The sequence below is a fragment of the Riemerella anatipestifer genome (genome assembly GCF_009932355.1).
Lineage (GTDB): Bacteria > Bacteroidota > Bacteroidia > Flavobacteriales > Weeksellaceae > Riemerella > Riemerella anatipestifer_E.
On record NZ_LEKU01000009.1, the window covers coordinates 1 to 115,343 of the forward strand.

A 115,343-nucleotide genomic window follows, 5' to 3' on the forward strand; every position below is an offset into this window, starting at 1 on the left:
TCCAAATAATTTCGTAAACACACACACACACACACACACACACACACACACACACACACACACACACAAATAGTTTCGTGGGTATGCGTCGTATTATCTAGAAAATTACTTCAACTTTTATCGTTAATTGTAAATATAATACCACCAACTTTCGTTGGCGGATTTTTTCGTTTATACCATTCTAATTTTAGCTTTCATAAATACATGCTAAAAGCACCATTGTTTTGTCTCATAACATGGTCGTTTTTGTTAGGTGCTTTTAGCGTTCAGAGAGGGAGTTTTTACTTTCTTTCTGCTTTAGCCTTTCCTCTCGTTTTGTGTGTGTTTAGAGGGGAAAGGCGTTTTTTATGGTTAGAGGTGAGATATGAGAGGTTAGAGTTTAGTATCTCCTCAACCTTTAAGTCTAGAATACAATCTCTAAAATCTAAAATCCAATATCTAACCTCTATAATCTTAAACAATTAAATATCAACTTTTAAAATTAAACATTATGAAAAAAACAACCAAACTAAGTGTAGGTGCCTTTTTAGGTCTAAGTCTAATAGCTTACGGACAAACCGAGGGTAAAGTGGGGATTAACACCTCATCTCCCAATGCTACTTTAGAGATAAAACCCAATACAACTAACTTGTTAGGCGCAACTAACGAGGGCATTATTGTGCCTAAGTTATCTAAAACAAGAGTCGCTAAGATGCCTTCTCCTCAAGAGGGAACATTAGTCTATGTAGTAGATGATGCTAAAGCAGAAGATGGAGGTGGTACAATAGCCTCCTATACAGGCACTGATGCAAAAGTAGAAGAAATTATTGGGAGAGGCTATTACTTTTTTAACGGCACCAAATGGGTAGGTGTTGGTAATAGCAGTTTTATCAAAAACATTCGTAGAGATGACAGAACGGTGATTACCATAGATAAAGATGAAACTGGAACTCCTTATGATAAACCTGACTACTTTGTGCATCTTACAGGAGACCCTACTCTTATGAAGTTCCCCGCTCCCGAAAAAAGTAAAGGTAGAGTTTTATGTTTTTATAACCCAAGCCCGAATGGAATTATCATAGACCCTCAACCACTAGGACAAATGGGGGTTTTAGATGCAGGTATGACCGCTTGCTATATCTCTGACGGAGTGGTTTGGATGAATGCCTCAGGATACTAATAATAAAATACCATTGATTATGAAAAAATACATTCTTATTACAATACTAGTGGCAAGTACTTTCTCTTTTGCCCAGATAAAAACCAACTCCAATATTTTACAAAACACTATCCCTTCCCAAACTCCATTTTTAGATGTTTCTTCGTCATCATCTTGGAACGGAACTACCAATATAGGTAAAGGGCTCGTATTTCCTAGAACCGACCTTACTAAGTTATCTACTTTAGTGGCTACCCCTAACGGGATAGGAGCTTCTTACCCTAACCGTTTAGACGGTATGATAGTATATAATACAGCAACAGGTAAATCTGCTATTGGTAATGTAGATGTTACCTTTGGGTTTTACTACTATGAAAATAAAAGCAACACGCTTAGTGGGGGTACATGGAAGCCTCTAGGAGGAACCTCTCCAGTAACTGCCAATATCTATACTGCAGACGGCACACTAGCAGGTAACAGAACGGTAACTCTAGGGACTAATAACCTCTCGTTTATGGGAGGTGGCAATGTAGGGATAGGCACCCAAAGCCCATCGCAAAAACTAGAGGTCAATGGCAATGCTAAAATCAACCAAATGACTGATGCTACCTCTTTGGAAAACGAATATACTAAAGCCGTAGTTGCAAAACCCGATGGTACTTTAGGAGTGGTAAGTAGAACTAATCCTACCATACCTAGTGGAGTAGAAATGATTTACGGTAACGCACCTATTGAAACGAATATTATGCCCAATGAAACTTTTTACTCTATACAACAAAATTCTGCACGTGGTTTACATTTACACCGATATTCAGGTCAATCTATTACCTTACCTCCGGGGAAATGGGCTATTTATTGTGCTTATTTAGTTACTGCCGCTCCTGCAGAAGTACTTTTGCCTACGGGAAGTTCTGTTTGGGTTAGAGCGAGTATAGATGAAACCATGCAAGAAGGTGCTTATAAAACAGCGGTTATACCCGGGTCGCCTACATTAATTTCGTGTTCTTTTAATTCGGGAGACTTATATCAAGTTGCTTCTGGTGTTTGGTTGGTAGACAATAATACCAATGCCGAAAAGACTTATTATGTAAAAATATCTTTACAACCTAATGGGTTGTTCAAAGACACTGATGCTCATAGTTTAGCTAATATGTCTAGATGGATGGAAGATTACATTTTTGCTTTAAAAAGAAACTAGTTTAACTATCTAAAAAAATATCAATATTATGAATACACTAAAAGCGTGGCTGCGTCCCAACCTACTCACCAAAGATGACCCTAACGATTTTGTAGCCGTGCCACTCCTAGGTGGTAGCCTTGGCATTACAGAAATTGTAAATGCCCTCAAAAAAGAGGGTATGGAGATACAAACCGAGACCGCAGTAGATATTATCACTCGTTTTAACCGCAAAGCCTCAGAGCTAGTACTCAACGGTTATAGTGTAAATACAGGACTGGTGTATATGCGTCCTGCCATTAAGGGCGTGTTTTACGACAAAACTTGGGATAAAGAGAAACACTCCGTTTATGTCAATGTGAACCAAGGTCTAGACCTTAGAAAAGCGGTAGCTGACACCAAGGTAGAAATCCTAGGCGAACAGTCCAGCCCAATGAGCGTATTCAGCATTACGGATAAAGCCACAGGCAAAGCAGACGGCACACTTACCAAAGGTAAGAATGCGGAAATCAAAGGCACTTTCATTAAAATAGACGGCAATGACCCTAAAAACGGCATCGTCTTTAAAAACCTAGACACTCAGCAAGAAGTGAAACTCTCAGCAGAGCATATTGTGCTTAATGAGCCGTCAAGGTTACTCATTCTCGTTCCTGCAGATTTAGAAGCAGGAAATTATGAACTCAGCCTCACGACACAGTTCACTAAAGGCAACACACTCCTCAAAGACCCTAGAACAGAAACTTTATCTACCCCTATCGTGATTGTATAGTAGCGGTTTTCAGTTAAGTTTTATAAAGCAACACTTCGGTTGGCAAATTGCCAACCGAAGTGTTCTTTTTTACGCCTATGCGTTGCTTTACCCTGCAACGCTGCGTTGCCTTAGGCTACACCTGTGCGTTGCTAGGTAAGGCAACGGGGTGGTAAATTTATATTATTTATTCAGTGTTATCCTTGCGTTTCTTTTTTAAGTTGTCTTCCACTCTTTTTGCTAAACGTATAGAATTAACTGACTTCATAAAAGAGTATCCTATAAAACAAGAAAGACCTAAAGCAAATGCAGCAGTAAAATAATTTCTCATTCCATCTTGTTCTAAAATCATAGGAATTAAAAGTATAAATCCTATAACCCCTAATATGATAATGGATAAACTAACGAATACAACTATATTACTAAAAACTCTTTCACATTTACTAACTTCCACCTGAATCCCCCGTTCTTCAATACGGAAATAAGGTTTCGCAATTCTAATATCCTCCCATGTAGCTCCAGTAGTTTTTTTAAGGTCAGTATATTTTTTGATAGACTCTATATCAGCTCTTATTCCGGTGTTAATGTAAAAATCGTCCTCTATCATTTTAGGTAAACGAAAGTCGTTATAATATTCTGGAGCATGTTTTTCAAAAAAGCTAATAACTTCTACTCCATCTATATTGTTGAAAAACTTTCTCCTACCATAGGCACTAAGCAACTGAATTATGTGAGGCAAAGACAAGACAGAAATTACAGTTACAATAATTGCAGATATAAACTGTATCCAAAATTTTGAATTTTCTAATATATTGTTAGTTTCTACGCCGTTAATTTCCATAGTATTAATCTTAAATTAGTTATAAAAATCTTTCCCCTTTTAAAGTTCGCCACCCACGCCTTTAAACTTTTCTACAAACGCCGTTATTTTCTGAAATACGCTTTTCTTTTTGGTAAGATATTGAGGGTTTAAAGGACTCATCTTAGGCAATAGAGCATTGAGATCCGTTCCGCTATCGCTGGCTTTTTCACGCTTTAGGGAAATCGTGAGGTAGCGTTTAGCTTCCGCCTCATTTAGGTGCTCCTCCGCAATGAGTGCCTCGGCTTCAGCTTTCTGTCTGCCTTGGGCAAAAGCAAAGAAAGCCTCCATAATACCAGCCTTATCCTCAATAGCATCAAGATTGGTTTCGTTGATAAAATCAACTATCAAACTCTCTTTTGCTCTGTGCCCTATACTGGCACGGATAACCCTGCGTATCTCCTCAATCAAAGCCGCTTTGTCTTTTTTCTTTTTATTATGCTCAAAAAGCAGTTCAAAAATATAATCAATATTAATCTCTTGCGATTTCAGCAAGTCTATTTCAAACACCACATCGTCCCAGTCAAGGGTTGAGGTTTCAGCTTCTTTTCCCGACCTTTCCTTTCTTAACCAGTCGCGTATGTCGTTGTAAGTAGAACGGTAATCTTGCACCACTCGGTCTTTAAGCATTTCTACCTCCTGCATCGATGCCATTTGTTCATCGGTTACAAAATAAGTTTCCTTAAAGTTTTCTACCGCCTCAGCATCTGTAGGGTCTAAAGTTTGGAGTTCTTTGAGAATGGTAAACTCATCGTAATTCTGCAAAATGTTTTCTACTCGTAGATATTCGCCAAAAAGTTTAACAAACTCTTTTTTGTCTTTCTCCGTTATGATGTCGTCCACCTTCGGGAATTTTTCATTCAGTTCTTTTACCACTTCTATATACCCTCTGTGTGCCTTTCCTGTAACGAAATCGGTAAAACCTTGTAAATACTCCTGATAACTTTTTTCAAGCACCACATTTTTAGTATTCTTATCCCCAAAAAGCGTAATGGCGTCTATCGTAGCCTGTTCCAAATCTCGGAAGGTTACAATATTCCCAAAAGTCTTAGTGGCATTATAAATACGGTTGGTGCGGGAGAAAGCTTGTATAAGCCCGTGGTAACGCAAGTTTTTATCTACAAAAAGCGTGTTTAAAGTAGGTGCATCAAACCCCGTAAGGAACATGCCCACCACAATAATCAAGTCAATCTCTTTCCCCTTTACCCGATTGGACAAATCTCGGTAATAGTTTTGAAACTCCTTACCATCCACACTGTAATTGGTTTTAAACAGCGTGTTATAATCCTGAATGGCTTTCGTTAGAAACTCTTTAGCAGTAGAGTTGAGTGCAGAAGGCTCAAAGTTCTCATCGGGGATTTCTCCCACAGCACTCTGTTCTTCATTAGCCGCAAAAGAGAATATGGTAGCAATTTTTAAAGGTTTTTCAGCCCCTGCCTGCAAACGGTTCAGCTCTTCGTAATAGTGCTTTGCTGCGTCCACATTACTCACCGCAAACATGGCATTAAAACCGCTGTTACTTCCCTTATTTCGGTGGGTTTTTATGCGGAAGTTTTGTAAAATATACTGGGAGATTTCCTTAATTCTTGCCGGATGTTGTAAGGCTTCCTTAGTTTCGGCAGCACTTAGTTTCTTCTCGTCTTGTTCAGCTTCAATGGTTCGGAACTTCGGGCGGACATTGTTATAGTCCACTTTAAACTTCAGTACCTTTTCATCTCTAATGGCATCGGTAATCACATACGAATGCAACTCCCGACCAAATACACTAGCAGTAGTTTCTGAGCCTAAAGCATTGTCTGGGAAAATAGGCGTCCCCGTAAAACCAAACTGATAGAATTTTTTAAACTTCTTCTTTAAGTTTTTTTGAGCTTCCCCAAACTGCGAACGGTGGGCTTCATCAAAAATAAAAACCACTTGCTTATCATAAATCGGCAAGTTATCCTCGCTCCTCATAAGGTTATTGAGCTTCTGTATAGTGGTAACAATAATCTTCTTATTATCGGCTTTCTCAATATTTCTTTTAAGCCCTGCGGTACTTTCAGATCCGTTTACGCTATCGGGAGAAAACTTTTGATACTCCTTCATCGTTTGGAAATCTAAATCCTTACGATCAACCACAAAGAACACTTTGTCTATAAACTCTAACTGGGTGGCTAATCTTGCTGCTTTAAAACTGGTAAGCGTCTTGCCCGAACCCGTGGTATGCCATATATAGCCGCCACCTTCGGTAGTTGACCATTTTTTGGCTTGGTATGCGCTTTCAATCTTCCAAAGAATCCGCTCCACTGCCGCTATTTGGTACGGTCTCATGATAAGGAGCGTATTATTGGCATCAAAAACTGAATAGGTAAGTAATACCTTCAGCAAAGTGTGCTTTTGGAAAAAAGTAGCCGTAAAGTCTTTAAGATCTTTAATGATGGTATTGTCTGCCCTTGCCCAGTTCATGGTAAAGTCGAAACTGTTTTTATCCCGCTTGGTGGTGTTGGCAAAGTAACGGCTATCTGTACCGTTAGATATTACGAAAATCTGCACATATTTGTAAAGTGAGTTTTCGCTGTTGAAACTTTCTTTACTGTAACGGTGGACTTGGTTAAAAGCCTCACGGATAGGCATACCACGCCTTTTTAGTTCTACCTGTACCAAAGGAAGTCCGTTAACCAAAATAGTAACATCGTAGCGGTTAAGATGTTTGCCTTTCTGCTCAAATTGAGAGATAACCTGTATTTTGTTTCGTGATACATTCGCTTTATCCACCAAATAAATGTTTTGGAGACGCCCATCATCAAATACAAAATCATAACGATGGGAATTTTGTATTTTTTCGGTTTTTTCGATAAGGTTGTCGCTGGGCTTATCGAGATACTCTTTTACAAACCGTAGCCATTCGGCGTCTGAGAAAGTAACATGATTCAGCTCCTGTAATTGTATTCTTATATTCGCTAATAAGTCTTCATAAGTGTGGAGGTCGGTACGGTATTCATACCCTTGATTTACCAAATCTTGGATAAACTCCTGCTCAAGCTGGGCTTCGGTTTGGTAAGATGCTGGCGGATCGTTGACTTCAGAATATTTAGTGTAATTATCTAATACGATAAAATGATTGGACTCTGCAATAGGACTATACTGTTTCATTATTTTTCCAATAATTATGATTATCAATAAGATGTTTAAGTAAACGTTTTATAATTTGTTTTTCAGGCTCCGTAGGTTCTGGTATTACTTCATTGGATAATGTTGAATGACTGGTGAATTGAATTACCCTATTATAATAGAGCTCCTTATCATCCGGTAGCAATTGCGACCATTTTGGATACCCTAAAAAATTAGCCGTCTTCTCATAAAGATTCCTAATAAGCGTAAAATGATACTTCTGAATAGTATTGTTGCTAATAGCCTCCTCAATGGTTTGTTTTAAAAAAAGATGGTAAGAAAAACTTTTATTAGAGTCACCGTTTTTTTCAGTCAAATCATAGGTGCCATCTTCAAATTTATTTAGCATATAACACACCTTATTCTTGCCAAGCTCATTAAAGACAACATTATAGAATAGAGGATTATGTGTAGAAATAATAAATTTTAAACCATTAGATTTTTTTATAAGAGTTGCTAAATTAACGGCTAACTCAATGAGATGGTTGTCGTCTAATGAACTTACTGGATCATCTATAAAAACATATTTCAAATCATTAAACTGATCTGTGTCTCTATCAGATTCTTCCACTACATTGAGTACATTAATTGTTTGTTCCAATAAACTGTAAAAAACACTCCAAATAAAGCAGCTTTCTTCTCCCTTAGATATTTTTACATTATCAGACGCTGAATCATCTCCTCGCCTAAACGAAAAACGAACCTCAGAGAAATCTTCATTAAAACGAGGCTCTAATTTATCATTTGTATAACGCTGGAAATGATTTATAATATTACCATCTTGTCCTTGATCTTCAAGTATCCATTTAGTGTATCCATTGGGTTGAATTTTTAATCTTCGATCTGCATCTAAATCTAAATCATTATCCCAATAGAATAGATCTTCAGTAAACGCATTATAATAGATTATTTTTACTTTTCTTTCCTCTTCTTCGTCTTCATTTTTAGGAGCTATCAAATCCTTAAACTCTCTAGATAGCCTCGTCTTTCCTGTCCCGTTAAAGGCATAAATCAATTGGACTTTTTTGTCATTATCTTTAAGTTTTTGAGCTATTTCAGTCAAAGATTGTCCCATGATTACTTATTAATTTATCTCATTTTTTGAAAAACTTAACAACTGATCTCTATAATATTCGTATTGTTTTTTACGGAGTTCTATTTCTTTCGGTAGCCCTTCACTAATGGAGTGAGTAAGGGTATCAAACTTGTCTAATATCGCTACAACACGCTCTTGCTCTTCTATTGGAGGGATAGGCACTTTAAATTGTCTCAATGTTGTAAGATTTAACATACTATAACTTCTCATTTCTGATTTGAGAGTTTCATACAAATTTGTCATATAGTAAAATACAAATTTATCATTTACAGCATCTTGATTTAATGATTTAATAGATGCAATATTTTGATTAGTTGTAGCTTCGAATTCTAAAAATGCTGTTTTAAAAATGGTTGCACCAACTAAAGCCATGAGAGTTGTATTTCTACTTAAAAGTTTTGCACTTGATTGCTTTAACCCTAACTCTGTAATAAAATTTTTTGCAAAATAAACAGACTCATTATTACATGATTCTGATTTAAGCCAAGGAATGTTTCCTCCTTCCCAAAATTTTTTTTGGGATTTTGAAGGCGTTCCCCCAGAAGATACTTCAAATATACTTGTATCTCCCAAAGTCTTCCATTCCACTTTTTGGTTATTCATCAGACCTTGTTCATTAACGGTGAGCAAATAATCGCGGTAGTATTCATACTGCCGTTTACGGCAGTCCAGCTCCGCTTCCAGCTCCGCTTCCAGCTCCGCTTCCAGCGCTGTAAACTTATCCAAAATACGAACAATTTCCTCTTGCACCGAAAGTGGAGGAATGGGGATTTTTTTATTGGAGTAGTTACTTATCCATTGTCTTTTATGATCTCCCTCTATTAAGCCACTTGGCAAAGTATTTAAATAGTAGTAAATATATTTTAACAGTGTTTTAGATTCATCTTTTGATGTTATCATTTTCATAGCGGAAGATTTAACTTTGAAGTCAAAATCGACCCACTTATTGGCAGTAGTAAAATCATCAAAAATAACAACAGGCTTTTTTGAAGCTCTATAAACTCCTATCGTTTCGTCAGTATAACCTAGAATAAAGGTTTTACCTGCTGTTAAGACTGGAACAGAAAAATGATTACTATAAACATTTGATTTAACTATATATTTAGTAGGTTGTTCATAATCCGCTACTTCTCCTAATGTTTTCCACTCTACAGGTGCTCCCTGCAATAATTTATCTAAATAGCTCATAGCTCAATCTCCTTTATAATGGCATCAATCTCCGCACGCAGTTGGTTTATTTTACCTACTGTTTGGTCAATTTCTTTGTTTAGAGTTTTAATATCTGGCTTTTCCCGAGTATCCTTTGGCTTCACATAAGAGCTTACAGATAGGTTGTAATCGTTATCAGCAACTTTAGCGTTATCTACGGTTGCCGATACATGCGGCACCTCTTCTTTGGTGTCAAAGATGTCTATAATACGCTCAATATGGTGGTCTTCCAACACATTATTATTGGTTACTTTCTTAAAGAAATCTTCTCCGCTGGCATCAATAAACTGGGTTTTATTGTCGGTTTTATGTTTAGAAAGCACCAAAATATTTACCGCGATAGAAGTACCGTAAAACATATTAGGAGCCAAAGAAATAACGGTTTCCACATAGTTATTGTCCACCAAATACTTTCTGATTTTCTGCTCTGCACCGCCACGGTAAAAAATACCAGGGAAACAAACAATAGCCGCCCTGCCTTTTGCGGAAAGATAACTCAAGGCATGTAGTACAAAAGCAAAATCTGCCTTAGATTTAGGAGCTAACACACCCGCTGGAGCAAAACGCTCGTCGTTAATTAGTGTAGGGTCATCGCTTCCAATCCACTTTATCGAATATGGAGGGTTAGACACAATGGCGTCAAAAGGTTTTTGATTGCCAAATTGCGGTGCCGTAAGAGTATCGCCAAGTACAATCTCAAATTTGTCGTAATTGATATTATGCAGAAACATATTCATACGCGCAAGGTTGTAAGTGGTATGATTGATTTCCTGCCCGAAAAAACCTTCCTCGATAATATGGTTGTCAAAATGTTTTTTAGCTTGGAGCAGTAAAGACCCCGAACCTGCTGCAGGATCATAGATTTTATTAACCTTTTGTTGCTTGTGCATCGCCAAACGAGCTATAAGTTTGGACACATGTTGTGGCGTGAAAAATTCTCCACCCGACTTCCCTGCATTAGCAGCATAATTAGAAATAAGAAACTCATACGCATCACCAAAGAGATCGATATGATTTTCCTCAAAATTACCGAAATTTAACTCCTCTACTCCCTTTAATACGGCTGCTAAACGAGCATTCTTTTGTTCTACGGTATTACCCAACCTTGTGCTTGTGGTATCAAAATCGGCAAATAATCCCTTGATGTCTGATTCCGAAGGATAGCCGTTAGCCGAGCTTTCGATGGCGTCAAAAATGGCTTTTAAATCGGTATTCAGGTTAGGATTGGTATTGGCATGTTTAGCAATATTCACAAACAACTGACTAGGATAAATAAAATAGCCTTTCGTTTTGATGGCATCTTCTTTTATTTCTGGAGTAATAACCTCATTGGGTAACGCTGCATAATTGATACTTTCATCTCCAGCCTCTATATAGTTAGCAAAATTCTCACTGATAAAACGGTAAAAAAGCGTCCCTAAAACAAATTGCTTAAAGTCCCAGCCATCAACCGCACCTCTAACTTCATTGGCAATCTTCCAAATATTATTTTGTAATTGCTGTCGCTGTGCTATGTTTGTCATATTTCCTACTATCTAATTTTAATCCGCTAAGATAACTCTATTTTTTTCAATATAAAAACTCTCTAAGCCCTGACCACCCCTCTACATTACGTAATATTTCACATATTCTAAATTAATAAATCACACAAAACCCCTCTTATAAATCTAAAACAAAAAACCGCCTCAATGAGACGGTTTTTATACAATGGTACTATTTACTCTTAATACCCTCCTTTTTCAATAAAGTGTTTTGCTACTTTTTCGGTAAGGGCAATTACATTAGGGGTGTTGGTATATTTAGTAAATCTTCTAAGACCAGAAAGCATCATTCTTTGCTCATCGCCTTCTGCAAAAGATACAATACCTTCTTTAGCAGATACAATAATCTTCTCTACCGCCTTATAAAGGTTTAGCTGTGCCATCGCTGCTTCTGCAGAATCTGGTGCGTAATGCTTCTCTGCTCTTAAAATAGCAGACTCTGCCATATAAATTTGGTTAAGAATTTCAGATGCATTTAGTAGAAGGTGTTGTTGTTTTTCAATATCCATCATATACTTCTGTAAAGCCGCTCCTGAAACCATTAAGAAGACCTTTTTAAGGTTGGCAATCATCGCCTTTTCTTCACTCATAAATGCAGAATAATCTGGCGTTTCAAAAGACGGGATAGACATCAGCTCCTTACCTACTGCCATTGCTGGAGACATTAAGTCTATTTGTCCTTTCATCGCTTTTTTAATCAACATACCTACAGCGAGTAGTCGGTTAATTTCGTTGGTTCCTTCGTAGATTCTAGAAATTCTAGAGTCTCTCCAAGCCGCTTCCATTGGTGTATCCTCCGAGAAGCCCATTCCTCCAAAAATCTGAATCCCCTCATCAGCTGAGTGTTGCAACAAATCAGACACGAATACTTTTAATATAGAACATTCTACTGCATACTCCTCTACTCCTTTCAGCTCTGCCTCTTGGTGGTTCATTCCTCCCGCTACGAGTTCATCTATCTTATCCTGAACATCTTTAGCCGCACGGTAAGAACCTGCTTCACTCACAAATATACCGGTTGCCATTTCCGCTACTTTCTTACGGATAGCCCCAAAAGTAGAAATAGAAGTTCCGAACTGCTTTCTCTCGTTAGCATATTGGATAGAATAGCTAAGGATTCTTCTTTGAGCATCTAAGCAAGCTGCAGCAAGTTTAATTCTACCCACATTAAGCGCGTTAAGAGCGATTTTAAACCCATTGTTTCTCTCTCCTAAAAGACACTCTACAGGGACTTTCATATCATTAAAGAACACCTGACGCGTAGAAGAAGCACGGATACCGAGTTTATGCTCTTCCTCCCCAAAAGTTAGACTTTCTGGATTTTCTAACTCGGAACGATTAACCACAAACCCTGTGATATTTTTATCGTCATCTATTTTAGCAAAGAAAGTGAAGGTATCTGCAAACCCTGCATTAGAAATCCACATTTTTTGACCGTTGATGATGTAATGTTTACCATCTTCCGAAAGTCTTGCCTTAGTTTTTCCGCTGTTGGCATCAGACCCTGCATCTGGCTCTGTAAGGCAGTAAGCTCCAAATTTAGCCCCCGTAGCTAAGTCTGGTAGGTATTTTTGTTTTTGAGCTTCCGTTCCGTAAAGTAAAATAGGCAGCGTACCGATACCTGTATGTGCTCCGTATGCCGTAGCCAAAGACCCCGTAGCTCCCGACAGATAATCGCAAGCCAACATAGTGGTTACAAAGCCCATACCCAAACCACCATAAGACTCAGGAACCGAAATTCCTAAAAAGCCCATAGCTCCGATTTCTTTCATACACTCTTCTGTGAAGGCATAATCTTTCTTTTCGAAACGCTCCCTGTTTGGGATTACAGTTCTATCTATAAACTCCTTAGCAGAGTCTCTAAGCATTTTTTGTTCTTCTGACAGTTCCTCTATTGAGAAAATTTGTGATGCTGGAGTTTCTTTAATTAAAAATTCTCCTCCTTTTAGTATTGTACTCATTTTGTAAATTTTAAGTGTTGTATTATTAAATATTAAATCATTTTTGAACTCTTATAAAAGCTCAAAAATACTTGCTGCTCCCTGTCCTGTTCCTACGCACATAGTTACCATACCATATTTGCTGCCTCTTTTTCTCATTTCGTCCAAAAGCTGAACGGTAAGTTTAGTACCTGTACAACCTAGCGGGTGCCCTAACGCAATAGCACCTCCATTCACATTTACAATCTCTGGATTAAGGTCTAACTCCTTTTTAATCGCTACCGATTGGGAAGCAAATGCCTCGTTAAGCTCTATTAAATCTATATCTTTAAGTTGTAAACCTGCTTGTTTAAGTGCTTTTGGAATAGCGTACACAGGTCCCATACCCATAATTCTCGGTTCTAGACCTGCCGCGGCATAAGATACTAATCTTGCTTCAGGCTGTAAGCCTAACTCTTTTACCATATCCTCAGACATTACAATAACAAATGCTGCTCCGTCTGACATTTGTGATGAGTTACCCGCCGTAACGCTTCCGCCATTCGCAAATACAGGTCTTAGTTTAGCCAAACCTTCTAAAGAAGTATCTTTTCTAGGACCTTCGTCCACAGAGAAATCAAAAGATTTAGTTTGTAGCTTTTGGTTTTCATCAAGGAAGGTATATTCTACTGGAATAGGCACAATTTGATTGACAAATTTGTTTTCCGCCAACGCTTTTAATGCTTTTTGGTGCGATTCAAAAGCGAACAAATCTTGCTCCTCTCTACTGATGTTGTATTGTTTTGCCACCGCTTCTGCTGTATAGCCCATTCCCCAATAGTAGTCAGGATTAGACTTAGCTATATCCGTCTCTGGTACAGGCTTGTACCCACCCATTGGAATAAAGCTCATAGATTCCGTTCCTCCTGCAATGATGCAGTCTGCCATACCTGCCTGAATTTTAGCAGAAGCAATCGCAATAGCTTCAGACCCTGAAGCACAATATCTGTTCACTGTAACCCCTGGAACTTTATCTGTATTAAGCCCCATAAGCGAAATCAGCCTCGCTATATTAAGCCCTTGTTCTGCCTCTGGCATTGCATTCCCCACAATGAGGTCGTCTATTCTATCTTTATCTAACTGAGGCACATCGCTCATCAGTTTTTCTATTACTTTAGCTGCCATCACATCTGGTCTTGTAAATCTTAAAGACCCTTTAGGTGCCTTGCCTACAGCTGTTCTGTAACCTTTTATTATGTATGCTGTTTTCATATATTTTATTGAATTTTAGAGATTAGATTTTAGAACTTAGAGTTTAGATTCTAATCCTTTTGAAGTTAAACTTGATTTTAATTTATAAATCATCTTTTGTATTTCTGTTAAATGTTGTAAAGTAGGCATTATGTCTTGACTATTTTTCATTTGTAATTCTGATAATAAAATAAGCTGAGTTTCTAGTTCGTAGCAAGATCCCGAAGCAATCCCTAGAAAATGAATAAACTCTTTCGGATTATTTCTTCCCGCTCCTTCTGCAATATTAGAAGGTATAGAAATAGCACACCTTTTCATCTGTGAAGTCAATCCAAATTTTTCGTCCGTAGGCAACACTTCACTAATAAGATAAATTTCCTTAGCTAAAGCAATAGCCTTTTGCCAAACTACTAATTTATTCAATTGATGTGCACTCATTTAGTATCAATTTACAAGGTCTAAAGTCTCATATCCAACATCTAACAAAAAATTAATTTCTTAGTGGTTTTCCTTTTTGAAGCATAAATTGGATACGCTCTAAAGTTTTTCTCTCTCCACAAAGCTGTAAGAAAGTCTCTCTCTCTAAGTTAAGAAGGTACTGTTCTGTAACTAAAGTTTCTTCGGAAAGGTTTCCTCCTGCCATTACAAAAGCTAACTTATCTGCAATTTTCTTATCGTGTTCAGAAATGAAATTACCTGTAAGCATCTGGTCTGTACCTACATAGAACATACCTAGCGCATCTTTACCTAGAACTCTTACTTTCTCAGAAACTGGTTGTGTATAGCCTTGCTCTGCCATTAGTAATGCGACTTTTTTAGCTTCTGCAATCTGTCTATTTTTGTTGACTACCACAAAGTCTTTACCGTGCTGAAGAATATCCATATCGTAAGCCTCGTAAGCCGAAGTGGCTACTTTACCCATAGCAATATTCATAAAAGCATCTCTTAGACGGTTGTTTTTAACATCATCTTTAGACATCTGTTTCATGGTTCTTAAAGTCATTTCTTTAGTACCCCCACCGCCTGGGATAACACCTACACCTACTTCTACTAGACCAATGTAAGTTTCCGCAGCAGCTACCACACGGTCAGCGTGAAGCGTCATTTCACAACCACCACCTAATGTCATTCCAAACGGAGCTACCACCACTGGTATTGAAGAGTAACGAAGCCTCATCATTGACTTTTGGAAATAAGCAATCGCCATATTCAAATCGTCCCAATCTTGGTCAATTGCCATCATCAAAATCATAGCTAAGTTAGCACCCACCGAGAAATTAGCTCCTTGGTTAGCCACTACTAGACCATCGTATTCCTTTTCTGCTAGGTCTATCGCTCTATTAAGTCCGTCTAAAACTTCTCCTCCAAGAGAGTTCATCTTAGAACGAATTTCAAAGTTGATGATACCATCACCTAAATACTGTATCGCCGAACCAGAATTACTCCAAAGCGTTTTATTTTTTCTAATATTATCTAAAATAATAAAGGCATCTTGCCCTGGTATAGACTGATAATCTGCCTTAGTTTTATCAAAGTATAAAGTCTGACCTTCTTCACTCACTTGATAAAACGCTTTACCTTGTTCCGCTAAAGATTTAACCCAATCTGATACTTCATACCCAGCTTCTTTGGCCAATTCTACACCTTTCTGAACCCCAACAGCGTCCCAAATTTCAAAAGGGCCATTTTCCCAACCAAATCCAGCACGCATAGCATCATCTATCTTATAAACTTCGTCTGAAATTTCTGGAACTTTGTGAGAAACATAAGCAAACAATGCTCCCAAAGTGCTGCGATACAACTCTCCCGCCTTATCTTTACCACCTATTAAAACTTTAAATCTATCAATAGGTTTGTCAATATTTTTAGTTAATTCTAAAGTAGGGAAAGAAGACTTATCTTGTAACTCATATTCTAAGGTATCTAAGTTTAATCCTAATATTTCTGATTTACCATCAGCATTTTTAACTTTCTTAAAGAAACCTTGTTCTGTTTTGGAACCTAGCCAATTATTATCCATCATTTTTTGGATATAATCTGGCAACTGGAATACCGCCTTAAACTCTTCCGCCTCTGCTCCACTTTCTCTAACTCCATTAGCCACGTGTACAAGTGTATCCAGCCCCACCACATCTGCCGTTCTAAATGTTGCAGATTTTGGTCTGCCAATTACTGGACCTGTTAGTTTATCTACATCAGATACACTTAACCCTAGTTTTTGTACTTTATGAAGTAAATCCATCATACCAAAAACGCCTATTCTATTCGCAATAAAGGCTGGTGTATCTTTCGCTAAAACTGTAGTTTTCCCTAAAAATTTAGCTCCATATTCCATATAGAAATCTACCACTTCTGGAGCGGTCTCTGGAGTAGGAATAATTTCTAAAAGTGGTAAATATCTTACCGGATTAAAGAAGTGTGTTCCTGCAAAATATTTCTTAAAATCATCGCTTCTACCCTCAGTAAGAAGATGGATAGGAATACCCGATGTATTAGAAGAAACCAAAGTACCTTCTTTTCTGTATTGTTCTATCTTTTCGTAAACAGATTTTTTAATATCCAATCTCTCTACTACTACCTCAATAATCCAGTCGGTATTTTTAATTTTAGACATATCGTCATCAAAGTTACCTACCGTTATTCTATCTGCAAATTTTGGAGTATAAAGCAACGCAGGACTCGCCTTTTTAAGTTTCTCCAAATTTTCAGTTGCAATTCTATTTCTAAAGGCTTTATCCTCTTTAGTAAGACCTTTTTTCTGTTCCGCTTCTGTAAGTTCAAAAGGAACGATATCTAGCATAAGCACCTCTACGCCTATATTGGCAAAATGAGCCGCTATACCAGCACCCATAATTCCTGAACCAAGAACGGTAATGTGTTTAATTCTTCTTTTCATATTAAGTATAATTCTATTTTTTATTTATTTTTTACGATTGAGTTCGTTAGCAATCTTAACAATATCATTGGTTACCTCTTTAAAAACTTCTAGCTTTTCGGGTGAAATTCTTTCAAGAATTAATTTGTTAAAGTTAAGTACCATCGCCTTAGATAGATTTCTAGACTCTAAGCCCTTTTCAGTTAATTTAATAATAACTTCTCTTTTATCTGTAGATGACTTATCCTTATAAATATAGCCATTATCCTCCAATAGTTTAATAATTCTTGTAAGCGAAGTAGGTTCTATCGCCATTTTAGGACCTAAATTAGTGCTTCTAGTTCCATTCTTTGGGTCTATTTTCAGCAAAGTAAGTGCCTGTACAGTAGTTGAATCATGCTCTTGAGCTTTCTCCGAATACATTCTAGAAACAGCTAACCAAGTGGATTTAAGTATTAAATCTATGTTTTCTATTTTATCCTTATTTGATTCCATTTTTATATCTAAAAACTTTGTACTTCAAATATAATACAAAATACTATGCATGCATAATAATTAAATGTTAAATTTAAGTTAAATCAATAATAATCAACATTATAAATAATATGCGAGACATATAAAATAATTTCTACACGAAAACTAATCATCAGATTTATAACAAATTAAGGGCTTGATGGAAACCATCAAGCCCTTAAAATATAATAATTAAAATATAAACTATTTAACCTTAACCAGTTCCACATCAAATAACAGCCACGCATTAGGCGGAATAACACCACCTGCTCCTCTCTCTCCATAAGCTAAATTAGATGGGATAAGCAATGTTGCTTGCTCTCCTTCTTTAAGAAGCATGATACCTTCGTCCCAACCTTTGATTACTCTACCCGTCCCCACAGGAAACTCTATTGGTTCTCCTCTTTTAAAAGAGTTATCAAACTCTTGTCCGTTAGTTAATCTTCCTGCATAGTGTACTGCCACCATATCACCCGCTTTAGGAGCTTTACCTTCAGTAGATTTTGTAATTTTATATAAAAGTCCAGATGCTGTAGCCGTCATTCCTGCCTTTAACTCTTCTAACTTCTTAGCTGCCTCTGCTTCTTTTTTAGTTATGTAAGCTTTATTTCTTTCTTGGATTTTAGACTTACCTTCATTAAATATTTTTGCTGCATCATAGTTTTTGTAAGAATCACCTTTAGTGAAAACCTCTACCTTTTGTATTACTACATCTTGCTTTGGCTTATCTTGCGCTCCTTTTTCTACATTAGCAATAGCATCTATAACTTCTAAACCTTGTATTACTTTACCAAACACCGTATGCCTACCATCTAACCAGGGTGTAGCCACTTCTGTAATAAAAAACTGAGAACCATTGGTATTAGGACCTGAATTAGCCATAGAAAGATAACCTTTACCTTCGTGTTTTAGGTCATTCTTTTCGTCATCAAATTTATAACCTGGATCTCCCATTCCTGTTCCTTTAGGGTCTCCTCCTTGAATCATAAAATCTTTGATAACTCTATGGAAAATAATCCCATCATAGTAAGGCTCTCCTTTTTTCTTAGCTTTATTTTCTATTGTACCTTGTGCTAACCCTACGAAATTAGCTACGGTTACAGGAGATTCTTTGTCGTTAAATTGGATAATCATACTTCCTTTAGAAGTTTCCATTTTTGCATAAACACCCTCTGGAAGAGCGTTGTAAAATTCTTTTTCGATATTCATTTTTTTGTATATAGGATTACAATTAGTTAATGATAAAATTGCTAATAAAGTAGCACACAAAGATAAGATTTTTTTCATCGTTAGTTTAATTTTGGAATGGCTAAAACGAAATACCGAGATACTCAAATCTCGGTATTACTTTTATTTTAATTATAGTTAACCTTCTTTACTTTGATCATATCTATCCACTATCTTCTGAGAAACCCCAGTATTGCTGAATCCTCCATCGTTGAAGAGATTTTGCATTGTTACCTTTCTTGTTAAATCAGAAAACATTGCCACGCAGTAGTTAGCACAATCTAAAGCCGTTGCATTGCCTAGTGGAGACATATCTTCTGCATAACCTAAGAAACCTCCAAAGCCCTTCACTCCGCTTCCTGCTGTTGTAGGTGTTGGTGATTGTGATATGGTGTTTACTCTTACTTTTCTTTCACCCCAATAGTATCCAAAACTTCTCGCAATACTCTCCAAATAAGATTTGTTATCTGCCATATCATTATAGTCTGGGAAAGTCCTCTGAGCTGCAATGTAAGAAAGTGCTAAAATAGACCCCCACTCGTTCATACAATCTTTATCCCAAGCGGTTTTCATAACTTTGTGAAAAGAAACTGCCGATACATCCCAACCTTTTTCTAAAAAGCTATAATTAAGGTCAGTATAAGGTTTTCCTTTTCTTACATTAACCGACATTCCTATAGAGTGTAAAATAAAATCTAGCTTTCCAAATTTTTCTATCGCAGCATCAAAAAGTTTTTCTAAATCTTCCATAGAAGTAGCGTCTGCACCAATGACCTCCGCTCCTGTTTTTTCTGCCAAAGCATTTAATTCTCCCATTCTCATAGCGATAGGTGCATTAGATAAGATAAATTCAGCACCTTCTTCATGACATCTTTCTGCTACTTTCCAAGCAATAGATTGCTCGTTAAGAGCTCCAAATATAATTCCCTTTTTTCCTTTTAATAATCCGTATGACATAATTATTTTATTTAGCAACAAAAATAATAAAAAAAATAAGATTGGGATTACAATCCACCCTAAATTTAACTAAACTTCTTACATTAAATTACTATCTTTGCTGAAACAAAAATCTAATTAAAAAATGAAATTTTTTATTGACACCGCTAATCTTGAACAAATTAAAGAAGCTAAAAATCTAGGTATTTTAGATGGCGTAACCACCAACCCTTCCCTAATGGCTAAAGAAGGTATACAAGGGAAAGAAGCTATAATAAACCACTACAAAACCATTTGCGAATTGGTAGACGGAGATATTTCTGCTGAGGTACTTTCTACAACTTATGAAGAAATGATAAAAGAAGGTGAAGAATTAGCTGCTATCCATCCTAATATCGTAGTGAAAATACCAATGATAAAAGACGGGATAAAAGCTATAAAGTATTTTTCTGATAAAGGTATTAAGACCAATTGTACTTTAATATTTTCGGCAGGACAAGCTCTTTTAGCAGCCAAGGCGGGAGCGACTTATGTATCACCTTTCTTAGGAAGATTGGACGATATCTCTACTGATGGACTTAATTTAATAGAAGAAATCAGAACGATATATGATAACTATATGTTTGAAACTGAAATTCTAGCCGCTTCTATAAGACACTCTATGCACATTATAGATTGTGCTAAGATAGGTGCTGATGTTATCACTTCTCCTTTAGCTCCTATATTGAGCTTACTTAAACACCCTTTAACGGATAATGGTCTAGCACAGTTTGTAGCAGATGCCCAGAAATTAGGCTAGTAAAAAACATCATAATTAAAAACAAAAAATCCTCACAACTAAGTTATGAGGATTTTTTTATTATTTGATTTAGATATTAAACATTAAATCTGAAATGCATAATATCACCGTCTTGCACAACATATTCTTTACCTTCCACAGAAAGCTTACCTGCCTCTTTCACCTTAGCCTCTGAACCGTAATTGATGAAGTCTTCGTACTTAATTACTTCCGCACGGATAAATCCTTTCTCAAAATCAGTATGGATAACTCCTGCCGCTTGAGGTGCCGTCCAACCTTTACCTATCGTCCACGCCCTTACTTCTTTTACTCCCGCTGTGAAATAAGTTTGTAACTTTAAAAGTTCATACGCTTTACGGATAAGACGGTTAACGCCTGGCTCTTCTAATCCTAACTCTTCCAAGAACATTTGGCGTTCTTCGTAGGTTTCTAGTTCGTTAATATCTGCCTCTATCTGTGCTGCCAAAGCCAACACTTCTGCTCCTTCTTTTTGAGCCATCTCCTCTACTTTACTTATCCATTCGTTGCCATTTTTAATAGAGTTTTCATCTACATTACAAAGATAAAGCACAGGCTTCTTAGTTAATAATTGTATTTCGTCTATGATAGGCTGAGTAATATCGTCAGTTTCAAACTCACGAGCATTTCTACCGCTTTCTACAAATTCTAAGATACTTTTTAATGTTTCGTATTTTAAAATATCTTCTTTCTTCCCTGATTTTATAAACTTCTTGGCTTTTTCTACCGCTTTAGTTAGAGTTTCTATGTCTTTTAGTTGTAACTCTATATCTATAATTTCTTTATCTCTAAGTGGGTCTACTGAACCTTCTACATGTACGATATTACCATTATCAAAACATCTCAATACATGGATAATAGCCTCACACTCACGGATATTTGCCAAAAACTGATTACCTAAACCTTCTCCTCTACTCGCTCCTTTAACCAGTCCCGCTATATCCACTATCTCCACCACTGCAGGAAGAACTCGCTCTGGATTAACCAATTTCTCCAACTCAAACAATCTTTGGTCTGGTACAGATACCGTTCCTAAGTTAGGCTCTATGGTACAGAAAGGATAGTTAGCACTCTGTGCTTTTGCATTACTAAGACAGTTAAACAAGGTTGATTTTCCTACATTAGGCAAACCTACAATTCCACATTTCATAATCAGATATATTATAATTTTGCAAATATAGTTAAGTAAGATTGGATTAGAAAATAAGACCTTCTTTTTTTAAAGTTATTTGAGGATTTTTTCTTTACTTTGTGTGAAGCATATTCTACTTTTATGAAAATAAAATACCATTTACTCATTATAACAATACTCATCTTATCACAGATAAGTATGGCACAAGCTCTTAATTTTGATGATTATTTCACCAATGGAAGTCTCCGCATAGATTTGTTACTCACAGGTAACCAAACCCATAAAACAGCTACGATACATCAACTAAAAAAAGAACCTCACTACGGTGGTGGGACTTCGGCACAGCTTATTTTTCCTGATTTGGGTAATTATAGAATTGTGATAAAAGATGAGCCTTCAAAAGAAATGATTTTTTCTAAAGGTTTCAGCCCTATATTCAGCGAATGGCAAGCCACCGAAGAAGCTAAAAACAAATACAAGTCTTTTGAAAACACCTTTATCGTGCCTTTCCCTAAACACAATATTATTCTTGAAGTACAGTCTAGAGAAAGAGATGGTTCGTTTTCTAATCTTCTTACAGAAATCATCAATCCTAATCAGTTTGATATTGTTAAAGAAACGCCTTCTTTCTATCCTTCAACTAAAATTTATGGTCATAAATCTCCACAAAACGCAGTAGATATTGCTATTTTAGCAGAAGGCTACACCACCGAAGAAATGCCTAAATTTAAAAAAGATGCTCAACGCTTTATTGATTATATGATGAGCGTAGAGCCTTTTAAATCAAATAAAAATCACTTTAATATATATATTGTAGAGTCGCCCTCCCAAGAGTCTGGAACGGACATTTCTGGAGAAAATATTTATAAAAACACCATTTTAAACTCTCATTTCTATACCTTCGGAGAGCCTCGCTATCTTACCACTTTATCCTCTTTTAAAATTTCGGATATAGCTGCCAATGTACCTTATGACCAAATTTTTGTTATCGTAAATACGCCAAGATATGGTGGCGGTGGTTTTTATAATGTGATTAACTTAGTATCAGCGGATAACTACTTATCTGAAAAAGTTTTTGTGCACGAATTTGGACACGGCTTTGCTGGTCTCGGAGATGAATATTACAACAATTCTGGCGGAACAACCGATTTATATAATCTAAAAGTAGAGCCTTGGGAACCTAACCTTACTACTCTAGTAGATTTTGGCAAAAAATGGAAGCATAAAGTTAATAAAAACACACCTATACCAACGCCTAGAACGGAGTTATATAAGAATAGTATTGGAGTATTTGAAGGTGGTGGCTACACTCCAAAAGGTATCTATAGCCCAGTGCAAGATTGCAGAATGAAGTCTAACACTCCAGAAAATTTCTGCCCTGTATGTACAGATGCTTTGCTGGAAACTATATTATTCTACACGAAATAAAAGTGTTTATTTCTTACTCAAAAACAAGCCATTAAGCACAGAAGTAACGACAGACAAAGCAACACTAAAGCCTAATGCCCACCAAAAACTATCAATAACAACACCATTGACTAGATATTCTGCCAAGAGCATGATACAAGCGTTAATCACTAACGAAAACAAACCTAAAGTAATAATAGTTAATGGAAAACCTAAAATTTTCAAGATAGGTTTTACTGTGATGTCTAATAGACCTAAAATAATTGCGAATATCACCGCCGTGCCAAATGAAGCAATATGCACTCCTGATAGGACATTCTGAAGTACAAAGGCACTTACGGCTACAATAAGAAGTTTGATAACCAGTTTCATAATAACAGAAGTTTAGTCCATTTTATAGAGAATTGCATTGATATTCATTCCTGCTCCTACAGAAGCGAACACAATATATCCTCCTTGTTTAAATTGATGATTACCTAGCTTCCCTTTCTTGATAAGATTATACATCGTAGGCACAGTAGCCACGGAAGAATTACCAAATTTCTGAATCGTCATTGGTGCTATTGCCTCATCGTAGGTTTTTATTCCGTAAAGGCGATGCAAACGAGAAATGATAGCGTGATCCATCTTAGCATTAGCCTGATGAATTAAAATTTTATCAATATCCTGAATACCTAAGCCTGCTTTATCTATTGTAGATTTTATAGCGTCTGGGACATATTTAAGAGCGAACTCATAAATTTTTCTCCCACGCATTCTGATATAATTTTTATCTTGAGGTGCATTTGGGTTCAACGAAGCCGAGTTTTCTAAATAACTTAGCTCTTCCCCATTAAAACACAAAGTACTGTCCGCAATAATGCCTTTATCTTTACTCTCGTCAGCCTTTACCACTACGGCACCAGCACCATCAGCAAAAATCATTTTATTTCTATCATAAGGATCTGTTACTCTACTCAAAGTTTCTCCTCCTACAACCAAAATATATTTGGCTCTCCCTGCTTTAATAAGACTATCCGCCAAAATCATAGCTTCTACCCAGCCTGGACAACCAAATATCATATCATAGTTAATACAACTAAGTTTCTTAATTCCTAATTTATTTTTTAGCCTTGCAGACATACTAGGCATAAAATCAGAAACACCACTATTACTTACCTCACCAAAATTACTTGCGTAAATAATATAGTCTAGTTCTTCTTTATCTATACCAGCATCTTCTAAAGCCTCTAGAGAAGCCTTTAGCCCTAAGTCAGAGTTATACTCTTCTAGATTACTATAACGGCGTTCTTCTATTTCTGTAATTTCTACAAACTTATCAATAACTTCCTGTACAGGTTTATCAATCAGCTCTTTATTATCATCAAAAAAAACAGAATCTAAGAAATCTGCTCCTTTAATTATATTGCTTGGCACACAACTTCCTGAACCTATAATGACTGTATTTGGCATAAGTATTTTGGATAAATTAGACTGCAAATTTAATAATTATAATGATAAACACTTTAACTTTAGGGAAAGTTTTATGTTTTACGAGTAAAATTGTTCAAATCGTGGTTTTATGTTACCTTTGTGGCTGTAAATTTTTAAGATTATGAATTTATCTGCTCCTGTAAAAGGGTTTATTTTTTCCTTTCTTGCGGTTATTTTAGCCTTTGCTATTTACTTCTTTTTCTTGGCTAAGAAAAATTACTATTTGGTAGATAACCCAACGCCTAACACTTATTATTTTAAAATAAATAATGGTTCTGAACAGATTATAAGTGCAGGGCAATCTGTACAAGTAGATTTATCTAAAGGTAAAAACAGCATTCAAGTTTTTGATAATAACAAAAAAATCATTTACGACTCTGCATTTCAAGTAAATAAATTAAGAGGTTTACTTAATATCGCTCATCAAGACTACTATGTTAATAGGCAGTTTTACGGTTATATTCCTAATAAAGATTCTCTTTTACTATCTCACGGAAAAACCGTAATAGATGGCAAGGATTATCTAGGCGATGTAACCCATTATAACAAACTATACATAGAAGATTTCTACTACAATATAGATGAAGATTATGATGCTGTGGTAAAAAACATACAGAAAGTAGAGTCTCGAACTAAGTTATTCAGAAAACAAGATTTTCTAAATTATTATAGCGAATATTATAAATTCTAAAAAACATTAAAATTGAAAACACAAGTTACTCCATATAACACCGAAGCAGGAAAGAAAAAAGAAGTAGAAGCTATGTTTGATAATATAGCTCCACAATATGATTTTCTAAACAGAGTACTCTCTTTAAAAGTAGATTTAATTTGGAGAAAAAACCTCGTTAATTGGCTTAAAAAAGACCAGCCGAAACTAATATTAGACATTGCCACTGGCACAGGAGACCTCGCCATCGCTATGGAAAAAGGTACTAAAGCCGAAATTGTAGGTCTAGATTTGTCGCAACAAATGTTAAATATTGGAATAGAGAAAGTTAGAAAGCTAAATCTTTCTGACAAAATAAAAATGATGAAAGGCGATGCCGAAAATCTACCTTTTGAGGATAATAAATTTGACTCTGTAACTTCTGCATTTGGAGTTAGAAACTTCGAAAACTTAGAAAAAGGCTTATCAGAATTCCGAAGAGTGGTAAAAGAAGGTTCTAGCATCTACATTCTTGAGTTTTCTAAGGTAGAAGGCTTCTTGGCTCCTTTTTATATGTTTTATTTTAAAAACATTCTCCCTAGAATAGGCAAACTTATCTCTAAAGACAGCCGTGCATATACCTATTTACCAGATTCTGTAAACGCTTTCCCTTATGGTGAAAAAATGAAAGAAATCCTATTAAATGTTGGTTTTAAAAAGGTAGAATACAAAAAACAAAGTTTAGGCATAGCCACTATTTACAAAGCAACAAAATAAAAAACAATATTCTTTGTTATATACTAGAAATAAGAATATAATCCATGAAAAAGATATTTTTTTTAACTCTCATTAGTATTTCTGCCATATCTTCTGCACAGTTCAGAATAAAAGATAGAATGGACAGAATGGAAGGTATTGATGATAAAAAGTTCAGCTACGGTTTTTTTCTTAATGGTAGCCAAAACGATTACAAAATGGTGCTAGACCCTAAATACGGTACTAGAGGAAATCAAAATTTAGTTTCTTCCAAACCTACTTATAGCTTTGGTGCTGGATTGATAGGAAGAATGAGACTCAACAAAAATCTAGATTTGAGGCTAGAACCAGGTATGCAATTTATAGAAAGAGACATGTATTTTGATACTCAAGTTAATAGTATCTACGCTACTGACGCCAATGCTCCATTCACTCCAAAAACACTTACCGAAGAAGATAAAGTGAGAAAGATTAAGGCAACTACAATAGACATTCCGCTTTTATTAGAAATACATGCTGATAGATGGTTTAACTCTAGACCTTACGCAGCGGCTGGTATCAACTGGCTGGTTAATTTACAATCTAACTCTGGTAGCGAAGATGATAACGCCCATGGTACTTTCCGTAGTACCACGCACAATTTTGGTTATTCAGCAGAAATAGGCATTCAGTTTTATTTCAGTAAATTTAAACTTACGCCAGCCTTTAGAGGGACTTTCACTATAGGTAATGAACTCGTGAGAGATAATGCCAACACACCACCTTACTGGACATCTGCACTTACCTCCACCCAAGGTAGAAGTTTTATGTTTGTGCTTAAATTTGAATAACAATAACTCATAACAGAATAAATACAGAGCACTCAGTATCAAAAGAGTGCTTTTTTATTTTTAACTAAAACCCAAAATATGCTGAAAAACATAATCCCTTTTATTGTTATTTTTTTCTTACTAGAATTTTATATTTATAATGCTATTAGAACACTTTACTCTAGCCCTTGGTTTAAAATCACCTACTGGCTTATCACTATTGCATTATATGGTTGGCTACTTTTTGAGATACTAACCTTTGATACTTCTGCTAGAAATAATAAAAAAATGTTTATTATCTCTAGTATTTTCATGGTTTTTATGCTTCCAAAGTTACTCTTACTGGCGTTTATTTTATTTGATGATATTATAAGAGTTCTACAATTCAGGACTAAACGCATTTTATCTAAATCTGCATTTTATCCAGAAAGAAGAAACTTCATTACCTTAATCGGTATGGGTTCAGCAGCCTTGTTTTCAGCCTCTGTGATTGACGGAATTATTTTCGGAAAATACCGCCATACCTTGAGACAAGTAAGACTAAAACTAAAAAATCTACCGAAAGAATTTAAAGGTTACAAAATCATTCAAATTTCTGATGCTCATAGTGGTAGTTTTAGTCAGCCTGAAAAATTACGAAAAGCCATTAAACTCATCAATTCACAAAACCCTGACTTGGTGCTATTCACAGGAGATATGGTGAATAATTATGCAGAAGAATTTTTACCTTTTGTTGATTTATTTTCTCAAATTAAAGCCAAAGACGGTAAATACTCTGTACTCGGAAACCACGACTACGGAGATTATGGACAATGGAACTCCAAAGAAGAAAAAGCCCAAAATATCCCAAAACTAATAGATCTACAAAACAAAGCTGGTTTTAAAATGTTAAGAAATGAACACCGTATCATCAATAAAAATGGAGCTTCTCTATACCTTATCGGTGTAGAAAATTGGGGAGAATTGCCTTTTCCTCAATTTGGAGATTTAGACTTAGCGACTAAAGGCATTCCCGAAGAAGCCACTAAAATACTCATGAGCCACGACCCTACCCACTTTGACCACATTGTAAAACATCACCCGAAAGATATACAGCTCACACTTTCTGGACATACCCACGGAATGCAGTTCGGAATTGATTTAAAAAACATCAAGTGGTCTCCTGTAAAATACCGCTATCCTAAATGGGCAGACCTCTACGAAAGCAATGGGAAATATCTCTATGTAAACAGAGGTTTTGGAGTATTAGGATTTTCTGGAAGAGTGGGCATCAATCCAGAAATCACTGTATTTACTTTGGAGTAGAAAATAGGTCGCTAGGAACCATTTAAAAATTATACCTTATTTTTGTGGGGAAATTTTAGAAATTTTATTATGTTTAAATTAATTAAAAGAATACTATTTTTAATCATTCTTATAAACATACTAACACTAATTGGAGGTAGGTTTTTCAACCCTATTATTACTATCACTCAGATAGAAGGCTTAGTAAAATTTCACAAGCTGGATAGAGATTATATTCCGTTCTCTGAAATGGGAAACAATGTAAAAAAAGCCGTTATAGCCTCTGAAGATCAAAATTTTTACACTCATAATGGTTTCGATTTTAAAGCCATTGAAAGAGCAATGAAACACAACGAAAAAGGTAAAAGTATACAGGGAGGCAGCACCATTTCTCAACAAACCGCCAAAAACATCTTCTTATGGAATGGCAGAAGTTGGGTTAGAAAAGGGTTAGAAGCCGTATATACCTTTATTATTGAAAAGATTTGGTCTAAAGATATCATTCTAGAAAGGTACCTCAATTCCATAGAAATGGGACAGGGTGTTTTTGGTGTAGAAGCGGCATCACAGTACTACTTTAATAAATCATCTAAAGACCTTACCAAAAGTGAAGCCGCTTGGATAGCTGCCGTATTGCCTAACCCAAAGAAATACGACCCTAAAAACCCAACACCTTATCTCAATAGAAAGCATAAGTGGATTATGAGGCAAATGAACTTTATCTCTTTAAAATAATTTTTATGAATATATTTAGTAATCGTCCTATAGAATCATTAGAATCTCTCATTACAAAGTATTTTAAATTTCAGAACGAAACTTCTGCACTAGAACCTTTGTCTGAAATATTCGAAGCTACTAAAAAGGAAGGCTTTAGCCATTTATTAAATATACTCACCGAAAATGAAGATTTAAAAAATAATTTTGCTCATTATCTAAAAAATATTTTCCGAGGAAGACGAATGGTCCTTGCTCTTACGGAAGCTAATATTTTATCCGAAAACTCTTTCTTTGCAGAGTTTAAAAAGAGAGTAATTGCTAAAGTTCTCCCAGCAGTAGAAGATGAAGACACTGTTTCTTTTGTAATAGAAAAAATATTACTTAGCTCTAAACAGAATTTTGATTTTCTACTTAACCTCCCAGAAGAAGAAAAGAATACTTTTCTACAAATTATGGGATTTGAGAGTCTTTTTGCACAGGAATCCGTTCAGAAAGATTTGTTTCTATCCATCAACATTTTAGCATGGAGAGCCATAGGAAATGCTCTAGATGTAGAAGTGGTTAAAATGGCTCCTGAATATAAAAATTTTGACAATCCTTTTATTGCCCTACAAAATGAAATTGATTGTCTTTTAGAGCTATTCCAAGAAGACCCAAAAGTCCAAATTTCCGCTAAAAATGAACACTATAAACAAGCTAAAGTTTATCTCAGCCAATGTTTAGAATTTATTAAAATAGCATTTAAAAATACCTCTAAATATGGGTTATCTAGTAAGACCAACCAGTCTTTAATGAAAATTAGACAACAGCTAATAAGAATTTCTGAAATATTACCGCTATTAGTTACAGAGGAAAAAACCACTCATCTTGAACAATCTAAAACTTTGGTAGAAAATATTCTTAGGTACAAATCTCACAGAAACAATTTCAGTGAACTGTTTGCGGATAGTACCTTACAACTTTCTCACCTTATTACTACTCATACCGCACAGGCAGGAACTCACTATATCGCGTTCAATTATAAGCAGTACATGGATATGTTTAAAAAAGCTGCTGGAGGTGGTATCATCGTAGGGTTTTTATGTGTTCTCAAAATGCTTTACAGCTATAGTAATGGTAGTGAATTTACCCACGCATTTTTGTACTCATTCAACTATGCTATGGGCTTTGTACTCATTTATCTTTTGCATTATACCTTAGCAACCAAACAGCCTGCTATGACTGCGGCAACCATGGCTAAAGTATTATCCGAAGATAAAAATACTTCTAAAAACTATACTGATTTTGCAGATTTAGTATCAAAATTATTTAGAACTCAATTCATTGCGTTTGTGGGTAATGTATTACTTGCCTTTCCTGTGGCTCTACTTATTATCTATGGATTAGATATTATCTTCCAACAAAACCTTGCCACAGATAAGGCTAATAAACTTTTAAGAGACTTAAATCCAGTAGAGTCTAAGGCTATTCTACACGCTAGTATAGCTGGTGTATTTCTATTTATTTCAGGGATTATATCTGGAAACATCAGCAACAATTCTAGGTTTTACCAAATTCCTCAGCGAATTATTAAAAATCCATACCTTAACAAAGCCTTTGGAGCTAAGGCAGCACGAAGCATTTCTGCATTTTATTCTAAAAATTGGGCTGGTGTTGTTTCTAATTTTTGGTTTGGAGTGTTCTTAGGTGCTACAGCTCCTATTGGTAACTTTTTAGGATTAGATTTAGATATTAGACACATTACCTTTGCCGCTGGTAACTTAGCTTTAGCCATATACGGAAAAGGGTTCGATATTGATATGGGAACTTTTTGGATTAGTTTCATCACGGTATTCCTAATCGGATTTTTTAACTTCATTGTAAGCTTTGGGTTATCAATGTCGTTAGCATTCCGTTCTAGAAAGGTTAAATTTGGAGAAGTAAGGTTAATCTATAGAGAAATTTTTAACACCTTTGTTAAAAATCCAGCTAAATTCTTTATTCCATTGCCTTCTGGTGTAAATACCAATGCCGAAAAAATGGTAGTAGAACTAGAAAAAGAGGGGAAAAACTAAATAAAGTAGACCTCCTCTACTACATTTTCACCTGCTACTTCTTTAAATTTTTGAATAAAAAAAGTTTTCCTCATTCTAAAATCATTTTTTAGCAATGGGGATTTTACTTTTATGGTTAAAGTTTTGTCTAGAAGATTAACATCTCCTATTTCTTTAAAAAGCTCATCATCTAAGTAGTCTTCTAAAAAATCTTTGATTTGAAAAGCCAATAGTTTTTCTTCAAACCCAAATTTCTTCGAAAAAATCTTAACCAAATCCGAAGACTGATAAGCCCTTTTTTTCTTATTCTTCATTAAATAATATGCTAATTTTTGACTGATAATTTAGATTGAACTTCTTTACAATTGCTCTCGATAGTATTACAAATTTCGGTTACCGTTACAGATGTTTTATTTTCAGAAAAAGGTTCTCCGTAAAGGTTGGCTAACTTATTTATAGTTAAAAAAGAAGTGCTGATAATCACCATGATAGGAATAGCTAAGAATTCAAGACCGCTTTTCTCTCCACCCAAATCTATATCTCCTATAAATAAAGGAATTAAAATCACATAAAAACTCACTATAATCTTAGTAAAGGCACTATAAATCATTAAAAAAGGAGTATTTTTTATCCTTTCTGCCTTACCTTGTATATCATAAAAACGATTGATATGTTGCATCAAATCGCTTTTTTCAATGTTTGCCGTATTCTTAAAGTCTTCTTCTATCTCTTTAGAAATACTTACCAACAATTCATTAGAAATTTTATGTTCCTCGTTGATGTTATACTTCTCTAGTAACACCTTTGATTTTTCATCAAAGATAGGTTTAGGATTATTATGAATTTCATTTTTAAACTGTCGTATATAAGCGATAGTCAATTGAATAAGGTCATATATTTTAGCGTTTTTTTCTAGAGTAGCCAAGTTGATATTCTTATCATTACTGTAATAAGCATAGGTTTTAGCTACAAAGCTCCTAGAATTATTGGTAAGCTCTCCAAATATCTTTCTCGCTTCCCACCAACGGTCGTATGCGGAATTCATTCTAAATCCCAAGAAAAATGCAATTGCAAGACCAAATACAGAGCCTATTTGCCCCGATATTTTATAAATATGGTCTCCAAAAAGCTCTTCTAGACCTAACACGAGTATAGCATACAGTGTTGTGTAAATAAGATATGGTGATGCTATTTTAAATAGTTGTAATAGTCCTTGTTTTTCTGTTTTAATCATATCATGTTAAAAGAATATTCAAAAATAGTGTTTTTTACATAAAAAATCCCTGTTATAGAATTATAACAGGGATTTTAGTTTTTATTTATTTTACAAATCTTTCAGCAGTTCTTCTACCGCTCTTTTAAGCTGATTATCTTCTCCTTGGTTGGCTTTTTCTTGATCCAAATAAACTTCTACATCTGGCTGAAGTTCAAAGTTTTCTAAATAAGTACCATCTTCTTTTTCATAACCTACCGCAGGAATTCCAAATATTAATGTTGGGTCTTGCAGTGTAACCCAATTAACCGAAGTCATTGTCCCAGGAACTGGAGCTCCTACCAATTTCCCTAACTTTAAATGCTTATAAACCCACGGCGTACCATGTGCATTAGAATAGTCTGCTTCGTTAATTACCATAATAGAAGGTTTCGTCCAACGGCGGCTAGGCATTACTCCATACTTCTTACCTTGAACCTTCTGAGTAAGGTATTTTTTAGCACTAAAGAAAACTTCTATATCCTCGTGTAAACGCCCTCCCCCATTATTTCTAATATCTATTACGATACCCTCTTTATTATTATATTTCCCTAAAACATCTGAATACACCTCACGGAAACTATCATCTCCCATAGAACGAATGTGCACATAGCCTAACCTTCCGCCAGACCATTTTTCTACATCTGCTGCTCTTTGTTTAATCCATCTTTGATAAAGAATTTCGTTCCATCTCCACGCATTTATCCCTTTTATTTCCTCGTCCCAGCGTGTCCCATCTTTAGGGTTATAAAGAGAAATTAAAATTTTCTTTCCTGCTTTACCTTCCAAATACTGATAATAATCTATCTTAGCTGTAATAGTTTCCCCATCTATTTTTTCAATAATATGCCCTTGCTTCGCTTTAGAACGATAATTATCAAACGGACTATTCACTGGTATTTCTTCTATTAAAAGCCCATTATCCTGTGGAGTAACAAATACACCTAACTCCGCTGTAAGCTCTTGATATGATGCTGAAGGGCGATATTTAGACCCTGTATGTGATACATTAAGCTCTCCTAAAAGTTCACTAAGCATTTCTGAAAAATCATAGTTGTTATTGATATGCGGAAGGTATTTTCGGTATTGCTCTGTGAGTTTTTCCCAATTAACGCCGTGCATATCTTTAACATAAAAACGCTCTTTGAGTTCTCTTTTCACCATATCAAACATAAACTCTCTCTCCTTGGTTAAATCCAACTTCATATCTGCTGAAAAACTAAGGTCTTTTATCTTTTCTGATGGCAATTCTAAAAGTTTGGCTTTTTGTCCACTCAATAAAAATATTTTTTTACCATCTTTACTTGCATCTAAGTAAGCCGAAGAACCATTGAGTTTAGACAATAGCTTTGTTGATCTTTCTCTTAAATCGTGCACCCATAAGTCAAACCCTTTTTCAAAAGAAGCTAGATAATAGAGTTTCTTTCCGTCCTTACTGATAATAGCATCTCCAAGCTCCGAAGAATTTGGTGTAAGTCTTACCACTCGTTCAGATAAATTCTCCCATTCTATATTGATATCTTTAGATTTTTTATCTTTCTTAGGCGTTTCTTTTTTATCGTCTTTGCTATCTTTAGCATCTTCCGTTTCGGATTTTTTTTCATTCTTTTCAGCCTCAGTTAAAAGTTCATATTCCTCTTTGTTCATACGATATTTATCATAGGCTTCTCTATTGAGAAATACTATCATTTGGTCGCTCATAGAACCCCAAGAAGCATGATTACGCATTCCGTAGCGTTCAGATTTCCAAATAATAGCATTGCCATCTAACGCCCAATGAGGATTGGTATCAAAATAACCAGAGTCTGTAATATTTACAATTTCCTTACCACCTTCTGTACTTATGATACCTATATCGGAATAAGGCACCCTATCCCTCGCAATATACTGCACCACAAGCCATTTACCGTCAGGCGACCACTCATAATTGATGTAGCCATTTCTCTCCGTTTGATACTTAGGATCTGTAATTTTTCTGATTTTTTTAGTTTCAAAATTGTAAATAGCAATATGCGTTCGGTTCTGAACAAAAGCTACCTCTTTACCATCAGGCGAATATTGAGGATACATTTTCTCCGAATTATCACTAGGAATGAGCTTTTCTTCGGTAATTAAAGTCGCATTAGAAAAGTTAGGGTCTTCTTTTCTTTGAATACTTGCCTTGTACAAATCCCAATATCCGTCTCTATAACTAGCGTAAACAAGACTTCTACCATCTGCTGAAAAACTGACACCTTGCTCTGCCGCTGCCGTTTTAGTGATTTGTTTAGTTGTATTATAGTCGGTAGAATTTACAAAAACTTCTCCTCTGATTACCATTGCTATCTGCTTACCGTCTGGAGAAACCGAAGATGAAGTTGCCCCCGAACTGAATGCCATAAATTTACTCTGCTGATTAGAAACATCACTAATGATATTTACATTTACCTTCTGAGGTTTGCCCATTGGTTTAGATAAATAAATTTCTCCGTCATAACTGTAAGCTATAGAGCCGTTATTCGCTACAGATAAATAACGCACTGGAAAATCTTTATGAAAAGTAACCTGCTCTACCTTAGAAGGCTGTGCAACAGGGGTTTTAAACACGTTAAAACTACCTGACCTTTCACTAAGAAAATATAAAGTCTTCCCTTCTGAACTCAGTACAGGATTTCGGTCTTCTCCCTTCCAATTGATAATTTGAGTGTACTTTTTAGCTTTAAAATTATATCTCCATATATCTCTCGTAACGGAAGAGGTATGATGCTTACGCCACTGATTTTCGTTGCCTTTAATATTTTCATAATACATCGCCTCTCCATCGGAAGTCAAACTAATAGACTTAGTAGAAGAGTTGAAAATTCGCTTTGGCTGCCCTCCATCAATAGAAATTTGATATAACTGTATGGAAGCCGATGGAAAAATAACATTCTGAGGGCTATTTTGAAGATTAGCCGAATAAATAATATTTTTACCATCTTTAGAGAAAGCTAATGGCAATGCCGTCTGAGAATGGAAGGTAACTTGCTTGGCTTCTCCACCTTGAGAAGACATGATAAAAACTCGTTGAAACCCATTTTCTCTATCACTACTAAACGCAATAATTTTTCCATCAGGAGACCATACAGGGTCTGAATCGTAAGCTGGATGTGTAGTAAGCCTTACCGCAGAACCACCCTCCGTAGAGACTGTATAAATATCTCCCATATAGGTAAACGCAATTTTTTTTCCATCAGGAGAAATGGAAGTGTTCCTCAACCACAAGGGCGAATTATTCCCCAAAGCACTAGCCCAAACCAGTAGCAATAGTAAAGCAAAATTTAACTTTCTCATTGTTTTTTTATAATAAATTCTTGGTTAATCAGTAGAAAGTGAACCCTCACTAAAGACCTCACCCCCAAAAATACAAAAAATATATAAATAGGATTTCCTCTTAAAAATCAATGGAAAAACAAAAGACTGCCTCAAAAAGACAGTCTTTAAAATTGAATAAATCTTTAAATTTATTTCACAAGTTTGATAGAAATAGCGTATCCTCCACTTCTTGCCATTTTAACAGGAATTTTAGACTTGCTAGTTACCACCTTTTTGTAAATATGATACGATTGTGGATTATTAACATAATCAGCATCTTTACCATCTTCGTAGATAGTTGCTTCATATTTTTTACCCTTATCAAGGAATGATAAATCTACCACAAAATCTCTAGCATTTTCGTCTGTAATACCGCCTACAAACCATTCTTCTTTACCTTTAGCTTTTCTAGCAGTATGAATATAATCTCCTGGTTCTGCAGCTAGGATTTTAGTATCGTCCCAATCTACAGCAACATCTTTTATAAACTGGAAGGCATCTAAATGCTTCTCATAGTTTTCTGGTAAATCTGCGGCCATTTGTAGAGGCGAATACATCACAACATAAAGCCCTAATTGTTTTGCTAAAGTGGTTTTAACAAATCTAGTATCGTTAGGGAAATAATAGTTCATTTTAGTTTGGAAAATACCTGGCGTATAGTCCATTGGACCACCCATAAATCTCGTAAACGGCAATATGGTTTGGTGCTCTGGCGGATTACCTCCAAAAACTTCGTATTCAGTACCTCTAGCGGCTTCAGCAGCTACCCAGTTAGGATAAGTTCTATTAAGTCCAGAAGGTCTTACAGACTCGTGAGAGTTAACCATAATTTTGTACTCTGCTGCTTTTTCTGCGATACGATTGTAGTGGTTAATCATCCATTGACTGTAATGGTGTTCTCCTCTAGGAATAATATTGCCCACATAACCACTTTTAACAGCTGTATACCCGTATTTATTCATCAGCTTAAATGCCTCATCTGCCCATCTTTCGTAGTTAGTTGCTGCCCCCGATGTTTCGTGATGCATCATTAGACGAATTCCTTTTTTATGAGCATAATCGTTAAGCATTTTTATATCAAAATCAGGATATGGCGTAACGAAATCAAAAACAAATTCCTTTGATTTACCAAACCAATCTTCCCAACCAATGTTCCAACCTTCAATTAACAATGCATCAAAACCATGTTTAGAAGCAAAATCTATATAGCTTTTTACCTTTTCGTTATTAGCAGCATGCTTTCCGTTAGGCGTTAGCTTAGTAAAATCAGTTTCACCTATTTTTACATTGTCTGCCGTAGAGTACGCCCACTGAGATTTACCTATAATCATTTCCCACCATACACCCATATATTTAGTAGGTTTAATCCAAGAAGTATCCTTGTACTTGGTAGGCTCATTAAGGTTAAATAACATTTTAGAAGCTAAAACTTCCTCTGCCTTTGGTGAGGCAATAATGGTTCTCCAAGGTGTAACCGCAGAAGTTTGAACATAGCCTTTCGCTCCTTGTGCATCAGGTGTAAGATGAATTGTAAATTTGTAATCTTTAGCACTAACATCTAGATTAGACGCAGGATAATCTATCACAGCAGCTTCTGCCAAGTTAATATAAAGAGGTTTCTTACCTTCTCTTTTAAGCATTAGCGGTGTCTGAACTCCGTTTTTGATAGGACTTTGCGAAACATTGTCTTCTACAGCAGCAGCCCATTTAGCTGGTATTTCGGAAACATTACTCGTCTGATAAACATACTCTTGCGTATCATAATCTCCAGCCAACCACCACGCCTTCATATCCGTAGGGAAATCAAACTCGGTAAGCTCTTCTTTTATGATAAAATAGTTGAGATTTTCTTGCTGCGGAAATTCATAACGGAAACCTAACCCATCATTAAAAAGCCTGAATTTAACAACGATATTTTTATTCTGTTCCTTTTGATTTAAAGTAATCGCAAGTTCATTATAATGATTTTTATAGAACTTTTTTTCACCTAGAACAGGTTGCCATTCTTCATTTTTAGAATCTCTTTTTTCATCTACCTTTACAAAGCCTGAACTTAAATTTAAGCTCTCTTGATTGCTGATGTCTTTATAGTTATAAGTTGATTTCTTAAAAACTTCAAAGCCTAATTTTGACGGTTCTAATACAGGATTACCTTCATAACTAAGGCTATAATACGGAATCCCATTCTCTAGTTTAAAATTCATTTCAAATTTGCCATCAGGCGATTTTAGGCTCTGTGCAGACAAGACTCCGAAAGAAAGTCCTAAGAATGCTATGGCGATATTTCTTTTCTTCATAACTGATATTTATATGTAGTTGAATTAAACGGTAAAAGTGTTGTTTTAGGCAACACTTTTGCTATATTTAGGTTATAATTACACTAGTAACCAGGGTTTTGAACCAAGTTAGGATTAGCTATCAAATCCTTTGCAGGAATTGGATAAAGGTTTCTAGTATCACTTACTGCAGTACCGCCTTTAACACCTCCTTTCCAAGGCCATAGATAAGCACCAGAAGTAAATTTACCGAAACGAATTAAATCGGTTCTTCTTGTACCTTCCCAAGCCAACTCTCTAGCTCTTTCATCTAAAATGAAGTCTAAAGTCAATTGTGATGCAGTAATATTTCCATTAGTATTGCCATAAGCTCTTTCTCTAATTTTATTTACATAAGTAAGAGCTTTGCTAAGGTCTCCAGAACCTCCTCTCAATACTGCTTCTGCATACATAAGATAAGCATCTGCTAAACGGAATAGAGGGAAATCTGTATCTGTAAAGTTTCCTGAAACATCAGAACCTGCTTTACCTGCTCTATCTACATTTTTAAACTTAATAAACGCATAACCATCTGTAAATGATGCTATATCGTTAATTTCATAATTCTGTCCATTAGTAAAGAATCTACCTCTTTTATCTATATCTCCTAAAGCATTAGGGAATTTTTCCACTAAATTTTTAGTAGTTCTAAGTCCCCACCAACCACCGTTGATACCAAAATCAGAAGCTTTCATATTTCCTCCTACAGCAGCGTGAACTAAGAAAGTTGTCCCCCCCCAAGTACGAGTACTGATACCATCATAGTTGATAGAAAATACCACCTCATTATTATCCAAATGGTTATCTGCTAAGAAAAGCTCTTCATAATTTCCTTTTAAGCTATACCCTGCTGTTGCTACCTTTTCTGCATAATCAGCTGCTTCTGTATATCTTTTTTCTCCTGTATAAACTTCTGCATTAAGATAAAGTTTAGCAAGTAGCATCCATACAGCAGCTTTATCTGCTCTTCCGTATTCGTTAGCTCTTGGAGCTTTTAATAATCCCTCTAAGTCTTTTAATTCTTTTTCTACATATTGGAATAAAGCTTTCCTTTCTATTCTCGCAGGAGGTGTTAAACCTATTTCTGTGTTTTCATTTACAAAAGGAACATTACCAAATAAATCTATGGCGTGTGCATAACTCAATGCTCTTAAAAAACGAGCTTCATTTCTGAAAAGTCTAGCTTCTTCAGCTTGAGCTCCAGTAATACCACGAGAAGATAGTTTATCATCAGACGTTTCTCTAATAAATTCACTGGTAAGTGTTACTTGATATATAACACGGTAATACATTGCTGTAATAAATTGGTTATCAGACCCCCACTTCATTGTGTTCATTTCTGGCAAATTGGCATCTCCCCAACCTATCACTGCTTCATCAGTAGGTAATTCTTGTAGCTGGAAATACTGTCTTAAGTAGTTGGACATACCTCCATCAATACCTTTTACATCGGGTTTACCATCACCTCCTTCTTGTCCACCTATTGCTAACCCAGCGTAACATTTCGCTAAGACATTTTTGTAATTGGCAAAATCTGAGTAAACGCTTACGGAAGTAACATCACTACTATGCACTTGATCCAAATCTCTTTCGCACGAAGTAAGAGAGAAGTTGAATGCTAAAGCAGCCATCCCTATTTTTAAATATTTTAAGTTCATTATTTTAAATTTTTAACTTGTATAATTTTTAATTAAAACTGAAGATTGAAACCTAATGAATACACACGAGGTCTTTGGTAGAAGTTATTATCAATACCATTGAAAACCTCTGGGTCTACCCCGCTATACTTGGTAATCACAAAAACATTGTTTACAGAAGCATTCACTCTCAATCTTGCATTTCCTATAAATTGAGGGAAATTATAACCTATGTTGATATTATCCATTCTTAGGAATGAAGCATTTTCTACATAATAATCTGAAAAATATTGAGATGTCGTAAATCCTGTATTAAGATAGTCTCTTGTAAGATTTTGAAGATAACCGTTAGTTCCTATGTTTTGTAGATTTCCGTATCTAGCATTGGCATTATTATAAACATAGTTACCTAAACTAGCTCTGAGTGCAAATCCCATATCCCAATTTTTATAAGCCATTCTAGATGTAAATGCAAACAAAGCTTTTGGCATAGACGACTTATGCTCGTACATATCTTGCTCGTTTATAATGCCATCTCCATTTCTATCCACATAGTCGCCTTCTATTGGTCTTCCACTAGCATCATATTTCTGCTGATAAACATAGAAAGAATTTGGTTTATAGCCTACAGAATGTGTTTGTATTAAACCACCTGTAATACCTGATATACCTCCAACAAGCACTCTTTGACCAGCTCCTTCATTAGCTGCTAAATTGGTAATTTTAGCATCTTGGAATGTTGCATTAGCAGAAATATCCCAAGAGAAATTTTCGTTTTGAATAGCTTTCCACAATGCACCAATTTCAAGCCCTTTAGATTCCATATTTCCTATGTTTGATAAAAGTAAATTGGTAAAGTTAGCACCTCCTGGGGTTGGAGCCTCACTTAGTAAGTCTACTGTGTATCTTTTATATGCATCTACATTAAATAGCAATCTATCTTTTAAGATACCAAAGTCTAATCCTATGTTGGTAGTTCTTGTAGTTTCCCATCTGATATTTGGATCATAGCCTTCTGGACGATAAAGAGTGTAAGGTACACCCCCAAAAAGATAATTAGCTCCAGAATTAGATATACTATATACGGCCAAATAAGGATAATCGCCTGAAATATCTTGTTGACCAGTTACTCCCCAACCTCCTCTCAGTTTAAAAGTAGAGATTGTAGTGTTACCTTTAAGGAAGCTCTCTTGATCAATTCTCCAAGCTAACGATACGGATGGAAAATAGCCCCATCTATTATTACTATTAAACCTAGAAGAACCATCTCTACGCACAGAAGCCGTTAGTAAGTATCTATTTTTAAATGTATAATTTAATCTAGTATAGTAAGAGAGTAATAAGTTTTGTGTAAAGAAATCCACACCGCTTGCAGGATCATTAGTTCCATCTCCGTAGATTGTAGGTGCAAAAGGTTTAGTTTCATTCCATTTTTGGTAAGAATACCCCGCCATTACATCAATATCAGACTCTATAGAAGGTAGTTTTTTAGAATAGTTTAGATAAAATTCTAAAAGCCTATTTTTCTTTTCTTGCTCATAGTTTCTGTTCGTTCCTTTTTGGAAGTATGCTGAAGCTAATGTAGGTAAGGTAGTAACTGTTCCGTTAGAGTTAGATAGGTCTAGACCTAAGTTTAAATTAGCTCTTAGCTCTGGTAAGAAATGAAATTTATAATCAAACTGAACATTCCCCAAGAGTCTTTTTACATAAGAAACATCTCTTCTTTGGTAAAGCATAGAAAGAGGGTTTCTAGTTGCATTTTGGTTAGGAATTCCATTGTCCATCCATTCCCAATACCCACCCATTGCCCTATTAGAGGCATCATAAATGTTTTGTGTTGGATCAAACGCAATAGCCGCATTGATGGCCTCTCCATCAGTAAATCTATTTTCTACATAAGTCCCTTTTAAGTTAAAATTAATATCCAAATGATTATTAAATAATTTTGGATTTAAGTTTAAACCTGCGGTACTTCTTTCTATATTATTAGTCCTAATAATACCGTCTTGATTAAGATATCCTAAAGATAGTCTAAATGGTACTTTACCAATTCCTCCAGATAGCGTTAAATTATTATCAAAACCTGTTGCTAACTGATAAAAAGCTTCTTGCCAGTTGGTATTTGCATTACCTAATTTAGAAATATAATCTGCTGAGGCTTTATCTTTTACTAAAGTTCTGAATTCGTTAGCATCCATCATATTCACCGTTCCAAATCTTTGAGAAACAGATGTTGTGGAATTATAGCCTACTCTAAGTTTTCCTCTAGTTCCTTTCTTAGTGGTAATGATGATAACCCCATTAGAAGCTCTATTACCATAGATAGCTGCTGCAGAAGCGTCTTTAAGAATGTTAAAAGACTCTATATCATTAGGGTTAATAAGGGCTAGTGGATTAGCCGCTCCATCAATACCTTTGGTATCTAATGGCATTCCGTCTATAACGATAAGTGGGTCATTAGATGCATTAAGAGACGCTCCACTTCTTACTCTAATTGTAGAGCCACTACCAGGAGCACCGCCATTAGTTGTAATCTGTACACCTGCCGCTTTACCTTGAATAAGCTGTTCTGGAGAAGATAACATACCATCATTAAAATCTTTAGAAGAAATAGATGTTACAGACCCTGTAAGATCTGATTTTTTCTTCTTTCCGTAACCTATAAGCACTACCTCATCTATACTTTTGGTTTTGGCAGAATCTACCTTTTGTGCTTGTAGCATTGCCCCTGCCAACAGAAAAGCGGGTGCAACCTTTAGTACTGAATAGTTTTTCATTGTATTTTATTAAAAATCAATATTATAAAAAAATTAACATTTATTTAACTCAATAAAATTGAGGTGGCTAAGTTACAATATATTTATGAAATAATTAACTACTCTGAGTAATATCATAAATTACAGAGTAACAAAACAAATTTCATCTCTCGAACACAGAAAAAGCAGACTTTATTTATAACTCCAGGATAGTACAAAAACGAAATAATCTTCTGTTTATATCGAAAAAAAACTTAATTTTGGTCTTCTAAATTTAGAACTAAAACAAAAATGAAAAATTTATCAGGCTTAGGCGTTGCTTTAATAACTCCTTTTAACGAAGATTTATCTATCGATTTTGATGCTCTTACAAAGCTCATAGAATACAACATAACTAACGGAACAGATTTTTTTGTAGTTCTTGGTACAACTGCAGAAACTGCCACCCTTTCTAAGGAAGAAAAAGAAGCTGTTATACAACACATTGTTAAAGTTAACAATAAAAGACTCCCTTTAGTTCTAGGTATTGGCGGCAACAATACTTTAGCAGTAAAAAAAGAAATCGAACAAACTAATCTTGATGATTTTGAGGCTATTTTATCAGTTTCTCCTTACTATAATAAACCTAACCAAGAAGGACTTTATCAGCATTATAAGGCTTTAGCAGAAACAGGTAAAAACATCATTATTTATAATGTCCCAGGAAGAACAGGGCAAAATATAGAAGCCGAAACTACACTACGATTGGCTAAGGAGTTCCCTAACCTATTTATGATAAAAGAAGCTACTCCTAATCTTACGCAGTACTTTGATATTTTAAGAAAAAAGCCTACAAATTTCTCACTAATGTCTGGTGATGATGAGTACACTCTTCCTGTAACACTTGCTGGAGGTGATGGAGTGATTTCTGTAATTGGACAAGCCTACCCTAAAGAATTTTCTGAGATGATAAAACTCGCAAAAAATGACAAAGTAAAAGAGGCTTATGCTATCCATAATCAACTGGTGGAAATCACACGCCTTATTTTTGCTGAGGGTAATCCTGCTGGTATCAAAGCTGTTTTAGCACATAAAGGCATTATTAAAAACCACCTTAGATTACCTTTAGTTAAAGCCTCAGAAAGTCTACAACAAAAAATAAATTCAGAGGTTGACAGACTAAACTCTTTTTTTGAATAATTGATAGAATATCAAATAATCTAACTAGAGCTACCCTCTTTAGGGTAGCTTTATACCATTAAAAACTCTATAATGCCTATAGATACTATTTTTGAAAGCGACCTCTGTAAATGGATTGATGTTACAGCTCCTACCAAAGAAGATTTAGACTCTCTACATCATCAGTTTCATATCAATAAGTTACACTTAGATGATACTGTAGACCCAAGTCATCTTCCTAAATTTGAAGAAGTAGAAGGCGTAAAGTTTTTCTTAACTAGAGAAAATGTAGAACTTCAAAGAAAAAACTTAAATGGCATCAATGATGTAAGTACTAAATTAGGCATATTTATCATAGAAAAAGTAATTATCACTATACATAGAACTGATAATAAGAGTATTCTAGAAATTAAAGAAGACCTTAACAAAAATACTGATAAATACAAGAAATATTCTCCAGATAAGTTAGCTCTAATCTTAGGACTCAAGATAATGAAATCCTTTGATGACGAAAGTAAAAAACTTATAGAGATTATTGACAAGTTAGAGACTGAGATTTTTATGCAAAATAGCCCTCAGCTCAACCCTATAAAAAAACTCTACAAAATTAAAAGAAAGGCAGGGCTTAATGCTAGAGTACTTAACATGTCTTCAGATTGGATAGGTGCTTTTAAAAAACTTAATCTAAAAGACATTGAAATAGCAGACCTTGTAGATAAACAAAAAGATGTAATGTCTGATTTTGACCACATTAGTGCTCAGATTACTAACCTCATCTCTGTATATATCGCCTTATCCGACCAAAAAGCCAACCAAGTGATGAAACTATTAGCGATGTACTCGGTCTATTTTTTACCAATTACCTTTATCGCTGGGCTTTACGGAATGAATTTTGAATTTATGCCAGAACTTCATCATAAATATGGTTATTTTGCAACTTTAGGTGTAATGCTAAGCATTATTATAGCCACATTCATTTACTTTAAAAAGAAAAAGTTTTAGAATGCTATCTCTCCACACAAAAAAATCTTTTATTTTTGTGTCTATGAACTCTCTTACAGAAGAAAATTATCTAAAGGCTTTATTTCATCTAAAGACTGATAACAATGAAGTTACAGTAAACGAACTCAGCAAGTTTTTGAACATCAAAATGCCGAGCGTTAATAGTATGATGAAAAAATTCGCTCAAAAAAAATGGGTAGTTGCCGAAAGCTATAAACCCATCATTCTTACCGAAATTGGACAAAAAGAAGCAGCGTTAGTGATTAGAAAACATAGGCTTACAGAGATGTTTTTGGTAGAAAAAATGGGCTTTGGTTGGGAAAATGTGCATAAAATAGCCGAGGAGCTAGAACATATACACTCCGAAGAGTTTTTTAATAAAATGGACGAGCTCCTTAATTATCCTAAAGTAGATCCTCACGGAGAACCTATCCCTGACAAAGAGGGCAATATCATAGAACAAAATCTAAAAAAGCTCAGCGAATGTATCGAAGGCGCGACGGTAACACTAGCGGCTGTAACTGTGGATACTAAAGATTTCCTTAGTTTTTTGAATGATAAGCGACTTAATTTAGGAAGTAGGCTTACAGTAAACAAAAAAGAAAAGTTTGACTCTTCTATGATGGTAACCGTAAATGGTATTTCTCACACCTTCAGTAAAGTAGTTTGTGATGCTCTTTTAGTGAAGCTAGATTAAAACTCAGCTAAGAGTATCTCCTTTAGTTTTATCATACCTTCTGTTGCCGAAGTAGCAAAACAAGTAGCCTTTTTTGTATAATGCTCAGGAATTTGAGGGTCAATGAGAAACAACTCGCAATGCTGTGGAATATAATGCACCAAAGATGCCGCAGGATAAACCTGTAACGAAGTTCCTATCACTAAAAATAAATCTGCCGAAGTTGCTATATCTATGGCTTTTTCCATTTCAGGTACAGCCTCACCAAACCATACAATATGAGGTCTAAGTTGAACGCCTTTTTCGTTTTTGTCTCCTAGATTAAGGTCGGTTTCCCAATTTATAATCTCGTTTTCAGAGTTTATAGGTCTCGCCTTTTTAAGCTCTCCATGAAGATGAATAATATGAGAAGATCCTGCTCTTTCGTGTAAATCATCTACATTTTGAGTAATGATAATTACTTCATAGTACTTTTCTAGTTCTGCTAAAATAGTATGAGCCAAATTTGGTTTAACCTCTGCTAATTGTCTCCTTCTAAGATTATAAAAATCTAAAACCAATTGCGGATTTCTTGCAAACCCTTCTGGACTTGCCACATCTTCTATACGGTGGTTTTCCCACAGCCCATTAGAATCTCTAAATGTTTTAATGCCACTTTCAGCAGAAATACCCGCCCCAGAAAGTACTACTAATCTTTTTTTCATGAGATAATGTTTATAATAAAAGTATATTCTACCCTACTTTTCATATAATTCTTGGGCTTTCTTTGTATCCGTAACTCTTTTAAATCTCTTTAAATAACTTTTCGGAATTCCAAACAGTTGCAAATTCCTCATTCAGATTTGCAAGCGTTGTTTGATGGATTAACTCTGAATCGTATTTTTCTCCATTAATTCCAACCCTATCAAATGTTGCTGTCGCGTCCGAAATAAGATAAGTTTCATAACCATAATTTCCAGACATTCTAGTTGTTGTAGAAACGCAATGGTTGGTAGTTATTCCCACAATTACCAATGTATTAATATTTAGGCTATCAATTTGCTCTTTTAATGTAGTTCCAATGAATGCACTATTTACATTTTTAGTAATGATAGGTTCAGAATCATTTGGGGTAACATACTCACTAAATTCAAATCCTGCGTTTGTAATATGAAGTTTTGATTTAGGATTATCCAAACTATGCCTTATATGGAAGATTGGTAAATTTAATTCTCGCCATTTTTTCAAAATTTTACCACAAATTTCTTCGGCATTTTTATTATTTCGGTTTCCGCCCCAATAATCTTCTTCAAGAAAAGCCTTTTGAACATCAATTAAAACTAATGCGGGATTTTTTTCTCTTAATTTCATTTTTAAAGACTTTTTAGAATCGCTACTAATTTACTACTTTTTTATAAGAGGACTATGCCCTTCCGAAGAGAAATTTTTAGTATTTGTATCGTATAAGTATTTATCCGTGAGTTGTAAATAAGATAACTTTTCAAAGTCAATATTTTTTAAATACAAGGTGTCATTAGAAATTTTGTACTTACCGTTCCAATGGTGAAAAGCATGAGGCGAATATTCTGTAATTTGGAATGTTTGATTTTCAAATAATGTTATTTCTGTTTTTGTTTCATTACCAATAGAATATGTTGATAGTACTTCTCTGTTTTTTGAGTGGCAATTATTAAATATGTTAAACAAAACCCCAATCATACCAAACAAACAAATAAGCTTTAGTGTTCTGAGGTTTTTTCTTCGCTTTTGATAGAAATATAAAACCAAACCATTAACTAATATTAAACAAACCACAAACGGAATTATTATAATATCATAAACTGATTCTACGTAATCCCCATAATACTTTGTTAGTTTAAATAGTATTAACAGAAGAAAAACCAATGTCAAATATTTTAATATTTCCTTAATGATTTTCATCTTTTTATAAATATTATCAAACTGAATTATTTATTTTTATGTCTTTGAATTTTTTTTGATTTTTTTCAAAAAAGCTTTTAATCTTTTCTATTGTTTCACTACTCTTATATGGATTAAAATATCCTGAGCTAAAACTATGGTTAAAATCTTGATTAAATAAAGTTATCAACGACCCATTTTTTCGAATATTCACACCAACTGTATTAATTCCCACATATTTAGGAATATCTTTTGAAATTAATTTTCTCATTTGATTTTCAGCGGAAAGCTGTGAAAAATGATCAAACTTAACATCTACAGTATTCTTTAAAAAATCATTATTATTAGCTGGATTATCCATATCCAATGGTGCTAAATCAAGCTTAATTGTAGATTTTTCATTTTCTCTAAGTGGCTCAGGCATACAAAAATGAATTAAACCTACTAGAGGAAATCCATCTTTTATCAATCCTTCTATTTGTGTAATGCCATAAGAGTTAGGAGATTTTCTCGGATTATTTCTACGTGGTCGAACAACCTTTACTTCTATTGCACAAGTTCGATTATAAAAAATTTCTTCTTCTGAATAGGGAATTAGTAAGATATCAAAATCGCCTGGTTTATCTTTTTTATCAAAACCAAGCTCTTGTCTTAAAACTTCAAAAGCAAGATAAACACCTTTATACTTTAAAAACTCATCATAACCTACTGGAGTACAAATTAAATTTGAAAATAAATTAAAGTTAAGCGTTTTCTCTTTTTTAGAAAATGACAATCTTTCAATTAGTTCTTTTTCAGATAATTTTTGATCATCTAAATCTAGGCATCTTAAATCGAAATCAGTCATATAATTGAAGCTAATATCCTAAATATGCAACATTAGTTTTGCTATGGTAAAGTAAATCAAAACTCCTAAAATATCGTTAGAAGTCGTAATAAATGGACCTGTGGCTATTGCAGGGTCTATTTTATTTTTATTAAGGAGAATAGGCACTATAGTCCCAATAACGGCTGCCACTAAAATAACCGCTAACAGAGAAACTGAGATAGCAATAGATACCATCATATCATGCCTATTGACAAGCAAATTAAACGAAAGAATGATAACTGATAAAATAAATCCAGATGCTGCGGAAACACTTACTTCCTTTATCAAGGTTTTAATAGTATCTGTTCCTAAAGTATTATTAGCTAAACCTTGCACAATAATCGCCGAAGCCTGCACCCCAATATTACCTGCCGTTGCAGCTATTAGAGGCACAAAAAACATAAGAGCAGGTATCTTTTGTAGGGCATCTTGGTTCCCTTGTAATACCTGCGAGCCTATTAAACCGCCTACCATGCCTATAAAGAGCCAAGGCAACCGTGCCTTTGTAAGCGAAAAAATAGTATCCGTAGAGTCCACATCTAAGGAGATACCCGATGCTAACTGATAGTCTTTTTCTGCTTCTTCGGTTATAAAGTCAATAACATCATCTATGGTAATACGCCCTACCAAATTGCCTCTAGCATCAACCACAGGCACCTCAAAAAGGTCGTACTTTTGCATAAATCTTGCTACTTCCTCAGCCGTATCCGTATCCATCACCGAACGGATTTTAGGATTATAAACCTCCGAAACTTTAGTAGAAGAAGTGGTTGTAAGTAGTTTTTTTAAACTTAAAAGTCCTAGCAGTTTATCATTATCATCTACTACATAGATAGAATACACCTCATCTAAATCTTCGGCTTGCTTTCTCATCTCTTTGACCGCCGAAATAATGGTTAAGTTCTGATTAACTTTTACCATTTCCGTTGCCATAAGACCTCCAGCCTCGTCTTCATCATACCTAAGTAAGTCAACGATACTTTGAGCGTGTTCTTCGTCATCTAACCTTTGGATAATTTCGGTCTGCTGATGTTCTGGAAGCTCAGAGATAATATCTGCCGCATCGTCAGAATCTATCTCATTGATAATTTCATCGGCAATCTCTTGTGAAGAGAGACCTTTCATAAAGCTCTTTCGCTCATCTTCGTCTATCTCTAAGAGTACTTCCGCAGATTTCTCATTGCTCATTAAATCATAGAGAAAATGCTGTTCTTCCTCATCCAAATCTTCAAATATAGAAGCAATGTCTGGTGCCTCCATTTCGGCAAGCATCAGAGCCACCTCTTTAGCATTTTTCTCCTTGATGAGATTTTTTATCAATTCTCTAAGAGCAACGGTTTCAGTCAAAATAGATTTTATTTAGTAGTTAAACAGCTGACGATTTTAGTGCATTTTGCCACTCATTAGTAAAGATGATAAAATCTTCTACACTAAGTTCTTCCGCTCGCAAAGTTAAGAAATTATGCGTTAATAAAGCCTCAGGAATATTAAGTCCTTTAAGAGCGTTGCTTAATTTTTTTCGTCTTTGATTAAAACCTGCTTTTACAATTTGTTTAAACAAAATCTCATTGCCTTCCAAACCTTTTTTAGGATTTCTAGTAAGCCTAATAACTCCAGATTTCACTTTAGGTGGCGGTGTAAAAACATTTTCGCTAACGGTAAAAAGATACTTTACATCATAATACGCCTGAACCATTACCGACAGAATTCCATAGCTTTTGGTACGAGGTTCAGCGGAGGTTCTTTCAGCGACTTCTTTTTGGAACATCCCCACCATTTCTGGTATTTGGGCGTAATTATCTATTATTTTAAATAAAATCTGTGATGAAATATTATATGGGAAATTCCCTATAACAGAAACCTGCTCCGAATTGAAAATTTCAGTCAAATTAGCTTTTAAAAAATCACCTACAAAGTATTTTTCTTCTAGTTTTGGATAATGTTCTTTAAGGTAGGCAATAGACTCAACATCTATCTCTGCCACAAATGTTTCCGAACTTTTATTAAGAAGATATTTGGTTAAAACACCCATACCTGGACCTACTTCTAAAACAAAATTATGAGCATTAGTATCTAAGGCTTCTACGATTTTAGACGCTATATTTTCATCATTAAGAAAATGTTGCCCAAGGTGTTTTTTAGCTTTTACTGTCAAAATGAAATTATTTTTTATGATTTTATTAACAATGATTTTAGTCTTATTGGGAGCAAATTTCGGAAGATTTTTTCTATTTTAGCCGAAAAATTTCATTTAATGGCTAATACAGTAGACGATTTTAACAAAAGAAGGCTGAGATCCAGCAATATCACGGTAGTTATTAGTATAGCATTAGTTTTGTTTTTGGTAGGGCTTTTTGGTCTTATTCTTATCAATGCTCAAAAATATTCAGACTATATTAAAGAACAACTTGTAGTAAACGCTTTTTTCTCCGAAAACTACGATGCTAAAGATTCTCTAAAAATAGCGAAACAAGAACAAGAAGCTATAAAGACCATACAAGCACTTCCGTTTGTTAAAAAAACTACTTTTATCTCAAGACAACAAGCGTCCAAAGAAGCTAAAAAAAGTATGGGTATAGATGCTGATGCTCTTTTTGAAGAAAACATATTCCCGTCTTCAGTAGAAGTTTCTCTCAAGCCAGATTTCGTAAGCCCTGAAGAAATACAAGGCGTGGTTAAAGAATTAGAAAAAGTAGACGGCATTGTAGAAGTAAAAAATAACAGCGACTTAATGATTGAGGTTTATAATAACCTTAACAGAATCCTGACTTGGATATTAGCATTTTCTCTAGTGTTTTTAATTTTAGCAATTGTACTGATTAACAACTCCATTAGACTTAAAATATTCTCTAAAAGATTCATTATTAAGACCATGCAACTTGTAGGTGCTAAGCGTCGTTTTATCCTTAAACCGTTCATCATAGAAGCCGTTATTTTAGGGCTCATTGGTGCTGTTATTGGGCTTTTAGCACTATTTGGAGTTTGGTATTATTTTACTAATCAAATAGGAACTCCGTTTGTACAAGATACTAATCAGTACATACAATTGGTTTTAGCTGTTTTTGGAGTGGGAGTTCTTATCACCGTTCTAAGTACCATTTTTGCAACTTGGAGGTTCCTTAGAACTAATATTGATGATTTATACTATTCTTAGACTATGGCAGAACAAAATAAAACAAACGAAAATAGTTTTTATTTCAAAAAAGATAATTATAAGTGGATGCTTATAGGCTTGGTGTGTATCGTTTTAGGATTTATTCTTATGATGGGTTCTGGGGCTAACACAACGCCCGATGGTAAATTTGACCCAAACTACTGGAATGAGGATATTTTTTCCATTAGAAGGATACGCATTGCTCCACTGTTGGTAATTACAGGATTTGTGATACAAGTCTATGCTATTTTGAAAAGAAAATAATCATTTTTTATAATACAAAAATTAAAGTCAATTGTTATATAATGCAATTGACTTTTGCTTTAAACTTTTTAAGTTATGAATTTTTTAGAAGCTATTATTATCGCTATTATTGAGGGTTTAACAGAATACTTACCTGTTTCCTCTACCGCGCATATGATTTTCACAAGTTCTATATTCGGAATACAGGAAGACGAATTTGTTAAAATGTTTCAAGTATCCATACAGTTGGGTGCTATCCTTGCCGTGGTATTTTTATATTGGAAAAAGTTTTTCAACTTTCAGAATTTCAATTTTTATATCAAACTTGGTTTTGCCGTAATTCCAGCATTGGTTTTGGGTTATCTATTTGATGATATGATAGAATCTGTCTTAGGAAACCCTATTCCCATCGCTGTAGTTTTAGTTTTAGGTGGCGTGGTTCTTCTGTTCATTGACAAGGTATTTAAAACACCTGAAATACATACAGAAAAAGAAATCAGTATAAAAAAAGCTGTTACCATAGGTTTTTGGCAATGTTTAGCTATGATGCCTGGTACTAGCCGAAGTGCAGCTTCCATCATTGGAGGTATGCAACAAAAACTTTCTAGAGAAGCTGCTGCCGAGTTTTCTTTCTTTCTAGCCGTACCTACTATGCTTGCTGTTACGGTATATTCTATTTTTGTGAAAAAGTGGGAATATTTAGGTGTAGAACAAAAAGGCTACGAAATGCTTACACACGGTGATAACCTAAAACTATTTTTAGCGGGTAATCTAGTGGCTTTTGTAGTTGCTGTGATAGCTATTAAGTTTTTTATAGGTGTAATAAAAAAATACGGTTTTAAACCTTGGGGCTGGTACAGAATTATTGTAGGGATAGCATTGCTTATCTATTTCACAGTCGTAAAATAAATATGAAAGAGAATCAAAAATTTTGATTCTCTTTTTTTATAACATTTTATTATAATTCCATGCAGCAACAAAGACTCCTGCCGTCTCCGTTCTTAATCTTTGATTGCCTAACGATACTGCTTGTACGCCTTTTTCTAATAATAATTTTATCTCTGATGGACTAAAATCGCCTTCAGGTCCAATTAAAAAACAAACTTTATCAACCAAAGGTATCTCGGATAATGATACTCGCTTAAATGCTTTATCACAATGAGCCACAAAGGTGTTTTCAGCAGATTGAGTTTGCATAAAGCTAGTGAACTTCTGTAAATCATTAACCTTTGGAAAATGATACCTCAAACTCTGTTTAGATGCGGCTATAACTTTTTTCTGAATTTTATCTATGTTGAGATGTTTGCGTTCGGACTTCTCTGTTAATAAAAATGAAATTTCAGAAATGCCCATTTCGGTAGCTTTTTCTACAAAAAACTCTGTACGGTCTATATTTTTAGTAGGAGCTATTGCAATATGCAAATAAGGCGAAAACTGTGGTATCTCTGTCTTGATTTCTAAAATATCTAGTTCTACTTTTTTTCCTTCAAATACAAGGTTGCCCTTTGCTACATTACCCTTTCCATCGGTTACATAAATCTCCTCTGCTTCCTTCATTCTCAAAACCTTTGATATATGATGTTGTTCATCAGCATCAATTATCACTCTATCATTTAAAATTTCTCCAAAAAATAATTTCATATCAAAAGGTTTTACTTTGCATTTAACTCATATCTTGCAGTAGCCGTTGTAGAAAGGTTGGCAAACTCTCCCCTTTCGTATTTTAGTTGGGCTACCATTGCTATCATTGCAGCATTGTCCGTAGTATATTCAAATTTAGGAATATAGATATTCCAACCTAACTTTAGTTCGTTTTCTCTCATAGTTTGTCTCAAGGCAGAGTTAGCCGAAACGCCACCAGCTATCGCTATTTCTTTAATGCCTAAATCACTAGCCGCTTTCTCTAGTTTCGTCATCAATATTTCAATAATATTTTTCTGAACAGATGCACACAAATCATCTATATTTTCGTTGACAAACTGAGGATTTTTCTTTAATTCTTTCTGTATAAAGTACAACACTGAAGTTTTAATTCCGCTAAAAGAATAATCGTAGCCCTCTAGTTTAGGCTTATTAAATACAAATGCATTAGGATTTCCATTTTGAGATTTCTTATCTATAATAGGTCCAGCAGGATAATCTAAATCAAATATTTTTCCTATTTTATCAAACGCTTCACCTGCGGCATCATCTATGCTTTTCCCAATAATTTCCATATCAAAATAGTCTTTAACCAAGACAATCATCGTATGCCCACCACTTACTGTAAGGCATAAAAAAGGAAATTTAGGCGGATTAGGATTGGCATCTTCTATAAAATGAGCCAAAATATGAGCCTGAAGGTGATTAACCTCTATCAATGGAACTTCTAAACTCATAGCTAAAGACTTCGCAAAGGAAGTCCCCACCAGTAAAGAGCCCAAAAGTCCAGGACCTCTCGTAAAACCTATGGCACAAATCTCATTTTGTTGTATATTTGCTTTTTGTATAGATTGCTCTACCACAGGAATGATATTTTGCTGATGTGCCCTAGAGGCTAGCTCTGGCACTACACCACCATATTCGTTATGAATAGCTTGAGTAGCGGCTACATTAGAAAGAATTTTTCTACCAGAAATAATAGCGGCAGAAGTGTCATCACAAGAGGATTCTATACCTAAGATAATAGATTGTTTCATAATTATGGCAAATTTAAATAATAATAACGATAACAAAAAAGATAATCCTATTTCTAATAAAATAAATGAGGCGGAACAACACATAGAAAAGAAAGTACAAGAAACCAAAGAGTTTTTAAAGGACGCTATAGAAAACCCTAAAGAAACCGCTGAAGAATTTGCAAAACAAGCCGCTAAAGATGTTACCAGCTACTCTTGGTGGGCTAAACTTTTGTTAATACTTTTTTGGACGCTTTTATCTTTATTTGCTATTGGATTTATTGCCATAAATCTACCTGTTACTAAAAATTGGCTTACCAAAAAAGTGGTAAACAAACTCAACCAAGACCTTAATACCCAAATAGCCTTTGAAAAAATAGACCTTAATTATTTTGGAGATGTTACGCTACATAAAGTAACTGTAAAAGACCATAAAGGTTATCAATTTATTAAGGCTAAAGAGTTGTATGCAGATTCGGACTGGTTTTCCATTTTAGCAAATTCTAGACATATCAAATTTCAATCACTATCTATCAAAAACTTGGATATGAAAGTGATTACTTACAAAGGAGATAGCATTCCTAATTTTATCCGTTTTATAGAACTTTTTGATAATGGCAAAAAAACAGACCCAAATAAACCTCCATTTCAGCTTAAAACTCGTGTAATTATTGAGGATTCCAAACTTTCCATTGTCAATCAGAATCATTCAGGAGATGAAGGAAGATGGCTAGATGCCGAAAATTTAAACTTGATAATCCCTGAGTTAAAAGTTAAAGGTCCAGAAGTTAGTGCTAAAGTAAATCAACTTAGAATGACGACCAAAAGGTGGGGCAAAAAGCACTTTTTGGATACTTTCTCTACGGATTTCTCTCTAACCAAAGAAGCTCTTTTCTTAGACGACTTACTCATCAATACTGACCACAGCTTGCTACACGGAAGTTTAAAATTTAACCTTAACAACGGTACTTGGGCAGACTTTGGCAACAAAGTAAAATGGGATATGCAGCTTAAAAAAGGTAGCCAAATAAGTGGCTATGACATCAGTTACTTTGTGAAAGATTGGGATAACTACAAGCCCATCAGTACCTCAGGAAATATGACTGGTGTACTTAATAACTTTACTCTAGACCAATTTTCCATAGGAGATAATGATTCTAAAATAGTTTCATCATCTATAAAGGTTGCCAAAATACTAGATAAAAGTTTCTCCGTAGAAACCAATAGCATCTCTACAGACCTTACTTATAAAGGGCTGAAAAGTTTATTTCCTAGCTTTATTTCAAAAAAAATGGGTAATGTGGCTGATGATTTTGGTAGAATAAAATATAATGGTATGCTAAAAGCTAATCCTGAACAAATTGCTCTTAGAGGAAGTTTAATCTCAGGTGTTGGACAGGCAAAAATAGACCGTTTTACTCTAAGAGAGTATAGTAAAGTTCCTAAGTATAATGGCTTATTAGAAGTTACCAATCTGAATGTAGCCACCATTACCAAAAATCCACAGGTTGGGCTTATTTCTGGTCGATTTGATTTAGATGGAGAAAGCTTTGATATCAACCAAATGAAACTCAGAACCAAGTCTAACATCAGGCGTATAGAGCTGTTAGATAAAACCCTTAATAACCTAGTTCTAGACGGATATCTTAATAAAAAACGCTACGAAGGCATCGTAAACATAAATGATGAAAATGCCCAAGCAAATGTTAAAGGTATTTTTGATTTCAGCACTCCTAGATTATATGCCAATTTAACGGCAGACATCAACCATTTGAACGCCAGCTACTTCTCTGGAAGTTCTGAAAGACAAGTTATAAGTGGATATGTAGATACAGAAGTATCTATGAAGAACATTAACGATATGCAACTAAACGCTCATCTTAGAGATGTTAAAGTTTTATCCAAAGACCAAAAAATAGCTCTCCCAACAGGAGATGTTAAAGCTTATTTTGAGGACGGAAAAAGAATTGTATCCGTAAACGCACCTAATGTAGTAGAAGGTAAAGTTGCAGGAAAATTCAATTTGGGAGACATAGGTGGCATGGTGCAAAATAGTATAAGCAAACTACTGGTTACTAATCAACCTAAACGCCTATATAGAGGGCAATATTTAGATTTAGACTTCAAAATTTCACAAGGACTTATCAATTTTTTTGAACCGAATTTGAGAGTAAGTAACATACTCTCTGTATCTGGAAGTTATGACGGCAATAGTAATGATTTACTATTAAATGCAGATACTAGCTATTTAAAATATATCATTGGTAAAAAAGAAACTGAAAAGGTAAACCAAATTTTAGCAGAAACAGATGTTAAGTATAATATAAAATCTCCTGCTAAAAAAGACAGCATCATGATTGATGGATTAGCACTTAAAATAGATACCAAAAGTAGAGAAGATAATTTCTCTTTGGAAATGAACCGTGCTGAATACAATAAAAATATCCTTAAAAACGCTAGTATTATAGGCAAAAATCCTGATGGAGAACATCTACACCTTGCCATAAGGTTTTTACATGGCACCGATAAAGATGAGAAGGAAGACGCTATGAAATCTTACGCGGTTAATCTTAATCAAACTACTAATGTAAACGGTGATTATATTATAAGATTCGAGCCTACCGAGGTTAAACTCAATAGTTTTGTGTGGAATGTAGATACTTCGCCAGAGCTTAATCACTCTATTACCTACAGAAAAAAAACAGGATTTATAGACATTGAAAATCTAAAATTTTATTCCGACGACAGTGAAGTTTTAGTTAATGGTACTTATAAAGATGCTAAAAACATCAATGCTAATATTGATGTTAAAAATGTTAATCTCTCTAAAGTATTAGCCTTAAAAGAAGGTAGCTCCGACTTAAATATTAAAGGTAACGCTAACGGAACCATAAAACTAGCTATCCTTAAAAATAATATAGAACCTATTATAGATTTAAAAGTAGATGGCTTCTCTATACATGACAAAAACTTAGGAGATTTACTCATCAATGCAGAGAAAACCGAGCGTCCAAATGTTTTTGATGTAGATGTTAAAGTAACTTCTTCGGAGATTTTTGGAAATGATAAGCTCAGAATATTTGGGAAAGTAGATAATAATACACCTTCCCCTAGTTTAGACCTCACGGCCGATTTAAATAAGTTTGATTTAGCATTTGTTCAGGAGTTTGTAAAGGCGGTATTTAGCAACTTCAGAGGTAATGCCAGTGGACAACTTAAGATAAATGGTACTGTAGACGACATCAATTATAATGGAAATATAGCCTTATCTAAATTTGGGTTTAAACTCAATTTCTCAGGAGTAGATTATTATTTTGATGACACTGTTATCCCTTTATCTAAAGGGTTTGCTGTTCTTAATAATATTGGGATAAGCGATGGGAGAAATAGCTCTAAAGGTAGTGTTTCGGGAGCTATCCAGTTTGATAATATCGCTTCTATGGGGCTCAACCTCATTATTAGAACGGATAACTTGATGCTTCTTAATACCACTCAAAGAGATTTTGATGTATTTTGGGGAAGAGTTTATGGTACAGGAGATATATTTGTAGATGGTGCTGTTACAGCTCTTAACATCAACGCTAAAACAAAAGTTTTAAATAATAGTGTATTTACACTTAATAGTAACTCGGCAACTTCGGTAGATGAATTTAAAATGCTTCGTTTCGTAGAGCGAAATGAAGACGGACAACTCACTGTAGCCAAAAGAGAAAAATCTGGAGCAAATATGAATATAGATTTAGCCCTAGATGTGGATAGAGGTTCTACCGTAAATGTATTAGTAGGAGATGATATAGGAGATATTAGTGTAAGAGGAACCGCAGAAAATCTAAGATTTAGAATGAACAGAAACGGACAAATGTCTATGAATGGAACTTATGTAGTAGACAACGGAAGTTACGTTTCAAAAGCGATATTAGAACGCTCCTTTCAAATTGCTAAAGGAAGTAGCATTTCTTGGGATAATAATGTAATGAATCCTGCGCTTAATATTTCGGCTAACTATTATAGAACTGTAACCAATTTGGGAGAGTACCTTAATACAGGAAAACTTCCTCCTGTAAATGTAATGCTAGAAACTAGAATCACACAGTCATTATCTAACCCTGATATTCAATTTGATATAAAAACGCCCGATGTTTCTAGTCAGATTAAAGAAGCCCTTGCCTTTAGAATGAGTAACCCTGATGAAAAAATCATTCAGTTTGGGTCTATTCTAGCACTTAATAATTTTAATGTAGCTAATACAGGAGGCTTCACATTTGATGTAGGGAGCACTGTAACCTCTCAAGGGTATGCACTCCTAATGAAACAGCTTGGTTCTGTACTTAATACCATTAGTAATCAGTTTCAAATAGACTTAGACTATATCCGAGGAGACCAAGCCACCAACACTTCTGATAGGGCTTCTGGTAGAATAAGTTTAACTCTTTCTCCTAGAGTTAATATCAAAACTGGTTTGGGAGTTCCTATTTCTAGAAATCAAAATACAGAAGCTAATTTCCTTTCAGGAGAAGGTATCATAGAGTATGATTGGTCTAAAGGTAATGACGGTAGCCGTATCCTGAGAGTTTATTCTAAACCTTCTAATATATCCAATATTGTGGGACAAAACGCAGGAGCTAACCAATCTTGGGGAGGTGGTGTAGTTTATAGTAAGAGTTTTAATCGTTTTTTCACTAAAAAGAAAAAAGACAGTACAAAAGTTAAAGCAACTGATAGTATCAAAGCTAAATAACACTGTTAAATTTTTCTCAAAAAAATTAACAAAAAATATCAAAAATTAACAGCTATAGTATTGAAACTTTTTTTGTAGTTTTGTAAAAATTAAACTTAAATTTTGACAATAAAATAAAAACATTAGAACTATGGACTACCGTTTGGACGAAATAGACAAAAGTATTTTAGATTATTTAGTACAAAATACTAGAATGCCTTTTACAGAAATAGCAAAAAATCTTAATGTTTCTGCAGGAACTATACATGTAAGAGTAAAAAAAATGGAAGATGCTGGTATCATACTAGGTTCTTCTCTTAAAATAGATTACGAAAAGCTAGACTATACTTTTACCGCATTTATTGGTATTCTGTTAACTAAATCTAACAGAACTCAAGAGGTTCTTAAACAGTTAGAAGAGATACCTAACATTATAGAAACTAGTGTAGTATCTGGTAAATACAACATTTTCTGTAAAATGAAAGCTAAAAACACAGAAGATGCTAAAAATGTTATCTATAGAATAGATGATATTGAAGATGTTACTAGAACAGAAAGTATGATTTCTATGGAAGAGTATCTAAGTGATAAAAACAGACTAATACAAGCTGTTAAAGCTTAATAACTTATTTTTTTGTAAGAAGCCTTTGTTTTTATCAAAGGCTTTTTTTAATTTTACAGAATGGAAGACAGAAACTACTTTAATGATGAGCCTAAAAAAACTAGTAGCTTTTATATAGCTATCGGAATTTTAGCTATATTTACTCTTATGGGGCTAGGTATTGATATAGATGAGTTCTCTCAACACGAAAGTATCAATATACCTACTTGGTATTTTTACCTTATATTCGGGGTAGATTTATTAGCATTAGTTGGGCTTTTCCTTATCGTATTGTTTAGAAAAATAGGTATCTTTTTATTTCCTTTAGCTGTAATAGCCCATTTTATTCTACATCAGTTTTACCTTTCTACCTTCCTATACACAGATGTTACCAATCTATTTTTATATGTAGGATTAGGTCTATTGATGATTATCCCTAAATGGCAATACTTTAAATAATCCATCTAGTTATGTTTTCTAAAGCGTGCGAATATGCCATCAGGTCTGCCATTTGCATTGCCCAAAAAAGGCTAAACAATCAAAGGGTTAATGTAAAAGAAGTTTCAGCGTCTATTGATGCCCCTGTAGCTTTTATTGCCAAAATACTACAACAGCTCTGTAAAGCTAACATCATAGAGTCTGTAAGAGGGCAACAAGGAGGGTTTTCTATTGATACCGAAAGATTAAAAGAAATTAAAATCTACGATATTATTGTCGCCATGGATGGAAGTGGACTTTTTACCAAGTGTGGACTAGGACTAAAAGAATGTTCATCTGTAAATCCTTGCCCTGTACATAACGATTTTAGAGAGGTAAAAAACAAACTAGAACACATTACCAAAAGTTACTCTCTCTACGATTTAGCCTTGAAGACAGAACAAGGTTTGGCTTGGTTAAAAATTTAGATTTTTATCTAGTAGCACCAATGACAAACACAGCTGGAATTTTGTGTAAATCAGGCTTTTCCTTTTTCCAGTTTTTAATTTCTTTTGTTTTAATAAACTCCTCACTAGGGTGAGTAACATTAGCAGCGATACAAAGTTTAGTATTAGGATTTAGAAACTTACACAAATCTTCCAAAAGCTGATTGTTTCTATAAGGTGTTTCCATAAAAATTTGTGTATATCCTGTCTTTTGAACCTGCTGTTCCAAAAACACAATTTGTTTTTTTCTCTCTACCTTATCTATAGGAAGATAGCCATTAAAAGTGAAATTTTGACCATTAAATCCACTTGAAATAAGAGCCAAAATAATAGATGAAGGTCCACTAATAGGTACTACCTGAATATCATTTTGATGAGCCCATTTCACCATAATATTACCAGGGTCGGCAATACATGGCAACCCAGCTTCTGATAAAAGTCCAAAATCCACTCCTTGTTTCATTAAGAGCATTGCTTCCTGCAAATCTTTCTCTTCAGAATGTTTATTGAGTAAAAATAGCTTGAGTTCTGACTGTTTTTTTTCAGGGCAGAAAAACTTAATTACCTTTCTTGCTGTTTTTTCATTCTCTACAAAAAAATAATCAGTCTTTAGGATATAATCTTTTATAATAGGAGCGAAATAGTCTTTAGGACTCTCTTCCGACAAATAGGCAGGTATAAGAAATAACATTACAAACGAGGTTTTAAATTAAGTTCTAAAACTATTCTATCACAAGCTTTATCCAACATATGATACACCTTTTCAAAACCACCTACACCACCATAATAAGGGTCTGGTACTTCGGCATTATTTTCTAGAATAAGTACTAGTTTTTGGCGTTGCTCCTCATTTTCTGCTAAAGCCATAGCATCTTTGTAGTTTTGCTTATCCATACAGTAAATTCGGTCAAAAATTTCAAAATCTTCCTTTACTAAAGGGCGAGACCTATGGGCGTTAATATCAATACCGTGAAAATCTGCCGTTTGTATAGACCTTGGATCAGCCTTAGCTCCTTCGTGATAGCCACTCGTCCCTGCTGAATCTATAAAATATTCTTCTGATATTTTAGCCCTTAGAATACCTTCTGCTAAAGGACTTCTGCATATATTACCTAAACAAAGCATTAAAATTTTCATAACCAATATTTTTACTAAATTGAAAAGGATTACCCTAAAACCACGAACGCTCTAAGATAATCCCTTTTCTAATACTAACCTAAAAAATCAAAATTATTTTCTTATTTTTTCTTTCAGTTCTTTTATATACTTTCGCATCTGTTTGTCCACCTCTGCGGTATTTTTAACCGTATCACAAGCGTACATTACTGTGGTGTGGTCCTTACCTCCCATCTCCTTGCCTATCTTTGCAAAAGTAGCATCTGTAAATTCTTTTGCAAAATACATCGCCAACTGCCTTGGTAAAGCAATATCCCTCTTCCTAGTTTTAGATAAAAGTTGCTCTCTTTTAATACCAAAATAATCGCAAACTACCTCTTGTATGTAAGGAATACTAATGTCTTTCTTTTGATTAGCGGATATTTTGTTAATCGTTTCTTTTAGCAAATCCAAAGTCAAATCGGATTTATAAATAGTAGAATAAGCAATAACCGCATTGATAACTCCAATCAATTCTCTAACATTAGATTGTACCTCGCCCGCTAAAAAATCTATCATATCCTCACTAAGAGCAATACCATCTCTATGGAGTTTATCCACTATAATTTTTCTTCTAGTGTCGTAATCAGGTGATTTAATTTCCGCTGTAAGTCCCCATTTGAAACGAGACACCACCCTTTCCTCAATATCCATAATATCTGCCGGAGCCTTATCCGAAGTAAGGATAATCTGCTTTCCATTTTGGTGCAAATAATCAAAAATATGGAAGAATGAGTCTTGTGTTGCCTTCTTACCAGATAAAAACTGAATATCATCTACAATAAGAACATCTAACATCTTATAGAAGTTAGCAAAGTCCTCTCTGCTATTAGCATTACCTCTGTTAGAGTTAGCCGCCTTTATAAACTGTTGTATAAATTTCTCAGATGATAAATAATGTACAACTTTATCTGGATATGTATTTTTAATTTCTAAACCAATTGCTTGGGCAATATGTGTTTTTCCTACACCTACACCACCGTAGATAAACATTGGGTTAAAAGAAGTTTCTCCAGGTCTTTTAGCGATGATTTTGGCAGCAGAAAAAGCGAATTTATTACTTTCTCCTTCTACAAAGTTATCAAACGAATGTACTGGATTGAGGTTAGACTCTACGCTTATCTTTTTTAAACCAGGTACTACCAAAGGATTTTGTATTTTGCCAGACAAAGACGGTGGCATAATTTCCTGTGGTTTTGGTGCTGGTGTACTCATACCTTTTATATAAGCAGTTGGCTGTTGTACCTGTTGATTTTCTTGAGATTTTTTATCTAACACAGAATACCATAGCTTAACACCTTTACCTATATTTTTTCTAAGAGCTGCCGACAATAATGGCAAGTAGTTTTCTTCTATATATTCTTTATAGAAATCACTAGGGACGCCTATGGTCAAATTATTATTAACTAATGATATTGGTTGTACTCTATCAAACAACAAATGGAATGAGCTACCTAGCTTGCCCATAGCATCTCCTTGCTCCATAGCATTAAGATTATCCTTCATAAATTGTAGGCATCTATCCCAAATAATGAATAAATCTTGCTCCATGTTGTTATTTAATATTATTAGTTAATTTTTGACCTTAATCGGAGGGCAAATATCTGAGTTTTTAATTTCAAAAAAAAGTATTTGCACTCTTGATTTTTTAGAAATATATTTGTATGTATAAATAGAAAAACTTGATATGATACACACAGTACACTCAGTACGAGTAAGATATGGCGAAACCGACCCTATGAAATATGTTTACTACGGAAATTATGCTGAATATTTTGAAGTCGCACGAGTAGAATTATTTCGCAGTATTGGGATTGCTTATGATGAGATAGAAAACAGAGGCATTTGGCTTCCTGTGTCCGAATATCATACCAAGTATTTGAAACCCGCTCGTTATGATGAAGTTTTAGAAATTCATACATTTATTAAAAAACTTCCTGATGGTGTAAGGATTATTTTTGACTATGAAATCTACAACCCTAAAGGAGAAAAAATAACGGAGGCTTCCACCACGCTTTTCTTCCTAAATGCAAAGACAGGGCGAATAATGCCCTGCCCTGATTTTCTATTAGATTTAATGAAACCTTATTTTTAATTATCAAAGATTAAAGTTCAGTGCCACTTTCTATTTCGTAAGGTTCTTTTCCTACTTCAAATATCCTAGTAAGATGAGAGCCTTCTACGGTTATCCTATCTCCTATCCTGCGTATCCAATTACCTTCCCTAAGCCCTACTACTTTAGTATCGTTTTGAGAAAGGAACTCTTTAATTCTTGTTTCTCTAGTTTCGCCATTATGTTTTAAATTAGGGTCTGGATCTAAATAGTGCGGATTGATATTAAACGGAACCAACCCCATACACTCAAAACTAGGTGTGAATACAATCGGCATATCATTAGTATTTTTCATATTAAGTCCACCTATATTGCTTCCTGCACTTGTGCCTAGATAAGGCTTTCCGCTTTGTACTTGCTCTTTCAAGGTAGTCATCAAATCCAGTTCGTGTAAAGTTTTTACAAGTAAAAAAGTGTTTCCGCCACCTGTAAAATATGCTTTTGCATTTTGTATGGCTTCTTTAACATTTTCAAACTCATGGAGTCCTTTTATCTTTATGCCTATACTTTCAAAAAAAGCTCTTGCCGTAGAAGTATATTCCTCGTGAGAAATACCATTTGGACGAGCATAAGGAATAAACAAAACCTCATCTATACCTTGGTAAAGATTTATAATTTCATCTTTTAAATACTCTAAATATTTCCCTCCATATAAGGTAGAGGTAGATGCTAAAATAATATTCATTACAATTATATTTAAGTTTAATAAAGATTTAGTTTCAATAGTTTTTAAGCAAAATCCAACCTTGTTTAGCTTCGTTCCTTTGTGTGGCTGGGTCGTACCATTTTATAACACACCAATAAGTGGCACTAGGTAGTTCTCGTCCTTTCTCTGTACCGTCCCAAACCAAGTTACCACCAGATTCCGCTTTAAAAACAGGTTTCCCATAGCGGTCCATTATAACCATACTTACTTCTTTCATTTTATCTAAATGTTCCACCGTCCAAACATCATTTTTACCGTCTCCGTTAGGCGTTATCACATTAGTAAATTTCAGAAAATAAACGGACAAAGGAGCTCCTAAACATCCTTTTGCTGACCTTACTTGTATGGTGTATTGGCTACCAGCTGGGCTCAAAAGTATATTAGACTGCTGAGGGACTCCGTTAAAAATATAGGTGTAGGGCTGAACGCCTCCTTCGGCAGTAACTTCTATCCTATCATTATCGGTTGTAACATTTACAATTTTAGGTTGATTTTCGTCTGTTATCTTAAATGTTATTGTTGATGAGCAACCCACAGCGTTAACTGCTTCTACCGTATAAACACCCCACTGAACCTCAGAGTAATTTAAATTAAGACTTGTACCTGTTTTGATAGTACCGTCTGGTAGCTCCCATTTAATAGAAGTGAAATCAGATGCGTTGGATACCGAAACAGACACTGGTTCACCATAACACAAATACCTATCTATAATAGGAGCTATTTCAGTTGGGATTTTAACCTTTAAATCAAATTCAAAATCGCTAGGGCATTGTCCTGTTTTTTTAGCAATACCATAAATTCTCTCTCCAAAGGCAATTTGATTTTGATAGTTCTGTGGATTACTTATTAAATTCGTTCTTGCGGCATCTCTATAAAATTCGAGTGTAGCAGCGTTGTCTGACGTAATTTGAGATTTCCAATCATTAAGGTTAAAAGTGGCTATTCCATCAAAGTTAGTATCACATATTTCAAATGTATTGATAGTATGATTAACCGTTACAGATGTATTTTGCACAAATGAAACTTGCTGTAAATCAGACAGACAAGCTGTTTCATTATTTTTAATATAGAATTTCACTACATAAGGCAAAGCACTCCAAGAAAAGTCCGAAGTGAGTGGATTTCCGTTTTCGTCTAAAAATGTGTAGTTGCTAGGATTACTGGTAACCTTTGATTTAAAATCATCTAAAGCGTAGCTACTTTCGGTACAGATTAAAATTTGATTACTTACCGCTTGTGGCTTTATCAGTTCTACTAAATCATAGTCAATTCTATCTAAACACTCCCTATTATTAGTAGTATTAAAAACGAAAATAGCATACGGTCTGCCACGAGTGCTCAGGTTATAGTTTTTCCATTCAGTTTCTGTAAGTCTTTGGTTATTACTATCGTAATATTCTATAACTAAATCTCCATTCCATTGTCCTCTATTTCTAATAAATCGGTCTGTGTTTGTAATTGTTAAATCAAAAACGGAAGACCCACAAGCGGATATTTTTTGCTCTAACAAATTAGTATATATAGATGGTTTACGATAAATTTTTAGTTCTAATGTAGGTACTACAGAAGCTACGCATCCTGTGGCTGTATTCTTTATTTTAATATAAATAGTGCCACTACCTCTATAGTTAAGATTATTAACAGGTTGCGTTAAAGCTGCATCTGTATAAAATGTAGCTTCAATATCTGGGCTATACTCTAATTCTCTTTTAGTTTGGTTAAGGTCAAAATATTCCGTAGAACTGAAACAATGTTCAGGAAAAGGGGTTATAGGCATTACTCTAACTTCGTCCAAAAACTCAAAATTTAGATTTATGATGCTTTCACAACTAAAATTAGGGTGTTTTATTTTTACCATAAGTTGTGTGTTTACTCTAGGATTTACCTCTTGCAAAGCACTGTAAGTATTACCACCATCTACCGAATAAAGGAAGGTATAACCTTGACCTCCGAAATAGACATTTTCAAAATTTTCTCTAAGGTTATAAGTAGTTGCATCAAAACACACTCGCTCCGCTATTGGGGCTTTAGGTAAAGATAGATAACTTAATTTAAAACTTCTAATCTCTGTACAGTTGCTGGAAGACACTTTCATTTGCAATGTTTTTTCCGCTCCTGTAACAATGGTATATTTATAACCATTAGCTTCTGTAGCTACAACATTACCTTGTTCATCTAAAAATACTATTGTATAATCTGTTCCAGCTAGGTAACCTACCTTATCCAAAAGGTTAATTTCTTTTTGATTATTCCCTAAAGCATCACACTCTGTAAAAATCTGATTTTCTAAAAAACCTATAGGTGGTAAATCAGAACTAATGGTTACCGTTATTCTATCCGATTCTTGGCAACCATTGGCTTTAACATAATAATTACCGTTTGTGGTCGCTATAAAAGAATTGCCTGTTGCTACTGCAGAAGATTCCCCTTCTTTATACCATTGGTATGCTATACTTGCAATAGGGTTTTGGACAGAAAGTTTATCCCCCGCAGCACAACCTGTTTGTCTTTCAGAGCTAATATTTGGTTTTAATACTTTTTTAAACTCAACCTCTTGAGAAATGGGATTCCCTATAGGCGTGGTACCGTCTGAAAAGGTGATTTCGGCTTTCAATCTTTCTGTATCATTTACAGGCAGGTAAGTAAAATTTCTATCTGTAGAGCGTTCTACACCATCTACAAACCATTTTGCACTTGGTGTAAGCGTGTGGTTAGGCGTAAACAAATAAGCTGTATTTCCACTTTCAGTCCAGTTGGTATTGTTGTAGTTACGAACAAATTTATGTTTACTTGCATCTGAATTTTGAATTCCTAGAATAGCGTTTTGTCCCAATCTTTTAACTACCCTAACAATAAAAGAATTATCTTCTAACAATAATACTTTAGAGCTAATTGTTCTATTATAGTCAGAATGAAGTTCTATAATATTCTCAAACGAAATTAACAAACCTCTCTTACCATTGTAAGTAGTTTGTAAATAGGTTATTTTATCATAATCGCTAGAGTTATAGTAACCTATATCTGTAAAGCCTAAAAATAAATTGGCTAAACTTAAAGCCCTTGAAGGGTTTGAAGTATCTACCTGATTATAAATAATATTAGGCAACTGACGATTAGCCTCTGTACCATTACCACTATAAACTTTATCTAGATAATTGCTTTGATATAAATTCTCTAAATCAGCATTATCACCAAAAACCAATCTACCATTAGAACCCACAACCAACTTAGTATAGGTTTTGCCATAAAAACTAAAGGGGAAGCCAATATCTATAGCTTTAGAAAAATTACTGTTTCCTGCTCTCCTTTCAAAAGGAACAAAAGTAGAGGGATTAGCTATATTTAAAGTAGTTTCTGTAATGCTATAATCTCCTGTACTTGTGGACTCAGCGTTCAAAGTTAGATTATAAATACTGCCTTCACAATAATGTACCGTCGCTGGCAAAGCTGTATTATCAGCACTATTTATAATTATTTGACTAAAAATAACAGAACTCCAAAGAAGTAAATAGGTAAGTATTAACTTTTTCATCTTACAAATTTGCGAAATTTATAAACAACTCTACTGCCTTGAATACGAAAAAAATAAACAAGTAGCATTTTTAAGAAAAAAACTTTTACATTTGTTCCCTTTTTAATGTTCATCTTTATAAGGTATGAAACAACTATTTAAAACAAAATCATATAACCCTAATGACCTAGGAAGCTCCTTTGTGAGAACCTTAGGGGTTTGGGACATTGTATTCTTTGGGATTGCTGCCATTATAGGAGCCGGTAGCTTTAGTAGTCTAGGCGAAGCTATTTTTAGAGGTGGTCCTGGAGTTATTACACTTTATATCATCTGTGGGGTAGCTTGTGGTTTTACGGCTCTATGTTATGCTGAATTTGCTAGTAGAATCCCTGCCGCTGGCTCTGCCTACACCTATGCCTATGCTAGTTTTGGAGAGCTTATAGCTTGGATAATAGGCTGGGCTCTAATTATGGAATACTCTTTTGGAAATATTTATGTAGCATTTTCTTGGTCAGATTACTTTACTTCCTTTCTTTCTAGAATAGGAATTAATATACCTGATTACCTCACTTGTAGCTACTCCGAAGCTAAAAAAGCCTTCTTCAAAGGGTCTACTCACCCTGCCCTTATTTCAGCTTGGAAAAATGCGCCTGTTATTGGCGGATTAAAACTTATTGTGGATATTCCTGCTCTAGTTATCAATGGGTTAATTACTTGGGTGTGCTATATTGGAATAAAAGAAAGTAAAAACTTTAACAACTTATTGGTAATCTTAAAGCTTGCGGTTGTTATATTAGTGATAGCTGTAGGTGTATTTTACATCAATACAGATAATTGGACTCCTATAAGCAACATTACACACCAGCCTACAATGATGCCTAACGGATTTATTGGAGTGATGAGTGCCGTTTCTGGCGTATTTTTCGCCTATATAGGTTTTGATGCTTTGAGTGTTTTATCCGAAGAAACCAAAGACCCTCAAAAAACTCTTCCAAAAGGTATGATAATAGCCTTAGTGCTTTGCACAGCCATCTATATGGTACTTACACTAGTACTTACAGGTATGGTAGATTATAGAAAATTTGATGGTGTGGGCGACCCACTTTCATTTATTTTTGAACCATCTAACGCCAATGTCGCGTGGATGGAACTTGTAGTTTCTGTTACTGCAATTATTGCGATAACCAGTGTTCTTCTCGTATTTCAAATGGGACAACCTAGAATATGGTACTCTATGAGCCGTGACGGATTGCTTCCTAAAAAATTCCAACAAATACACCCCACAAGAAAAACCCCTTCTTTTGCTACTATCATTACAGGGTTTGTAGTAGGTATTCCTATACTGTTTACGGATAAATCTTTCATCTTAGACTTTACGAGTATCGGTACTATATTTGCCTTTGTTTTGGTGTGTGGTGGCGTTCTACTTTTACCAAGAAAAGAAAAAGTAGAAGGTCGTTTCCAGATGCCTTACATCAACGCTAAATATATTTTCCCAGTTTTATTTATCGGAGGAGTCATTTTATTTTATAACCTTATTCCTGAGTTTTTTAACACTTTAATGGATTGGAACGACCCTGAAGAAGGGGAATTTAGATTAGCTATATTTATTTACCTAATCATCAACTTAGTTTTATCTCTATTAGCTTTTGTTAAAAACTTATCTCTTATCCCACTATTGGGATTAAGCTCTTGCCTTTACCTCCTTACAGGAATGACCCACGAAAACTGGTTCTGGTTTATCGTTTGGTTCGGGATTGGGCTGGTAGTTTACTTTGGATATGGTTATAAAAATAGCAAACTTAGAGTACAACAATAAATCAAAAAAAGATTATATTTGTAAGATGACTAGAAACATTTAATAAAAATGACTTACGAAGAAAGAATAAAACAATCCGAAACACGCACTTTTAAAGTAGTGTTCCCTGATACTACCAACCATCACAAAACCATGTTTGGGGGTACTGTTATGAAAATGATGGACGAGGTTGCCTTTATTACTGCAACTAGATTTTCTAGAAAGACCATTGTAACAGTAAGTTGCGACCAAATTGATTTTAATAAACCAATACCTGCAGATACTTTAGTAGAGCTTGTAGGGAAGGTAAAATCTGTAGGAAACACCAGCTTAAAAGTAAGTGTAGAGGTTTTTATCGAAGAAATGTATGCTAACACAAGAGAAAAAGCAGTATTTGGTGATTTCACTCTCGTTGCTATAGATGAGAACAAAAAACCTGTTAAAATACTTGACTAATCTATCACTAAAAATAGTTTAATTCTTTTTGTTATTAAAATTATCAGATGACAGACAAAATGATGAAGGAAGAATTACTCCATAAAGCTATTAAAATAGCTCAAAATGCCCACCGTGGACAAACCGACAAATACAAGGCTCCTTATATTGGGCATGTGATGAGAGTGATGAATTACGGTAAAACTCTAGACGAAAAAATAGTAGGTGTACTACACGATGTTGTAGAAGACTGCCCAGAATACAGCATAGAATATCTAAAAAAACAAGGCTTCCCAGACGAAATATTATTCGCTATAGAATGTCTTTCTAAGACCAATCCAGAGGAAAGCTATGACGATTTTATTAAACGCATAGAACAGTCGCCACTAGCCATTGCCGTTAAAATAAACGATTTAACCGACAATATGGACTTAAAGAGAGTAAACAAGCCTCTCACAGAGAAAGATTTAAAAAGGTTTAATAAATATCTAAAAGCCTACCATTATCTTATAGAAAAATACTAATCGTAGGTTTTCGCTGAATCTTTAATCAGATGGTTGAGGGTTTTCATCTCGTTGGGTGTCAGCTCTCGCCACTTTCCTATTGGTAAATCTAAGTGGATATTCATAATTCTTATACGCTTTAGTTTCTTCACTTCATATCCTAAGTATTCACACATACGGCGGATTTGTCTGTTTAATCCTTGAGTAAGCACAATCCTAAATTGCATTTTATCCAGCTGCTCCACTTCGCACTTTCTAGTAACTGTGCCTAATATCGGCACTCCTGCTCTCATCTGCTCTAGAAATTTATTGGTAATAGGTTTATCTACCCTTACAATATATTCCTTTTCGTGGTTGTTTCTTGCCCTTAATATTTTATTAACAATATCACCATCCGAAGTCAGCAATATTAAACCCTCACTAGGCTTATCCAGTCTTCCTATTGGAAAAATGCGTTTAGGATATTTGATGTAATCAATAATATTATTCTTCTCTCGTTTAGTATCCGTTGTACAAACAATGCCCACAGGCTTATTAAATGCAATATAAACATGCTCTTCCTTTGGTTCAGCAATAAGTTTTCCATCTACCCTTATTTCGTCTTCGGCACTTACTTTAGTTCCTAATTCTGGTATTTTACCATTGATGGTAATTCTCCCTTGTTCCAATATTTTATCCGCTTCCCTACGAGAACAAAAGCCAACTTCCGATAAATATTTATTGATTCTAACTTTTTCCATTAACTATAAACTTTTATTGCTATAAAATACGATACCATAAGAGAACCCTATAAACCAATTCCCCATACTGTAACCTTCTAAAGACAACTCAAACTTCTGCCCTAAATTGCGATAGAGAGAAGCATCAAACTTACCAACGCTTAATCCCCAATACGCTGTATCATTGGCTGCGGAACGATTAAACTGTTTACCTAATTTCAGTCCAATGTAACCAAAATCATGGTCTTCGGCTTTGGTAACAAAAATATAGGGATTGATGGTGTAATACAATAAATGATAATTATCCGAAACATAGCTATACTTAATCCCTCCCGAAATCGCAAACCAATTAAAAGGTTGTACTCCCAATTCAGAAGCAAAACCGTAAGCAAATTTTTCATCGCTTCGGCTATTATTCAATGTATTATTATTATTATTATTATTATTATTATTATTATTATTTCTTCTAAGAATAGAGGCTAAATCTAACCCTACATTGGCATTTATTCCTGTGAATATCCCCAACTTATCTGACTTTTGTTTTTGGGCAAAACCTCCTAAAAAGATAAATGTAAAACAGAAGACTAAAAATTTACACATTTCTTAAATATCATTAGCAAAACTAAACTCATTCATTAAAAATTTCTCCGAAGCCCGTTCCACAGAAAAATTACCAATTTTAGTTCTTCTCAACTGCGTAAGATAAGCTCCCACGCCTAAAGCCTGACCTATGTCGTGTGCTAAGCTTCGGATATAAGTCCCTTTAGAGCAACCAACACTAAACCTCACAAAAGGCAAATCAATCTCCACATTATCTATAAAGTAAATCGTGGTTTTCCTTTTCTTTAATTCTACTTCCTCTCCTGCTCTAGCAAGATTGTATGCTCTTTCGCCATCTACTTTAATCGCAGAAAATATAGGTGGCGTTTGGTCTATCTCTCCCACAAAGCTATCCAAAGTTTCTAAAATTTGCTCTTTAGTGATAGTACTAATATCTTGTGGTAGTATTTCTGGTTCTTCGGTGTCATAAGAAGCCGTCTGAACTCCAATTTTTATTTCGGCGTGGTACTCTTTTGGAGCGTTTTGTATTTCTGGGATAGTCTTAGTTGCTTTTCCTGTACATACCACCAAAAGCCCTGTGGCTCTAGGGTCTAATGTCCCTGCATGACCAATTTTAATCTTATTTAGCTTAAACTCTCTTTTTAGTTTGAATTTCATCTTATTAACCGCCTGAAAGGAAGTCCAATCCAAAGGTTTATCTACCAAAAATACCTGTCCAGCTTGTATTTCTTCTAATGTCATCGCTTCTATATTCTCTGCCACAAAAATAACAATTAAGTTTTACTCATTAACATCATCATAAGGTTTATTCATAAAATTAACATAGCTTAAAGAAATACTTTTTTGATATTTAATTAAATCAAATGAGAGTTAATTCTGTCGTAATACTTATATTTGCAGAGGAAATTTTAGTCCAAGGTAAATATTGATTTAATTAAAAAGTAAACCTATGAAATATAAAAGAATCCTTCTCAAACTTAGTGGTGAAGCACTTATGGGAAACCTACAATACGGTATAGATAACGACAGACTAAAGGAGTATGCCGCAGAAATTAAAAAGGTGGTAGACCAAGGTTGCGAGGTCGCTATCGTGATAGGAGGAGGTAACATTTTCAGAGGTTTAGCAGGTGCTGCTAAAGGAATGGATAGAGTTCAGGGCGACTATATGGGAATGCTAGCAACCGTTATCAATGGTATGGCTCTACAAGGTGCTTTGGAAGACATCGGCATTAAAACAAGACTACAATCTGCCATTGAAATGGATAAGGTAGCTGAGCCTTTTATTAAAAGAAGGGCAACTAGACACTTAGAAAAAGGGCGAGTAGTCATCTTTGGAGCTGGTACAGGCAACCCTTACTTTACTACGGATACTGCTGCTACGCTAAGAGCCATAGAAATAGGGGCTGATGTTATCCTTAAAGGTACTCGTGTAGATGGCATCTACGACAGCGACCCTGAAAAGAATAAAGATGCTGTGAAATTCAATAGCCTTTCGTTTGATGAAGTTTATGAAAAGAATTTAAAGGTAATGGATATGACTGCCTTTACTCTTAGCCAAGAGAACAAACTTCCTATCATTGTTTTTGATATGAATAAGGAAGGTAACCTTCTAAAGGTAGTTCAGGGCGAAGAAGTAGGAACTGTGGTAAGAAACTAAGAATTTTATATAATTAAAAAATAATCATTAAATAAAATGGAAGAAATACAGTTGATATTAGACAATGCTCGTCAGGAAATGGACGCTGCGATTAAACACTTAGAACACGCTTTCTTAAAGATTAGAGCGGGGCGTGCTTCTACGGCTATGGTACAAGATGTAATGGTGGAATACTATGGTAGCCCTACTCCTCTTAACCAAGTTGCGAATGTTTCTATCCCTGATGCAATGACTATTGCTATCCAACCTTGGGACAGGTCGGCTATTAAGGATGTAGAGAAAGGGATTATTAACTCTAACTTAGGATTTGCTCCGTCTAACAATGGAGATACTATTATCCTAAATGTACCTCCACTAACTGAAGAGAGAAGAAAAGACCTTGCAAAGCAAGCTAAAGCGGAAGCGGAACAGACTAAAGTAACTGTAAGAAATGCAAGACAAGATGCGATGAAAGACCTTAAGAAGCTAGATGGGGTATCCGAAGATATTATTAAAGATACCGAAAACGAGGTTCAGCAACTTACAGATAAGTACATTAGTATGATAGACGACCACTACAAACACAAAGAAGTGGATATTATGAAGATATAAAAACTAAAGCTACCTTTTTAGGTAGCTTATTTTTTCAAATGTTACTGTATATCATCTCTTTTCTTCAAAAGATTGATTAGTCTATAATAAGTTAAACTCAATCCTATCTAAACTTCCTAAATAATTATGGAATTTAAAATATCTACCATCGAAGAGTGGCAAGAAGTTATCCATCAAATTTTGCCCCAACTAAAGCACCCTATCCTTTTATTAAAGGGAAACTTAGGTGTTGGTAAGACCTCTTTTACTCAATTTTTATTGAAGACTCTTGGCAGTACAGACGAGGTTTCCTCCCCTACTTACGCCATTGTAAATGAGTATGCTTGCCCGAAAGGCAACATTTATCACTTTGATTTATACCGAATGAAATCCATTGATGAGGCATTTGACATCGGTATCGAAGAATATCTAGAAACAGGTTTCTTATCTATCATTGAATGGCCAGAAATTTATGAGCCTGAACTTGAAGGAATCCCCTATCACGAAATGAAGATAGAAAATATAGAAGGAGAAAGGCATATTGTGTTTAAATGATTCTTATATTTGCTTATATTTTCACTTACTGAATAACCCCTAATAACTATGAGTAGCACTATATTTACTCCGTTTAAAGAAGAGCAGCTTCTACCAAAAGAAGAAAGATTAGAAATTATAAAAAAAGGACAAAGACTTTTTATAGGTGTTCCTAAAGAGACTTGCCTAAACGAGAAAAGACTCTGCCTAACTCCTGATGCAGTACAAGTTCTCACACAGAGTGGTCACCAAGTAGTCGTAGAAAGTGGAGCAGGAAAAGGTTCATTTTTTACAGATTTACAATACTCCGAAGCTGGAGCTATCATCACTAACGCCCCTAAAGAAGCTTTTGGACAGCAGCTTATACTAAAGATAAACCCACCTACAGAAGAAGAGATTGATTATTTAAAGCCATCATCTTTTTTAATTTCAGCGTTGCAAGTTAATCTTCAGACGCCTCATTATTTTAAAAAATTAGCCGAAAGAAAAATCACTGCTATTGCTTTTGAATTTATTAAAGATGAATACCAGCAGTTAGCATTAGTAAGATTGATTGGAGAAATTGCAGGTAATGTTTCTATCCTTTATGCTTCAGAACTTTTGGCACAGTCTAACGGCTTAATGCTTGGTGGTATTACAGGTGTAAGACCTACCGAAGTAGTGGTTTTAGGGGCAGGTATTGTGGGCGAGTTTGCCACAAAAACAGCTATTGGTCTAGGTGCTAATGTTAGGGTTTTTGATAATTCTTTAGCCAAATTAAGAAGATTACATAATTTTATAAACAATAGGGTTTCTACCTCAATTATAGATCCTAAAGAACTAACGAAAAGCCTCAGAAGAGCCGATATTGTAATAGGTGCTTTGCAAAGACACAATCTTCCTCCTGTTGTAACGGAAGAGATGGTACAGCTCATGAAAAAAGGCAGCGTAATTATTGACCTTACTATTGATTACGGAAAGTCTATTGAAACGGCAGAACTTACCACCCAAGAAAATCCTACAATTATAAAACACGAGGTGGTTCACTCTGGAATTCCAAATCTGACTTCTAAAACGCCTAGAACAACAACTAAAGCTATTAGTAACTTCTTCCTAAGTTACCTATTACAATCTGACCACGAAGGAGGATTAGAAACTATGCTTCTAAAAAATACCAGCAGCAAAGATTCTATATACATGTACAAAGGCAGACATACAAAGAAAATTATTTGTGAAAAATTTGGATTAAACTATCACGATATAAATTTATTAACCTTCTAATGAGAAAACTCAAATTTTATTTAATAGGTCTTATCCCAGGGTTCATTATTGTATTTTTTGTTCTTAATCAGAAAGGAGTTAGTTGCAGTGGCTACCTTCCTAATAGCCGTGTAATAGCAGAAACACTATCTAAAGAATTCAGCTATTCCGAGGAGTTTAAAACACAGATGCAAAGCCTAAACATTACTGAAAGTTTTTTAAAAGATAGCCTTATTACCCACGGTGAAATAGATTTCCAAAAGAGTAATGCTCAAAAAAAGCCTTGTCCTTCTTACCTGTTATACTATCCAAAGAAAAATCCGATGTACGAAATCAGCTTTGAAAAATGTGAGAAAGAAGCTCGTTTCTTTAACCTTAAATCTCTTAAATAATGGTTGTAGGACTAATTGGCGTTGGACTAATTGGTGGGTCAATGGCTCTAAAGCTGAAAAGTAAAAATACCTTGATAAAAATATGTGGTACAGATAACTCCACAAACCACCTCAATGAAGCCTTAGCATTAGGCATCATAGATGAAGCTGATGGTTTAGAGAATACGGTAAAAAAATCTGACCTCATTATTATAGCAATTCCTGTAGATGCCACCCAAAAGGTACTGCCTAAAGTATTAGATTTACTAGACCAACACCAAACTGTGATGGATACTGGTTCTACAAAGTTAGGGATTGTAAATGCTATCAAAAATCATAAAAATAGAAATCGTTTCGTAGCTTCGCACCCTATGTGGGGAACAGAAAATAGTGGACCTCAATCTGCTCAACTAGAGTCTTTTTCTGGCAGAGTAGCCGTTCTTTGCGATATAGAAGATTCTGCAAAAGATGCCGTGGAGAAAGTGTCCGAAGTTTATCAACTTCTGGAAATGAACCTCATAGAAATGACTTCCGAACAGCACGATATACACACCGCTTATATCTCTCACATTTCACACATTACCTCTTATGCTCTAGCCAATACGGTTTTAGAAAAAGAGAAGGAAGAAGATACTATTTTCCAACTCGCAAGTTCGGGGTTTTCTAGCACGGTAAGGTTAGCAAAATCTCACCCCGAAATGTGGGTTCCCATCTTTAAACAAAATAAAGAGAATGTACTAGATGTACTCAACGAGCATATTTCTCAGTTAAGAAAATTTAAAGCCGCACTAGAGAAAGAAAACTATGATTTTCTAGAAGAACTCATCAAAAATGCTAACAGAATAAGAGGTATTTTGAAATAAAAATTAAGTATTTAATTAACCATTACGATGATTATCAATTTTAAACTTCTCTATATATTTTCCTTTATCATCAGTACTTTAGGTATTATGGCTTTCTTTGGTGATTTTGGTTTTCACCAATCCGAAGACTCTAGAATAATGTTTGATGGCTACTACCACTTTGCTATTGCCATAGGACTTATCTCTACCGCTGCCAGATACTATGAGAAAAGGATTCCTGTTAATCGTAAAGCTTTTATTTTTGATTTAGCTACGGTGATATTTACGGTGGTTATTTTCTACTTTCATTTTTTAAGTCCGTTATATGGCAGCCTAGACCGTTTTTTTGAAAGCAGATATTGGGTTATTGTAGCGGTGGTATTTACTTTTATAAGAGAGTTTTCGGATTTGAAAATCAATTTTAAAAGAACGGTGCTCAACCCAGCCCAATTATTCATCAGTAGTTTTATTGTGATTATACTAATGGGGGCTTTTCTACTCACGCTCCCCAAAGCTACCACACACGGAATTTCGTTTTTAGATGCTTTGTTTACCTCTACTAGTGCGGTTTGTGTTACGGGCTTATCGGTACTGAATACGGGTAGTGATTTTACAACTTTTGGGAAACTTATCATTATTATTTTAATTCAGATTGGAGGTTTAGGGATTTTAACTTTCGCAAGTTATTTTAGCTACTTTTTCAAAGGTGGCACTTCTTACGAAAACCAATTGGCTCTAAGCGATATGACGAGTTCAAAAAAACTCGGCGATGTATTCTCTACCCTAAAAAACATTATTCTTATTACTTTTGGGATAGAACTTTTCTCTGGAATTTTGATATATACCAGCGTAAACTCCACTCTGTTCACCTCGGAATTTCAGCACATCTTTTTTTCTATTTTCCATTCTGTATCTGCCTTTTGTAATGCAGGGTTTTCTACTCTAGATGCTAATCTTTATGATAGTGCTTACAAATACAACTATTATCTACATTTAGTTGTTATTTTCACTTTTGTTTTCGGAGGTTTAGGCTTCCCTATCGTAGTGAATATCATCAATTATATTAAATACAAAATCGCCCATATAAGCCCATTCTCCGAACAAAAAAGAAGATACAGACCTTGGGTATTAACCTTAGATAGCCGCATTACTTTGGTAACCACCGTATCTCTCACGATAGTTGGCACTATTATTTTTTACATTTTAGAATATCACAACACTTTAGCAGAACACGAAGGTTTTGGAAAGTTTGTAACTGCTTTATTTGGTGCTACTACGCCTAGAACGGCTGGGTTTAACACCATTAACAACGCTTCTATGTCCTTCCCTACCATTATGGTTATATTTTTACTTATGTGGGTAGGAGCTTCGCCACAATCTACCGGTGGTGGTATTAAAACGAATACTTTTGCCATAGCGTTCCTCAATGTGTTAAGCCTTGCCAAAGGCAAATCTAAAGTAGAAATTTTCCGAAGAGAAATCGCTGATATTTCTATACGAAGAGCCTTTGCTATTATGACTTTATCTCTTATGGCAATAGGGTTGGGCGTGATGCTCATTACTTTTTTTGACCCAGACAAAAACCTTCTAGATATTTCTTTTGAATGTTTCTCTGCTTATAGTACCGTAGGACTAAGCTTAGGCATTACCGCCTCTCTAAGTGAAGCCTCTAAAATGGTACTCATAGGCATTATGTTTGTGGGGCGTATCAGTATGTTATCATTAGCTATTGCTATCGTTAAAAAATCTAAGTATAAAAATTATAGCTATCCAAAAGAAGAAATAACCATAAATTAAAAACGAAATGAAATATATTATAGTAGGATTAGGAAACTTTGGAGCTTCTTTAGCCCAAAAACTAACGGCTCAAGGCAACGAAGTTATCGGGATAGATAATAGTGCCGCCAAAGTAGATGCCTATAAAGAAAAAATATCGCATACCATCTGTATGGATTCTACCGATGAATTTACCGTTTCGGGGCTTCCCATCAAAGAAACCGATATTTTCGTGGTTGCCATTGGCGAAGACCAAGGCGCTAATGTAATGACCACCGCTCTACTTAAAAACTTACAAGTGAAACGACTCATCAGCCGTGCCATCAATCCTCTGCACGAAAAAGTATTACAAGCCATCGGCGTTGATGAAATAGTACACCCTGAAGAAGAAACAGCAGAAAGATGGGCGAAAAAATTATGCCTAAGCAATATTGTAGATTCTTTTGAACTGAACCAAGAATACAGTATCATAGAAGCTAAAGTACCAGAGGAATACATTGGAAAGACTATTCGTGAAATAGATTTCCGCCAAAAATACAACTTAGTTGTACTCACTATTATAAGAAAAATAGAAGTTAAAAGTCTTTTAGGCAAAACCAAAACAGAAAACAAAGTACTAGGTGTGGCAGCTACAGATACTCTACTAGAAACTAATGATATACTAGTAATTTATGGTTCTAACAAAGATTTAAAAGGTTTTTTAAAACAGAAAATGGATTAAAAAATGAAACTTGGTAGAGATTTAATCAAACGAATTAAAGCCGCTCCTCTAGAAGGAGAAAATGCTCATAAAATTTATGCTCCTCCCCAAAGACCTCTCTACTCCTATGACGAAATAATGGTTAAAAAACCAAAGTTAGCTGCTGTTAACATTTTACTTTATCTCAAAAATAACCAATGGCATATCCCACTTATGGTAAGAACAGCTAATGTTAATGACAAACATAGTGGACAAATCTCTTTACCTGGTGGAAAAAAAGAAGTTTCTGATGAAACATTTGCCCACACCGCTCTGCGTGAAACTACAGAGGAACTAGGCATTATTCGTCCTTACTTGAGGTTGATACGAAGTTTAAGTCCGTTGTATATTCCGCCTAGTAATTTTTATGTTCATACTTATGTTTCGTATACTAAAAAAAATCCAAAATTCACTCTACAAGAATCTGAAGCCCAAGAGCTGATAGAACTACCTCTATCCTTACTTTTAGACCTACCAAAACAACCCTCTAAAATTTTATTTGACAAACATATAGAAGTCCCTGTGATACAATATAAAAACTATAATATCTGGGGAGCCACCTCTATGATTTTGTACGAGTTTAGCCAGTTGTTAAAAAATATGTAAATTTGCACGCTAAACACAGGCGTAACCGATGGCAAAAAAAACAATATTTACCGATTCATTCGGGAATTTATACTTTCTTAAAAGATTTATTATTTTCATTTTAGGGATAATATCTTACAGAAGGTTCAACGGATTTAATAAACTTAAAATATCAGGTACTGAACATTTGGTAGATTTACCAGAAAGTAATGTTTTGTTTGTATCTAACCACCAAACCTACTTTGCTGATGTTGCAGCTATGTATCACGCTTTTTGTGCCGTAAATAATGGTTATCATAATACGATAAAAAATCCTGTTTACTTACTTAATCCTAAAGTAGATTTCTACTATGTGGCCGCTGAAGAAACGATGAATAAAGGTATCCTTGCCCGAATTTTCAAATTAGCGGGTGCCGTAACGGTAAAAAGAACATGGCGTGCCGAAGGCAAAAATGTTAATCGTATGGTAGATATGAGTGAGGTAGAAAACATCATTAAAGCTTTGGATAATGGTTGGGTAATCACTTTTCCACAAGGGACTACCTCTGCATTTGCACAGGGAAGAAAAGGAACTGCCAAATTGGTAAAACAGCAACGTCCTATTGTGATACCTATCAAAATCAATGGATTTAGAAGAGCTTTCGATAAAAAAGGGCTTAAAATTAAAGTAATAGGCGTAGAACCAACTATGGAATTTAAACCTGCTCTTGACATTGATTATAAAAACGAGTCTGCACAAGAGATTTTACAAAAAATAATGGAAGCCATAGAGCAAACTCCAGAGCATAATATTCTCCACGAATATGATGAAGAACTAAAACGAAAACAAGAAGAAAGCCATGGCGAAGGTCATTAAAATTTACCCTGAAAATCCTCAGGAAAACCTTATAAAAGAAGTGATAAAAACCTTAGATAATGGGGGACTTATTATCTATCCTTCTGATACGGTTTACGCCTTGGGGTGCGACATCAATAATATCAAAGCTATGGAAAAACTAGCTTCTCTAAAGAAAACAAAACTAGAGAAAGCTTATTTTTCTATTATTTGTAACGATTTAAGTCATCTTTCGTCTTTCACTAAACCTATTGACAATTCTGTTTTTAGATTATTAAAAAGTCATATTCCTGGACCGTTTACCTTTATTCTAGAAGCTAATAAGAATTTACCTCTTTCTTATAAAGGTCATAAAACCGTTGGTATTAGAGTGCCAGACCACCCTATTCCGCAACTTATTGTAGAAAAATTAGGCCGTCCTATTGCTTCCACTTCTATAAAAGACGACGATGAAATTATAGAGTATTCCACAGACCCAGAACTTATCGCTGAAAAGTATGACCACTTAGTGGATATTGTCATTGATTCAGGCTATGGTGATAATGTGGCTTCTACTATTGTAGATTTAACTTCTGGCGTTGCAGAAATCATTAGACAAGGTAAGGGCGAACTCTAATATTTTTCGCCCCACTTTTTAGAAATTTGTTCTTTTATTTTTCTTTCGGTGGCATTATCTCCTGAACGATAAAAAGAAACTCCTGATAATTCTTCAGGAAGGAATTCTTGTGGTACAAAATTTCCCTCATAAGCGTGAGCGTAACGGTAATCTTTACCATAATCTAGCTCTTTCATCAGTTTTGTGGGAGCGTTTTTTAGGTGTAACGGCACAGGCAAATGAGTTGTTTTTTTCGCCAACGCCATTGCCTCATTGATGGCTTGATATGCCGAATTACTCTTAGGTGAAGCTGCTAGATAAATTACACATTCACTTAGAATAATACGAGATTCTGGATAACCTATAACATTAACCGATTGAAAACAACTATTAGCTATTGTGAGAGCATTAGGATTAGCCAAACCAATATCTTCTGCCGCCAATATCAAAAGTCGCCTTGCAATAAATTTAATATCTTCACCTCCTACTAACATTCTTCCCAGCCAATACAAAGCAGCATTAACATCGCTCCCTCTAATAGATTTTATAAAAGCTGAAATCACATCATAATGTTGCTCTCCATTTTTATCATAAACGGGAACGGTTTCTTGTAAAACTTTCAAAATAGCCTCATTAGATAACTGATTTTGTCCAGAGCCTTTATACTGATTAAGCACCCACTCTACCGAATTGATGAGTTTTCTAGCATCACCACCCGAATATTGTATAAACCCCTGATTATCTTTAATAACAAAATCTGTATCTTCATCTTGATTGAAACGAGCGACCGCAATAGTAGCTAATTCCTCCAATTTTTCGTAGCTCAATGGTTTCAAAATATAAACTTGAGAACGAGACAATAATGCCGAAACCACCTCAAAACTAGGATTTTCAGTAGTTGCTCCTATCAAAACTATCCAACCTTTTTCCACAGCGTGAAGCAAAGAATCCTGTTGTGATTTGTTGAATCTATGGATTTCATCTATAAATAAAATAGGAGGTTTACCAGAGAATAAGTGTTGTTTTTTAGCATCATCTATCACTTCTCTTACCTCTTTTACCCCACTAGAAACCGCAGAAAGTTTAAAAAATTTTCGTCCCGATTGCTCCGAAAGAATTTCTGCTAAGGTAGTTTTACCCGTTCCTGGAGGTCCCCATAAAATCAGAGAATTAAGTCGGTCGGTATCCAACATTTTTCTTATAGTCCCATCTTTACCTGTAAGATGCTCTTGACCAAGCATTTCATCTAAAGTTTTGGGGCGTAATTTCTCTGCTAAAGGGATATTTGAATTCAAAGTATGAGGTATTAAAATTATTTAAACTAGAAACAAAATTAAACTAATTTTCATTTTTTTAGTCTATTTTTGCAATGTTTTGAAAGTAAATTTTAATAACATATTGATTTTCCCTTTGGTAATTCTCATCAAGTTTTACCAAAATGCCATTTCTCCTTGGTTGGGAAATAATTGTCGCTATCAGCCCACCTGTTCACATTATATGCTACAAGCTCTAAGAAAGCACGGACTTCTAAATGGATTCTGGCTAGGCATAAAAAGAATTGGGCGATGCCACCCGTGGGGAGGAAGTGGCTACGACCCTGTACCAGAAAAGAAACACAAAATAAACTAAAAGCATAATGACACAATTTTTATACACCACATGGGACCCATCTAAAGGAATAGAATTAGGCAATTTTTTCACTATTCACTATTACAGTCTAATGTTTGTTTTAGCATTCGGCTTAGGCTTTTTAATTATGAAAAAGTTTTTCAAAATAGACGGTGTAGATGAAAAATATTTAGAACCTCTATTCACATGGACTTTAGTCGGTACTATCTTTGGGGCGAGGTTAGGGCATGTTATTTTTTATCAGCCCGAACTTTTTAAGGAAGATTTTTGGTCAGTTTTTCTACCCATTCGTACGCAACCTAGCTTTGCCTTTACAGGTTTTTCTGGACTTGCAAGCCACGGAGCTGCCATTGCACTTATACTTACCACGCTCTATTACAGTTTAAAAATCATCAAAAAAAATCCGTTTTGGGTATATGATAGACTAGGTATTGTAATTGCCTTAGCGGGGGTTTTTATTAGGATAGGAAATTTTTTCAATTCAGAAATTATCGGAAAACCAGCCCCAGAGGGTTCTCCTTTTGCCGTATTATTCCCTCAACAAAGTATGGAATACGGTGCGATAGTCCCTAGATACCCTACACAATTATTCGAGTCTTTCGGCTACCTATGTCTATTTATTTTACTCATTTTCTTATACTTTAAAACCCAAAAGAAATATCAGCAAGGGTGGTTATTCGGTTTATTTTTGGCTCTCTTGTGGGCAATAAGATTTACTGTAGAATTTTGGAAAGAACCACAAGGCGATGAGTTTATCCAATTTGCAGGACTTAACACAGGGCAAGTTTTATCTATCCCATTTATGATAGCTGGAATAGCCATTATGTTTATATCAAAACGATTTAAAATCAATAAATAACATCAGTTTTAGGTTATATCTATTTAAATATTCTTTTAATTTTAAAAGAAATACTACTTTCGATATTCATAAAAAATAAAATCAGGGTAGTTTTAAGGTCTTATTAAAGCCTGTTTTAATTTAACGGAATTTCGTTATTTTTGTGGAAATTTTCGTAAAAGTGGTTACATTAGATCAAGTAAAAAACATCAATCAAAGAGTATCAGACCTTCACAAATATCTTCAAATCGATAAAAAAAAGTTAGAAATTACAAATGATGACGAAAAAACTGCCGCTCCAGAATTTTGGGATAATCCAAAGGAAGCAGAAGTTTTTTTGAAACAACTTAGGTCTAAAAAAAAATGGGTGGAAGATTACGAAGAAATCCATACAGGCTTGGAAGATTTACAAGTTTTACTTGAGTTCGCTAAAGAAGACTCCGACAGTGCACAAGAGTTAGAAACCGCCTACCCTACTCTACTAGAAAAAGTAGAAAACTTAGAGTTTAAAAACATGCTTTCCAACGAAGGCGATGAACTTTCTGCCGTACTCCAAATTACTGCTGGGGCTGGTGGTACAGAATCTTGCGATTGGGCGAGTATGCTAATGAGAATGTATCTAATGTGGGCAGATAAAAACGGATATAAAGTAAAGGAACTCAATTTCCAAGAAGGTGACGTGGCTGGTGTGAAAACCGTAACATTAGAAATAGAAGGAGAATATGCCTTTGGATATCTTAAAGGGGAAAATGGAGTGCATCGTTTGGTGAGAATTTCTCCATTTGATAGTAATGCTAAAAGACACACTAGCTTTGCATCGGTTTACGTTTATCCACTAGTAGACGATTCAATAGAAGTCAACATCAACCCTGCCGATATTAGTTTTGAAACCATGCGAGCTTCTGGTGCAGGTGGACAAAATGTAAACAAAGTAGAAACTGCTGTACGACTAAGACACGCTCCAACAGGAATCATTATAGAAAACTCCGAAAGTAGGTCTCAACTACAAAACAAAGAAAAGGCTTTACAACTCCTCAAATCTAGGCTTTACGAGATAGAGCTTGAAGAGCGAATGAAAGCTAGAAACGAAATAGAAGCCAATAAAATGAAAATAGAATGGGGCAGCCAAATCAGAAACTATGTGATGCACCCTTATAAATTGGTAAAAGATGTAAGGTCAGGACACGAAACTTCTGATGTAGACGCTGTAATGAATGGAGAAATCACACCTTTTATAAAAGCCTACCTTATGGCAGACGGCACAGCCACTACAGATAACGATTTAGAATTATAAAATTTGTTAAATCTCTTTATAGATAGGACTAAAAAGAATTTAATTAAGTATTTTTGTGCATCAAGTAAAAAATAAATATGGATCATTTTGAAAGTTGGAAAGACCTCCTAAATCCTGAATTTTATATCAAAATGGGAGGATTTTGGTTAGTGTTATTTATCATATTTGCAGAAACAGGACTTTTTGTAGGGTTTTTCTTACCAGGAGATAGTTTACTTTTCATCTCCGGCATTTATGCCGTTCCTATGATTACGGAAACTTTTGGTATCATTGAAAGTGATTTCTTAAGCACCGTTATATTAGCTAGTGCCATTGCCATTGCTGCTATTTTAGGAAACATGGTAGGCTATTGGTTTGGTAAAAAAAGTGGACCTGCTTTATATGAAAGACCAGATTCTTTCCTTTTCAAGAAAAAATATCTTTTTAAAGCTCACGATTTCTATGAGGAACACGGCAGAATAGCCATTATAGCGGCTAGATTTTTACCCATCGTGAGAACCTTTGCACCTATTGTAGCTGGTATCGTGGGAATGGAAAAAGGCAAATTTATGCTTTACAACGTCATTGGAGCTATTGCGTGGTCATTTTCACTTATTTTTGCAGGGCACTATTTGGATAAACTATTTTTGGAGCAGTTTGGCATCGATTTAAAAAGACATTTGGAAATAATAATACTGTTTATTGTAGTCATTACAACAGCACCTGTAATTATTAAAATGTTTTTCGGAAAAGATAAGAAGCAAGACAGTATCTAATTTTATCATAAAAATTTGATAACTAAAGAGACGATAGACAAAATTTTTTCCGCCATACGAGTGGAAGAAATTGTAGGTGAGTATGTTCAACTCAAAAGAGCTGGGTCTAATTATAAAGGACTAAGCCCCTTTGTAGATGAAAAAACACCTAGTTTTATTGTGTCTCCTTCCAAGCAAATTTGGAAGGATTTTTCCTCTGGAAAAGGAGGTACTGCTATTTCTTTTTTAATGGAGATAGAGAATTTCAGCTATCCCGAAGCCCTCAGATTTGCCGCAAAAAAATACGGTATTGAAATTGAAGAGCACCAAAGAGAGCTTACCGAAGAAGAAAAAACAGCCCAAACCGAAAAAGATTTACTCTATAAAATACACGAAGTAGCCAATCATTATTATCAAAAACAAATTTGGGAAACCGAAGAAGGTAAAAGCATTGGTTTATCTTATTTCAAAGAAAGAGAGTTACGAGAGGATATTATAAAAAAATTCCAGCTAGGCTACTCTCCTATTCAAAAAAATGCCTTCACAGAATATGCTATTTCTAAAGGCTACACCAAAGAGATTTTAGAAAAATCAGGATTATCCATCTTTACAGATTATGCTCCTGATGGCGTAGACCGTTTTAGAGAAAGGGTTATATTTCCTATCCATAGTTTTTCTGGAAGAGTATTGGGGTTTGGAGCTAGAATTTTAAAATCTAATGTTAAAACTGCCAAGTATCTCAATTCTCCTGAAACAGAAATTTATCATAAATCTAATGTTCTCTATGGGCTTAACCAAAGTAAACAAGCCATTTCTAAACAGAATTTATGTTTACTAGTAGAGGGCTATATGGATGTGGTAGCACTGCATCAAGCAGGGATAGAGCATGTAGTAGCGAGTTCTGGGACAGCACTTACCACAGAGCAAATTAAACTCATTAAAAGACTTACAGAAAATGTAACCATACTCTTTGATGGAGATGCTGCAGGGATTAAAGCCAGCTTTAGAAGTATAGATATGCTCCTTTCCGAAGGAATGAATATCAGAGTATTGCTTTTCCCTGATGGGGACGACCCTGATTCATTCTCTAGGAAACACCCTAAAGAATTTGTAGAAGATTTTATACAAAACAACGCCCAAGATTTCATCAATTTTAAAGCTGAAATTCTACTCAAAGATGTAGAACACGACCCTATAAAAAAATCCGAAGCTATTAGAGATATTGTAAAATCGGTGGCATTTGTCGGGAATGTTTTAAAGCAGGAGATTTACCTTAAAGAAATTTCTAACAAGTTTGGGCTTTCGGAACAGAGTTTATTTAACGAGCTAGGCATACAACAACAGGTTAAAGAACAGCAACATTTAACACCTAAAAAAGCTACACCTCAGCCACAACCTAAGCTGGAGGTTATTACTTCGGACTTTACTAAAGCCAACACCGCCCTACTCTACTTGGAAGAGCAAATGGTAGAACTGATGTTAAAGTATGGAAATTATATTATTGAAATGAAAGATGCCGAAGATAAAGTTTACCAAACTACCGTTATTGAAGAAGTAATATGCCGAATGGAAGAGGATAATTGTGAAATACAATCTGAAACCAACAAGAAAATCATCAACGAAATAAAACAAGGTATCCAAACCAATGAACTGAGGTCAGAGCGTTTTTTCATTACTTTAATGGATGAAGAAATTACCAATAAAGTAGCCAATGCTTTAGTAGAGCCTTATCAGCTAAGTGATTGGAAAAAACATAACATTTACCTTCTACCAAAAGAAAAATCTATCAATAAATTGGTTGCTGATACCATCTATCGCTATAAGCGAGAGTATATTATGAAAATGATAGAGGATTTGAAAAATACCGAAGCTGAAGATAAAACAGAGATTTATCAAAAAATAATCAAACTAACGATGCTAAAAAACACTATAGACCAAAAATTGTTTCGTGTTTTATGACAGAATGACTATTTTTACCACTTAAAAAAACTTCGGGTACAGTATTGGTATTTGAACTTGAAAATAAAATATAACACAATATGGATATTAAAAAGGAATTTAGAGATTTTTCGGTAAAGCACCTAGGAAATAATGGACTAGCTACCGACCAATATATGGGGACTTTTAACCCAACCAACCTTACACCATACATTATGGAGGAACGCCGTATGAATGTAGCACAAATGGACGTTTTTTCTAGATTGATGATGGATAGAATCATCTTTTTAGGTACTGGCATAGACGACCAAGTGGCAAATATTGTAACGGCTCAGCTTTTATTTTTAGAAAGTGCAGACCCTACTAAAGATATTCAAATTTACATTAACTCTCCTGGCGGAAGCGTATATGCAGGGCTAGGAATTTATGATACGATGCAAATCATTAAGCCTGATGTAGCTACTATCTGTACGGGTATGGCTGCTTCTATGGGAGCCGTGCTTCTTGTAGCGGGTGAAAAGGGTAAACGCTCTGCTCTTAAACATTCTAGAGTGATGATACACCAGCCTAGTGGCGGAGCTCAAGGTGTGGCTAGCGATATGGAAATCAACCTTAGAGAAATGCTTAAGCTGAAAAAAGAGCTTTATGATATTATCTCTGAACATTCTGGACAATCTTATGAATGGGTTGAAAAATCTTCTGATAGAGATTACTGGATGACCTCTGAAGAAGCTAAAGAATTCGGAATGATAGACGAAGTTCTAGCTAGAAAATAAATAAAATGATAAAACATAAAACCCTAGAAATTCTAGGGTTTTTTCTTTCTTACTCAGTGGCTATACTTTTAGTTTAATTTCTGTATACTATTATTTCGCCACATTTTTAAAGCAAAGTCTTTGATTTCTTTTGAGGCTTTTGATAAGTTTTCGTCGAATTGATACTCGCCTTCCTCAAGCTTGTCTTCACCAGCCATTAGAGTAGCGTGTCCCCTTAAAGCATATTTCTGTTTGTCTTCATACATAATAATTTTCATCACATCTGGACTAATATCCGAAGTACACAACATGGAATACATCGTCCAAATTTCGGCGATTATAGGGCATAAATAGAAATATACAAATAACTATAAATAAAAAAAGCCCGAAAAAAGACGATGAATAAAGGCTTTACGGAGAAAAAAGCCTAAAAAATAAAAATAAACGAAATGTACAGAAACTACCATTTACTACCATTTTATTACCATTGGCATAGGCTTTAATTTCTCTTTTAAGGGCAATAACTACCATTACCGTATAGAAAACCCCGTAAAACTACCTTAAACCTAATAAAAACGCCCCTTTTGGGGCTTTTTTTATACCTTGTACTGAATGAATACGGAACCATATTGGTGGCATTAACAAGATGGTTAGCGGTATGCTCAAAAACCAATTTGAAATGTACAAAAATAGTATTGGGTGTAACTATGGGTGCAATCTTGGGTGTAATCTCAACAACATAAAAACATACTGAAAATACCCCCAATTTGCATAATTTTAAACAAAAAAAACATAAAAACACACTGAAAACAACCCTAATTTGCAAAGATATATGTATTTAAGTTGTTGATTATTAACGATATATTGTTTTTATAGGTTACATTTTCACCCATACTACCCAGATATTACCCCGCCGCTCTATTTTGTAGCTGTTTTTGAATGGCATGGTTTTCTTGCTCTAAGCCGTTGATACGCTCTTGCAATTGTTTTATTTCTTGGTGTAATAACCTGTTTTCTTCTAATAATTCCACCTGTTTACGCAATAGCTCTACCTCCGTATTATTGCTATAATCACTTTTACCCTCTGCCGCTATTAGCGGTGGGGTTTGCTCTGTAGTGTAACCTTGAGGCTGTTTAAACATCTCTCCCTTGCCCGTAAATACCCAAGTTGGTTTCAATAGAGGGACTTTATTCATTATATTATCTAATAGGCTTAAAGGAGTTTTTCGATTCGCTGATATGACCTCCATTAAAAACATACTATCTACTCCAATAAATTTTGCGAATTTATCAAAGTCCATTCCTAATTTATTGCATATTTCAGCTATTCTAAGCCCAACCCTCTCAAGAGCTTCTTCACTATGAACCTTAGAAACATAATTATCCCCTAAATCGTATTCATACCAGTTCGGAGGCTCTAAATGACTAATTTCTTTCAGCATCTCTCCTCTTCCTGTAAGGAGCCATTCTGGATTAATTTCAGGATATTTGGAAACTATTTTTGCTAAAATATCTGAACTTAAGGCTTTTTCTTTTGCCTTTCCTTTGAAATTTCCATATGTAACACCTAATTCTTCAAAAAATTTTTCCTTTGTAAATCCCTTTATATCAGTATAATAAAGTATTCTCTCTTTAATATTGGTAAAATTTGTTTCCAATTTATTTGTTTTTTAGTAAAAATAGTTTCTATATTTGTCCTGACAAATAACACTAATAGGACAATGGACAAAAGTAAGAATAAAAAATATAAGTATAACCAAAGTATTATAAAAGAGTTGGTTGTTGCTTATGGAGTTACAGAGTCATCTGTACGAAAAGCACTTAATGGCGACCGCACTAGTGCGACTTCCGAAGCCATAAAAAAGGACTATTACAAGGCTAAAAAAGCCCTTGAAGATGTTACTAAAGCTGTATTGAGCAATGTTATAAATCAATAAATATGAAAAAACTTATACACAAAATATTCTGCTACACCAAAAGAATAGTGCAGGATATGGACACAAAACAAACGCAAATAGCAACCTACTACTTGCTATTTGGATTAGTTATCAAAATAACCTATAAATCTATATAATATGAAAAAGAGGCACCGTAATTTATCGGCACAGCAGTTAGTGGATTGTTACAATACAACAGGTTCAACTTTGGGTTGGAGACCTCTCAGTACGGAGCAAATAATACAAGCAAACGAAAGACTACGCGATACTATCGTTTATCGTTGTCAGAAAAACTTTGAGGTTTTGAACCAAATAGAAATCAATATTAATCAATATGGTATTCAAAATGACAATCCACTGCCGTCCTATCACAAAAATTTAGAAAAGCCGACTGCAAAAACTCAATCCGACGCCAAACGGTCTGAAGTTTTACCGCTTGAAAATAAAGTTCTATCTGAAGTACGCCATCTTCGTAAGCAGATGCAACAGGTATTGTTTCACTTGAACTCCAAGACAGAGCGGGAAAAATTTCACTCGCAGAAAAGACTCCCAAAAGACGAAAAGGCTCGCCTAAAGAACTTAGAGGAGGCAGTATGTGGTCTTGTAAGTAGTTTAGACCATCAACTCCTTCCATATCTGGAGCAGATAGATACACATAAAAAGTAACCTTCATATCACTATCATTTAAAGTTTAGCAACGCAAATATAGTGAATCTCCCGAAAAGCATACACCGTGAGGCGGGTACACGGCGGGAACTAAAACCCTTGGCACAGCGTGAATAAGAGCCCGCTTGACGGCTCGGAAAGACGAGCATTTTTAAAGAAAAACAATGAACACAGCAACACCATACGAATATCACGACGGCAAACTGGGCGTAAAGGTCCTTTGGCTGATAAGCGATGAGCGTGGGAAAAAGAAAAAACGCCCGCAGAGCTTATCCCTTATTAAATACCGTTCGCTTTCGCACCGTATGAATAGTAAAACTTGTACAGAAAAGCAGTTGCGTAGAGCTTCTTTGGGGTTTGATGCCTTAGTTCAGTTTGACAGCCTTTGTGTGGCGTGGCGTGATGCCCTTACAATGAAATTTCCTAAGCCTAAAGAACAGGCTAAGAAAGATTTCTTTGCTAAACACTACGAAGCCGACCGCCAAGCCTTTGATTTCTTTTGTGCCCATCGCTTTGGCGAAAATGACGAGCGAAAGCTGGAGCCGGAAGTGATAGAGCTATACACCTACAATGCTTCGGTTCTTAATGCGGTTATCACTTGTAAAACTAACCGAAAAGCCTACATAAAAGCCCTTGGTGCAAGTGTAGGGGTTACAATATGGGAGAGCTTAAGCAAAGATGTTAATTCTTTTAACGAAGTACCCCACGATTTACCAACCACGCCCGACTCTTTGAGATATAAAGTTAATAAATACCTCAAAGAGGGGTACGAAAGTATCATATCGAAAAAATACGGCAAACGCAATAGAGCAAAAATTAAGAAATCTGAGCAGTTTATTTTGATTGAAGAGTTACTCAAAAAGCATCAAAACTTAAATAACGAGCAGATTGCCGACCATTACAATACGGTGGCAAAGGTGGTAGGTTGGGACACTATTACTGCTGGAACTATTGCCAACCACCGCCGAGAGCTGGAGCTATACACTTATGCGGGGCAGAGAGGTTTGGTAAACTTTGACCATAAAAAAGCGATGCAAGTGAAACGCAAACGCCCAAGCCTACCGATGTTGTATTGGACAGTGGATGGTTGGGATGCTGAGTTACTCTACCAAGCAGAAGTAATCAATAAAAAAGGACAAAAGGTAAAAACTTATCATAACCGTTTAACGATGGTTTTGGTTCTAGACCCATTTAATGATTATCCAGTAGGTTATGCGATTGGCGAAGCCGAAAATCCTTCGCTTATTCGCGAGGCAATAGCGAATGCGGTAAATCACACCAAAAAGCTATTTGGAAACCGATATAAACCTTACCAGTTCCAAGCGGATAACTACCAAAAAAAGCATTTAAAAGAGACCTATGAGGCAATAGCGAAGCACTTCACACCTGCACGAGTGAAAAACTCCAAAGCTAAAGTGATAGAGCCATTTTTTAAACATTTTAATGAAAAACACTTCCAAAAGGAAATGGCTCCCAACTGGTCGGGGCATAATGTGAACGCTAAAAAAGAAAATCAACCGAATGATGAGTTTCTGAATATGATACGCCGTCAGTTTCCAGATGAGTTAGGAGCAAGAATGCAAATTATTAACGCCATAGAGAAAGAAAGAAAAGAGAAGGTACAGGCGTATATGGAACATTGGGCTGAATTACCCGAAGAGGACCGTATCCCATTTGCGACCAACGCATTTTTGAGAGCTTATGGGCAGACTACAGGCTACACCAATAAGCTACAAGGTAGTGGTATCACGGCAACTATTAACGGCGAGGAATACTACTTTGATAGTTTCGACCAAAATTTCAGGAAATACGCCTATGTAGATTGGTGTCTGTACTTCGACCCTTCGGATATGAGCGAAGTATTAGCCGTAAACGCCGAAAGCCACCACGGGCGATTGGTAAAAGTGATTGATACGATTGAGTTTATGCTTGAAGAGAAATATATACAACCAATGGCACTCTACGACAGAAAAGAAGGCGATGCTGCAGCGCTACAAAAGGTATTTGATTTCAATGACAGCCTCAAAGAAGATATTATCGAACGAGGCGGACGAAATAGAGAAGTCTTGCAGGAGTTGTTTATCCAAAATCCAAAGCTAGAGGTACTTCAGAAGATGCTTATTACTGATAGTAATGGACAGCACAAAGACCAAAAGAGAGCTGAACGGCTGCAAGAGCCTAAACCTCGCCCTCTGAAACAGATTGAAAAATTTGATGATTACGAAATCATAGACGATGTGGCAACAGATTATTAAACAATATTTAAAACCCTTTTAAAAATGAACCGAAATAAACTCATACAGCACATAGAGCTTTGGAAAGCTAAACTGGGAAGTTACTCCAAAGTGGCTCAGAAATGTGGCATCAGTGTAGGTACATTGAGCACTATTATGGCACGTAAATACGGCGCCGATGAAAGCAATATGCTAGGTAAAATAGCCGCGGCATTAGATTATAAGGACTCTAAATGGACGATTGTTCGTACCATTGGAAACTACCGTCGTATCGCCCAAGCTGTTGAGGACGCAAAAACCGAAAAGATGTGGTTTGCCGTATCTAATAAGGCAGGAAGTTGTAAAACAGTAACTCTTGAAGATATCTACAACCAAGACACCACGGGAAGTGTTGTTCTTATTCAGGCAGAAGAATGGTCAGCCCGTCAGTTTTTAATGCAACTAATAGCCAAAACAATAGGTATAGTGGCATTGAAGGGAGAATATAAAACCAATAGTGAATTGTTGCAAATGGTGGCTGATTACTTCAATGAACAAGTATTTAATGACCCTATATTACTAATAGATGAAGCTGACAAACTCCGCCCTGCCGCGCTTCGTTTGTTTATTCCTTTGTTTAATAAGACAGAAGACCGTCTCGGGGTTGTTATTAGTGGAACGGAAAATCTGCAAAAGGAAATCCGCCAAGGAGTACGCCTAGCCAAAAAAGGTTATGACGAGATAGATAGCCGTATCGGTCGCTCTTATATAGAACTAAAAGGAGCCACGGAGAAAGAAGTGTACCAAATCTGCGAAGCTAACGGAATTACCGATGAATTGACGCAGGAGTCAATTTGGAATAGAGTAGAAAAGATAAAAAAAATAACCACCGTTAGAACTAAAACGGGAACTAAAGAAAAAATGATAGACTATGCGGAAGACTTTAGAAGGATTAAGAGGTTGGTTAAAAGGGAAGTACTACTTAAAAAAAGAGCAAAACAATGAAATTAAAGCAGGTATTAACCGTTGCAAATATCCAAAACACCAAGATAGAACGCCTGCCTTTTGAGGGCGTTTGGTACGAGGCATTTGGACGACCACAAAACAGAGGTGTTTGGTTTGTTTGGGGAGGTTCGGGAAGTGGTAAAAGTACCTTTGCGATGCAACTGGCGAAAGTCTTGGCAGAGTGTGATAAAACTTTTTACGACTTACTAGAAGAGGAAACAGATGATAGCGACTTTGTTGATAGAACGGAGCTCTGCAAAATGCAAGATGTAGCCGATACATTCAATGCACAAAAATTTACCTTAGAAGAATTAGATTTATACTTATCCAAAAGAAATAGTCCTAAATATGTGATAATAGACTCTGTACCTTATTTCTTTAAATCTTGGGACGAATACATGGTATTTAAGAAGAAATGGGCAACCCAAAAAGTACTCGTCTTTATCGGACATGCAGAAGGTAAGAATCCGGCTGATAAACTGCAAACACGAATAATGTACGATGCAAAAATGAAAATTTTTGTAAGCGGTTACCTCGCTACCTGTAAAGGTAGAACCATAGGTCCTAATGGCGGTAACTACATTATTTGGAAAGAAGGCTACGAAGCCCTTGTAGGAAAAGAAAACTAAATAATAACAATATGAACAAAATACTAGACATACTCGCATTCGACACTCTTTACGGAGGGCTTACTTGGGGAGACAGGCTCATACTCCACGGGTACAACTCTGGAAAAGGAACAGAGTTTCCTGCTCCCTATAAAGCTGTGAGAATAAGCCGCTTTATCGACCAAAAGAAATGGCAAGCTCCCGCAATGAAATATATGAAGGACGATGTTGTCCTTTATGTAGAAGACCTAGAAAATATGCAATGGCTACCGATAGATAAGTATATAGAAAAATTTCCCAATCCATTAGAAAATGAAAAGTTTTAACAACTATCAATTTGAATTTAGAAAATATCAACAGAAGCAAGACGCTAAAGAAGCCTTGAAAAAAGCCAAAGAGTTAGAAGAACATAGAAAAAGACAACAGCAATGCAAGAAAGTATAGGAAATGAGTTTTTCCCCCCGACGGAGGAGGAACTCAACGAAATCATCGCCGAGCTTAAACGCAGGCTAGAAGATGAAAGCTACGAAGAGGAGTGGGTGAAAATCCACGAAGAGTTAATGTACAGAGAAAAACAATTAAAAGAAACAATAAAAAATAACGAGATATGAAAGAAAAATTTGCAATTCTACACGATACTGAAAAACACGGACAAATCCTCATAACAAAGGAATATGATTTAGAAGATAAAATCTATAAGATAAACTATCAATTTGAATTAGAAGGGGTCATGCCAGTATTTAGTCTTAATATAAAATCAAGAAAAAAAGCTAATAAGGTATTCAAAGAATTAGAAAATAAGGAAACTGCTATAAGTGAAATAGATAAAATAATAATAGCAATACAATGAGTAAAGAGCAAAACAAAAATAAAGTACCGCTAGCCTCACACAAGACTATAATAAGGCTAGACCGAAACTTCCATATCTATGTACACGGCGACCGTAAAAAGATAGAGCAAGGAAAAGACGAAAAAGGCAAATACTATAAAATTTACTTTAAAGAGGAAAGCTAATCATTAACCCTAAATATTTAAAACAATGAAAGACCTATCAAGCCTAACAGCGGAGGAACTCCAAGCAGAACTTGACAGACGAAACCAAGAAAAATCGGAAGACAGACGAGCCTACAAAGAGTTAGTAAACAAAGAACTCGTCCAAATAATTGAACCTTTGAAAGTAGTAGAAATGCATCTTCGTGAAGCGAAACTATATGTATTTGAAAGCCTAAAAACCCTATTAGACCTCAAATCTAAGGCTTACGGTGTGAAAGACACACAGCAGTCGCACACCTTTACCGATGATAAAGGCAATACCATTACTTATGGCTTTAGGATAATTGACGGTTGGGATGATACTGTTACCGCTGGAATAGACAAAGTAAGGGAGTTTATTTCCTCTCTTGCAAAAGACGAAGCCACAGGTAAATTAGTACACGCCGTGAACCAACTGCTTAAAAAAGACGCAAAAGGTAATCTAAAAGCATCAAGGGTTTTAGAACTTACTAAACTGGCAGAAGAATTTAACGACCTGAATTTTACCGATGCGGTAAACATTATCCGCCAGTCGTACAAACCGCAACGCTCGGCGTTCTTTATTGACGCCAGCTATACCGATGCCCAAGGTAAAAAGGTTAATATTCCGCTGTCTATTTCGGCAGTGGACTTCCCCGAGGGGACGGATATAGACAGCCTTTTTCCCGTACACGAAAATTATAATAAACAGTAAAATCAAATAAAAAAACAATGAATACAAAAGGAAATAAAATGACATCGTATGATGCTAACGAGCAAAACCCATTTACAAAGCAAGTAAGAAGACAAGTGTCAGACTTGATAGATGACTTGGAGATATTAAGAGGTGCTGGAAAAAATAAAAATATAACCCCCGCAAGCAGCGAAAAACAACGCCTTATTTCTATCGCTCAAACCAAACTGGAGGAGGCATGTATGTTTGCTGTAAAAGCAATTTATGCAGAATAAAAACCATCTTCCGCACTGGCAGGCACCGATGTTCGAGCCATCGGGCGGAGCAAATACTAAAAAATTAAATAGATGATACTACCTTTTTCAACACAATTAAACGGAAAGCCAACTTATTTTGTAGAAAAAATCCACAAGGGATTAAGTATTTTAAATGTGGCTTTAGACCCAAAAGAACATTATCCAAATAACTATGATTTTAAATTAAAGGATAAATTTCAGCCCAAAATTCACACCATTCGAGAAGATAAAAACAATCGTTGGGAGAAAGGTGTGATGATAGATTTCTTTATAAACTCGCGAACAAAAGATATGTTTAGTTTCGCTCCAAGCCTTCCTGTGAAGGCTGTGCAAGATATTTACATGTCCTATGCGTTTGGCGACATTATAGAAATTTCAATAGAAGATAGATATATATACGATTTTAGGGAAAAAGAACAATTGGCAATTAATGACGGCTTTGATAATTACAAAGCATTTTTTGATTACTTCTATCCCATTATAACCTCAAAACCAAACAACTTCTTTAGTGGAAAAATAATACACTGGACGGATTTTAAATACTAAAATTATGGCAACAATAAAGAAACTCCAAACATTATTCTCTAAAAAAGGCTTCAACAGGGACGAAAGGCACGAGGTCATCTACGAGTTCACGAATGGCAGAACCTCTAGCAGTAGAGAATTAAACAGACAAGAGTTGATAGACCTCTGCAATGCCTTAGAGGGCATCAAAAAGAGCAAAACGCAACTCGTCAGCGCCTGTCTTTCTATCTTAGAAAGCGAAGGAATCCACCGCCCAAATGAACCGCTATTGGAAATAACGGAAAAAGGAGCGAAGCCCAATCCTTTTGGGCATCTCAATAGGTGGATGCTAGAAAGGAGCATTTATAAAAAACCTTTGGCGTTCCACTCCGTATCAGAACTAGAGGTGCTTCTAAGACAGCTTCACAAGTTGGCAGATAACAATAGAAAAGCATCCAAAACTTTCGGAAATAAAGCCTATTGGCATAAGGCTAACAAACTTAAAAATTTGAATTAAATGACAAGAATATATATTGTAGTAGTATTTTTTCTAATGCTATCTTACGCTTGGGGAAATGTAACAAGGACAGAATTGTTGCTATCATTCATTTTAATACAACAGAGCTGTTTTTTTTGGGAGTTTAAAAAAACAAAATCGAACAAATGAAAATCCAAATAAAAATAGAGCAGGAAACGCTCCAACTGCTCAATAGACTAATGGGAGATTATGATTTGTTGGCAAAATCTTTGCCGAAAAGTAAAACGGGACAATCTATAATGATAGAGCTTCGAGATATTCTGTTCAAAAAAGGTATTTCTTCTTTCGCCAATGACACAAAAAAAGCATCTAAAATAACAATGAGATACCACACCGTTGAGTGCCTTTATTTGTGGATAAAATATACACAAGAGAGTGCCCAAATTGGAGCCTATGAAAATAACAAGTTGGAAATTTTAAAAAATCAAATCCACCCCTCAATAATTCAATAATATGAGAGAATATATCGCTTTACACAAGAAAAGTTCCCGAAAAATTTATTTTAAGTACAGCTTTTTAGGTGTTTTAGAAGAACTAAAACTGTACGGCGAAAAATACACGGAGGAACAAGTGAAATGGGTATTACAAAGTACAAGAATGCCATTTACAGAATCTCAAATGTTGTTTTTATGCTCTAATAAAAAGTTAGATTTCGACTATATGCCAATGCCTACAGATTTGAGTTTTGAAATTTTCTGGAACCTCTACGGCTACAAAAAAGGCAAAATAGCTACTACCCAAAAAGCGTGGAATGCCTTGTCCGATGCAGACAAAATAGAAGTTCTGCTCTATATACCTAAGTTCAAAGAAACGAAAAAGATAGATAAAACGGCTATGCCGTACCCTTCAACCTTCCTCAACCAAAAATACTGGTTGGCGGATAAAATTTAATCTTATGATAAGAACGATATTTAAACAGCCAAACCTCATAAATATACAAGTAGATACTCATGTGCCTCAGTCCGACATTTTAATATTTCTAATGATAAGAGGCTACGAAATAAAACCGTATGTCTATAGAGAACCTGCCGAAAAGGGATTTTTAATAGACGAGCCACCTTTTGAGTGGCACACCTTCACGGCAACAAAAGAAGGAGAAGCACAAAGCAAAGATAATTTATTTTTAAATGTCTTTGAAAAGGAGGTTAAAAAGCTTTTAAAAGAATTTATGAGTTTTTAATCCAACCGCTTGGAACTTCCGAGCGGTTTTTTTTATTTTTGAGAAGTTAAAAAAATATTAGTTATGAAAATAGATTTATTAGCTAGCTTTAGCGTAGTACAAGAGGACGACATTAACAAAGCAACAGAACTTTTCTCCAGTTTTTTTGTAGAGGGCGAAAAAGTAGAGCTTGCGTACACACACGCTCGTGATAAAGTAGTATTTACTAACAAAAGATTAATCTGTTATGATGTTCAGGGGCTTACAGGTTCTAAAAAAGAATTTAGATTTTTCCCGTATTCAAAGATAACTTCATTTTCCGTAGAGACGGCTGGACTTTTTGACGGCGATAGCGACTTTAAAATGTGGGTATCCGGTGTAGGTGTATTTGGGATTAAGTTTAGTAAAAAAATAGATATAAAGAAAATAGGAGTATTTTTATCAAATAAGATAATCTAGTAAAAAACAATTGAATCAAAAAACGCCAGTTTGCTTGGCGTTTTTTTTTGCTTTAATTTTGCGATATGACACGAAGACAACGCTTACACTTACGCAACCAAAAAGTTAGAAAACTTTTCGAGGAGGTTTCTATAAAGCATCCTCAGTGGCGTATTGATGCCGTAATTACAGAAGTTGCTGAGCGTGTTTTTTTATCAGAGCGAACGGTAGAGGCTATATTGCGAGGCGAGGGTTGTTATTCCGAATAAATTTGTATATTTGCATAAGGTACTTAAAGTTCGCGAGGTAAAAGTCAAGAATATGTCAGTACATAAAAAAGCAACTCATTACGAGTTGCTTTTCACATTTATAACCTTTCCATTTTTAATAATATACACATTGGTTATTTTAGGAAAAGTTTTAAACTTTCTAACGGCTTCTATCTCCACCTCTTCTATAGATAAAGGAGAAGCATCTAAATCAAAAACGATACATTCACAGCCTTGCTCGTTAGCAGAGCGATAAACATTTCTAAGGTTTTTAACTTTAGAGGTTTCAACAGCCTTTCTTTCTGCTATTTTTCCTAATATTTCATATTCTGGGTTTTTAACTTTGAACATAATATCAGGGTTCAAGTGCGGTCTTATTTTCACAGGTATTCCTAGCTCTTTGGCTAATATCTTAGCCGTAGCTATATTGCTAGATAAATCTTTTTTATCTGCAAATGGACTTACCTTAACGGTTGCCCCATTTTTAGCTTTATAAATTGTTTTATAGGGAGCCAATAACTTAGATTTTTCTAAGAGAACTTTACTTTCTCTAATCACCTTATTAAACATTTCTATGCTCCATGCAGTAATCTTTTCTATCATTTCTGGATTAAATCCTCCAGAAGTTAGATAGGCGGAAGTCGAAAATATTTTACCGCTCAATGCTGGGTTGTTAGCAAACGCCTCTTTTATTAGTGGTTCTACCTTAGCATATTCACTTACGGGCTCATCGGTGGGTACTACATAACATCGGCAACCCCAATCATTAGGAGGTAGGTGTGTCTTCCAAAATTCGTGTTCTACAGGTAATATCAAACCGTCCCACGCTTGGTGTTTTTCACGCACTCGCTTATCTCCAATGGTCCTATATTGCAGGTTAGGATAAAGGTGCTTGTTAGCCAAATACTTTTGGTATTTTCCTGCTTGAGTGGCAATGGCTACGGTTTGGTCGTATTCTGTTTTCAACCATCGGCGGTTGTATTCAATATTCAAATCATCTGCCTTTTGCTTAAACTCTCTCCAGCTAAGTTCCCTACCATTATCAGTTAGCAAGGCTTCTAATTGATTTCTAAAACTCGTCTCTTTAAAAGCTGAAAACTCGGCAATATTTCGTTTGAGCGATAAAGCAAGCTCTTCGCTGTAATGTTCTAAGGTGGGCGAATAGCCAACATCTACGGCATTACTTAACTTATCATAATAGTACCGCCATAGCTTCTCTCTTTGCTCCTCGCTGACTTGTCGCTCATTAAATGCCTCACGAATATAATCTTCAATTAGCCTACTCAAACCTGTATCATGATTCTGCTTGTTGAGTGTGATAGGCTCACTCCCACAACACTGGGTGCGATAGTGTAATTTGAGTAGGCTTAGGGCTTTTTTGCCTCTTGCTGTTTTGGATCGTTCGTGCTAATATTCGCAGTGTTCTGCGTTGGCATAGTTTCAATCTCTACACCGTAGGTCTGTTCTATGTAATCCTTTTTAAGTATATAACCGTTGCTTAATAATACACCATCTACCTCTATTTGTTCTTTAGGGTCAGTAGTTTGCTCTATTTGTATTTTGGCATTTTCTGGAATGTTATAGCCTAAATTACGCATCGCAGGCACTAACTTGTTATTGAGAAACGCCAACATTTTTTTGTTGTCGGCATAGATGACCTCTTTGAGTGTATTTTCGTGTACGCCACCTTGTGCCTTACTACTGCCATTTTCAGTAGTCATTGTTTGGTGCAGAACCAATTTAGAAAGCTCTTTGTCTAAGGCTTCAATTTTTCTATAAAACACTTGGAAAGCGTCGGACTTGCTGTTTTCTTTGATGTCTATTTCCGTTCCGATAGGAAACACACCATAAGGAGCCGACCCCATTTCTTCTAACCACCCAGCCACTTCATTTTTAACCGTGTCCGATTGCGAAGCTATTTTAGCAATACGAATAGGAACTCCAAACAGCTCTTCGAACTCGTCCCAGCTTCCCCAAGAATGGCGTTTTAGAATACAATACACCGCCGCTTTTTCTAATAGTCCAACGGGGCTATAAAACTGAGCGAAAAGTAATACATCGGACACCTCTCTAATATCTATACCCTCATTGGCGTCCCAATCTTTTAAAAGTAAATGACGCTCTGGTATAATAAGCCCTCTATCAATGAGCTCTACCTCTTTAATTTCGCCTTTAGCGAAGTCTTTAATCCAAATTACAGAGTTACCGTGATAAATACTTTCGTGTGCCCATTTAATAGTATTTTCAAACCATTCTTGGTCTTTGATATAGTTGGTCAGTTGGTCGTCTTTAATGCCGTCAATGGCAAAAATGAAGTCGTTATTTACTACTCTAAGGGTACGGTTCTCGGTTACTGCCGTGAGGTGCCCGTCCAATAAAATATCCTGATAGACCTCTTCCATAGGATAAGTGCGTGGGAACTCTGGCTGATACCTGGCGTATCTTGCACTTTGCCAGTGGTTAATTTCCATACGCCAAAGCCTTCGCTGTCGGCGAATAATATCAAGCATTAGCTGGGTTACTTTAGCCACATCTTGTGTATTGTTTTTATTGAGGTGCACACTTTTTTTCAAGGCGTTACCTTTTAGCTGAATGCCCCTGTCGGTATATCGTTTTTTGGTTTTGCTCATTGTTTGAATATTTTGTCTAACTCTTTTGTTACTTTAGTCTCAATGTTTTTGCTCAATGTTTTTGATTCTCCCATAAATTGGCGTTTAGGCATTCCGTCCAAACCTTCGTTATGCCTTTTCGCATAGTCTTTAGGTGTAGAATAGACTACTCTATCCTTTTCTTTTTTTGTGTTTATAGAGTGTCTTAATTTATTGCCACCGCTTCCGTGTCCTGTTAAAATAGGGCGGTCTTTAAGTTTACTGCCATAACGGTTTAGAGCTCCCATTTTACCCACTCGGTTGGTTCGGTAGCGGGTAATATCTCGCCCTCGCTTATCGGTTGTTTTTCGCTCTTTCCAAGGCTGTGGTCCTCCATCATTAAAACCTTCGTCTTCAAAGTTTTTTTGAATAAACTTTTCGCCCTCTATTGCTATAATGTCGATTATATCATTTTGTACAAATTGGGCAACTTCATTGAGCTTGGCTTGTAGGTCTCTTAAATCTTTTCCCATTATTTTTCATTTTTATATCTGCCAGCGGTGGCTCACTGTTACCAGTGGTTTCTGTAGGTTTTTCTACTACCTAATTTCATAAAAGGGCTTGGCTTATCGGGTACGCCATCGCCATCTATATCGACCATTTTTTTAGGCAAGTCTGCTTCAATAGTTCCCCTTGCTATTTTCTCTAACCAAAGCATTGCCTCGTCGTATCGCGTCTTTGCTACCTCGTTCATGTTTTTCGTTCTACGGATATAAATTTCGTGTATCACTATATCTTTGAGGTATTTTAATAAGACCTTTGGGCGTTCGTTCTCTTCTTTTTCAAATATGGCGGTGGTGTCGTAATATTTGAATAGATACGACTTCATAAGGTCAATACTCTCTGCAATGATTTCCTCTACTATGCTATTATCGCCATTAGTTATTAAATCAATTACCTCACGGGTAGCGACGGTTTTCAGTTCATCTATTTTTAAAAACATTTTCAAAAGCGTTTAAATGTTATTTTTTTAGGTTGATACGGATACTTAGTTTGTTTGTATATCAATGTTGAAAAAGTCAGACGATAGCTCATAATACCGTCTTCATTGATTTGCAATTCATCCTCTCCTGTTTGTTGTAGTGGCTTGAATTGTTCGCCGTTTAGGAACTGCAACGCATCGGTAATACTGTCCAATATATCCAACTCCATTAGTCCGTGTTCAGGGTCGGTGGTTCCCAAATGCTGGTCCGTCCAGCCGTCTTTACAATAAAAATCAATATGCACCTCACAACTGCCCTCTTGTCCGTGTTCCGTCATCGTTTCATAGCGGATAGGCATTACTTGGATGAGTGCTGCAGTCCATATTTCAGGGTAGTTTTTTTTAGGATTATCAAATTGCCCTCGTTGTAGGTCTATCAGTTCTAAGCCCCGCACATTTGCAAGGGCTTGTTTTATTTTTACAAAAAGTTCTTTTCTTACGGTCATTGCTTTTTACTTTTAAAATTGCCAGCGGAGGCTCTCGCTTATACTCTTCGTTTTTTATTTCGTTTGCCGATGAGAGGCTTTCCGCTTCCTTCCGCTTTTGAATACCCGTAATAAAGTTGAGCTAACGCTACGGCTCGCTCTAAGGTGTCGGGAGCATCGTCATTACTTGTTGTTCCCTTTTCAAAAGCCAATACTTGCTTCATAAAAGCCTCATAATCTTTCTCGTCTTTTAGTTTTTCGTCCCAAAACAAGAGTTTGCGAGTTAGGATATTCCGCAGGGTTGCCTCTATTCGGTTATGCTTGTCGCCTTGCTGGTGCTGTGGAGTGGGAACATCCGTACAATCGTTATCCTCTGCCGTTTGCAAAATAACCGGCGAATATACGGCTTGTTGGGCTGCAGTGGCATCGTAAAATGATAAAGGTGTATAGCCTTTTTGTTTATACTTAAAAATCCAAGAAAAATGCATTTCCATTGCCGAATTGATACTACAACGCTGACAAAAAGTCTCCAATACCGTCAAACGCAAGCCTTGTACACCGATTAGAACTCCTGCTTTATAGTCGCCATTGGAAGTGTAGGATAAATCCCAATGTACTAAAAAGCCGTCCCAAACTTCCTTGTGGTGTACTTTTCGATGGATGATTTCTTTCGCTTTAAAGAGTTTACCCTCTTCAATTGGATTGTTGAAATCCTCCCGTTGGGAAGTGTAATAATCGTCGTCTTCTATAATATCAATAACCTCTTGTTTGGTATATCGCTCGTCCCAACTAGGTGTCCAATCTTTCACATCTTTGTAATTGTCTTTGGTGATGTTTTTAGTAGCTAAATCCACTCGGCTTAAGTCAAAATGTTTACTTTCTTTGAAAGCATTCATCATAAAGTCAAGGATGCCGTCTTTTACGATGTAGTTATTGGGTACGATTAAGCGACCACGCTGTTTGTGAAAGGCTTTTTTAAGGTCGCCTGTAATCTTTTCGCCATACTTTCGCACCATATCTTGGCGTTTGGCTCTATCTCGATCCTCGCAGTCGTCCACGCTGGCAAAGTCAGGTCGGTATTGTCCAAACCTTAGACCTCTAAACGGTTGGTTCAATCCTAACGCTTTGAAATATTTGCCATCTTTGGTTTGAAACTCGCCATCAGCCCAGTTGCCATAGCTCAATTGAACTCCAAAGTCTTTAATAATTCTTTCATTGCTTTCTAAATGTACCTGTAAATCGGAAAGCAATATTTTAGAAAGATTTTCATTCGCACCAATAAGAATAGCAAAAAACAATTCGTTGTTTTCTTTCAGGTGCAAAATGTTCCCTACATTGGTATGGATAGACTTCGCCGCACCACGGAACCATTGTCGGAACTGGCGTATCTTTCTATCGTGAAAAACTTTCTCATAGCTACTTTGATGAAACTTGGCACTGGGGGCATCTGCCAAAGGCAAACCACTATTCACTCCAAAATAGTAATCGAAAAATTCCACATAATTCTCAGGTTTCAATAGGTATTGGATACGCTCTTGTTGTTGGTCTACACTTTCTTTAACCAACGACTTCGTCGTTAGTTCCTTGACCATTTTAGAAAGCCTAAAATACCGCTCTTTTGCCTCTTTGAGTTCTGTTTTAGTCATCTTGTAACAATTGTGTTATATAGGCGTCAAAGTATGGTCGTATCGTCTTTATAAGATCCAATAGCTCCTCTTGCGTTTTACCCTTTGCTTTACCTGCTTTATTAAGCATATATTCCGTAAATCCGTCCACACTTTCCATGGTGTAAACAGCTTTCTTTCGGCTATCGGTAATGCGGTCAAAAGCGGCGACTATCTTAGAAATATCATCGGCTTTATAAGGCAAGGGTTCTCCTTTTTGAATTGCTAACGCACATTGAAGGGTTAGGCGTTTCATCACACTAGGTTTAATGCTTGAGAGTTCTCGTTCTTCTTCCCATTTATCCTCCTCTGCCCAATTACTAAGGGTTTTTTGGGTTACTCCTAATATCTTGGAAATATCTACATACGAAAAGCCCGAGGCGTATAATTGTCGCCCTTGGCTCTGCTTTTCGATACGGTCTTCTCTTCGTAGTCTTGCCATAGTTTATTCTTTATATGTTCCGTCAATCATTAGTTTGCCATTGGGTTGAAGGCTCACATCATTTATTTGCATGCCGTCATATTCCAATTGCTTTTTGGTTTCGATGAGCAGTTCTGTATAGCGGTCATCAGCAAGCATTTGCACAATACCCACACCTACCTCGGGAAACTCTTTGTACTCTCCTTTATTCGCCATCAGGATATGCTTTTGGTGTTGTTTATTCGAGTGTCCTACGACAAAATCGCCGTCTTTTATTTCTAAATCGTTATCATCGTTCAGTAAGATATCTTGCATAGGTATTTGGGTTTAGTTATTCGTTAATGTTGATGCAAATTTCACTCATATAAATAGCCTAATAAATTTGGTATCCAACGCTTGTATAATTTTAACACAATGCTTGTAGTTTTTTAATACAAGCGTTGGATATCAGTTTTTTAACCTGCTGAAATCATTAGAATTTTGCGGAGTAATTGAAACGAAAATGAAGATACACCGATTTGTGATTAACGATGAAGATGTAGTTAACTGCTACGGTTACCGAATACTTACGGCAGGAATAGATACCACGCAATTTATGCGTAATCCTGTAGTATTATACATGCACTCTAGAGGCACGCACAAAGTCAACGGTCCAGAAGGCAACGAGGTGGTAGGTCGTGTGGTTAAGCTAGAAACCAAAGGAGGACAGCTATTAGCAGATGTGGAGTTTGATATGGAAGACGAATTTTCTAAGAAAATAGCTGGAAAGGTAGAACGAGGCTTTTTAAAAATGTCTTCTATTGGTGCTAATGTGATAGAGACTTCTTCAAGTCCAGAACATTTACTCCCAGGTCAAATATTTGAAACCGTAACCAAATCCAAACTGGTAGAACTTTCTATCGTGGATATCGGTGGTAATGATAATGCTTTGAAGCTCCACCGAAACGGTGTTCCTATTCAGTTGAAAAAATTAAAAACAAAAATAGAGATGAATATTAAAACTATTGCCCTCGCTCTCGGAATGAGCGAAGATACCAACGAACAATTGGTATTAAAAGAAGTACAGCAACTCAAATTAGCAAAGGAAACGGCGGAGAGCCGTGTGTCAGAGTTAGAGCAAAGGCAAAAAGCTAACGAAACCGCAGAAGCTACCCAATTAGTGGATAAAGCCATTGCGTTAGGGTTAATTCCGGAAGCGTTAAAGCAGGGGCAACTGAAAAGTTTTGAATTAGACTTTGACGGACAAAAAGCCACACTTAGCCAACTGATTGCAGACAAAGAAAAAGAAATCCAGCTTAGCGGAAAAAGCAATGCCGTTAAAACGGTGGTCTTGGGCAAAGGAGAAAAACCTAATACTGGTGTAGAACTCACTTTTGATTATCTGCAAAAACACGATGTTGAAAAGTTGAGAGATATTAAACTCAACCAACCAGAAGAATATGAACGCTTAGCAAAAGACTATGCTAAAGGCGTAAGATACAAGGAAAACTAAAAAATAATTAAATATAAAAAACGAAATGAAAAAGAAGTTATCAATCAAGGCATTGCTTATCAATTTTTGCTTAGCCTTATTTGTTTCAATGTTTGTTGCTCCTATGTTTGGAGTATCGGAGCTGCTTATGGCAGTAGTAATTGTGGGGACATCTACGGCGGTACAATACTTTGCACCAGTTATTTCAAGACAGGCACTCAATATGAGTTTACAAACGGAAGTTTGGGTTGCTGGGATTAAAGAGAATCCAATTCCTAACCATTCATTTGTTGCCCAGTCGGTGGATATGAGTGAATATGTGGAAAATAATAAATTACACTTAGCTGAGGCGGGCATTGAACCTTCTGTATACGAAAACTATTTTGAGAATAATGAAGATCCACTACCCATTGTTGATATAAAGGATATAGATAATGAGGTAGTGCTGAAAACCTACTCTACAGGTCAAACAAGGCATAGGCAATTACAAGAAATAGAATTGAGCTATGATAGAAGAAATTCTGTACTTCAAAGGCATCGTATTTCCTTAGCGAAAAACTTAGGAAAAAGAGCCGCGTACGCTTGGTCGCCTCAACAGGATAATGAGTTCAACAAGGTATTGAACCTCGGAGCTTCTGACTCCGTAATTGACGGAATTATTGACATCAAGGCATTTTTGGAATCTAAGGACATCTATGATGGTATCAATATCTGCTTTACGCCTGAGCACTTAGCTCGAATTCGTAAAGAGGATAAAAGCCTCTACAAGGAAATCATGAATGAAAGTAAGATGTATGGTATCAATGTTTTCCAATACGGCAAAAATCCGCTGTACACTTCAGCAGGAGTGAAAAAGCCATTCGGAGCGACCAAGGAAAGCGGCGACAAACAAGCCTCATTCATTTGGGTAAAAGATGAAGTGTTTAGATGCTTCGGCGACGTAGGTATGTATGCTAATTTGCGAGATAGTGGCGTTCAAGCTGATACCTTATCGTTTGCTCAAAGAGCATTAGTGGGAGTAATAAGAGCTAAAAACCCTAAATATTTAGGAGCAATTTTATAAAGCTATGGATGTAATCACAAAGGCACATAAATACTTAGCGGAACATCCTAATGTTTCGCAAGTATTTGCCACAACAGACGGATTTTTATTCTTACGAATGGATCACGCAAGGACACACGCTCAATCATTGGAAGATACAGAAGTGTCAGAATTTGTGAGAGCTAATAAAAAAGAGGAAAAAACTTTTGACACCCTACATGGTAACCTGCAGGAAGTAAAAGGGCGAATTGCAAATATTACCGATATCGGAATATTAGAAGCCCTCATCTTGCAAGAGGAGGGAGAAGCAAACCGAAAGTCGGTACACAAACTTTTAGCAAATAGAATTGAAGAACTTAAAAAACAAAACTAATGGCTTTACCTAAAGTATTATTTAATATAGCTAAGGATGGTTTGGGTGGATTAGTAGATACAGGGGAAAAAGTACCTGCTCTTATCTGCACAGGAACTACAGTAAGCGGAAAAGTTCAACTAGGTAGCTCTTACCAATTTTTTTCGCTTTCAGAGGCAAAAGACTTAGGTATTACCGAAACGGAAAATCCATTTGCCTACAAACACATCAAGGCTTTTTACGATAAGGCAGGAAACGGTGCGGAAATTTGGTTAATGCTAGTAAGCGATGCTACTACTATGACCGAAATGCTAAACAAGGATGGAAACTTTGCTCCTAAACTTATAGGTGATGCACGAGGGAATATAAGAGTATTAGGTGTAGTGCGTAAGCCTACAGGCTCTGAAGTATTAGCTGGAGGCTTAGACAAAGATGTGCAAACGGCCGTAGTAAAGGCTCAAGACTTAGCAGAACATTTCGCTTTGAAGTATATGCCTTTTCGGGTGCTTGTTTCGGGCAACGCTTGGAATGGTAATGTAGGAGAGCTGACCGACTATAAAACAAGCGATTTCAATAGAGTGGCTTGTTTGATAGGTAGTGAAGATACGGCAAAAGATGCCGCTATTGGACTAGCATTGGGGAAAATAACAAGCATTCCTGTACAGCGAAAAATCCACCGAGTAAAAGACGGTAGTGTGCTTCCTTTGGTCGCCTATTTTACCGACGGAACCACAATAGACGGCCGAGCAGACCAATGGGACGCTATTGATGACAAAGGCTATATCTTCTTTAGAACTTTCGCTGGGCGAAGTGGCTACTACTTCAGTGGAGATAAAACCCTTACACGTTCGACAGACGATTTTAAGACGCTCAGCAACGGCTTTGTGATGGATAAAGCGATGCTCATTGCTTACGATTCACTGTTAGAAGAGCTGAGTGATGAAGTTCCTATTAACACTGATGGAACTATTCATCCAGCCATTATTAAGAGTTGGCAATCTAAGGTAGAAAACAACCTTAACGGCTTAATGGTACAGAAAGGGGAATTATCATCTATAAAAGTATTCATAGACCCTAAACAGGATGTATTGAGAAGTGGAAAAGTAATCGTTAACATTCAGTTATTACCTGTGGGGTATGCAGAATTAATCGAGGTAAACATTGGATTTACAACAGAAATAAAAGACTAAAATATGGCAACATTTAGCAGTAAACAATATGCTTGGTGTGATATTACCATTGCCTTTGGTGGTCGTATTATCAACGGTGTTACGGAGGTAGAATACCTAGAGAAAAAAGAAAAAGAGTTTCTCTACGGGCGTGGGTGCAAGCCACACGCTATTGTAGGCGGTAATAGAAGTTATGAAGGGAAACTGAGCATTTGGCAATCGGAGTTAGAAGCGATGACACGCGACGCCAAAAACAAGGATATCCTTAGCCTTTCTTTTGATGTAGTGGTTTCCTATGTTCCTAAAGACGGAGGGCAAATGGTAACCGATATTTTGAAAGGCGTAGAATTTACCGAAGTGAAAAAAGCGATGAAGCAAGGCGACAAAAATATGATTGTAGAACTCCCAATTATGTTTTTAGATGTAAAACGCCAATCGTAGAGTTTAAATAACATTTAAAAAGAATTAAAACAATGTCAAAAGAAGTTACACAGGAACAAATTAACGAGTGGAAACAAAAACACGGAGAGATTTTTAAGATTGCCGTTGAAGACAAAGTGTGTTATCTTAAAAGTCCAGATAGAAAAATAATGGGGCTAGCAACCTCTATGGGGGCGAACGAGCCAATCAAGTTTAACGAAATGGTACTAAATCAATGCTGGCTTGGTGGTGATGAGGAGATTAAAACGAATGATGCATATTTCTTCGGTGCAAGTGCCCAATTAGGAGGTATTATAGAAGTTAAGACGGCAACGCTGGAAAAGCTCTAAGGGATTTTGAAGTAGACGAAGATGATTTTATTCGCATTGCCAACGCCCAACTTATGTATTATTTGGGTATTCAGAATCCTAATGATTTAAGTGATGAAGATTGGGCAATGCGGGTAAATGAGATGCAATATCTACGAGAGCAAGAGGCAAAAAACAAAGGATTAACCTAGATAGGATTCACTTTTTTGTCTATCATTTTTGCATAAGCTGTCACAAAGCTATTAAAGGCAAAAAACAAAATACCAGCGAGGGCAAAATTTGGAATAAGCCAAAATGAGGCAGAGACTAAAAGAGTAACTGCTGAAATTATTGGTTTTTTCTTAAAAAGGGCAATGTATCCCTGTATAAAGGCAAGCAAGAATACCAATGCAACGAAAAAACCTAGAATGTAAAAGATAAAGACTATCATTTGTTTAGGCTTTAAAACTTATTACAAATATAATAAAAAAATGGCAAACGGATACGAATTTGTTATCGGACTTAAAGATGTAGCTACTGCTACCCTTCAAAAAATAGGAGGCGGGGTTAACGATTTGTATTCGCAAGCTCAAAAAACAACCGACGGACTTGGCAGGTTGCAGAGTAAAGCGACAGACGCTTTTGGGAAGTATTTTGCAGCAGCAAAATCAGCCGTGAAAGGTTCCGATACGCTAAAACATTCCGTTGATGATTTGAGGGCTAAGCTGGAATCTGTAAATAAGGTAAGGTTTGGAACGGTATTAAAAAGTGAGTTTGCACAGGCAACTAAAGAGGCTGAGAGATTAGAAAAGCAGGTCCGAAGACTAGAACAAGGGATATCTGGAAACGGTATTGGTTCTAAGATGAAAGGCTGGAGAAACGATTTCGCCAACTCTTTACCTGGTGCGGACCTTATTAAAAACCCTCTTACTATGGCAGGTGCCGCAATGGGAGGATTATGGAGTGCTACGGAAAAATCAATGGAGGCTGGAAAAGAAAAAATGAAGCTCCAAACTTTAGCAAGTACTCAAGAAGTAGGAACGGCTTTATATGATGGTCTGACAAAATTTGCTACGGACACGGTTTTCGGAACGGAAGTTTACGATATGGCAAATCAAATGCTTGCCAATGGGATAAAAGATGCCGATGTACTTCCTATTATGCAACAGCTTGGCGATATATCTATGGGCGATGCTAATAAATTAGGAAGTTTATCATTAGCCTTCGCTCAGATTAACGGCAAAGGTAAGCTCGCAGGACAGGAACTTCTCCAGCTCATTAGTGCAGGGTTCAATCCATTACAAGTACTTTCAGAAAAAACTGGGGAAAGTATGGAAAGCCTCACCAAAAGAATGGAGCAAGGGGGAATCTCGGTTGGCGAGGTAAGAAAGGCTTTTGATTTAGCAACAGGTAAGGGTGGTAAGTTTCATAATATGCTTACCAATGTTGCTAACACTCCCTATGGTAAAATGGAAGGGTTTAAGGGACAGCTTGAGCAAATCATGGTAAAAATAGGAACGGTGTTCATTCCTATTGTTTCGGCTCTTTTAGACCTATTTAGTACAGCGGCAGATTTCTTCGGTCCTTTTATAGAGCCTTTAGCCATTGGTATAGGTGCGTTATCCGCAGGAATATTGGGACTTGCAGCAGCCCAATGGGCTTGGAACTTGGCAATGTCACTTAATCCTATTGGCTTAATTATTATGGGAATAGTAGCTCTAGTAGCAGCTATTGCCTATTGTATTTACAATATAGACGGGTGGGGTAAAGCGTGGAAGCATACTACCGAAGGCGTAAAGCTATTATTTCAGGCTTTTGTATCTGGTATAGAAATACAGTGGAATAATCTCGTTAATGGCTTAATGTTAGGACTTAACAAAATTAAGGAGGGCTGGTATGAGTTTAAAAACGTCGTTGGCTTGGGTAATGAGGCTGAAAATAATGCTGCCCTAAATGCCATTGCTCAAGATACCAATAATAGAAAAAAGCAAATAGTCGACGGTATAAAAAAAACGGTGGCATTAGGAACTGCCGCTAAAAATGAGTTTGGAAAGGTAGGTCAATCGCTTTCGTGGAAAGGGGCGTCAATGTCTGATGTGAAAGATGGAATAATGAGCAAAGTAATGCCTACCGTGGGCAATAAAGGAGGGTATTTAGGTGGAAATGCTGGAGTGTCTAAAACAGATAAAAAAACAAAAGGTAACGGTACGGGAAAACAAAAAACCGATAGTATTATTTCGGGGGGCTCAAAACAAATGTCCATCATTGTAAATATAGGGAAACTTCAAGACCAAACAGTCATACATGTAGATAGTACAGAAAAAGGGCTTAATACACTTGGAGACAAAGTGCAAGAAATGTTATTGCGTTCAGTGAATAGTGTTAATCAATTACAATCAGGGTAAAATGGAATTTGATGTAAAAGAATTAGTAGCAAAGGCTCATTTTGATTATGTAGGTGCTACATTTCCGCAATGGTGGGGGCAGAATAAAACCAAATTTGTTTTGCCTTCGTTGACAGGTATTGCTCGGGAGCTTCTTTTAGGTAGATTATTTTTTCAAACCTTAAAGCTGAGTTACAATGGAGAAGAATTTCCATTTCCTAACGAGCCTCTTATTTCAATGAGCCTAGCTAAAACCATAGTAGAAACGGCAACCGTAGGTAAAGAGAGGAAAGGAACAGTAAAGGAGTATATATGTACGGAGGACTATCAAATTACCATTAGAGGCGTGTGTATGTATGAGGATGTTAATAAGCGGGATGAGTATCCAGCGGAGCAGGTGCAAAACCTCCAACGCCTATTTGAAATCAACGATACTTTAGAAATAGTTAATAATCCTTTTCTACTGCTCTTTGATATTAAAAGTTTGGTTTTAAAAGATATTGAATGGGAAGAAATGGCAGGAAATCAAGGGGTGCAAAAATATACCATCAAAGCGGTAAGCGACCAAGATTTTTACGCCGATTTAACAGAGAAAAATGCGATGGCAAATAACCTTTCAAGATTACAATAATGTTTGTATTGACTTCAAAAATAGAAATTGGAAATTTTGTTTTTAACTCCATTACCGAAGTAGAAGTAATGAAAAGCGTGGAGGAGCTTTCCAATACGGCAAAAATTAAAATGCCGTCAAAGTTTAGAGTTAGACAAAATGGAGAGTTTAAAAAGGTAGAAGAGGCAATAAAAGTAGGCGATAAAGTAAAAATAACTTTAGGCTACGAGCGAAGATATGAGGGCGTCGAGTTTATGGGTTTTGTGACTTCCATAGGTTCAAAAATACCGCTTGAAATAAAGTGTGAAGATGCCATTTGGTTATTAAGAAGGAAAAATATAAACAAGGCGTTCAACCAAAAAACTACGCTGAAAGAAATTTTAAAAGAAGTCGTAAAAGACACTCCTGTAGAGCTATCTGATAAGATACCTCATGTACCGATAGAAAAAATGGTAATTAGAAATAATAACGGTGCTAAAGTTTTGCAGGATTTAAAGCAAAATTTGGGGATAAGCATTTATCTAGATGATGAGGGTAAATTATACGCAGGATTAGAACAAGTCAACAATATAGGTAAGGAGGTCTTATATGACCTAAATTATAATCTGGTGGAAAATAACTTAGAGTATAAATCTGCGGATCAAAAGAGGTTAAAGGTTCGCTATACCTATATTGACAAGAAAAATAAGAAAAAAAGTATTGAAGTAGGCGACCAAGATGGAGAATTAAGAACCTTTCATACATCTGTATTGTCAGACGAAAAGAAAATGAGGGAGCTTGCTAATGCCGAAATGCAAAAATTAAAATATGACGGTTTTGAAGGCTCTGTAAAAACATTCCTAATACCTTTTGCCACTCCTGGAATGGCTGCCAAAATTATAGATAATGAGCATAAGAATCGTGAGGGTAAATACTTTATAAAAAAAGTAGTTACCACTTTTGGAACAGGTGGAGCGAGACGAGAGGTAACAATAAGTAATAAGTTATGAGTAAAGAGCTACAAGACGCATTTAGGGAGTTAGCTAAAAGAGACGTTGATACTTTTCCAGTGCAGGTGATTTCGGTAGATAAAACGGCTGGAACATGCACCGTTAGCGATGGAGAAATAGAGTTTACTGATGTGCGGCTGTCTGCTACTATTGATAACGAAACGAAGCGATTTTATTTATACCCAAAAGTTGGAAGTTTCGTGCTTGTTTCTCCTATTGAAGAGGATATAAATAGGCTTTATGTAGAGTTTTTCAGTGAAGTGGAAGAGTTTGATTTTAAAACTGAAAACTCCCAAATAAAAATAAATGATGAGGGGTTTCTCCTCCGCAAAGAAAACGAAACGCTAAAGGCATTGATGGTGGACTTGATACAAGAAATTAAGAAAATGAAATTCACTACCAATGCGGGACCAACCATCAGGCTAATAAATAAACCTCAGTTTACGGCAATTGAAAACCGATTTAAAAACTTTTTAAAAGATAATTAAAATGCCACTTAACAAAGAAAGACTCAAACAAAAAATAAAATTAGCCTTCCTACAAGAGCAAAACGAAGAGGAAAGTTGGGACAGCTCGGTGGAGCGATTGTCGGATAAAATAGCCACAGCTATCGTGCAAGAAATATTGGAGCTTCGTGTGGAAGTTCCAGCGGGAATAAAGGTATCGACCACAGGGTCGGCAACCTCCCAAACAGGTGCTACAACAGAGATAAAGATTGCGAATTTAAGCTAAATAACATGAATATACAGGATTGGATTACTCTATTATTTGGAGGTGGCTC

The 115,343-nt window shown here is 35.7% G+C and carries 120 protein-coding genes and 1 pseudogene (1 of these 121 running past the window's edge); 72 read left to right on the forward strand and 49 right to left on the reverse strand.

Translation table 11 applies throughout. The features are described from left to right. Nucleotides 1-490 precede the first annotated feature (490 nt). From GXW81_RS03600 to GXW81_RS03610, 3 genes are read left to right on the forward strand one after another with little or no spacing between them, the layout of a single operon-like run. Nucleotides 491-1,159, forward strand: coding sequence for a hypothetical protein (locus GXW81_RS03600; protein WP_161531220.1), 669 nt, complete (start codon nt 491-493; stop codon nt 1,157-1,159). Nucleotides 1,160-1,178: 19 nt separating this feature from the next. Next, on the forward strand, nt 1,179-2,336 hold the full coding sequence (locus tag GXW81_RS03605; RefSeq protein ID WP_161531221.1) for a hypothetical protein: 1,158 nt from the start codon (nt 1,179-1,181) through the stop codon (nt 2,334-2,336). A 28-nt stretch (nt 2,337-2,364) separates the two neighbouring features. Continuing rightward, nucleotides 2,365-3,084: a DNA-binding domain-containing protein gene (locus GXW81_RS03610; protein ID WP_161531222.1), complete on the forward strand. Its 720-nt coding sequence runs from the start codon at nt 2,365-2,367 to the stop codon at nt 3,082-3,084. A gap of 166 nt (nt 3,085-3,250) precedes the next feature. Here GXW81_RS03610 and GXW81_RS10345 read toward each other — a convergent pair whose 3' ends face one another. The 12 genes from GXW81_RS10345 to GXW81_RS03665 all read right to left on the reverse strand — a co-directional run bounded on the left by GXW81_RS10345 (nt 3,251) and on the right by GXW81_RS03665 (nt 19,660). Continuing rightward, a complete protein-coding gene (locus GXW81_RS10345; RefSeq protein WP_185153013.1) occupies nt 3,251-3,904 on the reverse strand; it encodes a hypothetical protein in 654 nt (217 codons plus the stop codon). 39 nt (nt 3,905-3,943) lie between these two features. Further along, nucleotides 3,944-7,054 carry a type I restriction endonuclease subunit R gene (locus GXW81_RS03615; protein WP_161531223.1) on the reverse strand — a complete coding sequence of 1,037 codons (3,111 nt, stop codon included), beginning with the start codon at nt 7,052-7,054 and terminating at the stop codon, nt 3,944-3,946. Further along, entirely contained in the window at nt 7,041-8,147 is a 1,107-nt protein-coding gene (locus GXW81_RS03620) for an AAA family ATPase (RefSeq protein ID WP_161531224.1), read from the reverse strand. Before GXW81_RS03620 ends, GXW81_RS03615 begins: the two co-directional genes overlap by 14 nt. 9 nt (nt 8,148-8,156) lie before the next feature. Then, on the reverse strand, nt 8,157-9,356 hold the full coding sequence (locus tag GXW81_RS03625; protein WP_161531225.1) for a restriction endonuclease subunit S: 1,200 nt from the start codon (nt 9,354-9,356) through the stop codon (nt 8,157-8,159). Next, nucleotides 9,353-10,900, reverse strand: a complete 1,548-nt coding sequence (locus GXW81_RS03630) for a type I restriction-modification system subunit M (protein ID WP_161531226.1) — start codon at nt 10,898-10,900, stop codon at nt 9,353-9,355. The genes GXW81_RS03625 and GXW81_RS03630 overlap by 4 nt, the downstream gene beginning before the upstream one ends. 200 nt (nt 10,901-11,100) lie before the next feature. Continuing rightward, nucleotides 11,101-12,879, reverse strand: coding sequence for an acyl-CoA dehydrogenase family protein (locus tag GXW81_RS03635; RefSeq protein WP_161531227.1), 1,779 nt, complete (start codon nt 12,877-12,879; stop codon nt 11,101-11,103). Nucleotides 12,880-12,930: 51 nt separating this feature from the next. Continuing rightward, entirely contained in the window at nt 12,931-14,109 is a 1,179-nt protein-coding gene (locus tag GXW81_RS03640; protein ID WP_161531228.1) for an acetyl-CoA C-acyltransferase, read from the reverse strand. A 36-nt stretch (nt 14,110-14,145) separates the two neighbouring features. Continuing rightward, complete coding sequence (locus tag GXW81_RS03645; RefSeq protein WP_161531229.1) at nt 14,146-14,526, reverse strand: four helix bundle protein; 381 nt, start codon at nt 14,524-14,526, stop codon at nt 14,146-14,148. A 52-nt stretch (nt 14,527-14,578) separates the two neighbouring features. Continuing rightward, complete coding sequence (locus GXW81_RS03650) at nt 14,579-16,984, reverse strand: 3-hydroxyacyl-CoA dehydrogenase/enoyl-CoA hydratase family protein (RefSeq protein ID WP_109474944.1); 2,406 nt, start codon at nt 16,982-16,984, stop codon at nt 14,579-14,581. Nucleotides 16,985-17,008: 24 nt separating this feature from the next. Then, on the reverse strand, nt 17,009-17,458 hold the full coding sequence (locus GXW81_RS03655; protein ID WP_064970168.1) for a MarR family winged helix-turn-helix transcriptional regulator: 450 nt from the start codon (nt 17,456-17,458) through the stop codon (nt 17,009-17,011). A 222-nt stretch (nt 17,459-17,680) separates the two neighbouring features. Further along, nucleotides 17,681-18,685, reverse strand: a complete 1,005-nt coding sequence (locus tag GXW81_RS03660) for a peptidylprolyl isomerase (RefSeq protein ID WP_185153012.1) — start codon at nt 18,683-18,685, stop codon at nt 17,681-17,683. Between the two features lie 156 nt (nt 18,686-18,841). Further along, a complete protein-coding gene (locus tag GXW81_RS03665; RefSeq protein WP_161531231.1) occupies nt 18,842-19,660 on the reverse strand; it encodes an enoyl-ACP reductase in 819 nt (272 codons plus the stop codon). Between the two features lie 124 nt (nt 19,661-19,784). On the opposite strand from GXW81_RS03665, the gene fsa reads away from it, so the two are divergent. Beyond that, nucleotides 19,785-20,438: a fructose-6-phosphate aldolase gene (gene fsa / locus GXW81_RS03670; protein WP_161531232.1), complete on the forward strand. Its 654-nt coding sequence runs from the start codon at nt 19,785-19,787 to the stop codon at nt 20,436-20,438. Between the two features lie 76 nt (nt 20,439-20,514). Here fsa and ychF read toward each other — a convergent pair whose 3' ends face one another. Then, entirely contained in the window at nt 20,515-21,606 is a 1,092-nt protein-coding gene (ychF, locus tag GXW81_RS03675) for a redox-regulated ATPase YchF (protein ID WP_064970170.1), read from the reverse strand. A 123-nt stretch (nt 21,607-21,729) separates the two neighbouring features. Here ychF and GXW81_RS03680 point away from each other — a divergent pair, with 123 nt between their 5' ends. After that, nucleotides 21,730-23,016, forward strand: a complete 1,287-nt coding sequence (locus GXW81_RS03680) for a M64 family metallopeptidase (protein WP_161531233.1) — start codon at nt 21,730-21,732, stop codon at nt 23,014-23,016. A gap of 6 nt (nt 23,017-23,022) precedes the next feature. Here GXW81_RS03680 and GXW81_RS03685 read toward each other — a convergent pair whose 3' ends face one another. Next, the gene (locus GXW81_RS03685) at nt 23,023-23,367 is read right to left on the reverse strand and encodes a phage holin family protein (RefSeq protein WP_161531234.1); all 345 of its coding nucleotides are present in this window, start codon (nt 23,365-23,367) and stop codon (nt 23,023-23,025) included. A gap of 12 nt (nt 23,368-23,379) precedes the next feature. Beyond that, the gene (locus GXW81_RS03690) at nt 23,380-24,447 is read right to left on the reverse strand and encodes a 3-oxoacyl-ACP synthase III family protein (RefSeq protein ID WP_161531235.1); all 1,068 of its coding nucleotides are present in this window, start codon (nt 24,445-24,447) and stop codon (nt 23,380-23,382) included. Nucleotides 24,448-24,589: 142 nt separating this feature from the next. Between GXW81_RS03690 and GXW81_RS03695 the strand changes: the two genes are divergently transcribed. From GXW81_RS03695 to GXW81_RS03720, 6 genes are all read left to right on the forward strand, one after another. Beyond that, entirely contained in the window at nt 24,590-25,159 is a 570-nt protein-coding gene (locus GXW81_RS03695; protein ID WP_161531236.1) for a hypothetical protein, read from the forward strand. A 12-nt stretch (nt 25,160-25,171) separates the two neighbouring features. Continuing rightward, nucleotides 25,172-25,894: a bifunctional demethylmenaquinone methyltransferase/2-methoxy-6-polyprenyl-1,4-benzoquinol methylase UbiE gene (gene ubiE / locus GXW81_RS03700; RefSeq protein WP_161531237.1), complete on the forward strand. Its 723-nt coding sequence runs from the start codon at nt 25,172-25,174 to the stop codon at nt 25,892-25,894. Nucleotides 25,895-25,938: 44 nt separating this feature from the next. Further along, on the forward strand, nt 25,939-26,703 hold the full coding sequence (locus GXW81_RS03705) for a porin family protein (protein WP_161531238.1): 765 nt from the start codon (nt 25,939-25,941) through the stop codon (nt 26,701-26,703). A gap of 78 nt (nt 26,704-26,781) precedes the next feature. After that, nucleotides 26,782-27,987 carry a metallophosphoesterase gene (locus GXW81_RS03710; protein WP_161531239.1) on the forward strand — a complete coding sequence of 402 codons (1,206 nt, stop codon included), beginning with the start codon at nt 26,782-26,784 and terminating at the stop codon, nt 27,985-27,987. Between the two features lie 69 nt (nt 27,988-28,056). Beyond that, nucleotides 28,057-28,701 carry a monofunctional biosynthetic peptidoglycan transglycosylase gene (gene mtgA, locus GXW81_RS03715; protein WP_079208336.1) on the forward strand — a complete coding sequence of 215 codons (645 nt, stop codon included), beginning with the start codon at nt 28,057-28,059 and terminating at the stop codon, nt 28,699-28,701. 5 nt (nt 28,702-28,706) lie between these two features. Continuing rightward, nucleotides 28,707-30,737 carry a site-specific recombinase gene (locus tag GXW81_RS03720; RefSeq protein WP_161531240.1) on the forward strand — a complete coding sequence of 677 codons (2,031 nt, stop codon included), beginning with the start codon at nt 28,707-28,709 and terminating at the stop codon, nt 30,735-30,737. On the opposite strand, the gene GXW81_RS03725 is transcribed toward GXW81_RS03720, so the two are convergent. The 6 genes from GXW81_RS03725 to GXW81_RS03750 form a co-directional block, all read right to left on the reverse strand. After that, a complete protein-coding gene (locus GXW81_RS03725) occupies nt 30,734-31,030 on the reverse strand; it encodes a hypothetical protein (RefSeq protein ID WP_161531241.1) in 297 nt (98 codons plus the stop codon). The genes GXW81_RS03720 and GXW81_RS03725 overlap by 4 nt on opposite strands. 11 nt (nt 31,031-31,041) lie before the next feature. Further along, nucleotides 31,042-31,950 (reverse strand): bestrophin family protein, encoded by a 909-nt coding sequence (locus tag GXW81_RS03730; RefSeq protein WP_161531242.1) that lies wholly within the window; start codon nt 31,948-31,950, stop codon nt 31,042-31,044. A 90-nt stretch (nt 31,951-32,040) separates the two neighbouring features. Then, entirely contained in the window at nt 32,041-35,280 is a 3,240-nt protein-coding gene (locus GXW81_RS03735) for a S41 family peptidase (RefSeq protein WP_161531243.1), read from the reverse strand. Nucleotides 35,281-35,450: 170 nt separating this feature from the next. Next, the gene (locus GXW81_RS03740) at nt 35,451-37,598 is read right to left on the reverse strand and encodes a glycoside hydrolase family 97 protein (RefSeq protein WP_161531244.1); all 2,148 of its coding nucleotides are present in this window, start codon (nt 37,596-37,598) and stop codon (nt 35,451-35,453) included. 83 nt (nt 37,599-37,681) lie between these two features. Continuing rightward, nucleotides 37,682-39,274, reverse strand: a complete 1,593-nt coding sequence (locus tag GXW81_RS03745) for a RagB/SusD family nutrient uptake outer membrane protein (protein WP_161531245.1) — start codon at nt 39,272-39,274, stop codon at nt 37,682-37,684. A gap of 32 nt (nt 39,275-39,306) precedes the next feature. After that, complete coding sequence (locus GXW81_RS03750; RefSeq protein ID WP_161531246.1) at nt 39,307-42,030, reverse strand: SusC/RagA family TonB-linked outer membrane protein; 2,724 nt, start codon at nt 42,028-42,030, stop codon at nt 39,307-39,309. Nucleotides 42,031-42,300: 270 nt separating this feature from the next. Between GXW81_RS03750 and dapA the strand changes: the two genes are divergently transcribed. The 3 genes from dapA (at nt 42,301) to GXW81_RS03765 (ending at nt 44,866) form a co-directional block, all read left to right on the forward strand. Continuing rightward, on the forward strand, nt 42,301-43,188 hold the full coding sequence (gene dapA / locus GXW81_RS03755; RefSeq protein WP_161531247.1) for a 4-hydroxy-tetrahydrodipicolinate synthase: 888 nt from the start codon (nt 42,301-42,303) through the stop codon (nt 43,186-43,188). A 72-nt stretch (nt 43,189-43,260) separates the two neighbouring features. Beyond that, on the forward strand, nt 43,261-44,169 hold the full coding sequence (locus GXW81_RS03760; RefSeq protein ID WP_161531248.1) for a CorA family divalent cation transporter: 909 nt from the start codon (nt 43,261-43,263) through the stop codon (nt 44,167-44,169). Nucleotides 44,170-44,212: 43 nt separating this feature from the next. Next, nucleotides 44,213-44,866, forward strand: a complete 654-nt coding sequence (locus GXW81_RS03765) for a metal-dependent transcriptional regulator (protein WP_161531249.1) — start codon at nt 44,213-44,215, stop codon at nt 44,864-44,866. Here GXW81_RS03765 and GXW81_RS03770 read toward each other — a convergent pair. From GXW81_RS03770 to rsmA, 6 genes are all read right to left on the reverse strand, one after another. After that, nucleotides 44,863-45,549: an NAD-dependent deacylase gene (locus GXW81_RS03770; protein ID WP_161531250.1), complete on the reverse strand. Its 687-nt coding sequence runs from the start codon at nt 45,547-45,549 to the stop codon at nt 44,863-44,865. The genes GXW81_RS03765 and GXW81_RS03770 overlap by 4 nt on opposite strands. Before the next feature lie 79 nt (nt 45,550-45,628). Then, nucleotides 45,629-46,195, reverse strand: a complete 567-nt coding sequence (locus tag GXW81_RS03775) for a cysteine hydrolase family protein (protein WP_161531251.1) — start codon at nt 46,193-46,195, stop codon at nt 45,629-45,631. Between the two features lie 33 nt (nt 46,196-46,228). Then, nucleotides 46,229-46,765 carry a hypothetical protein gene (locus GXW81_RS03780; RefSeq protein ID WP_161531252.1) on the reverse strand — a complete coding sequence of 179 codons (537 nt, stop codon included), beginning with the start codon at nt 46,763-46,765 and terminating at the stop codon, nt 46,229-46,231. Between the two features lie 16 nt (nt 46,766-46,781). Then, nucleotides 46,782-47,591 (reverse strand): hypothetical protein, encoded by an 810-nt coding sequence (locus GXW81_RS03785; protein WP_161531253.1) that lies wholly within the window; start codon nt 47,589-47,591, stop codon nt 46,782-46,784. Nucleotides 47,592-47,609: 18 nt separating this feature from the next. Next, entirely contained in the window at nt 47,610-48,959 is a 1,350-nt protein-coding gene (gene mgtE / locus GXW81_RS03790) for a magnesium transporter (RefSeq protein WP_161531254.1), read from the reverse strand. Nucleotides 48,960-48,978: 19 nt separating this feature from the next. Beyond that, the gene (gene rsmA / locus GXW81_RS03795) at nt 48,979-49,767 is read right to left on the reverse strand and encodes a 16S rRNA (adenine(1518)-N(6)/adenine(1519)-N(6))-dimethyltransferase RsmA (RefSeq protein WP_161531255.1); all 789 of its coding nucleotides are present in this window, start codon (nt 49,765-49,767) and stop codon (nt 48,979-48,981) included. 99 nt (nt 49,768-49,866) lie between these two features. On the opposite strand from rsmA, the gene GXW81_RS03800 reads away from it, so the two are divergent. From GXW81_RS03800 to GXW81_RS03810, 3 genes are all read left to right on the forward strand, one after another. Beyond that, the gene (locus tag GXW81_RS03800) at nt 49,867-50,766 is read left to right on the forward strand and encodes an ABC transporter permease (RefSeq protein ID WP_154138166.1); all 900 of its coding nucleotides are present in this window, start codon (nt 49,867-49,869) and stop codon (nt 50,764-50,766) included. A gap of 3 nt (nt 50,767-50,769) precedes the next feature. After that, nucleotides 50,770-51,030 carry a DUF3098 domain-containing protein gene (locus GXW81_RS03805; RefSeq protein WP_004918031.1) on the forward strand — a complete coding sequence of 87 codons (261 nt, stop codon included), beginning with the start codon at nt 50,770-50,772 and terminating at the stop codon, nt 51,028-51,030. A gap of 75 nt (nt 51,031-51,105) precedes the next feature. Further along, complete coding sequence (locus tag GXW81_RS03810; protein ID WP_161531256.1) at nt 51,106-51,918, forward strand: undecaprenyl-diphosphate phosphatase; 813 nt, start codon at nt 51,106-51,108, stop codon at nt 51,916-51,918. Between the two features lie 36 nt (nt 51,919-51,954). On the opposite strand, the gene GXW81_RS03815 is transcribed toward GXW81_RS03810, so the two are convergent. Both GXW81_RS03815 and tsaD read right to left on the reverse strand, forming a co-directional pair. Continuing rightward, nucleotides 51,955-52,650: a 16S rRNA (uracil(1498)-N(3))-methyltransferase gene (locus GXW81_RS03815; RefSeq protein ID WP_161531257.1), complete on the reverse strand. Its 696-nt coding sequence runs from the start codon at nt 52,648-52,650 to the stop codon at nt 51,955-51,957. A gap of 11 nt (nt 52,651-52,661) precedes the next feature. Further along, entirely contained in the window at nt 52,662-53,687 is a 1,026-nt protein-coding gene (gene tsaD, locus GXW81_RS03820; RefSeq protein ID WP_161531258.1) for a tRNA (adenosine(37)-N6)-threonylcarbamoyltransferase complex transferase subunit TsaD, read from the reverse strand. Between the two features lie 4 nt (nt 53,688-53,691). Between tsaD and GXW81_RS03825 the strand changes: the two genes are divergently transcribed. The 4 genes from GXW81_RS03825 to GXW81_RS03840 all read left to right on the forward strand — a co-directional run bounded on the left by GXW81_RS03825 (nt 53,692) and on the right by GXW81_RS03840 (nt 59,889). Continuing rightward, on the forward strand, nt 53,692-58,404 hold the full coding sequence (locus tag GXW81_RS03825; protein WP_161531259.1) for a translocation/assembly module TamB domain-containing protein: 4,713 nt from the start codon (nt 53,692-53,694) through the stop codon (nt 58,402-58,404). 130 nt (nt 58,405-58,534) lie between these two features. Further along, nucleotides 58,535-59,005 (forward strand): Lrp/AsnC family transcriptional regulator, encoded by a 471-nt coding sequence (locus tag GXW81_RS03830; RefSeq protein WP_064970791.1) that lies wholly within the window; start codon nt 58,535-58,537, stop codon nt 59,003-59,005. Between the two features lie 60 nt (nt 59,006-59,065). Further along, nucleotides 59,066-59,443 (forward strand): hypothetical protein, encoded by a 378-nt coding sequence (locus GXW81_RS03835; protein WP_161531260.1) that lies wholly within the window; start codon nt 59,066-59,068, stop codon nt 59,441-59,443. 11 nt (nt 59,444-59,454) lie between these two features. Beyond that, nucleotides 59,455-59,889 (forward strand): Rrf2 family transcriptional regulator, encoded by a 435-nt coding sequence (locus tag GXW81_RS03840; RefSeq protein ID WP_161531261.1) that lies wholly within the window; start codon nt 59,455-59,457, stop codon nt 59,887-59,889. A 4-nt stretch (nt 59,890-59,893) separates the two neighbouring features. On the opposite strand, the gene GXW81_RS03845 is transcribed toward GXW81_RS03840, so the two are convergent. The 3 genes from GXW81_RS03845 to dnaA form a co-directional block, all read right to left on the reverse strand. Continuing rightward, nucleotides 59,894-60,598 carry an SAM-dependent methyltransferase gene (locus GXW81_RS03845; protein WP_161531262.1) on the reverse strand — a complete coding sequence of 235 codons (705 nt, stop codon included), beginning with the start codon at nt 60,596-60,598 and terminating at the stop codon, nt 59,894-59,896. Next, nucleotides 60,598-61,044 (reverse strand): low molecular weight protein-tyrosine-phosphatase, encoded by a 447-nt coding sequence (locus GXW81_RS03850; protein WP_154136828.1) that lies wholly within the window; start codon nt 61,042-61,044, stop codon nt 60,598-60,600. Before GXW81_RS03850 ends, GXW81_RS03845 begins: the two co-directional genes overlap by 1 nt. 93 nt (nt 61,045-61,137) lie before the next feature. Beyond that, nucleotides 61,138-62,613, reverse strand: coding sequence for a chromosomal replication initiator protein DnaA (gene dnaA, locus GXW81_RS03855; RefSeq protein WP_154136827.1), 1,476 nt, complete (start codon nt 62,611-62,613; stop codon nt 61,138-61,140). A 136-nt stretch (nt 62,614-62,749) separates the two neighbouring features. Between dnaA and GXW81_RS03860 the strand changes: the two genes are divergently transcribed. Next, entirely contained in the window at nt 62,750-63,157 is a 408-nt protein-coding gene (locus GXW81_RS03860; RefSeq protein ID WP_154136826.1) for a thioesterase family protein, read from the forward strand. Nucleotides 63,158-63,167: 10 nt separating this feature from the next. Here the strand turns inward: GXW81_RS03860 and pepE are convergent, their stop codons facing one another. Both pepE and GXW81_RS03870 read right to left on the reverse strand, forming a co-directional pair. Beyond that, nucleotides 63,168-63,860 carry a dipeptidase PepE gene (gene pepE / locus GXW81_RS03865; protein ID WP_161531263.1) on the reverse strand — a complete coding sequence of 231 codons (693 nt, stop codon included), beginning with the start codon at nt 63,858-63,860 and terminating at the stop codon, nt 63,168-63,170. 34 nt (nt 63,861-63,894) lie between these two features. Continuing rightward, nucleotides 63,895-67,413, reverse strand: coding sequence for a T9SS type B sorting domain-containing protein (locus GXW81_RS03870; RefSeq protein ID WP_161531264.1), 3,519 nt, complete (start codon nt 67,411-67,413; stop codon nt 63,895-63,897). A 124-nt stretch (nt 67,414-67,537) separates the two neighbouring features. Between GXW81_RS03870 and GXW81_RS03875 the strand changes: the two genes are divergently transcribed. Genes GXW81_RS03875 through GXW81_RS03885 form a run of 3 tightly spaced genes read left to right on the forward strand, consistent with a single transcriptional unit; the run spans nt 67,538 to nt 70,149 of the window. Beyond that, on the forward strand, nt 67,538-69,211 hold the full coding sequence (locus tag GXW81_RS03875; protein ID WP_161531265.1) for an APC family permease: 1,674 nt from the start codon (nt 67,538-67,540) through the stop codon (nt 69,209-69,211). Nucleotides 69,212-69,259: 48 nt separating this feature from the next. Then, nucleotides 69,260-69,646 (forward strand): acyl-CoA thioesterase, encoded by a 387-nt coding sequence (locus GXW81_RS03880; protein WP_154468478.1) that lies wholly within the window; start codon nt 69,260-69,262, stop codon nt 69,644-69,646. A gap of 47 nt (nt 69,647-69,693) precedes the next feature. After that, entirely contained in the window at nt 69,694-70,149 is a 456-nt protein-coding gene (locus GXW81_RS03885; protein ID WP_064970448.1) for a phosphohydrolase, read from the forward strand. On the opposite strand, the gene rluF is transcribed toward GXW81_RS03885, so the two are convergent. Genes rluF through truB form a run of 3 tightly spaced genes read right to left on the reverse strand, consistent with a single transcriptional unit; the run spans nt 70,146 to nt 72,149 of the window. Then, a complete protein-coding gene (rluF, locus tag GXW81_RS03890; protein WP_161531266.1) occupies nt 70,146-70,868 on the reverse strand; it encodes a 23S rRNA pseudouridine(2604) synthase RluF in 723 nt (240 codons plus the stop codon). The two genes, GXW81_RS03885 and rluF, sit on opposite strands and share 4 nt — an antisense overlap. A gap of 3 nt (nt 70,869-70,871) precedes the next feature. Continuing rightward, a complete protein-coding gene (locus tag GXW81_RS03895; RefSeq protein ID WP_161531267.1) occupies nt 70,872-71,447 on the reverse strand; it encodes a hypothetical protein in 576 nt (191 codons plus the stop codon). Between the two features lie 3 nt (nt 71,448-71,450). Further along, nucleotides 71,451-72,149, reverse strand: a complete 699-nt coding sequence (gene truB / locus GXW81_RS03900; protein ID WP_161531346.1) for a tRNA pseudouridine(55) synthase TruB — start codon at nt 72,147-72,149, stop codon at nt 71,451-71,453. A gap of 208 nt (nt 72,150-72,357) precedes the next feature. Between truB and pyrH the strand changes: the two genes are divergently transcribed. The 11 genes from pyrH to GXW81_RS03955 all read left to right on the forward strand — a co-directional run bounded on the left by pyrH (nt 72,358) and on the right by GXW81_RS03955 (nt 81,172). Continuing rightward, nucleotides 72,358-73,065: a UMP kinase gene (gene pyrH, locus GXW81_RS03905; RefSeq protein WP_064970444.1), complete on the forward strand. Its 708-nt coding sequence runs from the start codon at nt 72,358-72,360 to the stop codon at nt 73,063-73,065. A gap of 36 nt (nt 73,066-73,101) precedes the next feature. Continuing rightward, nucleotides 73,102-73,656 (forward strand): ribosome recycling factor, encoded by a 555-nt coding sequence (gene frr, locus GXW81_RS03910; protein ID WP_161531268.1) that lies wholly within the window; start codon nt 73,102-73,104, stop codon nt 73,654-73,656. A 126-nt stretch (nt 73,657-73,782) separates the two neighbouring features. Then, the gene (tsaE, locus tag GXW81_RS03915; protein WP_038693267.1) at nt 73,783-74,190 is read left to right on the forward strand and encodes a tRNA (adenosine(37)-N6)-threonylcarbamoyltransferase complex ATPase subunit type 1 TsaE; all 408 of its coding nucleotides are present in this window, start codon (nt 73,783-73,785) and stop codon (nt 74,188-74,190) included. A 48-nt stretch (nt 74,191-74,238) separates the two neighbouring features. Beyond that, nucleotides 74,239-75,429: an alanine dehydrogenase gene (locus GXW81_RS03920; RefSeq protein WP_161531269.1), complete on the forward strand. Its 1,191-nt coding sequence runs from the start codon at nt 74,239-74,241 to the stop codon at nt 75,427-75,429. Then, a complete protein-coding gene (locus GXW81_RS03925; protein WP_154136817.1) occupies nt 75,429-75,800 on the forward strand; it encodes a DUF4258 domain-containing protein in 372 nt (123 codons plus the stop codon). The genes GXW81_RS03920 and GXW81_RS03925 overlap by 1 nt, the downstream gene beginning before the upstream one ends. Next, complete coding sequence (locus tag GXW81_RS03930; RefSeq protein ID WP_161531270.1) at nt 75,800-76,642, forward strand: prephenate dehydrogenase; 843 nt, start codon at nt 75,800-75,802, stop codon at nt 76,640-76,642. Before GXW81_RS03925 ends, GXW81_RS03930 begins: the two co-directional genes overlap by 1 nt. Nucleotides 76,643-76,669: 27 nt before the next feature. Further along, nucleotides 76,670-78,418 carry a TrkH family potassium uptake protein gene (locus GXW81_RS03935; protein WP_161531271.1) on the forward strand — a complete coding sequence of 583 codons (1,749 nt, stop codon included), beginning with the start codon at nt 76,670-76,672 and terminating at the stop codon, nt 78,416-78,418. Between the two features lie 7 nt (nt 78,419-78,425). Continuing rightward, nucleotides 78,426-79,118 (forward strand): TrkA family potassium uptake protein, encoded by a 693-nt coding sequence (locus GXW81_RS03940; RefSeq protein ID WP_161531272.1) that lies wholly within the window; start codon nt 78,426-78,428, stop codon nt 79,116-79,118. Nucleotides 79,119-79,121: 3 nt separating this feature from the next. After that, nucleotides 79,122-79,742 (forward strand): CoA pyrophosphatase, encoded by a 621-nt coding sequence (locus GXW81_RS03945; protein ID WP_153935322.1) that lies wholly within the window; start codon nt 79,122-79,124, stop codon nt 79,740-79,742. Nucleotides 79,743-79,770: 28 nt separating this feature from the next. Then, nucleotides 79,771-80,577, forward strand: coding sequence for a 1-acyl-sn-glycerol-3-phosphate acyltransferase (locus GXW81_RS03950; protein WP_161531273.1), 807 nt, complete (start codon nt 79,771-79,773; stop codon nt 80,575-80,577). Beyond that, entirely contained in the window at nt 80,561-81,172 is a 612-nt protein-coding gene (locus tag GXW81_RS03955) for an L-threonylcarbamoyladenylate synthase (RefSeq protein WP_161531274.1), read from the forward strand. The genes GXW81_RS03950 and GXW81_RS03955 overlap by 17 nt, the downstream gene beginning before the upstream one ends. On the opposite strand, the gene GXW81_RS03960 is transcribed toward GXW81_RS03955, so the two are convergent. Continuing rightward, a complete protein-coding gene (locus tag GXW81_RS03960) occupies nt 81,169-82,446 on the reverse strand; it encodes a replication-associated recombination protein A (protein ID WP_161531275.1) in 1,278 nt (425 codons plus the stop codon). The two genes, GXW81_RS03955 and GXW81_RS03960, sit on opposite strands and share 4 nt — an antisense overlap. Before the next feature lie 79 nt (nt 82,447-82,525). On the opposite strand from GXW81_RS03960, the gene yidD reads away from it, so the two are divergent. The 6 genes from yidD (at nt 82,526) to clpP (ending at nt 88,360) form a co-directional block, all read left to right on the forward strand. Then, nucleotides 82,526-82,780, forward strand: a complete 255-nt coding sequence (gene yidD / locus GXW81_RS03965; protein ID WP_154136809.1) for a membrane protein insertion efficiency factor YidD — start codon at nt 82,526-82,528, stop codon at nt 82,778-82,780. 7 nt (nt 82,781-82,787) lie between these two features. Next, nucleotides 82,788-83,639, forward strand: a complete 852-nt coding sequence (lgt, locus tag GXW81_RS03970; RefSeq protein WP_161531276.1) for a prolipoprotein diacylglyceryl transferase — start codon at nt 82,788-82,790, stop codon at nt 83,637-83,639. A 160-nt stretch (nt 83,640-83,799) separates the two neighbouring features. Continuing rightward, nucleotides 83,800-84,912, forward strand: coding sequence for a peptide chain release factor 2 (gene prfB, locus GXW81_RS03975; protein WP_161531277.1), 1,113 nt, complete (start codon nt 83,800-83,802; stop codon nt 84,910-84,912). Between the two features lie 77 nt (nt 84,913-84,989). Continuing rightward, a complete protein-coding gene (locus tag GXW81_RS03980) occupies nt 84,990-85,667 on the forward strand; it encodes a DedA family protein (protein WP_161531278.1) in 678 nt (225 codons plus the stop codon). 15 nt (nt 85,668-85,682) lie between these two features. Beyond that, complete coding sequence (gene dnaG / locus GXW81_RS03985) at nt 85,683-87,605, forward strand: DNA primase (RefSeq protein ID WP_161531279.1); 1,923 nt, start codon at nt 85,683-85,685, stop codon at nt 87,603-87,605. Nucleotides 87,606-87,685: 80 nt separating this feature from the next. After that, nucleotides 87,686-88,360 carry an ATP-dependent Clp endopeptidase proteolytic subunit ClpP gene (gene clpP / locus GXW81_RS03990; protein ID WP_004917707.1) on the forward strand — a complete coding sequence of 225 codons (675 nt, stop codon included), beginning with the start codon at nt 87,686-87,688 and terminating at the stop codon, nt 88,358-88,360. A 68-nt stretch (nt 88,361-88,428) separates the two neighbouring features. On the opposite strand, the gene GXW81_RS03995 is transcribed toward clpP, so the two are convergent. Beyond that, nucleotides 88,429-88,680, reverse strand: coding sequence for a M949_RS01915 family surface polysaccharide biosynthesis protein (locus GXW81_RS03995; RefSeq protein ID WP_409258622.1), 252 nt, complete (start codon nt 88,678-88,680; stop codon nt 88,429-88,431). 564 nt (nt 88,681-89,244) lie between these two features. Continuing rightward, on the reverse strand, nt 89,245-89,997 hold the full coding sequence (locus GXW81_RS04000) for a hypothetical protein (protein WP_161531280.1): 753 nt from the start codon (nt 89,995-89,997) through the stop codon (nt 89,245-89,247). Nucleotides 89,998-90,060: 63 nt separating this feature from the next. Here GXW81_RS04000 and GXW81_RS04005 point away from each other — a divergent pair, with 63 nt between their 5' ends. After that, nucleotides 90,061-90,276 (forward strand): hypothetical protein, encoded by a 216-nt coding sequence (locus GXW81_RS04005; protein WP_161531281.1) that lies wholly within the window; start codon nt 90,061-90,063, stop codon nt 90,274-90,276. Between the two features lie 325 nt (nt 90,277-90,601). Here the strand turns inward: GXW81_RS04005 and GXW81_RS04010 are convergent, their stop codons facing one another. Further along, nucleotides 90,602-90,949: a hypothetical protein gene (locus GXW81_RS04010; protein WP_161531282.1), complete on the reverse strand. Its 348-nt coding sequence runs from the start codon at nt 90,947-90,949 to the stop codon at nt 90,602-90,604. Between the two features lie 157 nt (nt 90,950-91,106). Here GXW81_RS04010 and GXW81_RS04015 point away from each other — a divergent pair, with 157 nt between their 5' ends. The 17 genes and pseudogenes from GXW81_RS04015 to GXW81_RS04090 all read left to right on the forward strand — a co-directional run bounded on the left by GXW81_RS04015 (nt 91,107) and on the right by GXW81_RS04090 (nt 99,677). After that, on the forward strand, nt 91,107-93,197 hold the full coding sequence (locus tag GXW81_RS04015) for a hypothetical protein (protein ID WP_161531283.1): 2,091 nt from the start codon (nt 91,107-91,109) through the stop codon (nt 93,195-93,197). A gap of 24 nt (nt 93,198-93,221) precedes the next feature. Then, nucleotides 93,222-94,160, forward strand: a complete 939-nt coding sequence (locus GXW81_RS04020) for an ATP-binding protein (protein WP_161531284.1) — start codon at nt 93,222-93,224, stop codon at nt 94,158-94,160. After that, the gene (locus GXW81_RS04025; protein ID WP_161531285.1) at nt 94,157-94,789 is read left to right on the forward strand and encodes an AAA family ATPase; all 633 of its coding nucleotides are present in this window, start codon (nt 94,157-94,159) and stop codon (nt 94,787-94,789) included. The genes GXW81_RS04020 and GXW81_RS04025 overlap by 4 nt, the downstream gene beginning before the upstream one ends. Nucleotides 94,790-94,800: 11 nt before the next feature. After that, nucleotides 94,801-95,094 carry a hypothetical protein gene (locus tag GXW81_RS04030; RefSeq protein WP_161531286.1) on the forward strand — a complete coding sequence of 98 codons (294 nt, stop codon included), beginning with the start codon at nt 94,801-94,803 and terminating at the stop codon, nt 95,092-95,094. After that, entirely contained in the window at nt 95,081-95,212 is a 132-nt protein-coding gene (locus GXW81_RS10480; RefSeq protein WP_260393538.1) for a hypothetical protein, read from the forward strand. Before GXW81_RS04030 ends, GXW81_RS10480 begins: the two co-directional genes overlap by 14 nt. Further along, complete coding sequence (locus tag GXW81_RS04035) at nt 95,197-95,379, forward strand: hypothetical protein (protein ID WP_161531287.1); 183 nt, start codon at nt 95,197-95,199, stop codon at nt 95,377-95,379. Before GXW81_RS10480 ends, GXW81_RS04035 begins: the two co-directional genes overlap by 16 nt. After that, nucleotides 95,376-95,618: a hypothetical protein gene (locus GXW81_RS04040; protein WP_161531288.1), complete on the forward strand. Its 243-nt coding sequence runs from the start codon at nt 95,376-95,378 to the stop codon at nt 95,616-95,618. Before GXW81_RS04035 ends, GXW81_RS04040 begins: the two co-directional genes overlap by 4 nt. Before the next feature lie 41 nt (nt 95,619-95,659). Further along, nucleotides 95,660-95,782 (forward strand): annotated as a pseudogene (locus GXW81_RS04045) (nucleoid-associated protein); the annotation flags it as partial. Between the two features lie 25 nt (nt 95,783-95,807). Next, nucleotides 95,808-96,494 carry a DUF3164 family protein gene (locus GXW81_RS04050; protein ID WP_161531289.1) on the forward strand — a complete coding sequence of 229 codons (687 nt, stop codon included), beginning with the start codon at nt 95,808-95,810 and terminating at the stop codon, nt 96,492-96,494. A gap of 17 nt (nt 96,495-96,511) precedes the next feature. Next, the gene (locus tag GXW81_RS04055; RefSeq protein ID WP_161531290.1) at nt 96,512-96,748 is read left to right on the forward strand and encodes a hypothetical protein; all 237 of its coding nucleotides are present in this window, start codon (nt 96,512-96,514) and stop codon (nt 96,746-96,748) included. Between the two features lie 72 nt (nt 96,749-96,820). Then, nucleotides 96,821-97,315 carry a hypothetical protein gene (locus GXW81_RS04060; protein ID WP_161531291.1) on the forward strand — a complete coding sequence of 165 codons (495 nt, stop codon included), beginning with the start codon at nt 96,821-96,823 and terminating at the stop codon, nt 97,313-97,315. A 4-nt stretch (nt 97,316-97,319) separates the two neighbouring features. Then, nucleotides 97,320-97,790 (forward strand): hypothetical protein, encoded by a 471-nt coding sequence (locus tag GXW81_RS04065; RefSeq protein WP_161531292.1) that lies wholly within the window; start codon nt 97,320-97,322, stop codon nt 97,788-97,790. A 146-nt stretch (nt 97,791-97,936) separates the two neighbouring features. Next, nucleotides 97,937-98,263, forward strand: a complete 327-nt coding sequence (locus tag GXW81_RS04070; protein ID WP_161531293.1) for a hypothetical protein — start codon at nt 97,937-97,939, stop codon at nt 98,261-98,263. A gap of 1 nt (nt 98,264) precedes the next feature. Next, complete coding sequence (locus tag GXW81_RS04075) at nt 98,265-98,702, forward strand: hypothetical protein (protein WP_161531294.1); 438 nt, start codon at nt 98,265-98,267, stop codon at nt 98,700-98,702. 4 nt (nt 98,703-98,706) lie between these two features. Next, entirely contained in the window at nt 98,707-98,991 is a 285-nt protein-coding gene (locus GXW81_RS04080) for a hypothetical protein (protein ID WP_161531295.1), read from the forward strand. 63 nt (nt 98,992-99,054) lie between these two features. Further along, nucleotides 99,055-99,429, forward strand: a complete 375-nt coding sequence (locus GXW81_RS04085; protein ID WP_161531296.1) for a PH domain-containing protein — start codon at nt 99,055-99,057, stop codon at nt 99,427-99,429. 65 nt (nt 99,430-99,494) lie between these two features. After that, nucleotides 99,495-99,677, forward strand: coding sequence for a hypothetical protein (locus GXW81_RS04090; RefSeq protein WP_161531297.1), 183 nt, complete (start codon nt 99,495-99,497; stop codon nt 99,675-99,677). A 78-nt stretch (nt 99,678-99,755) separates the two neighbouring features. Here GXW81_RS04090 and GXW81_RS04095 read toward each other — a convergent pair whose 3' ends face one another. The 8 genes from GXW81_RS04095 to GXW81_RS04130 all read right to left on the reverse strand — a co-directional run bounded on the left by GXW81_RS04095 (nt 99,756) and on the right by GXW81_RS04130 (nt 106,132). Further along, nucleotides 99,756-100,964 (reverse strand): phage minor head protein, encoded by a 1,209-nt coding sequence (locus tag GXW81_RS04095; protein WP_161531298.1) that lies wholly within the window; start codon nt 100,962-100,964, stop codon nt 99,756-99,758. An 80-nt stretch (nt 100,965-101,044) separates the two neighbouring features. Continuing rightward, nucleotides 101,045-102,307, reverse strand: coding sequence for a DUF935 family protein (locus GXW81_RS04100; protein ID WP_161531299.1), 1,263 nt, complete (start codon nt 102,305-102,307; stop codon nt 101,045-101,047). Next, nucleotides 102,304-102,798 carry a phage morphogenesis protein gene (locus GXW81_RS04105; protein WP_161531300.1) on the reverse strand — a complete coding sequence of 165 codons (495 nt, stop codon included), beginning with the start codon at nt 102,796-102,798 and terminating at the stop codon, nt 102,304-102,306. The genes GXW81_RS04100 and GXW81_RS04105 overlap by 4 nt, the downstream gene beginning before the upstream one ends. A gap of 38 nt (nt 102,799-102,836) precedes the next feature. Continuing rightward, nucleotides 102,837-103,268: a phage protein Gp36 family protein gene (locus GXW81_RS04110; RefSeq protein ID WP_161531301.1), complete on the reverse strand. Its 432-nt coding sequence runs from the start codon at nt 103,266-103,268 to the stop codon at nt 102,837-102,839. Nucleotides 103,269-103,270: 2 nt separating this feature from the next. Continuing rightward, nucleotides 103,271-103,753: a hypothetical protein gene (locus GXW81_RS04115; protein ID WP_161531302.1), complete on the reverse strand. Its 483-nt coding sequence runs from the start codon at nt 103,751-103,753 to the stop codon at nt 103,271-103,273. 38 nt (nt 103,754-103,791) lie between these two features. Beyond that, nucleotides 103,792-105,378 carry a hypothetical protein gene (locus tag GXW81_RS04120; protein WP_161531303.1) on the reverse strand — a complete coding sequence of 529 codons (1,587 nt, stop codon included), beginning with the start codon at nt 105,376-105,378 and terminating at the stop codon, nt 103,792-103,794. Beyond that, nucleotides 105,371-105,838 (reverse strand): terminase gpP N-terminus-related DNA-binding protein, encoded by a 468-nt coding sequence (locus GXW81_RS04125; RefSeq protein ID WP_161531304.1) that lies wholly within the window; start codon nt 105,836-105,838, stop codon nt 105,371-105,373. Before GXW81_RS04125 ends, GXW81_RS04120 begins: the two co-directional genes overlap by 8 nt. 3 nt (nt 105,839-105,841) lie before the next feature. Continuing rightward, a complete protein-coding gene (locus GXW81_RS04130; RefSeq protein ID WP_161531305.1) occupies nt 105,842-106,132 on the reverse strand; it encodes an oxidase in 291 nt (96 codons plus the stop codon). A 187-nt stretch (nt 106,133-106,319) separates the two neighbouring features. Between GXW81_RS04130 and GXW81_RS04135 the strand changes: the two genes are divergently transcribed. From GXW81_RS04135 to GXW81_RS04190, 12 genes are all read left to right on the forward strand, one after another. After that, on the forward strand, nt 106,320-107,309 hold the full coding sequence (locus GXW81_RS04135) for a hypothetical protein (RefSeq protein WP_161531306.1): 990 nt from the start codon (nt 106,320-106,322) through the stop codon (nt 107,307-107,309). 25 nt (nt 107,310-107,334) lie between these two features. Beyond that, nucleotides 107,335-108,351, forward strand: coding sequence for a hypothetical protein (locus GXW81_RS04140; protein ID WP_161531307.1), 1,017 nt, complete (start codon nt 107,335-107,337; stop codon nt 108,349-108,351). Between the two features lie 4 nt (nt 108,352-108,355). After that, nucleotides 108,356-108,703, forward strand: a complete 348-nt coding sequence (locus GXW81_RS04145) for a hypothetical protein (RefSeq protein WP_161531308.1) — start codon at nt 108,356-108,358, stop codon at nt 108,701-108,703. Next, nucleotides 108,703-109,872 (forward strand): DUF2586 family protein, encoded by a 1,170-nt coding sequence (locus tag GXW81_RS04150; RefSeq protein WP_161531309.1) that lies wholly within the window; start codon nt 108,703-108,705, stop codon nt 109,870-109,872. The genes GXW81_RS04145 and GXW81_RS04150 overlap by 1 nt, the downstream gene beginning before the upstream one ends. 3 nt (nt 109,873-109,875) lie before the next feature. Next, nucleotides 109,876-110,292, forward strand: coding sequence for a hypothetical protein (locus GXW81_RS04155; RefSeq protein WP_161531310.1), 417 nt, complete (start codon nt 109,876-109,878; stop codon nt 110,290-110,292). Between the two features lie 32 nt (nt 110,293-110,324). Further along, nucleotides 110,325-110,621 carry a hypothetical protein gene (locus GXW81_RS04160; RefSeq protein WP_161531311.1) on the forward strand — a complete coding sequence of 99 codons (297 nt, stop codon included), beginning with the start codon at nt 110,325-110,327 and terminating at the stop codon, nt 110,619-110,621. A 449-nt stretch (nt 110,622-111,070) separates the two neighbouring features. Further along, a complete protein-coding gene (locus tag GXW81_RS04165) occupies nt 111,071-112,984 on the forward strand; it encodes a tape measure protein (protein WP_161531312.1) in 1,914 nt (637 codons plus the stop codon). A gap of 1 nt (nt 112,985) precedes the next feature. Then, nucleotides 112,986-113,594: a DUF6046 domain-containing protein gene (locus tag GXW81_RS04170; RefSeq protein ID WP_154138153.1), complete on the forward strand. Its 609-nt coding sequence runs from the start codon at nt 112,986-112,988 to the stop codon at nt 113,592-113,594. Beyond that, nucleotides 113,594-114,562: a late control protein gene (locus GXW81_RS04175; RefSeq protein ID WP_161531313.1), complete on the forward strand. Its 969-nt coding sequence runs from the start codon at nt 113,594-113,596 to the stop codon at nt 114,560-114,562. Before GXW81_RS04170 ends, GXW81_RS04175 begins: the two co-directional genes overlap by 1 nt. Then, the gene (locus tag GXW81_RS04180; protein WP_161531314.1) at nt 114,559-115,050 is read left to right on the forward strand and encodes a hypothetical protein; all 492 of its coding nucleotides are present in this window, start codon (nt 114,559-114,561) and stop codon (nt 115,048-115,050) included. Before GXW81_RS04175 ends, GXW81_RS04180 begins: the two co-directional genes overlap by 4 nt. 1 nt (nt 115,051) lies before the next feature. Beyond that, nucleotides 115,052-115,294, forward strand: coding sequence for a hypothetical protein (locus GXW81_RS04185; RefSeq protein WP_161531315.1), 243 nt, complete (start codon nt 115,052-115,054; stop codon nt 115,292-115,294). A gap of 5 nt (nt 115,295-115,299) precedes the next feature. Beyond that, on the forward strand, nt 115,300-115,343 hold the 5' portion of the coding sequence (locus tag GXW81_RS04190) for a hypothetical protein (protein ID WP_161531316.1). Its footprint extends 313 nt past the window's final position; 44 of the gene's 357 nt are visible here — the first part of the coding sequence; the start codon lies at nt 115,300-115,302; its stop codon lies beyond the right edge, outside the window.

What these genes read in the sequence shown, in the direction of transcription:
- GXW81_RS03600 (WP_161531220.1), top strand. Translation starts at nt 491, where the DNA reads ATGAAAAAAACAACCAAACTAAGTGTAGGTGCCTTTTTAGGTCTAAGT.
- GXW81_RS04090 (WP_161531297.1), top strand. Translation starts at nt 99,495, where the DNA reads ATGACACGAAGACAACGCTTACACTTACGCAACCAAAAAGTTAGAAAA.
- GXW81_RS03860 (WP_154136826.1), top strand. Translation starts at nt 62,750, where the DNA reads ATGATACACACAGTACACTCAGTACGAGTAAGATATGGCGAAACCGAC.
- GXW81_RS04125 (WP_161531304.1), bottom strand. Translation starts at nt 105,838, where the DNA reads ATGGCAAGACTACGAAGAGAAGACCGTATCGAAAAGCAGAGCCAAGGG.
- GXW81_RS03745 (WP_161531245.1), bottom strand. Translation starts at nt 39,274, where the DNA reads ATGAACTTAAAATATTTAAAAATAGGGATGGCTGCTTTAGCATTCAAC.
- GXW81_RS03640 (WP_161531228.1), bottom strand. Translation starts at nt 14,109, where the DNA reads ATGAAAACAGCATACATAATAAAAGGTTACAGAACAGCTGTAGGCAAG.
- GXW81_RS03930 (WP_161531270.1), top strand. Translation starts at nt 75,800, where the DNA reads ATGGTTGTAGGACTAATTGGCGTTGGACTAATTGGTGGGTCAATGGCT.
- GXW81_RS03775 (WP_161531251.1), bottom strand. Translation starts at nt 46,195, where the DNA reads ATGAAATTAAGAGAAAAAAATCCCGCATTAGTTTTAATTGATGTTCAA.
- GXW81_RS03735 (WP_161531243.1), bottom strand. Translation starts at nt 35,280, where the DNA reads ATGAGAAAGTTAAATTTTGCTTTACTATTGCTACTGGTTTGGGCTAGT.
- GXW81_RS04165 (WP_161531312.1), top strand. Translation starts at nt 111,071, where the DNA reads ATGGCAAACGGATACGAATTTGTTATCGGACTTAAAGATGTAGCTACT.
- GXW81_RS03690 (WP_161531235.1), bottom strand. Translation starts at nt 24,447, where the DNA reads ATGCCAAATACAGTCATTATAGGTTCAGGAAGTTGTGTGCCAAGCAAT.
- GXW81_RS04020 (WP_161531284.1), top strand. Translation starts at nt 93,222, where the DNA reads ATGAACCGAAATAAACTCATACAGCACATAGAGCTTTGGAAAGCTAAA.
- fsa (WP_161531232.1), top strand. Translation starts at nt 19,785, where the DNA reads ATGAAATTTTTTATTGACACCGCTAATCTTGAACAAATTAAAGAAGCT.
- GXW81_RS03620 (WP_161531224.1), bottom strand. Translation starts at nt 8,147, where the DNA reads ATGGGACAATCTTTGACTGAAATAGCTCAAAAACTTAAAGATAATGAC.
- GXW81_RS10480 (WP_260393538.1), top strand. Translation starts at nt 95,081, where the DNA reads ATGAAAAGTTTTAACAACTATCAATTTGAATTTAGAAAATATCAACAG.
- GXW81_RS03800 (WP_154138166.1), top strand. Translation starts at nt 49,867, where the DNA reads ATGGCTAATACAGTAGACGATTTTAACAAAAGAAGGCTGAGATCCAGC.
- GXW81_RS03740 (WP_161531244.1), bottom strand. Translation starts at nt 37,598, where the DNA reads ATGAAGAAAAGAAATATCGCCATAGCATTCTTAGGACTTTCTTTCGGA.
- GXW81_RS03680 (WP_161531233.1), top strand. Translation starts at nt 21,730, where the DNA reads ATGAAAATAAAATACCATTTACTCATTATAACAATACTCATCTTATCA.
- GXW81_RS03940 (WP_161531272.1), top strand. Translation starts at nt 78,426, where the DNA reads ATGAAATATATTATAGTAGGATTAGGAAACTTTGGAGCTTCTTTAGCC.
- GXW81_RS03835 (WP_161531260.1), top strand. Translation starts at nt 59,066, where the DNA reads ATGGAAGACAGAAACTACTTTAATGATGAGCCTAAAAAAACTAGTAGC.
- GXW81_RS04145 (WP_161531308.1), top strand. Translation starts at nt 108,356, where the DNA reads ATGGATGTAATCACAAAGGCACATAAATACTTAGCGGAACATCCTAAT.
- GXW81_RS03665 (WP_161531231.1), bottom strand. Translation starts at nt 19,660, where the DNA reads ATGTCATACGGATTATTAAAAGGAAAAAAGGGAATTATATTTGGAGCT.
- lgt (WP_161531276.1), top strand. Translation starts at nt 82,788, where the DNA reads ATGACACAATTTTTATACACCACATGGGACCCATCTAAAGGAATAGAA.
- GXW81_RS03645 (WP_161531229.1), bottom strand. Translation starts at nt 14,526, where the DNA reads ATGAGTGCACATCAATTGAATAAATTAGTAGTTTGGCAAAAGGCTATT.
- GXW81_RS03685 (WP_161531234.1), bottom strand. Translation starts at nt 23,367, where the DNA reads ATGAAACTGGTTATCAAACTTCTTATTGTAGCCGTAAGTGCCTTTGTA.
- GXW81_RS04180 (WP_161531314.1), top strand. Translation starts at nt 114,559, where the DNA reads ATGAGTAAAGAGCTACAAGACGCATTTAGGGAGTTAGCTAAAAGAGAC.
- GXW81_RS03720 (WP_161531240.1), top strand. Translation starts at nt 28,707, where the DNA reads ATGAATATATTTAGTAATCGTCCTATAGAATCATTAGAATCTCTCATT.
- GXW81_RS04075 (WP_161531294.1), top strand. Translation starts at nt 98,265, where the DNA reads ATGAGAGAATATATCGCTTTACACAAGAAAAGTTCCCGAAAAATTTAT.
- GXW81_RS04065 (WP_161531292.1), top strand. Translation starts at nt 97,320, where the DNA reads ATGGCAACAATAAAGAAACTCCAAACATTATTCTCTAAAAAAGGCTTC.
- GXW81_RS03980 (WP_161531278.1), top strand. Translation starts at nt 84,990, where the DNA reads ATGGATCATTTTGAAAGTTGGAAAGACCTCCTAAATCCTGAATTTTAT.
- GXW81_RS03615 (WP_161531223.1), bottom strand. Translation starts at nt 7,054, where the DNA reads ATGAAACAGTATAGTCCTATTGCAGAGTCCAATCATTTTATCGTATTA.
- GXW81_RS03625 (WP_161531225.1), bottom strand. Translation starts at nt 9,356, where the DNA reads ATGAGCTATTTAGATAAATTATTGCAGGGAGCACCTGTAGAGTGGAAA.
- frr (WP_161531268.1), top strand. Translation starts at nt 73,102, where the DNA reads ATGGAAGAAATACAGTTGATATTAGACAATGCTCGTCAGGAAATGGAC.
- GXW81_RS04155 (WP_161531310.1), top strand. Translation starts at nt 109,876, where the DNA reads ATGGCAACATTTAGCAGTAAACAATATGCTTGGTGTGATATTACCATT.
- dnaA (WP_154136827.1), bottom strand. Translation starts at nt 62,613, where the DNA reads ATGGAGCAAGATTTATTCATTATTTGGGATAGATGCCTACAATTTATG.
- GXW81_RS04150 (WP_161531309.1), top strand. Translation starts at nt 108,703, where the DNA reads ATGGCTTTACCTAAAGTATTATTTAATATAGCTAAGGATGGTTTGGGT.
- GXW81_RS03845 (WP_161531262.1), bottom strand. Translation starts at nt 60,598, where the DNA reads ATGTTATTTCTTATACCTGCCTATTTGTCGGAAGAGAGTCCTAAAGAC.
- GXW81_RS03955 (WP_161531274.1), top strand. Translation starts at nt 80,561, where the DNA reads ATGGCGAAGGTCATTAAAATTTACCCTGAAAATCCTCAGGAAAACCTT.
- GXW81_RS03925 (WP_154136817.1), top strand. Translation starts at nt 75,429, where the DNA reads ATGAGAAAACTCAAATTTTATTTAATAGGTCTTATCCCAGGGTTCATT.
- GXW81_RS04055 (WP_161531290.1), top strand. Translation starts at nt 96,512, where the DNA reads ATGAATACAAAAGGAAATAAAATGACATCGTATGATGCTAACGAGCAA.
- GXW81_RS03830 (WP_064970791.1), top strand. Translation starts at nt 58,535, where the DNA reads ATGGACTACCGTTTGGACGAAATAGACAAAAGTATTTTAGATTATTTA.
- GXW81_RS04085 (WP_161531296.1), top strand. Translation starts at nt 99,055, where the DNA reads ATGAAAATAGATTTATTAGCTAGCTTTAGCGTAGTACAAGAGGACGAC.
- GXW81_RS03630 (WP_161531226.1), bottom strand. Translation starts at nt 10,900, where the DNA reads ATGACAAACATAGCACAGCGACAGCAATTACAAAATAATATTTGGAAG.
- truB (WP_161531346.1), bottom strand. Translation starts at nt 72,149, where the DNA reads ATGACATTAGAAGAAATACAAGCTGGACAGGTATTTTTGGTAGATAAA.
- dapA (WP_161531247.1), top strand. Translation starts at nt 42,301, where the DNA reads ATGAAAAATTTATCAGGCTTAGGCGTTGCTTTAATAACTCCTTTTAAC.
- GXW81_RS04140 (WP_161531307.1), top strand. Translation starts at nt 107,335, where the DNA reads ATGAAAAAGAAGTTATCAATCAAGGCATTGCTTATCAATTTTTGCTTA.
- GXW81_RS04120 (WP_161531303.1), bottom strand. Translation starts at nt 105,378, where the DNA reads ATGACTAAAACAGAACTCAAAGAGGCAAAAGAGCGGTATTTTAGGCTT.
- GXW81_RS03765 (WP_161531249.1), top strand. Translation starts at nt 44,213, where the DNA reads ATGAACTCTCTTACAGAAGAAAATTATCTAAAGGCTTTATTTCATCTA.
- GXW81_RS04130 (WP_161531305.1), bottom strand. Translation starts at nt 106,132, where the DNA reads ATGCAAGATATCTTACTGAACGATGATAACGATTTAGAAATAAAAGAC.
- GXW81_RS04135 (WP_161531306.1), top strand. Translation starts at nt 106,320, where the DNA reads ATGAAGATACACCGATTTGTGATTAACGATGAAGATGTAGTTAACTGC.
- tsaE (WP_038693267.1), top strand. Translation starts at nt 73,783, where the DNA reads ATGGAATTTAAAATATCTACCATCGAAGAGTGGCAAGAAGTTATCCAT.
- GXW81_RS04025 (WP_161531285.1), top strand. Translation starts at nt 94,157, where the DNA reads ATGAAATTAAAGCAGGTATTAACCGTTGCAAATATCCAAAACACCAAG.
- GXW81_RS03750 (WP_161531246.1), bottom strand. Translation starts at nt 42,030, where the DNA reads ATGAAAAACTATTCAGTACTAAAGGTTGCACCCGCTTTTCTGTTGGCA.
- GXW81_RS03650 (WP_109474944.1), bottom strand. Translation starts at nt 16,984, where the DNA reads ATGAAAAGAAGAATTAAACACATTACCGTTCTTGGTTCAGGAATTATG.
- GXW81_RS03805 (WP_004918031.1), top strand. Translation starts at nt 50,770, where the DNA reads ATGGCAGAACAAAATAAAACAAACGAAAATAGTTTTTATTTCAAAAAA.
- GXW81_RS03770 (WP_161531250.1), bottom strand. Translation starts at nt 45,549, where the DNA reads ATGAAAAAAAGATTAGTAGTACTTTCTGGGGCGGGTATTTCTGCTGAA.
- GXW81_RS04080 (WP_161531295.1), top strand. Translation starts at nt 98,707, where the DNA reads ATGATAAGAACGATATTTAAACAGCCAAACCTCATAAATATACAAGTA.
- GXW81_RS04170 (WP_154138153.1), top strand. Translation starts at nt 112,986, where the DNA reads ATGGAATTTGATGTAAAAGAATTAGTAGCAAAGGCTCATTTTGATTAT.
- GXW81_RS04040 (WP_161531288.1), top strand. Translation starts at nt 95,376, where the DNA reads ATGAAAGAAAAATTTGCAATTCTACACGATACTGAAAAACACGGACAA.
- GXW81_RS04160 (WP_161531311.1), top strand. Translation starts at nt 110,325, where the DNA reads ATGTCAAAAGAAGTTACACAGGAACAAATTAACGAGTGGAAACAAAAA.
- GXW81_RS04015 (WP_161531283.1), top strand. Translation starts at nt 91,107, where the DNA reads ATGAACACAGCAACACCATACGAATATCACGACGGCAAACTGGGCGTA.
- GXW81_RS04070 (WP_161531293.1), top strand. Translation starts at nt 97,937, where the DNA reads ATGAAAATCCAAATAAAAATAGAGCAGGAAACGCTCCAACTGCTCAAT.
- GXW81_RS03730 (WP_161531242.1), bottom strand. Translation starts at nt 31,950, where the DNA reads ATGATTAAAACAGAAAAACAAGGACTATTACAACTATTTAAAATAGCA.
- GXW81_RS03710 (WP_161531239.1), top strand. Translation starts at nt 26,782, where the DNA reads ATGCTGAAAAACATAATCCCTTTTATTGTTATTTTTTTCTTACTAGAA.
- GXW81_RS03760 (WP_161531248.1), top strand. Translation starts at nt 43,261, where the DNA reads ATGCCTATAGATACTATTTTTGAAAGCGACCTCTGTAAATGGATTGAT.
- GXW81_RS03875 (WP_161531265.1), top strand. Translation starts at nt 67,538, where the DNA reads ATGAAACAACTATTTAAAACAAAATCATATAACCCTAATGACCTAGGA.
- GXW81_RS03920 (WP_161531269.1), top strand. Translation starts at nt 74,239, where the DNA reads ATGAGTAGCACTATATTTACTCCGTTTAAAGAAGAGCAGCTTCTACCA.
- GXW81_RS10345 (WP_185153013.1), bottom strand. Translation starts at nt 3,904, where the DNA reads ATGGAAATTAACGGCGTAGAAACTAACAATATATTAGAAAATTCAAAA.
- GXW81_RS04060 (WP_161531291.1), top strand. Translation starts at nt 96,821, where the DNA reads ATGATACTACCTTTTTCAACACAATTAAACGGAAAGCCAACTTATTTT.
- GXW81_RS04030 (WP_161531286.1), top strand. Translation starts at nt 94,801, where the DNA reads ATGAACAAAATACTAGACATACTCGCATTCGACACTCTTTACGGAGGG.
- GXW81_RS03785 (WP_161531253.1), bottom strand. Translation starts at nt 47,591, where the DNA reads ATGACTGATTTCGATTTAAGATGCCTAGATTTAGATGATCAAAAATTA.
- GXW81_RS03810 (WP_161531256.1), top strand. Translation starts at nt 51,106, where the DNA reads ATGAATTTTTTAGAAGCTATTATTATCGCTATTATTGAGGGTTTAACA.
- GXW81_RS04110 (WP_161531301.1), bottom strand. Translation starts at nt 103,268, where the DNA reads ATGTTTTTAAAAATAGATGAACTGAAAACCGTCGCTACCCGTGAGGTA.
- GXW81_RS03825 (WP_161531259.1), top strand. Translation starts at nt 53,692, where the DNA reads ATGGCAAATTTAAATAATAATAACGATAACAAAAAAGATAATCCTATT.
- GXW81_RS04185 (WP_161531315.1), top strand. Translation starts at nt 115,052, where the DNA reads ATGCCACTTAACAAAGAAAGACTCAAACAAAAAATAAAATTAGCCTTC.
- GXW81_RS03695 (WP_161531236.1), top strand. Translation starts at nt 24,590, where the DNA reads ATGAATTTATCTGCTCCTGTAAAAGGGTTTATTTTTTCCTTTCTTGCG.
- GXW81_RS03610 (WP_161531222.1), top strand. Translation starts at nt 2,365, where the DNA reads ATGAATACACTAAAAGCGTGGCTGCGTCCCAACCTACTCACCAAAGAT.
- GXW81_RS03815 (WP_161531257.1), bottom strand. Translation starts at nt 52,650, where the DNA reads ATGAAATTATTTTTTGGAGAAATTTTAAATGATAGAGTGATAATTGAT.
- GXW81_RS03725 (WP_161531241.1), bottom strand. Translation starts at nt 31,030, where the DNA reads ATGAAGAATAAGAAAAAAAGGGCTTATCAGTCTTCGGATTTGGTTAAG.
- GXW81_RS03605 (WP_161531221.1), top strand. Translation starts at nt 1,179, where the DNA reads ATGAAAAAATACATTCTTATTACAATACTAGTGGCAAGTACTTTCTCT.
- GXW81_RS04010 (WP_161531282.1), bottom strand. Translation starts at nt 90,949, where the DNA reads ATGAAGGTTACTTTTTATGTGTATCTATCTGCTCCAGATATGGAAGGA.
- GXW81_RS04005 (WP_161531281.1), top strand. Translation starts at nt 90,061, where the DNA reads ATGGACAAAAGTAAGAATAAAAAATATAAGTATAACCAAAGTATTATA.
- GXW81_RS03885 (WP_064970448.1), top strand. Translation starts at nt 69,694, where the DNA reads ATGACAGACAAAATGATGAAGGAAGAATTACTCCATAAAGCTATTAAA.
- GXW81_RS03840 (WP_161531261.1), top strand. Translation starts at nt 59,455, where the DNA reads ATGTTTTCTAAAGCGTGCGAATATGCCATCAGGTCTGCCATTTGCATT.
- GXW81_RS03780 (WP_161531252.1), bottom strand. Translation starts at nt 46,765, where the DNA reads ATGAAAATCATTAAGGAAATATTAAAATATTTGACATTGGTTTTTCTT.
- ychF (WP_064970170.1), bottom strand. Translation starts at nt 21,606, where the DNA reads ATGAAATGTGGAATTGTAGGTTTGCCTAATGTAGGAAAATCAACCTTG.
- clpP (WP_004917707.1), top strand. Translation starts at nt 87,686, where the DNA reads ATGGATATTAAAAAGGAATTTAGAGATTTTTCGGTAAAGCACCTAGGA.
- GXW81_RS04115 (WP_161531302.1), bottom strand. Translation starts at nt 103,753, where the DNA reads ATGACCGTAAGAAAAGAACTTTTTGTAAAAATAAAACAAGCCCTTGCA.
- rluF (WP_161531266.1), bottom strand. Translation starts at nt 70,868, where the DNA reads ATGGAAAAAGTTAGAATCAATAAATATTTATCGGAAGTTGGCTTTTGT.
- GXW81_RS03850 (WP_154136828.1), bottom strand. Translation starts at nt 61,044, where the DNA reads ATGAAAATTTTAATGCTTTGTTTAGGTAATATATGCAGAAGTCCTTTA.
- GXW81_RS03635 (WP_161531227.1), bottom strand. Translation starts at nt 12,879, where the DNA reads ATGAGTACAATACTAAAAGGAGGAGAATTTTTAATTAAAGAAACTCCA.
- GXW81_RS04050 (WP_161531289.1), top strand. Translation starts at nt 95,808, where the DNA reads ATGAAAGACCTATCAAGCCTAACAGCGGAGGAACTCCAAGCAGAACTT.
- GXW81_RS03870 (WP_161531264.1), bottom strand. Translation starts at nt 67,413, where the DNA reads ATGAAAAAGTTAATACTTACCTATTTACTTCTTTGGAGTTCTGTTATT.
- GXW81_RS03880 (WP_154468478.1), top strand. Translation starts at nt 69,260, where the DNA reads ATGACTTACGAAGAAAGAATAAAACAATCCGAAACACGCACTTTTAAA.
- GXW81_RS03945 (WP_153935322.1), top strand. Translation starts at nt 79,122, where the DNA reads ATGAAACTTGGTAGAGATTTAATCAAACGAATTAAAGCCGCTCCTCTA.
- GXW81_RS04100 (WP_161531299.1), bottom strand. Translation starts at nt 102,307, where the DNA reads ATGAGCAAAACCAAAAAACGATATACCGACAGGGGCATTCAGCTAAAA.
- GXW81_RS04175 (WP_161531313.1), top strand. Translation starts at nt 113,594, where the DNA reads ATGTTTGTATTGACTTCAAAAATAGAAATTGGAAATTTTGTTTTTAAC.
- GXW81_RS03935 (WP_161531271.1), top strand. Translation starts at nt 76,670, where the DNA reads ATGATTATCAATTTTAAACTTCTCTATATATTTTCCTTTATCATCAGT.
- GXW81_RS03950 (WP_161531273.1), top strand. Translation starts at nt 79,771, where the DNA reads ATGGCAAAAAAAACAATATTTACCGATTCATTCGGGAATTTATACTTT.
- GXW81_RS03660 (WP_185153012.1), bottom strand. Translation starts at nt 18,685, where the DNA reads ATGAATATCGAAAAAGAATTTTACAACGCTCTTCCAGAGGGTGTTTAT.
- mtgA (WP_079208336.1), top strand. Translation starts at nt 28,057, where the DNA reads ATGTTTAAATTAATTAAAAGAATACTATTTTTAATCATTCTTATAAAC.
- GXW81_RS04035 (WP_161531287.1), top strand. Translation starts at nt 95,197, where the DNA reads ATGCAAGAAAGTATAGGAAATGAGTTTTTCCCCCCGACGGAGGAGGAA.
- tsaD (WP_161531258.1), bottom strand. Translation starts at nt 53,687, where the DNA reads ATGAAACAATCTATTATCTTAGGTATAGAATCCTCTTGTGATGACACT.
- pyrH (WP_064970444.1), top strand. Translation starts at nt 72,358, where the DNA reads ATGAAATATAAAAGAATCCTTCTCAAACTTAGTGGTGAAGCACTTATG.
- pepE (WP_161531263.1), bottom strand. Translation starts at nt 63,860, where the DNA reads ATGAATATTATTTTAGCATCTACCTCTACCTTATATGGAGGGAAATAT.
- GXW81_RS03895 (WP_161531267.1), bottom strand. Translation starts at nt 71,447, where the DNA reads ATGTGTAAATTTTTAGTCTTCTGTTTTACATTTATCTTTTTAGGAGGT.
- GXW81_RS04105 (WP_161531300.1), bottom strand. Translation starts at nt 102,798, where the DNA reads ATGGGAAAAGATTTAAGAGACCTACAAGCCAAGCTCAATGAAGTTGCC.
- GXW81_RS03655 (WP_064970168.1), bottom strand. Translation starts at nt 17,458, where the DNA reads ATGGAATCAAATAAGGATAAAATAGAAAACATAGATTTAATACTTAAA.
- GXW81_RS03705 (WP_161531238.1), top strand. Translation starts at nt 25,939, where the DNA reads ATGAAAAAGATATTTTTTTTAACTCTCATTAGTATTTCTGCCATATCT.